This window comes from Microbacterium sp. STRO-2N (genome assembly GCF_057747775.1).
Map to the genome: position 1 here is coordinate 2199985 of NZ_CM173223.1, position 112335 is coordinate 2312319.

Here is a 112335-nt window from a genome sequence, read left to right on the forward strand (position 1 = left end):
CGTCGTCGACCGCGGTCACGACGACCTGCGCGGTGGCGCGAGAGAGTGCACGGGCGAGGAGTCGCAGCTCGTCGTGCATCGCCGCCCGTCGCCGGTCGAACGGCGCAGCGGTCTCGCCGTCGGCCCGGGTCGCGGCATCCGCGAGCCGCCACGTGTCGAGCAGACTCCCCCGCAGGCGCGTGTTGGGCCACACGCCGTCCTGCACGCCCGCCACGATGACGGTGTCGAACTCCAGGCCGAGCGCGCCCGCGGGCGTGAGGATGCGGACGCTGTCGTCGCGCGTCGGCGCATCGAGGCGGTCCTCGGCGACGCCGCTGTCGAGGATCGATCGCACGAACACGCGCGGGTCGGCGTCGAGCGAGCGCTCGACGAATCGCTTCGCGGCCTGGAACAGCGCCACGAGGGCATCGAGGTCGCGATTCGCCTGGTCCGCGAGCGGTCCGTTGCCGCGGGCGAGCTCGGTCCACGCCCGCTGGAGCCCGCTGCGGTCCCACGCGGTCCACAGCAGCTCGTGCACAGTGGCGCCGCGGTCGAGCCCTTCGCGGAGGGCGGCGACCGTGTGCGCGAGCGTCGCCGCGCGGCGAGCCTCGCGGGTGTCGACGAGGTCGAACTCGAGCGGCTGACGCATCGCCGAGACCACGAGGTCGCGTCCCGACCGCTCTTGATCCGCCCCTCTCTCGTGCGCGCTGCGCAGCTCGGCGTGACGCAGTGCCGATCGAAGGCGCCGCAGTTCGATGGCGTCGAGGCGGCCGAACGTCCCGAGGAGCACCGCCGAGACGTCGTCGAACGTCCACTCGTCGCGCGCGGCGAGGTCGATGATGCGCAGGATGTCGGCGACCGGCCGCAGCGCCCCCAGCGCCCGCCCTGGACCGCTCGAGCGGGCCGGCACCTCACGCGCCGACAGCTCGGCCTCGAGCGCGGCGACCTGGCGCGTGTCGTGCGCGATCACGGCGCATGAGGCCCACGGCACTCGGTCGTGGACATGCCGCTCGCGCAGCAGCCTCGCGATCGCGTCGTACTCCTCTGCCGTCGACCGCAGCGTGAGCGTGCGCACCGAGGAGTCCGGGTCGACGTCGGCGGGCGGCATCCGGTGCGCGACGACGCCGACCGCGCCGATGCGCTGCGTGATCCCGCGGACGAGCTCGCGCTGCCACGCCGTGCCGCGATGCGCGTCGGGGAGGACGTGCACCGCGCCGAGAGACGCCGCCAGACGGGCGAAGTTCTCGGGCGTCGCACCGCGGAACGCCCCGGAACCGACATCAGGATCGCCGAAGGCGAGCACCGCAGCGCCGCGCGCGTGCGCCGCCTCGAGCAGCTCGACGCCGCCGAGCGTGAGCTCCTGCGCGTCGTCGACCAGCACCGCGCGCACGCGGTCGATGGCCGGGATGCCGGGGAGCGCGGAGCGCATCACGCCGACGGCCTCGCGGACGAGCCCCGCCGCATCCCGGTGGGCGCCCCGCATGCCCGCCCGCACCTGGAGGTACTCGGCGAAGAACGACGACAGAGCCGTCCATGCCGGGAGGTCGTGACGCTCCCCCAGCTCGCGCAGCCGCGCCGGCTCGATGCCGAGCGTCGTGCACTCGGCGAGGAACGTGCGGACCTCGGTGCGGAAGCCCGCCGTGGCGCGGATGCCGGGACCGAGCCAGTCCGGCCATCGCGCCGCGCCGGCCGCCTCGTCCTCGGCATCCCCTTCGAGCAGGTCCCGGATGATCTGGTCCTCGTCGCCGCCGGTCAGCAGCTGCGGCGGATCGGCGTCGACCGCCACCGCGTGCGCACGCACGAGCTGGAAAGCGAACGAGGCGACCGACCGCGCCAGCGGCCCTGCGGTCGCCCGGTCGACCGCGAGCCCCAGCCGGTCGCGCAGCGCGGTGGCCGTCTGCCGCGACGGCGTCAGCACGAGCACGGCATCCGGGTCGATGCCCGCCTCGACGAGCGCCGCCACGCGGGCGACGAGCGTCGCGGTCTTTCCCGACCCGGGAGAACCGACGACGACACCGGATGCCTCGGCCGGGAGCTCGATGACGGCCCGCTGCGCGGCATCCGGAGCGTACGTCGTCCGGGCTCGTTCCGGAGCCAGTCCCGCGTCAGCCAGCATGCAGTCGACGGTAGCGCGAAGAGGCGACATCGGCGGTCGCGCCGCCCCCGTGCGGCGTTCGCCCAGAGCGTTCGGCGGGCGCGCGCGGACGGGCGGAGGGTCCTCCGGCGTGTCGTAGAGTTGCCATGCGCCCGGGGAGCCCTCAGCCTTTCGGCACACACACCGTCGCCCCGCGCAGGAGGTCAGTCACGTGGAGATCCGCATCGGCATCGCGAACACCGGCCGCGAGCTCAACTTCGAGACGAACGAGTCGGCTGCCGAGGTCAAGAAGTCCGTCGCCGCCGCGCTCGACGCCGGCGCCACCCACGTGACCTTCGCGGACGCGAAGGGAACGTCGTACATCGTGCCGACCGCGGGTCTGGCGTACATCGAGCTGGGCACCGAGGAGTCCCGGCGCGTGGGCTTCGTGGCCTGACGGAGCGACATGCAGATCCTGCTCGCCTTCATCATCGGCGCGGTCATCGGCGTCGGCATCCACTTCCAGCTCCACCAGCGGCTGACGCGCGGCGTGGTCCTCGCCCCCATGATCGGCGCGGTGTCGGCCGGGCTCGCGTGGACGATCCTCACGTGGGCGGGCATCGGCGTCGACACGCCGTGGCCGTGGCTGGCGGCGCTCGTCGTGCCGATCGTCGTCACCTACCCGGCGATCCTCCTCACGTCGCGCGTGCGCGTCGCGCGCGACGCCCGCGAACGCGAGCGCCTGGGCATCAGCTGACCCGGACCCGACGGCGTCAGGTTCCGCCCGAGCGCGTCAGGCCGCGAGGCCCATCGCGTCCATGCGGCGGGAGTGCGCCGCCATGAGCTCGGTGAACACCGGCTCGACCTTCTCCTGGTGCGCCGCCACGAGTGTCGTGGGCCGAAGCGCCGCACGGGCGATGAGGAGCGTGTCGCCGACGAGCCGGCGTCCCCACAGCGCCAGCAGCGACTTGAGCTCGAGATCGCTCGCGATGGCCTGCGCGATGAGGTCGACGATGGCCTGGCGGTCGTCGTCGGCCTGGAGGATGCGCTCGACCTGGTCGCCCGTCTCGCCGTAGCTCGCGGAGAGCGCGAGGTAGAAGTCGTCGAGCATGCCCGCGGTGATGTGCACCGACAGCATGGTCTCCTGCGGCCGGACGCCGTGCGTGGCCGTGCGGAACGCGTCGAGAGGCTCGCGGAACGGCGCCATGACGGCGGTCGGGTCGTCGCCGCGCTCGCGGATGAGCGCGACGAGCGCCTCGTGCTTGGTGAGCGCGGCCCCCGCGGCTCGCGAGACGGCCTCCTTCTCGGCGAGCTCCGGAGTCGTCTGGATGAGCTCGCTGAGCGTCTCGAAGAACCCGAGCTGAAGGTAGGCGGCCTGGCCGAGGAATGTGTCGATGTCGGGTGCGAGCTCTTCGAAGTCGACGCGATTCGCGCCGTTCAGCTCGTCGCGCGAGCGGAGCTGAAGCTTGCGCCCGCCCTCACGCCGCTGCCAGAACCACTTCACCACGCATGACAGCCTAAGGCGTCCGGTATCGTGGACCCCGGCCCCGGCGTCGGATCGGGGCGCCCGCGCCTGTGGCTGAGAGAAGGGCGTGGATCGCACTTCCGCCCGCGCAGGGGCATTCGTCACCGCGCCAGGGCACGGACCAGGCAGCATCTCACTGCCGGACAGGCTTACATCGTGACGACCTTCGCCGACCTCGGCGTCGATCAGGACATCGTCGACGCGCTCTCCGCAAAGGGCATCATCGACGCGTTCCCCATCCAGGAGCAGACCATCCCTCTCGGCCTCCCCGGCCAGGACATCATCGGGCAGGCCAAGACCGGAACCGGCAAGACGTTCGGCTTCGGCATCCCCGTGGTCCAGCGCCTCGGCATCGACCCCGCGCCCGGTGTCAAGGCGCTCATCGTCGTGCCGACGCGCGAGCTCGCGGTGCAGGTGTACGAAGACATGGACATGCTGACCTCGAATCGCTCGACGAGCGTCGTCGCCATCTACGGCGGCAAGGCGTACGAGGGTCAGATCGACCAGCTGAAGGCCGGCGCGCAGATCGTCGTGGGAACGCCTGGCCGTCTCATCGATCTCAACAACCAGCGGCTGCTCGACCTGTCGAACGCGACCGAGGTCGTGCTCGACGAGGCCGACAAGATGCTCGATCTCGGGTTCCTCGCCGACATCGAGAAGATCTTCTCGAAGCTTCCCGCCGCGCGGCACACGCAGCTGTTCTCGGCCACGATGCCGGGGCCCATCGTCGCCCTCGCGCGCCGGTTCATGTCGAACCCCATCCACATCCGCGCCAACGACCCCGACGAGGGACTGACGCAGGCGAACATCCGCCACCTGGTCTACCGCGCGCACTCGCTCGACAAGGACGAGGTCATCGCGCGCATCCTGCAGGCCGAAGGGCGCGGGAAGACCGTGATCTTCACGCGCACCAAGCGCGCTGCGCAGCGGCTCGTCGACGAGCTCAACGACCGCGGCTTCAACGCCGGCGCCGTGCACGGCGACATGAGCCAGGAGGCGCGTGAGCGCTCGATGGCCGGGTTCAAGGCCGGCAAGAAGGACGTCCTCATCGCCACGGACGTCGCCGCGCGCGGCATCGACGTCGACGACGTGACGCACGTCATCAACCACACGATCCCCGACGACGAGAAGACCTACCTGCACCGTGCCGGCCGCACCGGCCGTGCCGGCAAGACCGGCATCGCGGTGACCTTCGTCGACTGGGAAGACCTCCACAAGTGGGCGCTCATCAACCGCGCGCTCGAGTTCGGCCAGCCGGAGCCCGTCGAGACCTACTCCTCCAGCCCGCACCTGTTCTCCGACCTCGACATCCCCCACGGCACGAAGGGGCGCATCGCGACCGCGCCGAAGACCCAGGCGGTGCGCACCCAGCCCGAGAAGGCGACGGATGCCGCGGCCGAGGCCGCCGCGACCGGCCCGGCGCGCAGCCGTCGGCGACGCCGCGGCTCCGGCGGCTCGGGCGACCGCGTCGGCTCGACGTTCATCGAGGGCGCACCGGCCACCGTCGCGCGCGACGGTGCGCGCACCGCCCAGGACGACGCACCGCGTCCGGTCGAGGGCGGCGGGACGCACGACGGCGGGGGCAAGGAGCACCACGACGGCCGGCCGGCCCCGCGCCGGCGGCGCCGTCGTCGCGGGGGCGCGGCTCCGGCCGGCGGTGCGCCCGTCGGCGCCTGAGCACAGGATTTCATGCGATCTGCACCCCCACCGATGCCCGCATCAGCGCTATCGTGAGCGCGAGCGACGCTTTTTCGCGTCGTGACCTCGCATTCTAGAAAGGCCGATCGTGCACTTCATCGAAGTCATGAACACCGGGTACCAGTACCAGGGCTTCTGGGGATCGTTCTGGGACATCATCTGGTGGTTCCTGTGGGCGTTCTTCTTCGTCGCCTACCTGTTCGCGCTGTTCGCCGTGATCGGCGATCTGTTCCGCGATCACAAGCTGAACGGCTGGCTCAAGGCGGTCTGGATCATCTTCCTGATCTTCGTGCCGTTCCTGACGCTGCTGATCTACCTCATCGCGCGCGGCAGGGGCATGGCGGAGCGCAGCGCAAAGGAGGCGCAGCAGCTGCAGCAGGCGCAGGACGCCTACATCAAGTCCGTGGCAGGCGGCGCCTCGGGCGCGAGCCCGGCCGACGAGATCGCCAAGGCCAAGTCGCTGCTCGACGCCGGCACGATCTCGCAGGCCGAGTACGACGCGCTGAAGGCCAAGGCCCTCGGCTGAGATTCTGCTGACACCCGCTGGACCCTGCAGCGCCCTCGTCTCCCGTCACGGGTAGACGGGGGCGTTGCCGGTCGCACGCTCGATGATGCGGGCGACCATCGCGTCGTCGGTGGTGTTCTCGCCCGGCTGGTTGGGCTTGCCCAGGCCGTGGTAGTCGCTGGAGCCGGTCACGATCAGGTCGCGGGCCGCCGCGAGGTCCCGCAGCGTGCGCAAGCCCGGCTCGCGATTCTCGCGATGGCCCAGCTCGAAGCCGGCGAGGCCGGCCTGCAGCATCCGCTCGAGGAGCTTCCCCGGCAGCAGGCCCGCACGGCCGGCGGGGTGCGCGATGACCGGCACTCCCCCGGCGCCGACCACGAGCTCGACGGCGGTGACCGGATCGGGGGCGTAGAGCGCGACGTAGTAGTCGCCGCCGGGACTGAGGATGCCCGAGAACGCTTCGGCGCGATCGCGCACCAGGCCCCGTGCGACCAGCGCGTCCGCGATGTGAGGCCGGCCGACGGTGGCCCCGTCCGTGGTCTGCGCGAGGATGTCGTCCCACACGACGTCGTAGTCGCGCCCGATGCGGTCTGCCATCAGCCGCGCGCGATCGAGCCGCGACGACCGGATCCGCGTCGTCTCCGCGCGGAGAGCCGGCTCATCGGGATCCGGCAGGTACGCCAGCACGTGGACGCTGCGCCACTCGTGCCGCGCAGACAGCTCCATCCCCGGCAGGAACGTCATGCCGAGGGATGCCGCGGCCTCGGCAGCCTCCGCCCAGCCCGACGTGGTGTCGTGGTCGGTGAGCGCCACCGTGCGCAGGCCGTGGGCGTGCGCCGATGCCATCACCTCGGCGGGCGGCTGAGTGCCGTCGGAGTACGCCGAGTGGAGGTGCAGATCGCTCGGCCCCTCGAAGCGCTGCGTGCCCGGCATCCTTCGAGCGTATCGCTGCGGCGCGCGGCAGCGTGCTTACGGATCTCCCAGCCTGCTCGCATAGAGTCGCCGACGTGCTTCGCCTGCTCGGGATCCTCGTGACCGCGCTGTGCGCGATCGCCGTGGCGGTCGTCACGTGGCCCGGCTTCTTCCGTGTGGAGCGCATCTTCCCGATCGCCCAGATCGTGTCGTTCCGCGGGGTCGTGGTGCTGGCCTTCGCCGCGGCTCTCCTCGTCGCGCTGCTCGTGGCGATCGCGCGGCCGGTGCGCGGATTCGCGCTCGCGATGGCCCTCGTCGCGGGGATCGGCGCGATCGCGAACGGGGCGATCGTCGTCGCGCGCGGCGGTACCGGCACCGAGCCTCTGCCTGCCAAGACCGAGGCGAGCGTGCGGGTGATGACGTGGAACACCGCGGGCCCCGCCACTTCGCCCGACACGATCGCGAAGATCGCGGTCGCCATGGACGCCGACATCGTGGCCCTCCCCGAGACGACGATCGAGACCGGCGAGCAGGTGGCTATCGCGATGCGCGACCTCGGGCACCGGATGTGGGCGCATCACGCCGAGGACCCCTCCACGGAGTGGGATGCCGGGTCGACGACGCTGCTCATCTCGCCGGAGCTCGGCGACTACGCGGTCATCGAGTCGTCGCTCGACGGCACGAGCAACACCTCCACGGTCCCGAGCGCGGTGGCGATGCCCACCACCGGCGAGGGGCCGATCGTCGTCGCCGTGCACGCGGTGGCGCCCCGCCCGAGCTACATGCAGAACTGGCGCGACGACCTGCGGTGGCTGGCCGACCAGTGCGGCGACGCGAACGTCATCATGGCGGGCGACTTCAATGCGACGGTCGACCACATGTCGGGTCTCGGCGTCGGCGGAGCCACTCTCGGGCACTGCACCGACGGTGCGCTCGCAACCGGGAACGGTGCGCTCGGAACGTGGTCGGTGGGCTTCCCCCCGCTCCTCGGGGCACCGATCGACCACGTGATGGCATCGCGGCACTGGCGCGCCTCCGGCTCGCTCGTGCTCCGCTCGCTCGACGAGTCCGGTTCCGACCACCGGCCGCTCATCGTGCAGTACGAGCCCGCCGGCTGACGCCTGCCCGCCGGGTGCGGGCCGTGCCAGACTTGACGCATGAGCAGCGCAGCCGACCGGACCACGGGCCCCGCGGGCGACACGATCGCCGCACCCGAAGCCGGCTCTTCCACCACCGAGACCTCGACGACCACCAACCGCCGCCAGCCCTACGGGCAGGGATTCCTCGACACGATCTCGACCGGCTGGGCCGAGCGTCCCGAGTCGACTCCGCCCGCCCGCCCGCAGGCCGCGTTCGCCGCGTCGCGTCGCGACGAAGTGTCGGCGGCGTTCCCCGGCAAGCGGCTCGTGATCCCGGCGGGCGAGCTCAAGCAGCGCAGCAACGACACCGACTACCCGTTCCGCGCGCACTCCGCGTTCTCGCACCTGACCGGCTGGGCCTCGGACGCAGAGCCGGGCTCGGTGCTGGTGTTCGAGCCGAACACGTCGGGCGGCCACGACGTCACGCTGTATTTCCGCGAGCGCGCCGACCGCACCACGAGCGAGTTCTACTCGGATGCCTCGATCGGAGAGTTCTGGATCGGCCCGAGGCCCGCGCTGGCGGGTGTCGCCGCCGATCTCGGCATCGCCACGGCGCACGTAGACGACTTCGAGTCGCTGGACGGGGATGTCGTCCTCGACGACGACGACGACCTCACGCGCTTCGTGTCCGAGTTGCGCCTGGTCAAGGATGCGTACGAGGTCGAGCAGATGAAGCTGGCCGTCGAGGTGACGGCGAACGGCTTCGACGACATCGTCGCGAATCTTCCGCGCATCCTCGCTCACCCCCGTGGCGAGCGCATCGTCGAAGGCGTGTTCCACCAGCGCGCGCGCAGCGACGGCAATGCGGTCGGCTACGACACGATCGCGGCATCCGGCCCTCACGCCTGCTACCTGCACTGGACGCGCAACGACGGCGCCGTGATGCCGGGCGACCTCATCCTCATCGACGCGGGCGCCGAGATCGACAGTCTGTACACCGCCGACATCACCCGCACGCTCCCCGTGAGCGGTCGCTTCACCGACATCCAGCGCAAGATCTACGAGACGGTGCGCGAGGCGGCCGACGCCGCCTTCGCGGCGGCGCGGCCAGGAGTGAAGTTCCGCTCGATCCACGAGGCGGCCATGACCGTGATCGCCAATCGCGTCGCCGAGTGGGGCCTCCTGCCGGTCACCGCCCAGGAGGCGCTGGACGCCGACCGTGGCGGCCACCACCGGCGATACATGGTGCACGGCACGAGCCACCACCTCGGCATCGACGTCCACGACTGCGCGCAGGCGCGCCGCGACATGTATTACGACGGCCTGCTCGAGCCGGGCATGGTCTTCACGATCGAGCCGGGGCTGTACTTCCAGATCGACGACCTCACCGTGCCCGAGGAATACCGCGGCATCGGCGTGCGCATCGAAGACGACATCCTCATGACCGCCGACGGGCCCGTCAACCTGTCGGCCGCCATCCCGCGCACCGCCGACGAGGTCGAGGCGTGGATCGCCCGGCTGAACCCGGCGCGCTGAACCCGCGGCACGCGATCCGCTCGTGACGTACACCGCGCCCTCCGCGTTCACCACACGCCCCACCCTGTCGGGCACGTTCGGCATGTCGGCGTCGACGCACTGGCTCGCCACCGCGACCGCTCAGTCCGTGCTCGAGCGCGGCGGCAACGCGTTCGACGCCGCCGCTGCGGCGGCGTTCGTGCTGCACGTCGTCGAACCGCATCTGAACGGTCCCGGCGGCGATCTGGTCGCGATCTTCCAGGAACAGGATGCCGCGGCCCCGACCGTGCTGATGGGCCAGGGCCCCGCGCCGGCCGGCGCGACGATCGATCACTACCGCGGCGAGGGCCTCGAGCTCGTGCCGGGCGCAGGAGCCCTCGCGGCGGCCGTCCCGGGTGCCGTGGACGCATGGCTGCTGCTGCTGCGCGACCACGGCACGTGGGAGCTCGCGGACGTCCTCGGCTACGCGATCGGCTACGCGCGCGACGGGCATCCGCTCGTCGCCGGGGCCGCCGCCACGATCGCCCGCGTCGCGGAGCTCTTCCGCGACGACTGGCCGACGTCGGCCGCGCTGTGGATGCCGGACGGTGAGCCCCCTGCCGCGGGCACCGTCGTGCGCAATCCCGCGTACGCCGCCGTGCTGGACGGGCTCGTCCACGCATCCTGCACGGTGCGCGACGACGGCCCGGTGGGCCGTGCGGCCCGCATCGACGCCGCTCGGCGGGAGTGGCGCACCGGGATCGTGGCGCAGGAGGCGTCCGCGTTCCTCGCCGAGCCACACCGGCACTCGGACGGCGCGCTGCATGCCGGCGTCATCGGGCCGCCGGACTTCGCCGCGTTCGAGGCGGGGTACGAGCCGGCGGTGGCGCGCGAGTTCCGGGGCCGGATCATCGCCAAAGCGGGCGCGTGGACGCAGGGTCCCGCGCTGCTGCAGACGCTCGCGCTCCTCGAACCGCTCGCCGACGACCTGCTGGATCCCTCACAGGAGCTCGGCGCGCACACCATCCTCGAAGCGCAGAAGCTCGCGCTCGCCGACCGCGACGCGTGGTTCGGAGACGCCCAGGTCGACCTCGAGGCCCTCATGGCCGACGATTACCTCGCCGCGCGCCGCGAACTCATCGGCGAACGCGCCTCGGCGGAGTTCCGGCCCGGCACGGTAGGCGGCCGGTCCGGCTTCCATCCGCCGCTGCGCACCACCTACGGTGCCGGCGCGGCCGGAACGGGCGAGCCCACGGTCGCCCGCGGCGAAGCTCCCATCGGGCGCCGCGGCGAGACACGCGGCGACACGTGCCACCTCGACGTGATCGACCGCTGGGGCAACATCGTCTCGGCGACGCCGTCGGGAGGCTGGCTGCAGTCCTCCCCCACGATCCCCGCGCTCGGCTTCTGCCTGGGCACACGCCTGCAGATGACGTGGCTCGAGCCGGGGCACCCGTCATCCCTCGTGCCGGGCCGTCGCCCGCGCACGACGCTCACCCCGACGCTGGTGCTCGGCGACGGTGCACCCGAGTTCGCCATCGGGTCGCCCGGCGGCGACCAGCAGGATCAGTGGCAGCTCCTCGCGCTGCTGCGGATCATCGTCGGCGGCTACACGCCGCAGCAGGCGATCGATGCCCCCGCGCTGCACACCACCGCGATGCCAGAGTCGTTCTGGCCGCGCACCTGGACACCGGCCGGCGCCGTCGTCGAGAACCGGCTGGGCGACGCCGTCATCGAGGGGCTCGAGAGACGCGGCCATGCTGTGACGCGCGCGGGCGACTGGACCCTCGGACGCGTGTCGGCGGCAGGACGCGACGCCGCCACGGGCGTCCTGTGGGCGGCGGCGAATCCGCGCGGCATGCAGGGTTACGCGGCGGGCCGCTGAGCGGATCCGCCGCTGCTCTAGACGAGGGCGCGCATCCACGCCGCGACGAGCGGGGCGAGCTCGGCGCCGGTCTCGTCGGCCGGGCGCTTGCGCCCCTTGATCTCGAACGAGTGGCCGCCGCCCTCGATCCATGCGATCTCCGCCTGACGGCACGACGCCACAGCCTGCTCGAGCTGCGCGTGCGGATCGATGAACGGGTCGGTCGTGCCCTCCACGAACAGCTGCGGCTGCGGCACGTCGGGCAGGTGCGCGGTGCGCGCCTTCTCAGGGCTTCCCGGCGGATGCAGCGGGTAGCCGAGGTACACGAGTCCCGCGGGGGCGATGACTCCCTCCGCGGCCGCCATCGACGCCATGCGCCCGCCGTACGACTTGCCGGTCGCGAAGACGGGAGCACCCCCGGCATGCTCGTCCGCCGCGCGGTGCACCGCGGCCCATGTGGCCACCGCGTGCGCCGCGGGCCCCGGCATCCGTCGCCCCGCCTCGACGTAGGGGAAGTTGAACCGCAGCGTCGCGACTCCCTCCGCCTGCAGGCCGCGTGCGAATCCGAGGAGGAACGGATGCCGGTACCCGGCGCCGGCGCCGTGTGCCAGCGCGACGAGCGCCCATGCCTCCTCGGGCTGCGTGACGTCGGCCGAGACCTCGACGCGACCGTTCGGGAGGGCGACCGGAATGAGCAGTTCGCCGGTCGATCCGGTCATGACCCGGAGCCGTCGGGCGAACGTCGCGGATCCTCGGGATCGCCGCCTGCACCGGCGGGCTCGTGGTCGGAGACGCGGTCTGCGGCGTGCTCGGCAGCCGGTGCCGTCGGCTCCGCGGACGACACGCGCTCACCGTATTTCGGCGGTTCGACCGTCTCTTCGGCGGGGCGCGCGGTCTCGGCCGCCGGGGACGCCGTCGTCGACTGCGGCCCGAGCACCTGGCGCGCGCGGTGGACGCTGGCCGATGTCACGGTCACCTCGTAGTGGTCGGCGACCACCTGCATCACCGACGCGTAGTCGCGGCGACGGCGCACGAACGAGTACGTGACCAGGCTCATCAGCATGCCGATGGCGATGCCCACGAACAGCACGCCGACGAACGCCTGGATCGGCACGGACGGCGACCCGATGACCAGGATCGCCGAGAAGAGGAGCCCCAGCAGCAGGCCGTTGATCGCGCCCGACCGCGCCGCGGAGGCGTACCCGAGACGACCCGTCACCCGTTCGATCGAGCGGAGCCCCTGCCCGACGATCGCGATCTCGCGCGCGGGGATGTCGGCGGCGATCAGCGATGACACCGCCTTCTGCGCGGCCTCGTACGTGGGGAAGCTCGCCACGGTCTGTCCGAGGTCGTCGGAGCCCTGCGGGAAACGCCCTCCCATCATGGTCATGTCCCCATCCTCCCACGGCACGCGGACTACGCTGAGATGTGTGAGCACGCAGAGGGTTTTCGTCGCGCGCCTGGCCGGGTGCTCGGTCTTCGACCCTGCCGGCGACCGTCTCGGCAAGGTCCGGGATGTCGTCGTCATCTACCGCAAAGACGATCCCCCTCGCGTGATCGGACTCGTGGTCGAGATCCCCGGCCGCCGCCACGTCTTCGTCTCGATCGGCCGCGTCACCTCGATCGCCCCGGGCCAGGTCATCACGACCGGCCTCATCAACGTGCGCCGGTTCCAGCAGCGCGGCGGCGAAGTGCGCGTCATGGCCGAGATGCTCGGCCGCAGGGTCTACTTCGCCGATGGATCCGGCACGGCGGTCATCGAGGACGTCGCCATCGAACGCAACCGGCTCGGCGAGTGGGACATCGGCCAGCTGTTCCTGCGCAAGCCGAAGACGAGCGCGTCGCCCTTCGCGAAGGGCCCGACGACGTTCGCGAACTGGGCCGATGTGCGCGAGCGGAACGTCCCCGGCGAGGCGCAGTCGGCCGAGCAGCTCGTCGCGACGTACTCCGAGCTGCGCCCGGCGGACCTCGCCAACACCCTGCTCGATCTCCCCGAGGAGCGCCTGCTCGAGGTCGTCGAGGAGCTTCCCGACGACCGCCTCGCGGATGCGCTCGAAGAGATGCCCGAAGAGGAGCAGGTGCACATCCTCGAGGCGCTCGACGACGAGCGCGCCGCCGACATCCTCGACGCGATGGAGCCGGACGACGCCGCCGACGTGCTCGCCCAGCTGCCCGAGGACCAGCGCGAAGAGCTCCTCGACCTCATGGAGCCCGAAGAGGCCGAGGACGTCCGAGCGCTGCTGAAGTACAGCCCCGACACGGCGGGCGGTCTCATGACGAGCGAGCCGATCGTGCTGTCCGCCGACGCCACGATCGCCGAGGCGCTCGCGCTCATCCGCCGGCACGAGCTCCACCCCGCCCTGGCGGCCGCGGTCTTCGTGACGCTCCCGCCGTACGAGACGCCCACGGGCCGCCTGCTCGGCACCGTCCACTTCCAGCGCATGCTGCGCTACCCGCCGCACGAACGGCTCGGCGCACTCATCGACGACACACTCGACCCGGTGCCCGCCACGGCGTCCGCGGCGGAGGTCGCGCGCCTGCTGGCGTCGTACAACCTCGTGTCGATGCCCGTCGTCGATCCCGCACATCGCCTCGTCGGGGCGATCAGCGTCGACGACGTGCTCGACTACCTCCTGCCCGAGGACTGGCGGTCGCACGACGCCGAGGATGAACGCCCGGGCTCATCCCCCGTCCCCACCGACACATCGACGATCCCGAGGAGGCGCTGATGGCCCGTACGAACCGCCAGCCGTCCCTCGACGCGCCGCGCGGTCGGTCGGGCATGCTGCAGCGCTCGCCGCAGCCTTCGCGCGATCGATTCGGCCGCTTCTCGGAGTCGTTCGCACGGGCGATGGGCACCTCCGCGTTCCTCATCGGGATGACGGTGTTCGTGGTCGTGTGGCTCGCGTGGAACACCTTCGCGCCACGTGAGCTGCAGTTCGACCCGCGAGAGTACAACTACACGCTGCTCACCCTCATCCTGTCGCTGCAGGCATCGTATGCCGCACCGCTCATCCTGCTCGCGCAGAACCGTCAGGACGATCGCGACCGCGTGCAGATCGAGCAGGATCGCCAGCGCGCCGAGCGCAACCTCGCCGACACCGAGTACCTGGCTCGCGAGGTGGTCGCGCTGCGCATGGCCGTGAATGACTTCGCCGCCGAGACCGTCACGCGCGACGTGCTCCGCGCCGAGCTGCGCACCCTGCTCGAGAAGCTCGAGGACGAGCCGGCGCGCGGGGAGGACGCCGCGCGATGACGGCAGCCGACGCCGTCCGGCGCGCCGTCGGCGCCGTCACCGATCCCGAGCTGCGCCGTCCCATCGGCGAGCTCGACATGGTGCGCGACATCTCCGTCGACGACGGCGTCGCCCATGTCGCGATCGCCCTGACCATCGTCGGCTGCCCCGCCGCGGATCGGATCGCGGCCGACGTGCGCCAGGCCGCGGCATCCGTCGCCGGAGTCGACGACGTCGCACTGGAGGTGGGCGTCATGTCGCCCCAGGAACGGCAGGCGCTCACCGAGCGGCTCCGCGGCGGAAGGGCGCGCGAGATGCCCTTCGGACCCGGCACGCTGACGCGCGTCATCGCGGTCACCAGTGGCAAGGGCGGCGTCGGCAAGTCGACCGTGACTGCGAACCTCGCCGTCGCATTGGCCGCGCGCGGGCTCGCGGTGGGACTCGTCGACGCGGATGTCCACGGCTTCTCGATCCCCGGACAGCTCGGACTCGTCGGCCCGGACGGGTCGGCACCGCAGCCCACCCGCATCGACGACCTGATGCTGCCGCCGGTCGCGCACGGCGTGAAGGTCATATCGATCGGCATGTTCCTGCGTCGGGCAGACGGCGACGCGACGCCGCTCGGCGCCGTCGCCTGGCGGGGGCCCATGCTCCACCGCACCGTGCAGCAGTTCCTGACCGACGTGTACTTCGGAGATCTCGACGTGCTGCTGCTCGACATGCCGCCCGGGACCGGCGACATCGCGATCTCGGTCGGTCAGCTGCTCCCCAACGCCGACGTGCTCGTCGTCACCACACCGCAGACGGCGGCGTCCGACGTCGCCATACGCAGCGGTCTGGTCGCCCGACAGACCGGTCAGCGCGTGATCGGCGTCATCGAGAACATGGCAGCCATGGCCCTCCCCGACGGCACGACTCTCGACCTGTTCGGAGCAGGCGGCGGCGAGGCCGTGGCAGCGGCGCTGTCGGGAGATGCCGATAACGTGCCGCTGCTGGCCTCGATCCCGCTCAGCCCGACCCTCCGGATGGACGCGGATGCCGGCATCCCGGCCGTCCTCGCTCACCCCGACGACGTGGCGTCACGGGCGATCGCCGAGGTCGCCGACACCCTCGCCTCGACGCCCCGCGGGCTGTCAGGCCGCTCCCTGCCCTTCCGGCCCCGGTAGCCGGGTGGGTGACCCGGGAGTGGACTCAGGTCGCCTCGGAGTCGAACGGCGGAGGCTGCGTCTCGGGCCCGCGGAACGGCGAGCGAACCGGCGGAGCGGGCGGCGTCAGAGCCGTCGAGGCCACCGCGCCCGCCTGAGCGGCTCGCACGGTCGTGACGGGCGCATCGTCGAGCAGGGCCTCGCGGATGATCCGGCGCGGGTCGTACTGGCGCGGATCGAGGGTGCGCCAGTCGACGTCGTCGAAGTCCTCGCCCATCTCGTCCCGCACGCGGGTCTTCGCGGTGGTCAGCCAGTCGCGCGCCCGCCGAGCGAAGCCGGCGAGCGACTCGGCGTATCGCGGCAGGCGCTCGGGCCCCACGATGAGCGCAGCGACGAGACCGATCAGCAGGAGCTTCTCGATCGTGAGGCCGAAGATCATGACATCAGGTTACCGCCGCGCCTGAGCTGTCCGCGCCGTGCGGCCGCGTAGGCTGGCCCAGGGGGAGGAAGGGATGGGAGACGTGAACGCGAGCCAGCGGTTCGTCGACGAGGCGACGAATGAGCCGGAGCATATCGCGCGCGCTCGCGCACACGCCCTCGAGCTCGGCGCGGCGCCGATCAGCGCAGCCATCGGTGCGCAGTGCGCCGTCATCGCGGCCGCGTCGCAGGCGCTCAACATCGTCGAGATCGGCACGGGCGCCGGAGTGTCGGGGCTATGGCTCCTCCGTGGATCTCCCCGCGCGACCCTTACCACGATCGACAAGGAGCCCGAGCACCTGGGCGCCGCCCGTCAGGCCTTCTCCGAGGCCCGGATCCCTCCCGCTCGCGCGAGATTCATCACCGGCCGCGCAGCCGACGTCCTCCCCCGCATGAACGAGGCGTCGTATGACATCGTGCTGGTCGATGCGGATCCCGAAGGCGTCATCGAGTACGTCGAGCATGGCCTGCGGCTGGTCCGATCCGGTGGCACGGTCCTCGTGCCTCGGGTGCTCGCCGGGGGCGCCGTCGCCGACCCGGTACGCCGGGATCCCGTGACGACCGCCTACCGTTCGCTCGTCCAGGAGACCCAGGCTTCGCCGGCGGTGATCGGAGCCCTCTCGATCACGGGTGAGGGACTGCTGCAGCTGACCACGGTCGCGACCGCCTGAAACGACGTGAACGGCCGGTCCGAAGACCGGCCGTTCACGGAACGATGCGACTACGCCGCGTTGACGACGCCGCCCAGAACGTCGTAGAGCTCCTTGGCCTCAGCGTCGTTGACCGAGACGACGAGCCGGCCACCACCTTCGAGCGGCACTCGCACGATGATGAGGCGACCCTCCTTCACGGCCTCCATCGGCCCGTCTCCGGTTCTCGGCTTCATGGCTGCCATTGCGGCTCCTTTTCATCGATGGTCTGCGGATCAAGTTTATCGTGAGGGCGGCTGACAGCGGGCACGCTGGGGAAAGCGGCATCCGCTCGCCCATTCACGGCACCTGCCATGCGGTGTTTCCGAGCGCGTACATGTTGTAGATCCACCACCATTGCCCCAACAGACACGCCACCAGCACACCGACCCGCCACACCCGCGACTGCGGGACCGCGAACGCCCCCCACAGCGGCGACAGCGGCAACAGCAGGCGGAAGATGCTCGACTGCGGGAAGAACACCAGCAGCAGATACAACACATAGCTGGCGCTCCACAGGCGCAGCTCGACTCCGAGCTTGTTCACCTGCGGGACGAACAGCAGCGCCGCTGCGACACCGACGACGGCGAGGACGAGCACCGCGTAGCCGAGCTCCACGGGGAGGTGCCACATCGTCCCGAACCAGAAGGACGCCCCACTCACGAAGCCTTCGAACGGCGCGAAGGCCGCCTCGCCGGGGATCCAGTTCCGTCTCCACGCGAGTTCTGTGGAGAGGTAGGCGCTGGGCTCACCCGTTACAGCGGCGGCGATCAGCTGCCAGGCGAATCCCGTCGCCGCGGCGAGCAGACCGAGCACGACGATGTTCGCGATCTCCGGTGCGTGCAGCGGCTCCCGATCGCGCCGGAACCATCGCCAGATGCCGAACAACGCGAGGAACAGCGAGAACGCGAGCACCCCCGGACGGGTGAATGCCATCAGTGGAATGAGTGCGTACAGCCACGCATACCGACGGCGCACGACACACCAGAGCGCGCAGAACAGCCACAGCAGGTTCAGCGTCTCTGCGTAGCCCACGTGGAAGAGCGCGGCAAGCGGCCCGGCAGCGAAGAACACCACCGCCCACATCGCAGCGCTGTCATCGACTCGCGTCCGCAGCAGATGGAAGAGGACGACGGATGCCGCGTACCCGGCCACCAGCGAGACGATCGCCGCCCCCACCGCCCACGAGCCGAACGGAAGCGACACCCACTGCGAGAGATACGGATACAGCGGCATGAACGCCCAGGCGTTCTCGGCGACCAGCCCGTCCTCGGTTCGCGGGAGCTCCGTCGGATACCCCGAGAAGGCGATGAACCAGTACCAGGTGCCGTCCCACGCCACCACCACGTCGCCGATGTCCGCGCCCATGCCCATCCGAGAGCCCGGACCGGACATGCCCGCCGCGATGAGCAGGAACGCCGTCGTCACCAGGCGCGCGATGAGATAGATCACACCCACGCGGAGCGCGATCCGGCCCCAGCCGGCCCGGCCGGGAGCGGCGATCAGCTGCGCGTCAACCACTCGCGCAGACCCCGCTCAACCGCCTCGATCTGGGCGACCGAGACGCGCTCCTCATCGTGGTGGGCGAGATGCGGGTCGCCGGGGCCGTAGTTGACCGCGGGAACCCCGAGTGCGCTGAACCGGGCGACGTCGGTCCACCCGTACTTGGGACGCGGCTCCGCGCGCACGGCGGCGAGGAACTCACGTGCGATCTCGGAGTCCAAGCCCGGACGCGCACCCGCGGCGGCATCGACCACCTCGATATCGAAACCCGAGAGCACCTCCCGCACGTGCGCTTCGGCCTCCGCGACGTCACGGCTCGGAGCGAACCGGTAGTTCACCTCGACCTCGCACAGGTCAGGGATGACGTTTCCCGCGATCCCGCCGCGGATACGCACCGCGTTCAGGCCCTCGCGATAGACGAGGCCGTCGACGGCGATCTCGCGCGGGCGGTACTCGGCGAGGCGCGTGAGCACGGGCGCCGCCTTGTGGATGGCATTCTCGCCGATCCATGCACGGGCACTGTGCGCGCGCACACCCTCCGTGCGGACGATCACGCGCAGGTTGCCGTTGCACCCGCCTTCGACCTCGCCGTTCGAGGGCTCACCGAGGATGGCGAAGTCGCCCGCGAACAGATCGGGCCTCGTGAGCGCGAGGCGCGTGAGACCGTTCCGGTCGGCATCGACCTCTTCGTGGTCGTACCACATCCAGGTGATGTCGACCCGCGGTGCGACGAGTTCCGCGGCGAGCTTCAGCTGCACCGCGACGCCTGCCTTCATGTCGACCGTCCCACGGCCCCAGATGAAGGGCTGGCCGTCGACGTCGATGTCGCGCGTCGGCACGTTGCCGTTGATCGGCACGGTGTCGATGTGGCCCGCGATCACCACGCGCTGCGCACGTCCCAGGTCGGTGCGTGCGACGATCGTGTCGCCATCGCGATACACCTCGAGGTGCGGCAGTGGCGAGATCGCGTCGAAGATCGCGTCGGCGAGTGCCTTCTCGTCGTCCGAGACGCTCGGGATGTCGCAGATCGTGCGAGTGAGGTCGACAGCGGAAACGGACAGATCGAGCGCCGGCATCCCCCGAGTCTATCGAGCGGGATGCGGCTGTTAACGCGGAATGGCCACCCTGCGTTGGGTGGCCATTCCGTGTAATGGGTGTCCGGCGGTGTCCTACTCTCCCACAGGGTCTCCCCTGCAGTACCATCGGCGCTGAGAGGCTTAGCTTCCGGGTTCGGAATGGGACCGGGCGTTTCCCTCTCGCTATGGCCGCCGAAACTCTTTTGATGTTTCAGGTTCACAACATGAAGTCGTTGTTCAGTTGCGGTTGCCCGACCGTACATCGGGAACCACTCAGTGGACGCGAACACTCGCAGAAGTGTTGGGTGTTATCAAGTCATCGGCTTATTAGTACCAGTCAGCTGCACACGTTGCCGTGCTTCCACATCTGGCCTATCAACCCAGTAGTCTGGCTGGGAGCCTCTCACCCCGAAGGGTATGGAAGTCTCATCTTGAGGCCGGCTTCCCGCTTAGATGCTTTCAGCGGTTATCCATCCCGAACGTAGCTAACCAGCGGTGCACTTGGCAGTACAACTGGCACACCAGAGGTTCGTCCAACCCGGTCCTCTCGTACTAGGGTCAGATCCTCTCAAACTTCCTACGCGCGCAGCGGATAGGGACCGAACTGTCTCACGACGTTCTAAACCCAGCTCGCGTACCGCTTTAATGGGCGAACAGCCCAACCCTTGGGACCTACTCCAGCCCCAGGATGCGACGAGCCGACATCGAGGTGCCAAACCATGCCGTCGATATGGACTCTTGGGCAAGATCAGCCTGTTATCCCCGAGGTACCTTTTATCCGTTGAGCGACAGCGCTTCCACAAGCCACTGCCGGATCACTAGTCCCGACTTTCGTCCCTGCTCGACCTGTCAGTCTCACAGTCAAGCTCCCTTGTGCACTTACACTCGCCACCTGATTGCCAACCAGGTTGAGGGAACCTTTGGGCGCCTCCGTTACTTTTTGGGAGGCAACCGCCCCAGTTAAACTACCCACCAGGCACTGTCCCTGAACCGGATCACGGTTCGAAGTTAGACATCCAGAGTGACCAGAGTGGTATTTCAACAACGACTCCACGAATACTGGCGTATCCGCTTCAAAGTCTCCCACCTATCCTACACAAGCCACACCGAACACCAATACCAAGCTGTAGTAAAGGTCACGGGGTCTTTCCGTCCTGCTGCGCGTAACGAGCATCTTTACTCGTAATGCAATTTCGCCGAGTTCGCGGTTGAGACAGTTGGGAAGTCGTTACGCCATTCGTGCAGGTCGGAACTTACCCGACAAGGAATTTCGCTACCTTAGGATGGTTATAGTTACCACCGCCGTTTACTGGGGCTTAAATTCTGAGCTTCGCCTTGCGGCTGACCCGTCCTCTTAACCTTCCAGCACCGGGCAGGCGTCAGTCCGTATACATCGTCTTGCGACTTGGCACGGACCTGTGTTTTTAGTAAACAGTCGCTACCCACTAGTCTCTGCGGCCACCAAACGCTTTCGGAGCAAGTCCTAATACGCCGATGGCCCCCCTTCTCCCGAAGTTACGGGGGCATTTTGCCGAGTTCCTTAACCACGATTCTCTCGATCTCCTTGGTATTCTCTACCTGACCACCTGAGTCGGTTTGGGGTACGGGCGGCTAGAACCTCGCGTCGATGCTTTTCTCGGCAGCATAGGATCACCCACTTTTCATCCGCATCGTGTCTCAGCCTGTATGAGAGACGGATTTGCCTATCTCTCGGCCTACGCACTTGCCCCGGGACAACCATCGCCCGGGATGGGCTACCTTCCTGCGTCACACCTGTTAATACGCTAACCGCACCAGCATAGGGTCGTGTGCTAGGCCCGACGCGTCACCCCGAAGGGATCCGTCACCGGGATTCGGACACTTAGCATCACTGGATTGGTTGGGGCGGTTCTTCGCCGGTACGGGAATATCAACCCGTTGTCCATCGACTACGCCTGTCGGCCTCGCCTTAGGTCCCGACTTACCCAGGGAAGATTAGCTTGACCCTGGAACCCTTGGTCTTTCGGAGGACGTGTTTCTCACACGTCTTTCGCTACTCATGCCTGCATTCTCACTCGTGTGGCGTCCACGGCTGGGTCACCCCGCCGCTTCACTCGCCACACGACGCTCTCCTACCCATCAACACGGCTGGACCACGAAGGCCTACCAATAATGTCAATGCCACAACTTCGGTGGCGTGCTTGAGCCCCGTTACATTGTCGGCGCGGAATCACTTGACCAGTGAGCTATTACGCACTCTTTCAAGGGTGGCTGCTTCTAAGCCAACCTCCTGGTTGTCTAAGCAACTCCACATCCTTTCCCACTTAGCACGCGCTTAGGGACCTTAGATGGTGGTCTGGGTTGTTTCCCTCTCGACTATGAAGCTTATCCCCCACAGTCTCACTGCTGCGCTCTCACTTACCGGCATTCGGAGTTTGGCTGACGTCAGTAACCTTGTAGGGCCCATCGGCCATCCAGTAGCTCTACCTCCGGCAAGAAACACGCAACGCTGCACCTAAATGCATTTCGGAGAGAACCAGCTATCACGAAGTTTGATTGGCCTTTCACCCCTATCCACAGCTCATCCCCTCAGTTTTCAACCTAAGTGGGTTCGGCCCTCCACGACGTCTTACCGTCGCTTCAGCCTGGCCATGGATAGATCACTTCGCTTCGGGTCTAGGACATGCGACTGAATCGCCCTATTCAGACTCGCTTTCGCTACGGCTACCCCACCCGGGTTAACCTCGCCACATATCGCTAACTCGCAGGCTCATTCTTCAAAAGGCACGCTGTCACACCTACCAGGGGTGCTCCAACGGTTTGTAAGCAAACGGTTTCAGGTACTATTTCACTCCCCTCCCGGGGTACTTTTCACCTTTCCCTCACGGTACTTGTCCGCTATCGGTCATCTGGGAGTATTTAGGCTTATCAGGTGGTCCTGACAGATTCACACGGGATTTCTCGGGCCCCGTGCTACTTGGGATCCTCTCCACGCTGCGACCCGACATTTCGGTTACGGGGCTGGCACCCACTCTGGCCGGCCTTTCAAGACCGTTCACCTATATCGACGCATCACGTTCGCTGCTCGGCAGAACAGCACGGAAAGTCCCACAACCCCGAATACGCAACTCCTGCCGGATATCACACGTACTCGGTTTAGCCTGTTCCGGTTTCGCTCGCCACTACTAACGGAATCGCGGTTGCTTTCTCTTCCTGTGGGTACTGAGATGTTTCACTTCCCCACGTTCCCTCTACCCGCCCTATATATTCAGGCGGGAGTCACCAGGTACGCACGCGCCCTGGCGGGGTTTCCCCATTCGGACATCCTCGGATCAAAACTTGCTTATCAGTTCCCCGAGGCTTATCGCAGATTGCTACGTCCTTCTTCGGCTCCAGATGCCAAGGCATCCACCGTTTGCTCTTAAAGACTTGAAATCACATGAGCCGATCCATTAAGAATCGAACATTCAACACCCCACACACCCGAAAGCATGCAGAGCGTCTTCTTTAAGATGCTCGCGTCCACTGTGTAGTTCTCAAAGTACGGGCGGCACCCACCCCAACACCAGCACAACACCGGCGACAGGATGAGCCCAGAAGTCCCAAAGGCGTAAAGCCCGGTCCCTCAGGACCCAACAGCGTGCAAGCCCCCACCCAGACAGATCCGACACGTTCCAGCCGCCCCGAAAGACGACGTACTAGCACCGAACCCCCCGAACGGGAGCCTCGTCATATGTTCCACCCATGAGCAAACCAGCACCACACATCCGGTGGTGATCTGGCGCCTGGACACCCCGAAGAGTGCCAGAAGCTCCTTAGAAAGGAGGTGATCCAGCCGCACCTTCCGGTACGGCTACCTTGTTACGACTTAGTCCTAATTACCGATCCCACCTTCGACGGCTCCCTCCACAAGGGTTGGGCCACCGGCTTCAGGTGTTACCGACTTTCATGACTTGACGGGCGGTGTGTACAAGACCCGGGAACGTATTCACCGCAGCGTTGCTGATCTGCGATTACTAGCGACTCCGACTTCATGAGGTCGAGTTGCAGACCTCAATCCGAACTGGGACCGGCTTTTTGGGATTCGCTCCACCTCACGGTATTGCAGCCCTTTGTACCGGCCATTGTAGCATGCGTGAAGCCCAAGACATAAGGGGCATGATGATTTGACGTCATCCCCACCTTCCTCCGAGTTGACCCCGGCAGTATCCCATGAGTTCCCACCATTACGTGCTGGCAACATAGAACGAGGGTTGCGCTCGTTGCGGGACTTAACCCAACATCTCACGACACGAGCTGACGACAACCATGCACCACCTGTACACCAGTGTCCAAAGAGTTCCCTATTTCTAGGGCGTTCCGGTGTATGTCAAGCCTTGGTAAGGTTCTTCGCGTTGCATCGAATTAATCCGCATGCTCCGCCGCTTGTGCGGGTCCCCGTCAATTCCTTTGAGTTTTAGCCTTGCGGCCGTACTCCCCAGGCGGGGAACTTAATGCGTTAGCTGCGTCACGGAATCCGTGGAAAGGACCCCACAACTAGTTCCCAACGTTTACGGGGTGGACTACCAGGGTATCTAAGCCTGTTTGCTCCCCACCCTTTCGCTCCTCAGCGTCAGTTACGGCCCAGAGATCTGCCTTCGCCATCGGTGTTCCTCCTGATATCTGCGCATTCCACCGCTACACCAGGAATTCCAATCTCCCCTACCGCACTCTAGTCTGCCCGTACCCACTGCAGGCCCGAGGTTGAGCCTCGGGATTTCACAGCAGACGCGACAAACCGCCTACGAGCTCTTTACGCCCAATAATTCCGGATAACGCTTGCGCCCTACGTATTACCGCGGCTGCTGGCACGTAGTTAGCCGGCGCTTTTTCTGCAAGTACCGTCACTTTCGCTTCTTCCTTGCTAAAAGAGGTTTACAACCCGAAGGCCGTCATCCCTCACGCGGCGTTGCTGCATCAGGCTTCCGCCCATTGTGCAATATTCCCCACTGCTGCCTCCCGTAGGAGTCTGGGCCGTGTCTCAGTCCCAGTGTGGCCGGTCACCCTCTCAGGCCGGCTACCCGTCGACGCCTTGGTGAGCCATTACCTCACCAACAAGCTGATAGGCCGCGAGCCCATCCCCAACCGAAAAATCTTTCCAACCACAGACCATGCGATCGTGGCTCATATCCAGTATTAGACGCCGTTTCCAGCGCTTATCCCAGAGTCAGGGGCAGGTTGCTCACGTGTTACTCACCCGTTCGCCACTAATCCCCCAGAGCAAGCCCCGGGTTCATCGTTCGACTTGCATGTGTTAAGCACGCCGCCAGCGTTCATCCTGAGCCAGGATCAAACTCTCCATAAAAAAATGATGCACAACCCCACCGGGAAAACAGTGAAAGCCATGCGAGTTCAACCCAGACCAAAAACGAATATCAAACTGACATCCATAGAATTGATCCAAAAAAGACCCCCACCAACCAAAAAATGGTCAGCAGGAACAAAATTGGCATATGACAAGTGCACGCTGTTGAGTTCTCAAGGATCGGACGCACCCACCAACCAACCACCACACAGGCAGCCAACCAGAAGGGCAACTTCACAACCATACCCCACCCGCAGACCGTCGGCTCCACCGGCCGCGGATCGAGATCCACGGTGCCCGGCGAGTGACTGCCTCGGAGGGGAAGACTCCCATCTTAGACCCGAAGGTCGGACCGCTCAAGTGAGTGATCTGTTGAGAAGGGAGGTGGTCCGCCAGCTTGAGGGGGGTGAGACTCTCGGTCTCTCCGCTCCCCTGTGGGGCGAACAAGTAATACTTTACGTGCGATCCGCGGATCGGGCCAATCCGGCCAGCACCCCGGGCGTGTCGCGCCCCAGAGCCGCGGAATCACGCGGATCCGGTGTCACTCCCGTCCGGCGTCGGCTGCCGCCTTCAGGTCGCGGACGAGGCCATCGATCGCCGCCTGCCGGTCGGCCGTGTCGCGCAGCCGCAGCACCGCGGACGGATGGATGGTCACGACCGCCGTTCGGTCGCCTGCCGGAACCGGGGTTCCGCGCTCGGCGCCGATCGTCACGGGGCGCCCCAGCACCGCGCGCGCAGCCGTCGCCCCCAGGCACACGATCACGGCGGGGTCGACGGCACGCAGCTCCGCCTCGAGCCAAGGACGGCACGCGTTGATGTGACCGACGTCGGGACGCTTGTGGATCCGGCGCTTGCCCCGCTCCTCGAACCGGAAGTGCTTCACGGCGTTCGTGACGTACACGTCGTCGCGTTCCAGCCCCGCAGCCACCAGCGCCTCGCCGAGGACCCTGCCCGCCGGACCGACGAACGGCTCGCCCTCGCGGTCCTCTCGATCACCGGGCTGCTCACCGACCAGCATCAGCCGGACCCGAGGACGGCCCTCGCCGAACACGGCCTGCGTCGCCCCCTCCCACAGCTCGCAGCCGCGGCATCCCTGCACCGCCTCGCGCAGCGCGTCGAGCCCGCCATCGTCCGGCACCCACTGCTCGGCACCCGGCCTGTCACGGTCCATGCGCGGCAAGCTAGCCCGCGCGCTCGCCCACGACGAGGCCCTGGCCCGGCGCCACGCGCAGGCGTATCGTCCGCTCGGCACGCCCGCGCGACGGGAGGTGTGCTCAATGCGTGCGTGAAGAGCCGGCACGGGTGGCCGCCGCCTGCACGACGATGCACAGCACCAGGGTCGCCGCGCCCCACACCGCGCACGCGGGCGGCAGCACGCGGTACGCCAGATGGGCCACGGTGAAGTCGTCATCCAGCGGTCCGTACGCGCCGAGTCCCCACAGCCACGCGGCCAGGAGACACGCCGGAAGCGAGAGCCACCACGTCCACCGCACCCAGGCCGGCCCTGCGCGCGCGACGGATGCCTCGGGCGGACGCCGGATCAGCCACACGAGCATGAACACACCGATGATGGCGAGGCCGAGCGTGCTCGAGGCGTGCTGCAGCCACTTGTAGCCGGGTAGCGGCCCCCAGTCGTCCGCGAGCGCGGGGATCGCGGTGACGCCCCAGCGGTCGTCGTGCGTGAAGAGGTCCCACACGATGTGGCTGACGACACCGATCAGCAGCGACACGACGAGCAGCAGGATCGCCCGCCCCGGCGCGCGGCGCGTCGCGGGCGTGGATGCCGCAGCCTCGAACCCGAATGTCTCGCGCAGCGCCGCGCCGGCTCCGCGATCCCACTCCCCCGGCAGCCGCACCGCGAGCCAGTGCGGCGAGAGCTCACGCACGGCCGGCCGCAGCACGCAGCGCCACACGAGCAGGAGGGCCAGCGCGAGCACCACCGTCGCCGGCAGCCACGCGAACGCGTGCGTGCGGCCGTAGTCCAGCGGGAGCGCTCGCACGAACAGCGGCAGGTCGGGCGTCATCGCACCGACCGCGATCGCCGCCGGCACGAGCGGGGTTCGCAGGAACGGGAGCGCGACGACCGCGTGACTCGGGGTGAGAGGCATGGGAGCGCGACCGAAGGGTGCGGGGTCAGCCGATCAGCACGCCTGCCAGCGTCTTCTTGCCGCGCCGCAGCACCGAGACGCCGCCGGGCAGCCCACCGGTCACCACCGCGGCGTCGTCGTCGACCTTCGCGCCGTCGAGTGAGACGCCGCCTTGCGCGATGGCGCGGCGCGCCTCGGACAGACTCGAGACGAGACCCGTCTCGACGAGGGCCCGAACCACCGGTGTGCCGGCGGCGACCGTCGCGTTCGGCAGCTCCTCCAGCGCGTGACGCAGCGTCGCCGCGTCAAGCGCTGCGAGGTCTCCCTGGCCGAAGAGCGCCTCGGACGCGGCCATCACGGCGGCTGTGGCATCCGTCCCATGCACGAAGGTCGTGGCCTCGACGGCCAGGCGCTTCTGCGCAGCGCGACGGAACGGCTCATCGGCGACGAGACGCTCGTACTCCTCGATCTCGGCGCGCGTCAGGAACGTGAAGATCTTGAGGCGCTCGATCACGTCGGCGTCGTCGGTGTTCAGCCAGAACTGGTACATCCGGTACGGGCTGCACATCGCCGCGTCGAGCCAGATGGCGTTGCCCTCGCTCTTGCCGAACTTGGTGCCGTCGCTGTTCGTGATCAGCGGCGTGCCGATCGCGTGCACGTGCACGCCCTCGACGCGGTGGATGAGATCCGTGCCGCTGGTGAGGTTGCCCCATTGGTCGCTGCCGCCGGTCTGCAGCACGCAGTCGTACTGGCGGTAGAGCTCCAGGTAGTCCATGCCCTGCAGGATCTGGTAGCTGAACTCGGTGTAGCTGATGCCGGCCTCGGAGTTCAGGCGCGCCGCGACGGCATCCTTCTTGAGCATGGTGCCGACGCGGTAGTGCTTGCCGATCTCGCGCAGGAAGTCGATGGCGCTCAGCGGCGCCGTCCAGTCGAGGTTGTTGACGATGCGCGCCGCGTTGTCTCCGTCGAAGCTCAGGAAGCGCTCGACCTGCGATCGCAGGTAGCCGACCCATTCGGCCACCGTCTCCTTGGTGTTCAGCGTGCGCTCCGCGGAGGGACGCGGGTCGCCGATGAGGCCGGTCGAGCCGCCCACGAGCCCGAGCGGCTTGTGGCCCGCGAGCTGGAGACGGCGCATCGTGAGCAGCTGCACGAGGTTGCCGAGGTGAAGGCTCGGCGCAGTCGGGTCGAAGCCGCAGTAGTACGTGATCGGGTCCCCGGCGAGCAGCGCGCGCAGCGCTTCCTGGTCGGTGGACACATGCACGAGGCCACGCCACATGAGCTCGTCCCAGACGTTGTCGAACGTCGGGTCGTTCGCGGGGGCCAGCGCTCGCACGGACGAATCCGGTGCGCTCACGACGGTTTCAGACACGCGATTCAGGCTATCAGCGACGAATCGCGCCTCTTGCCGGACGGATGCCGCGACCCGGCGCACGCGGCCAGGTCGCGGCACCGTCTCACACCGCGGCGTCGAGGCGGGCGAGCTGGTCGTCCGTCAGCGCGAGGCGCACGGCGTCGATCGCCGCGTCGAGCTGGTCGACCTTGCTGCCGCCGAGCATCGGCCGCACGCCGTGCGCCACGTGCCAGGCAAGGACGGTCTGGCCGCGCGTCGCGTCGAGCTCGGCTGCGACCTCCGCGAGAACGGCGAGCCGCCGTTCGTTGCCGATGTGGTCATACTGCTCCGGGATGCTCTTGGCGGGGTTGTCGTACGCACCCCCGAGCAGCGGCGTGTACGCCCACACCTCGAGGGCGTGCGCGTCGGCGTAGTCGCGCTGCTCGTCGCTGAGCACGCCGAACCGGTGCTCGACGCCGGGCGGCCGCGTTCCGGGGCGGACGCGGAGGTAGGTCGCGTTGAGCTGGAGCGCGTCGATCGGGATCGCGCCGAGGGACCGCGCGTGCGCTCGAGCACGCTCGACCCGCCATGCCGGGTGGTTGGACGCCCCGACCCGGCGCACTCGCCCCGAACCCGTGAGCTCGGCGAGCGCACCGACGGTCTCTTCGATCGGGGTGGCGCGGTCTTCCTGATGAAGCCACAGCAGGTCGACTGTCTCGACGCCGAGGCGGTTCAGGCTCCCCTCGAAGGCGTCGAGGACGGCGCGGCGTGACAAGCCGGCCCGGCGTGCTGGCCACGATCCGGCCCACAGCGGCTCGGCGCCGAGCTTGGTCGCGATCTTCACGCGCTCTCGCACGCCGGGTCGCGCGGCGAGCCAGCGGCCCAGCACGCGTTCGCTGTCGCCGCCCTGACCGTCGGCGCTGGCCCAGAAGCTGTAGCAGTCGGCGGTGTCGATCCAGACGCCGCCGCGCTCGACGAAGCGGTCGAGCAGGGCGAAGGAGGTGGTCTCGTCGATGGTCGTGCCGAACATCATTGCGCCCAGCACGAGGGGCGATGTGGGAGGGCTGGTCTCGGTCATGACTCCACTGTGCAACCTGGAGCTCGCTCCAGGTCAAGCTCTATTCTCGGATCATGACGACGTACTCACCGGCCGAGGCTGCGGCGATCTCGGGCTTCTCTCTGGACACCCTGCGCTACTACGAGCGCGAGGGCATCCTGCCGCGGGTCGCGCGCACCGCGGGCGGGCACCGGAAGTTCTCGGAGGCGGATCTCGGGACCCTCGGGTTCCTCCGATGCCTGCGCGACACCGGGATGCCGATCGACAAGCTCCGGCGCTACGGTGCGCTCTGCCTCGACGATTCCACCATCCCGGATCGCATCGCGCTGCTCGAAGAGCACGCGGTCGCGGTCAGACACGAGATCGACGAGCTTCTGCGGCAGCAGGCGAAGCTCGATGAGAAGCTCGCGTGGTACCGCGGGCAGCTGCAGGAGTGATGCGCGCACTCGACGGCGATGGTCTTGAGTCAGAACGCTGAACCTTGCCCGGATTCAGCTTGTGAACTATCACTGGCCAAGTTTGGTGGCTAAACTAGAACAAGATTCAGCGTGGTGACTAAAGGAGTCGCATGTACGTTCTCACCGCCGACCAGCGCGACAGTCGCGCGAACGACGACCTCGTGCCGTCCGCACTGGCCGTCGTGCACGGCCGCGGCGCGGCGGCACTCGCGCTCGCGCCCGAGCGCACGGCAGGAGACGAGCTCCAGGTCGCCGTCGCCGAACCCGCCGCCGTCCTGTCGATCGTGCTCGACTTGACCAGGACCGGCCAGTGGAGCGTCGGCGTCGGGGTCGGCGACGTCGAGTCGCCCCTCCCGGCGAGCGTCCGCGCGGCGCGCGGCGAAGCCTTCGTCAACGCCCGCGACGCGGTCGATCGCGCCAAGAAGGCGGCCACGCGCCTGGCGATCACCGCCCCGTCGTACGGCGACGACGCCGAAGCGCTCGTCCGGCTCCTCATCGAGCTGCGCGACCGCCGCACACCCGAGGGCTGGGAGGTCTACGACCTGCTTGCGGCCGGTCGCAGCCAGCGCGAGGCGGCGGAGCTCCTGGGGATCTCGCAAGGGGCGGTGAGCCTCCGGGCGAAGGCCGCGGGACTCCGTGCCGAGGAGGCCGCCGTCCCCGCGCTCGAACGCGTGCTCGGCCGCCTCGACACCGGCGGTGCTCACGGCGCGGCGTGACGCACCCTGCTGAGGTCGTGCACCACCCGGCGCAGCTCGTCGTCCGTGGTCGTCGGCGAGCTGATCGCCTGCTCGGCGCCGCCCATCAGATCGAGGAAGGCGACGGGCACGCCGTCCACCGTGATCTCGGCGTCATACGACACCCCTCCGCCGGCGAAATGCAGCCAGGCCGCGAGCAGTTCCGCGACCGCGCGCTGCTCCCAGCCGTCGTGCGGCGAAGCGAGAACGGCGGCCGCTTCTGCGGGCGTCCCCGCCGCGTGTGTCTCGTCGAACACGCCGGACACCGCCGCGACGACACCGAGATAGCCCGCCGCGACCGCGGGGTCCACATGCGGCCGCCCGCTGCCCGAGAACTGATGCCGCCACCACCCCTGACCGTAGGCGGCGTCGGCCGTGCCCGTCGCGATCACACCGGCTGAGGCATCCGCCGCCGCGCCCTCGTCGTCGGCAACCGTGACCGCCACGTAACCCACGCCGGCGTCGGCGAACGCGGCTGTCACCGCGTCGGACGCCTCGAAGGGGTGGATGCCGAACGGGCTCAGCGGCGGGTCGGGCAGCGCCCCGTCGTTGTACACGGTGGTCTCGGCGTCCGTCGACCACGTGAAGACGAGGTCGTCGCTCCCCTCGTCGTGGGCGACGGCGGCGGCCTCGATCTCGCCGCCGGCCTCGATCACCGAGAAATCGCCGCCCGGGAACTCCACCACGCCCGGAAGCCTCAGCTCGACCTCGGGGATGAGGTTGGAGACCTCGAGGGGAACGCCGCCGACGCCCACGCCGCCGTCGTCATCGGTGACGGCGACGGCGACCGCGTACGAGCCGTCGTCGCCGTAGACGTGGTCGACACCGAGTGCCAGCTGCGGGATCGTCACCGCCTCGGCAGGACCGCCGTCGCCCCAGTCGATCTCGGCGGCGAACGTGTCGGTGCCGGGATCGGTCACCGTGGCCCGCACCGTCGCCGGGGCTCCTTCGTCGGCGGGGGTCGCGACGACCGACACGGCCGGCGGCACGTTGAGCACCGTGATCTCCTGGGTCGCCCCATCGCTCAGCGCCTCGACGCGGTCGTACACCGTCAGCGTGACCCATCCGGCGAAGTCGTCCGTGAGGGTGATCTCCGGGGTCGCGGTCGCGGCGAGCGCGAGCTCGTCCGGCTCCCACCGGAACGTCAGCGGAAGCCCATCCGGATCGGCGCTCTGCGACGCGTCCAAGAGGATCGTGTCGCCTTCGTCCACCACGAACGGGCCGCCCCCGAGCACCGCCGTCGGGGGCGCGTGATCGCACGGCGCGGCGACGTAGTCCCCCTCGACCAGCTCCTGGCCCGGGATGTCGCACACGCGCGCTATGACGCGCGACCCGTCGTGGATGAACCCGCCGAGCTCGTCCCACGTGACCGGCGAGCCCGGCGTGTCGGGGACGGCGACCTCCCAGTGCAGGTGCGAGGCACGATCCCCCGACTCGCCGCCGGCCGTGCTCGCCGCGCCGATGTCGTTCTCGAGGCCGATGACCTCGCCCGCGTCGATCCAGTCCCCCTCGGACCAGTTCGCGCTCACGGTGCCGGTCCCGAGGTGGGAGTACTTCGTGTACTCGCCGTTCGGGTGCTCGATCCAGACGTAGTTGTCGTACCCGCCGCAGTTGCCGCCCCACACCGTGTCCGACGGATCGTTGTTGCCGCACGCGTGCTCGAGGACATCGTCCTGAGGCTGCGGCGGGACCTGCACATCGAGCCCGTCGCCGGCACCCGGCTCCTGACCATGGCGGTCGACGATCGCGCGGATCCAGCCCGACGCCGCGGCGACGACCTCGCTGCCGAGGCCCGCGTTCATGTCGTAGGCGACGTCGTGGTCGTGGCGCGAGCTGGTGACCGTGACCTCGGTGCCATCGGCGTACGGGACGCGGTAGATGCCGGTCGACGTCGCCGCAGCTTCGTGATCGGCGGCCGCGGGCGGCGCCACCGCCGCCGCCGCGGCGACGAGGATCCCCACGACGATTCCCCCTGCCACGGCGCTCGCCCGCCATGAGGCCGGCCGACGCGTCGACTGCAGCTTCATGCTCTGTTCCCCTCCGCCGCGCGCGGTCCACACGGCAGCGAGTGCCGGCGTACGCCCGAACGCGTCAGGACGGCCCTTCCCCAGCGCCGCCCACTCCCCTGCCGCATAAGGTACGCCGCGTTGCGTCAACGCGCCAGAGGGGCTCGGCGAGAACGGATGCCGCGCCGCGGCTCCGTCGCACGCTCATGCCAGACTGAGCGCCATGGTCTTCCCCGACGTGCTTCTGATCGCGGCGCTGTCGATCTTCCTGTTCCTCGCGCTGTGCGGGGCGCTCGTGCTCGTCATCGTGAGCCTGCGCAAGCCCGCCAACGTGCCGCTCGTGGCAGCCGGCTCGCTCGTGGTGGTGTGCCTGCTCGTCGTGACGGTGTCGCCGCTGAACGTCCCGCTGCTGGTGGGTCTCGGCATCGCGCTGCTCGGAACTGCACTCGCCGTCCTCGGCGGCGACCCGGTCACGCGTCGCGTGCTCGAGATCGCGACGCACGGCCGTGTGGAGGAGGGCGACAACGGCGGGATCCTGCTGCGGGCGCCGTCGATCGCGGCGGGGACGGAGGGCGTCGTGCGCGAGGTCCTGCGCGGCGGGACCACGATCGGCTATCTCGAGCGGGTCGCGGTGGCACTCGGGATCATCTCGGGGTTCCCCGAGGCGATCGCCGTGGTCGTCGCGCTCAAGGGCATCGGCCGCTTCTCGGAGCTGGCCGCGGCCGAGGCGCGCGAGCGGTTCATCATCGGCACGCTCGCCAGCCTGGTCTGGGCGTGCATCGTCGCGGCCCTGGTCAGGCTCGCGATCTGGTGACGCGGTCCGCAGTGCGGCTGCGGGCTAGAGCCCCAGCGCGTGGGCGGCCGCCTGCACGCGCTCGATGAGCTCGACCCGCTGCTCCGACACGCGAACGGGCGCGGTTCCGCCGGCGCCGGTGCGGCTCGCGACGGAGCCCTCGGCCGAGAGCACCTCGCGCACCTCGGGACTCAGCTGCATGGAAACGGTGGCCAGCTGCTCGTTCGTCACCTGGTGGAGCTCGATGCCCTGTTCTTCGCACAGCCGCACGAGGTGCCCCGAGATCTCGTGGGCGTCGCGGAAGGGCACGCCGCGCTTGACGAGCCATTCGGCGACGTCGGTGGCCAGCGAGAACCCCTGCGGGGCGAGCGCGGCCATCCGCTCGGTGTCGAACCGCATCGTGGCGACCATGCCGGCGAATGCGGGCAGCACCGTCTCGAGCGTGCGGACCGAGTCGAACACCGGCTCCTTGTCCTCCTGCAGGTCGCGGTTGTACGCGAGCGGAAGGGCCTTGAGCGTCGCGAGCAGCCCGGTCAGGTTGCCGATGAGCCGCCCGGACTTGCCGCGCGTGAGCTCGGCGATGTCGGGGTTCTTCTTCTGCGGCATGATGCTCGATCCGGTCGAGTAGCCGTCGTCGAGCGTGAGGAATCCGAACTCGCGCGTGTTCCACAGGATGATCTCTTCGGCGAAGCGCGACAGGTCGATGCCGATCATGGCCGTGATGAACGCGAACTCGGCGACGACGTCGCGCGCCGCCGTGCCGTCGATGGAGTTCTCGGCGGGGCGATCGAGGCCGAGCTCGCGCGCCACGAGCTGCGGGTCCAGGCCCAGGGTCGAGCCTGCGAGCGCTCCCCCGCCGTACGGCGAGACGGCGGCGCGTGCCGACCAGTCGCGCAGGCGCTCGAGGTCGCGCACCAGCGGCCACGCGTGCGCCTGGAGGTGGTGGGCGAGCAGCACCGGCTGCGCGTGCTGCAGATGCGTGCGGCCCGGCATGATCGCGTCGGGGTGGGCTTCCGCCTGCGCGACGAGGGCGTCGACGACACGGAGGACCTCGCGCGCGATCGTGCGCGAGTGGTCGAGCAGGTACATGCGCACCAGCGTCGCGATCTGGTCGTTGCGGCTCCGGCCGGCGCGCAGCTTGCCGCCGAGCTCGGGCCCGACGACCGCGATGAGCGCCTGCTCGAGCGCCCCGTGGACGTCCTCGTCGGATGCCGCGGGCAGGAGCGTGCCCTCGGTGATGCCCTGCGCCAGCACATCGAGGCCGTCGTGCATCGCCCGCTCCTCGTCGGCGGTGAGGTAGCCGGCCGCGGCGAGCGCCTTGGCGTGGGCGTGGGAGCCGGCGAGGTCGTAGAGGGCGAGGTCCCAGTCGAAGTGGGTCGAGCGGCTCAGCTCCGCGAGCTCGGGCGACGGCCCCGCCGCGAATCGCGCGCCCCACAGCGCGCCTTCGTTGGTTGCTTCGCCCTTCGATTCGCTCACCCGAGAAGCCTACCCGGCGGTCGTGCCGCCGACGGGTCGCGGACGAGCCACCGCGAGATGCGATCGACCGCCGCCTCGAGCGGGCCCCGCCCGACGAGCACGGCCCACGCGGTGCACAGGGCGAGCGTCGCGATGGTCAGCGGCCAGAACGGCTCGAGTGCGCGGAACCCGCGGAGGTCGCTGGGATCGCCCAGCACGATACTCGCGACCACCGCCCACACCACCAGCTGCGCCGTGTAGGCCGTGAGCGGCATCGCGCCGACGGCGCGCAACGGCAGCGCCACCCAGCGCAGGAGCGTGCGGCATGCCAGCAGGCAGAGGCCCAGCACGGCGAGGGCGAATCCGCCCGATCCGATCACCTCGAGCAGGCCCGTCGAGTGCGGTCGCGCCGTCCAGAGGGCGCCCTCGAAGGAGGACGCCTCGGCAGCCTCGCCGGCGCCGCTCGCGGCATCCGTCGCATACCCGGCGAGCGCCAGCGCGGCCCCCGCGCCGACGAGCCACAGCTGCACGCGCAGACGCGTGATCCCCGCGCGCGCCACGCCGAGCCCCGCCAGCACGAACGCGATCCACGTCGTGAACGGGTAGTGCCAGCCCAGCACGAGCGACAGGTCGCTGCCGGGAGCGCTCTGCCACAGCGGCAGCGCGTCGAGCAGCACCTGGACGAAGGGCATGACGACCGCGATCGCACCCGCGATCGACAGCAGCGTCCGCGCGGGGAGTCCGGTGAACGGCAGAGCGAGCAGGAAGAGGATCGCGTAGGCGGGGAGGATGACGTACACCGGCACACCGGTGAGGATGAGGAGGATCCCGAGCACCCACAGCACGCCGGCACGCACCGCCAGGCGACCACGGGCCAGAGCCATCGCGGGACGGGCGAGGGGTGCGGCACCCCCGGTCACCAGGCCGATCGAGACCCCGGCGAGCGTCGCGAAGAGGATCGAAGAACGTCCCTCCGCCACCGCGACCCACGTCGCGGGGTCGGCGAAGTGGAACGGCTCGGTGATCCACAGCAGGTGCGCCGCGAACATCCCGAGCACGGCGAGACCGCGCGCGAGGTCGACGCCACCGACCCGCTGCGGTCCGTTGAGCCGGTCCCAGCGCGTGACGAGCCAGCCGGCCCGAGGGCGCCGCGACACGGTTCCTGCGCTCACCGACCGGGCCCCGTCGCGATTCAGTCCTGCCGCAGCAGCCAGACCAGCAGCGCCTTCTGGGCGTGGAGGCGGTTCTCGGCCTCGTCCCACACGACGCTCTGCGGCCCGTCGATCACCTCGGCGTCGACTTCGTATCCGCGGTCGGCGGGAAGGCAGTGGATGAAGATCGCATCGCCCTTGGCGAGCGACATGAGCTCATGCGTGACCTTGTACCCGCCCAGGTCGCGCAGCCGCTCGAGCTTCTCCTCCTCCTTGCCCATCGAGACCCACGTGTCTGTGACGATGACGTCGGCGCCCGCCGCCGCCTCGTTCGGGTCGGTGTACAGCGTCACCGATCCGCCCGTCTCGGCGGCGCGACGATCGGCATCGGCGATCACGTCGTCGCGCGGGGCGTACGCCTCGGGCGAGGCGACACGCACGTGCATGCCCGCGGTCACGCAGGCGAGCACATACGAGTGCGCCATGTTGGACTTGCCGTCGCCGAAGAAGGCGAGCGTGAGGCCCGCGAGATCGCCCTTGTGCTCCTTGATCGTCAGGAGGTCAGCGAGAAGCTGGCACGGATGGAAGTCGTCGCTGAGGGCGTTGACGACCGGCACCCGCGTGCCGCGCGCCATCTCCTCGAGCCCGGCCTGGGCGTACGTGCGCCACACGATCGCGGCGACCTGCCGCTCCAGCACGCGCGCCGTGTCGGAGGGGGTCTCCTTGCCGCCCAGTTGGCTGTTCGCGGTCGAGATGATCAGCGGGGAGCCGCCGAGGTCGGCGATCCCGACCGCGAACGACACGCGCGTGCGTGTGGACGACTTGTCGAAGATGACCGCGACGGTCTGCGGCCCCTCGAGGGGCTTGAGCTTCCAGCGGTCCTTCTTGAGTGCGACGGCGAGTTCGAGGATCTCGTCCTGCTCGGACTGCGTCAGGTCGTCGTCGCGCAGGAGATGACGGGTCATGCGTGCACCTCCGTCGATGCGTCGGCCGGAGCGGCCGACGGGGCATCCAGCAGCAGCGCGTCCTCGACGGTGCGCACCGCGGCGGTGAACAGCTCGACGAACTCGTCGATCTCGACGTCGCCGATCGTGAGCGCCGGCACCAGCCGGATCGTCTCGTCGTTGGGGGCGTTGATCACGAGACCGTGCTCCTGCGCGGCCGAGACGACCGCCTTCGCGACGGGATGCCGCAGCCCCACGCCCAGCAGCAGCCCGCGGCCGCGGCATCCGGCGATCAGCTCCGAGTCGATGCCCTCGATCGCCGCGGTCAGCTGCGCACCCCGCTCCGCCGCGTTCTGCACCAGGCCTGCACGCTCGATCTCGCCGAGGACCGCTCCCCCGACCGCCGTGCCCAGGGCGTTGCCGCCGAACGTCGAACCGTGCGTGCCGGGATAGAAGAGCTCGCTCGCGGCCCCGAACGTGATGAGCGCGCCGATCGGGAACCCGCCGCCGATGCCCTTCGCCACCGTGATCGCGTCGGGGGTGATCCCCTCGTGCTGGAACGCGAACCACTCGCCGGTGCGGCCGGCGCCGGTCTGGATCTCGTCGATGATCAGAAGAGCGCCGTGGCGCTGCGTGATCTCGCGCGCCGCCTTCAGATAGCCCTCGGGCAGCTCGACTACTCCGGCCTCGCCCTTGACGGGTTCGACGAACAGCGCCGCGACGCGGTCGTCGATCGCGGCCTCGAGCGCCTCGGCCGTGGAGTCGATGAACTCGACCCCCGGCGTCATCGGGAGGAACGGCTCCTGCATCCACGGCTTGCCCGTGAGGGCGAGCGTGCCCATGGTGCGGCCGTGGAAGGCGTCCTTGAGCGCGAGGATGCGCGGCCGGTCGGCACCCTTCTTCCGGCTCTCGGCGCCGTGCAGACGCGCGAGCTTGAACGCCGCCTCATTGGCCTCGGCGCCGGAGTTGCCGAAGTACACGCGGCCGGAGTCGCCGGTGCCCGCGAGGCGCTTGAGCGTCGCGGCGAGCGCGAGCTGCGGCGGTGTTGCGAAGTAGTTCGACACGTGCGCGAGCGTCGCCGCCTGCCGCGAGATCGCCTCGACGAACACCGGGTGTGCGTGACCGAGCGAGTCCACGGCGATCCCCGCGAGGAAGTCGAGGTATCGCTTGCCATCGGCGTCCCACAGATACGATCCCTCGCCGCGCACGAACAGCGCCATCCGCTCGCCGAAGCTCCGGACGAGATCCCGCCCCGCGTCTTCCTGCCACGTCATCCGCGCACCACCTCTGTTCCGATTCCCTTGCTGGTGAAGATCTCGACGAGCACCGAGTGCGGCACCCGCCCGTCGATGATGGCCGCGGTCTCGACGCCGCCTTCGACGGCCTCGAGGCACGCCGACATCTTCGGGATCATGCCCGACTCGAGCGTCGGCATCATCGCCCGCAGCTCCGTCGAGGTCAGGTGCGACACGAGCGAGTCGCGGTTCGGCCAGTCGGCGTAGAGGCCCGGCACGTCGGTGAGCACCACGAGCTTCGCAGCCCCCAGGGCGACGGCCAGAGCGGATGCCGCGGCATCCGCGTTCACGTTCAGCGAATGCCCCGGGTGGTCGAGGTCGGGCGCGATGCTCGAGACGACCGGGATCCGCCCGGCGGCGAGCTGATCGAGCACAGGCTGCGGGTCGACCTCGACGACGTCGCCCACGCGGCCGAGGTCGTGCTCGACGCCCTCGATCACGACACCGCGCCGGCGACCCCCGAAGAGGCCCGCGTCCTCGCCGCTCAATCCTGTCGCGACGGGGCCGTGCGCATTGATCTTCGACACGAGCTGCGGGTTGATCTGCCCGGTGAGCACCATCCGCACGACCGAGATCGCCTCGGTCGAGGTGACCCGGTACCCGCCCTTGAACTCGCTCGGGATCGCGAGCCGATCGAGCATCGACGAGATCTGCGGCCCGCCGCCGTGGACGACCACGGGTTTGACCCCGACGTAGCGGAGGTATGCGATGTCGGCGGCGAAGGCATCCTGCAGCTCCTCGGAGACCATCGCGTTGCCGCCGTACTTGACCACCACGACCTGGTCGCGGAACCGCTTGAGCCACGGCAGCGACTCGATGAGCGTCACCGCCCGCGAACTGGCCTCGGTGGGATCGGTGTCCTGCAGATCTGTCATGAGGAGTAGGCGCTGTTCTCGTGGACGTAGTCGTGGGTGAGGTCGTTGGTGAGGATCGTGGCCGTCGCGGCGCCGACCTTGAGGTCGATGGTCACCTCGGTCGCACGTGGCGTGAGGTCGACGTCTTCGCGCGGCCGGTCGGGACCGCCCGCGGCGCACACCCGCACGCCGTTCATCCAGACATCGACCTCGTACGGGTCGAACGCGGCCTGGGTCGTGCCGATCGCCGCCAGCACGCGGCCCCAGTTCGGATCGTTGCCGAAGATGGCGGCCTTGAAGAGGTTGTTGCGGGCCACCGAGCGCCCGACCTCGACGGCGTCCTCCTCGGATGCCGCGTTCACGACCTCGATCGCGATGTCATGGCTCGCGCCCTCGGCGTCGCCCTGCAGCTGCCTCGCGAGGTCCTGGCACACCTCGGCGAGCGCCGTCGCGAAGTCCTCGGCGTCGGGGGCGACGCCGGACGCGCCGCTGACCATGAGCGTCACCTGATCGTTGGTCGACATGCAGCCGTCCGAGTCGAGCCTGTCGAACGTGCGTCCAGTCGCGTGCCGGAGCGCGGCGTCGGCCTGCGCCGGGTCGAGGACGGCATCGGTGGTGAGGACGACGAGCATCGTCGCGAGGCCGGGTGCCAGCATCCCGGCGCCCTTCGCCATCCCGCCGATGGTCCAGCCGTCCCGGCTCGCGACGGCGCGCTTGGGCCGTGAGTCGGTGGTCATGATCGCGAGGGATGCCGCCTCCCCGCCGTCGGCGGACAGTTCGGCGATGGCCTGCTCGGTGCCGCCCAGCACCTTCGCGCGGAAGATCTCGTCGCCGGTGCCGATGAGCCCCGTCGAGCACACCAGGATGTCGCCCGCGCTCGCGCCGAGGAGCTCGGCCGCCTTCTCGGCGGTCTGGTGCGTCGTCTGGAAGCCGAATGACCCGGTGAAGCAGTTCGCGCCGCCGGAGTTCAGGACGATCGCGTCGACGACGCCGTCGGCCACCGCCTGCTGCGACCACAGGATCGGGTTCGCCTTCGCGCGGTTGCTCGTGAACACGGCGGCACCGACCTTGAGCGGCCCGCGGTTCACGACCACCGCCACGTCCGGCTTGCCGGTCGACTTGAGCCCCGCCGCGACGCCCGCGGCCTCGAATCCCTGGGGCGCGGTGACGCTCACGGTGCGACCCTCCACTCGTTATGGTTGCCGGAATGCCCGCGGTCCCGGGTCATGGTGCGACTCCGTTCACTGTCAGGGCGGTGCCTTCGGAAAGGCCCAGCGCGATGTTCATGGACTGCACGGCGGCGCCCGCGGTGCCCTTGGTGAGGTTGTCGACGGCCGTCACCACGACGACGCGGTTCGCGGCGCGGTCGATCGCGAGGCCCATGAGCGCCGTGTTCGCGCCCAGCACGTCGGCGGTACGAGGGAACTGACCGGCCGGCAGCAGCTGAACGAACGTCTCGTCGTCGTAGGCCGCCTCCCACGCGCCGCGGATCTGCCCATCCGTGACCCCCGGCGCGATCGGGGCGGACGACGTCGCGAGGATGCCGCGCGCCATCGGCACGAGGACGGGAGTGAACGAGATCCGGATGCCGCCATCCGGCGAGCTCACGGCGGACTCGGCATCCGCCGCTCCTGAGCCTGTCGAAGGGCGCGCGGCGGTGAGCGCCTGACGGATCTCGGGGATGTGACGGTGCGTGCCACCCACGGCATACGGATTCGCGCTGCCCAGGATCTCACTCGCGAGGAGATTCGGTTTGAGGCTCTTGCCGGCGCCGGACGGACCGACCGCGAGCACCGCCACGATGTCGGAGGGGTCGATGACGCCCGCCGCGACGCCCGGCGCGAGGGAGAGCGACACGGTCGACGCGTTGCACCCCGGGGCGGCGATGCGGGTGGCGCCGACGAGCCGCTGCCGCTGCTTCGCGCCGGCCACAGGGAGCTCGGGCACCCCGTAGACCCACGGGTCGTGGAAGTCGCCCCCGTAGAACCGGTCCCAGTCGGCGACCGACTCGAGACGGTGGTCGGCGCCCGCGTCGATCACGAGAGGGGTGTCGCCGAGCGCGTCGGTGTACTGGCCGGACTGACCGTGCGGCAGCGCCAGGAACACGATGTCGTGCCCGGAGAGGATCTCGGGCGTGGTGTCCTGCAGGGTCAGGTGCGCGAGCGAGCGCAGGTGCGGCTGATGCTGGATGAGCGGCTGTCCCGCGTTGGAGTGCGCGGTGACGGTGCGGATCTCGACGTCGGGATGCGCGGCGAGGATCCGCAGGATCTCGCCGCCCGCATAGCCGGATGCGCCGGAGACGGCGACCGAATATGTCATGGATTCCACCTTAGAGTCTGGGTGCGGGGGCCAGAGACGGCGACGCCCGCTCGCAGAGGTCCATGACAGGACCGCGTGCGGGGTCGCCTAGAGTCGGCGGCCGCCCAGACGGCGTCGGCGCGCGGGAACGACGCTCGGAACGAGCGTCGGGAGTCCCTGGGTCGCCGAAGGCATGCGCCGACGATATCCGCCCCTGCGCGGGATCCGCAAATCCGCCCTCCCGGCGGCGAGGGTGCGCACAGCTCGTGGGTTTCGTCGCGCTCCTGCCCTCGGGCCCGGGCGAGAAAGGCTCGCCGGCCCGAGGTCTCAGGAGCTAGGCACGGGCAGCCTCGTCGAGCAGTGCGAGTTCATCGGCGCGAGAGAGGCCGGCACGACGTTCGCGGTCGAGACCGCGGGCCAGCTCGTCGGCGAGAGTGCGCTGCAGCGTCTCACGCAGCGGCCGCAGCCGCCCGCCGAGCAGGCGATACACGGCGTTCGAGCGGGTCCAGAACCCGGGCATGTCGCGTGGAAGCCACAGCGGAAGCGACCGGGGGCCGGACCAGAACGCGACTCCGCGCCCTTCGAGCCACTCGTCGGATGCCGTCACGGTGTCGCCGGTATGACCCCCGACCTCACGCGCGTCGGCGAGCACGCGGTCCAGGGGCAACGGGTCGCCGACGGCGTTCGCGACGCCCGTCCACCGCTCCTGCCCGATCGACTGCACGAACGCGGCGAGGTCGTCGACGTCGATCACCTGCGCGCCCCGCCCTGCGGCGTCGGGCACCAGCACATCACCCTCGCCCGCCAGCGCGAATCGCCCCACCCAGTAGCCGAACCGGCCGGTGGGGTCGCCCGGACCGACGATCAGCCCGGGACGCACGATGGCGGCGCGAAACCCGACCGCGGACCGGACGGATGACTCGGCGCGCACTTTCGCACGGCCGTAGTCCTCCTCCGCATCGGTCCCGGCGGGCGCGAGCAGCTCGGCCGATTCCTCGGCTCCGGCCTCGTCGTTCCCGGCGTAGACCGACACTGTGGAGATGCACGTCCAGTGCGCCGCGCGCTCGGCGAGCGCCTCGAGGGCGGCATCCACGTGCGAGGGGTTGGACGAGATGTCGACCACCTCGTCCCAGTCACGGCCGGCGACCGCCGCGTAGGCGTCGGGCCCGTCACGGTCGGCGGCGACGAGCGTGGTCCCGTACGGTGCATCGCGGCCGCCTCGGGCCAGACACGTGACGGATGCCCCGGCATCGGCCCACTGCTCCGCGATACGGCCGCTCAGCCACCCGGTTCCACCCAGCACGAGCACGTCGGTCATGACCCCAGCCAACCAGACAGCCAGGGGCAGCGGCATCCGGATCCGCCGTCAGCGGCGTGCAGCGTGCGCAATTCCTGAGAATCGTCGCACCGGTGTCCGTTCCGGCGCCGGGCGGCCACCCGCCGGCACAGACCTCAGGAGTTGCGCACAGCCAGACGGCCCTGTCGCTCCGCCCCCGCGCCGACTACTCGCGCAGCGTCGCGCCGAACCGCTCGGCGGCCACGGCCACGCCCGCGAGCTTCGCCTCGGTGGCCTCGGCCGCGGTGAGCGTGCGGTCCGGTGCCCGGAAGCGCAGCGCGAACGTCAGGCTCTTCGCACCCTCGGGTACGCCCTGGCCGCGGTAGTCGTCGACGAGTCGCAGCGACTCGAGCAGTTCGCCCGAGCCCTCGAGGAGCGCGGCGCGCACCTCGGCGGCGGGGACGTCGGCGCCCACGACGAGCGAGACGTCCTGCGTCGCCGCGGGGAGCCCCGACAGCGACGCGGCGACGACCTTCTCGCCCGCGAGAGAGAGCACCAGGTCGAGGTCGAGCTCGGCGACGATCACACGACCCGGGAGATCGGATGCCTCGGCCACGGCCGGCAGGAGCTCCCCGACGTAGCCGACCTCGGTCCCGCCGACGGCCAGCACACCGGTGCGTCCCGGGTGCAGCGCTGCGCGCGCACCCTGCGCCACCTCGATCGTGACCCCGGCGGCCGACGCGATCGTGCGCACGGCGTCCATCGCGTCCGAGAGCCCGGCCGCGACCGCGTCGACGCCCGGCTGCTTCGCCACGAGGTTGCCGGTCAGCAGCACCGCGACGTGGCGGTGCTGCGGCGGGATCGAGGCGTCGAGCTCGGCGAGGGTCGCGGCATCCGGCCGCACCGCCAGCGGCGGCACGTGCGACGTGCCGTACTGCACGCCCGGCTCCGGCAGGAACACCGCCCCGGTCTCGAAGAGCGCGAGGTCGGTGAACCCGCGCGATACGTTGCGGTGCGCGACCTGCAGGAGCCCCGGGATCAGCGAGCGCCGCAGGAACGGCGCCTGCCCATCGAGCGGGTTGGCCAGCTTGACGCTCGGCAGGTGCTCTCCCGATGCCGAGCCGTGCAGGTCGTTCTGCTCCTCGGTGGTGAAGCCGAATGACGGCGTCTCGACATAGCCGGCGGCCGCGAGCGCGTTCGCGACGCGACGGCGGCCCTGCTGCGCGGCCGTCAGCCCGCGGCCCGACGGCGGCAGCGGCAGCACAGAGGGGATGCGGTCGTACCCCTCGATGCGGGCGACCTCCTCGGCGAGCGTCCACTTGTCGGTGAGGTCGGGGCGCCACGACGGCGGGATGACGTGCCAGCCCGCCGCGTCGTCCTCGTTGGGCACGACCTCGCAGCCGATGAGGCGCAGCGACGACTCGATCTGGCCCGGCGTGTAGTCGACGCCGATGAGGTGCTGCACGAACAGCGGCGGCAGCTCGATGCCCGGCACGAACACCTCTGCGAACAGCGCCCCGCCGTACTCGTCGTCGCTCGTGCCTCCCGCGTATTCGACCATGAGGTCGGCGACGCGACGCGCGGCGACGAACGGCACCAGCGGGTCGACTCCGCGCTCGAACCGGCGCGATGCCTCGGATGGCAGCTTGTGACGTCGAGCAGTGCGCGCGATCGACACCGTGTCGAAGGTCGCCGCCTCGATCAGCACGTTGCGCGTCGTGCTGCTCATCTCGGTCGTGCCGCCGCCCATGACGCCGGCCAGGCCGATCGGGCCGGACTCGTCGGTAATGAGCAGATCCTCCGGATCGAGCGCGCGCACCTTGCCGTCGAGGGTCTCGAGCTTCTCGCCGCGCGCGGCGCGGCGCACCGTGATGCCGCCTGAGAGCTTGTCGAGGTCGTAGCCGTGGATCGGCTGCCCGAGCTCGAGCATCACGTAGTTCGTGATGTCGATCAGGATGCCGAGCGACCGGATTCCCGCAAGAGTGAGGCGCGCGATCATCCATGCCGGCGTGGGCTTGGTGGGGTCGACGTCGCGCACGACGCGCGCCACGAACTCGGACGCCCCGGCCCGGCCGCGGATCGGAGCCTGGTCGTCGACGACGATCGGGAAGCCCGTTCCCGGAGCGAGCTCCTCCCACGGGCGGTCAGCGGGGTCCCGGAACGCCGCACCCGTCGAGTGCGAGTACTCGCGTGCCACGCCGCGGATCGACAGCGCGTACCCGCGATCGGGCGTCACGTTGATCTCGACCGCCGCGTCGTCGAGCCCGAGCAGGGCGATGGCATCCGTGCCGACGGGCGCGTCGATGCCGAGCTCGACCAGCCGCAGGATGCCGTCGTGCTCCTCGCCGAGCCCCAGCTCGCGCGCCGAGGCGATCATGCCGTCCGAGACGTGCCCGTACGTCTTGCGGGCTGCGATGGGGAACGGACCGGGGAGCACCGCTCCCGGGAGCGTCACGACGACCTTGTCGCCGGCGAAGAAGTTGCGCGCGCCGCACACGATGCCGTGCACGGCGTCGCCGCCGTCGGCGGCCTTCTCCCCGTCGGGCGCGACGCGCACCTGGCACCAGCGGATGGTCTTGCCGTTGGACTGCGGCTCCTCGACGAACTCGAGCACCTCACCCACGACGACGGGACCCTGCAGCTCGAAGCGATGCACGTCCTCCTCTTCGAACCCGACGCGCACGAGCGCCGCGAGGACGTCCTCGGGCGCGGCATCCGCCGGCACGTCGACGTACTCGCGCAACCAAGAGAGCGGGACGCGCATCAGACCACCATTCCGAACTGCTCGCTGAAACGGACATCACCCTCGGCCATGTCGCGCATGTCCTTGACGTCGCTGCGGAACATGAGCGTCCGCTCGATGCCCATGCCGAACGCGAAGCCCGAGTACTCCTCAGGGTCGATCCCCGCCGCGCGCAGCACATTGGGGTTGATCATCCCGCAGCCGCCCCACTCGATCCACCGGGCGCCGCCCTTGAAGGTGGGGTGCCACAGGTCGAGCTCGGCCGACGGCTCGGTGAAGGGGAAGAAGTTCGCGCGGAAACGCGTCTTCGCCGCGGCGCCGAAGAGCACCTTGGCGGCGTGGTCGAGCGTGCCCTTGAGGTGCGCCATCGTGATGCCCTTGTCGACGACGATGCCCTCGAACTGCGTGAAGACAGGGAGGTGCGTGGCGTCGAACTCGTCGGTGCGATACACGCGGCCCGGGCACAGCACGTACAGCGGCAGGTCGCGCTCGAGCATCGAGCGCACCTGCACGGGGCTCGTGTGCGTGCGCATCACCAGGTGACGGTCGACCGGGTCGACGAAGAAGGTGTCCTGCATCTGGCGCGCCGGGTGGTCGACGTCGAAGTTCAGCGCGTCGAAGTTGTACCACTCGTGTTCGAGCTCGGGACCTTCCGCGATCTCCCAGCCCATCCCCACGAAGATGTCGGCGATCTGCTCCTGCAGGAGCGAGATCGGATGCCGCGCCCCGACGCGCGCGCGTGCCGGCAGGGCGGTGACGTCCACGCGCTCCGCCTCGAGTCGCGCGGCCGTCTCGGCCGCGACCAGGTCCTCCTCGCGCGCCGCGAACGCCTGGTTCACGCGGGCACGGGCCTGCCCGACGAGCTTGCCGAACTCGGCCTTCTTCTCTTTCGGCACGTCGCGGAGGCGCGCGTTGAGCTTCGCCAGCGGCGAGCCTTCGGCGCCGTGCGCCGAGCGGGCGGCCTTCAGCGCCGCGGTGTCGGCGGCATCGGCGATCGCCGCGAGCGCGGCGTCGACGGCCGCGGACACCGTCTCGGGCGTGATCTCCGCCGGTTCAGGGAGGGGGGTTTCGGGTGCGTCGGACACGAGACACGAGTCTACCGACGGCGCGAGACCCGACCGCGCGCGTCAACCGCGGCCGTCGCCGCCCCCCGTGCTGTCGCCGAAGTACATACCCCCCGCTGTCCCGTCGTACTGGCCCATGCCGCGGCTCGCCGCGGCCCGGTCCGCCGCATCCGCTCGCGCTTCGGCCTCGAGAATGGCCGCCGGGTTCAGCGGGTCCGCTCCGGCGCCACGGCGGGTGCGCCCGCTCGCCGTGCGCCGTGCCAGCCACCGCGCGAACCATGACAGCGTGAGGTTGATCGCGAGGTAGATCACGAGCGTCACCGCGAACAGCGAGAACAGGTATCGGTTGCCGTAGTAGGCGCCCAGGTTGTTCATGTTGTTCCGGATGATCTCGTTGTATCCCACGATGTAGCCGAGCGACGTATCCTTCAGCAGCACCACGAGCTGGGCGATGATGATCGGCAGCATCTGCCGGAACGCCTGCGGGAACTCCACGAGCATTTTCGACTGGAACTCGCGCATGCCGACGCTGAGCGCCGCCTCACGCTGGCCGCGCGGGAGCGCCGCGAGCCCCGCGCGCAGGATCTCGCCGATGAGTGTGCCGTTGTAGAGGATCAGCGCGATGACGACCGCCCAGAATGCACCGGTCGACGCCACCAGCAGGATGAACAGCATCATCAGCAGGACCGGCATACCGCGCAGGAACTCCAGCAGCCACGCCACGGGGATGCGGACCCAGGCGATGCGCGAACTGCGCAGCAGCGAGAACACGATGCCGAGAGCGATCGCGCCCACCGCGGCGACCGCGGCCGCTTGGAGGGTGGCGACGACGCCCTGACTGATGAAGACCCACACCTGGGGGTCGACGAAGATGTTCCAGCGGGAGCCGTCGAACATACCCGGCAGAGAGATGCCGCCGGAGGAGCGCGGTGCCGCGAGCAGCATCACCACCCACACGGCCAGAGCCAGGACGAGGATCAGCGACAGGATCGACAGGATCAGCGACAGTCGGCGAGCCCGCGGTCCTGGGGCGTCGAAGAGGACGGATGTGCCGGTCATCGCTTCACCACCCAGCGCTTCTCGAGCCGTGCGGCGATGAAGCCCAGCGGGACGGTGATGACGAGGTAGAGAACGGCAGCCGTGAGCAGGATCGGAATCACGATGTTCCCGTTGTCGTTGGCGAGCTGACGCGTCGTCGCGAACAGCTCGACCACGAAGAACCCGCCGGCGACGGAGGTGTTCTTCGTGAGGGCGATGAAGACGTTGATGAGCGGCGGGATCGTCATGCGGAACGCCTGTGGCAGCACCACGAGCGACACCGTCTGACCGAAGCCGAGCCCGATGCTGCGTGCCGCCTCGGCCTGGCCGATCGGGACGCCGTTGATGCCCGACCGCAGTGCCTCGGCCACGAAGGGCGAGGTGTAGTACGTCAGCGCGATGAACGCGAGCAGGACGTACGGCGCCCGCACCCCGAGCATCGGAAGCACGAACGCGGTGAAGAAGAAGACGAGAGTGAGAGGCGTGTTGCGCGCGACCTCGGTCCAGAACGCCGCGAACCCGCGGAGCGCGGCGACCGGAGAGATGCGCATCGCCGCGATGAGTGTGCCGAGCACGAGCGACAGCACACCCGAAACCGCGAGCAGGAGCAGGGTGACGCGGAAGCCCTCCATGAAGATGGGCATCAGCGACCAGAGTTGCTCCATGGGCTCTCCTTCCTTGCCGGTCGAGGCAGTGGCGACGACCCGGCCCGATACCGGGCCGGGTCGTCGTCGCGATCAGTAGCGGTCGGGTGCCGGCGGCTCGACGAACGGCAGCACCGTGCCGGCCGTGGAGTTCCAGGCCTCCTCGTAGCGGCCGTCCTCGTAGGCCTCCTCCAGCACGTCGTTGATCCACATGCGGAATTCGGTGTCTTCGAGCGCGAGGCCGATGCCGTAGGGCTCCTCGGTGAAGGGCTCGCCGACGACCTTGAACTCGCCCTCGTTCTGGGCCGCGAGACCCGCGAGGATCACGTTGTCGGTCGACACCGCGACGACCTGCCCGTTGCGCAGCGGCTCGAGGCAGTTCGAGTAGGTGTCGGTGAGCACGGGCTCGGCGCCGATCTCGGCGAGCTTCGCGGCGGGGGTCGAACCGGTCACCGAGCACACCGGCTGACCGACGAGGTCCTCTTCGCTCTCGATGTCGTCGTTGTCGGCGAGCACCAGGATCGACTGACCCGCCATGTAGTACGGACCGGCGAAGGAGACGACCTCCTTGCGCTTGTCGTTGATCGTGTAGGTCGCGATGACGATGTCGACCTCGCCGTTCTGGATGAAGGGCTCGCGGTTGGCCGAGACCGCTTCCTTCCACTCGATGTCCTCCTCGGCGATGCCGAGCTCGGACGCGATGATCTTTCCGATCTCGACGTCGAAGCCCTCCGGCACGCCCGAGGGGCCCATCAGGCCGAACAGCGGCTGGTCGAACTTCGTGCCGATGGTGATGGTGCCCGCCTCGGCGAGCTCGGCCATGGTCGTGCCGGCCTCGAATGTGGGCTCGGGCTCGGGCGTGGTCGTCTCGCCGCCGCCCGGCGTTCCGCCCGTGGCGCACGCCGAGAGCGCAAGCGCGCCGGCCGCCGCCAGGGCGATCAACGGAAGTCGCATTCGCTTCATGTCTTCGTCCTTTGCTGTGATGCGGACCGTTCGTGACGGTCCTCTCGGGGTCCCGGGCCGCTCGGGCCGGGAGTCTGGTCTCAGTGCTCCAGGATCTTGGACAGGAAGTCCTTCGCCCTGTCGCTCTGCGGGTTCGTGAAGAACTGGTCGGGCGTCGCCTCCTCGACGATCGCCCCGTCCGCCATGAACAGCACGCGGTCGGCGGCCTTGCGCGCGAAGCCCATCTCGTGGGTCACGACGATCATCGTCATCCCCTCGTGCGCGAGCCCGATCATGACGTCGAGCACCTCGTTGATCATCTCGGGATCGAGCGCACTGGTGGGCTCGTCCATGAGGATCAGCTTCGGGTTCATCGCGAGCGACCGCGCGATCGCGACGCGCTGCTGCTGCCCGCCCGAGAGCTGGTTCGGCATCTTCTTGGCCTGATTGGCCACGCCGACGCGGTCGAGGAGCTGCATCGCCTTCTCGTCGGCATCCTTCTTCTTCATGCCCCGCACTCTGATCGGGCCGAGCGTGACGTTCTCGAGGACGGTCTTGTGCGCGAACAGGTTGAAGGACTGGAACACCATGCCGACGTCGGCGCGCAGTGTCGCGAGCGCCTTGCCCTCTTCGGGAAGCGGGACGCCGTCGATCGTGATCCGGCCGGAATCGATCGTCTCGAGCCGGTTGATGGCGCGGCACAGCGTCGACTTGCCGGAGCCCGAGGGCCCGATGACGACGACGACCTCGCCGCGGTTGACCACGGTGTCGATGTCTTTCAGCACGTGCAGGTCGCCGAAGTGCTTGTCGACGTGGTCGACGACGACGAGCGGCTCCCCACGTCGGACGTTGATGTTCGAGGTGCGCGGCGCCGCTGCCGGTGCATCAGGTGTCGCCATGTCCTTCACCCTAGGGGCGCGCATCGGCACTCGGCCAGTGGGGCGCGGACCCTTTACCGATCTGTAACAGCGTCGGAACGAACGGCGCTCACTCGGCGGCGCGCTGCGCGAACGCCGTCTCGTACAGGCAGACGCTGGCCGCGGTCGCGAGGTTCAGCGATTCGGCGGCTCCGTAGATCGGCAGGCGCAGCGACAGATCCGCGAGCGCGAGCGCCTCCTCGTCGAGGCCGCGGGCCTCGTTGCCGAACAGCCACGCCGTCGGCTCTGCGAGAAGCGTGCGAGAAGCCAGGAAGTCCCCTCCCCCGACGTCGGCCGCCACCACACGCACGCCCGCGGCGTGGGCCCTCTCGACGGCCGTCGAGAGATCGACGCCGACCGCGATCGGCAGGTGGAAGAGCGACCCCGTGGTGGCGCGCACGACCTTCGGGTTGTACGGGTCGACCGTGCGCCCGGTGAGCACGACGGCGTCCGCGCCCGCAGCGTCGGCGGCGCGGATGATCGTGCCGAGATTTCCCGGGTCCCGCACCTCCTCGCAGATCGCGACCAGGCGCGGCGAGGCGGCGAACACGTCGCGCACCGACGTGGGCGACTGGCGGGCGACCGCGACGATCCCCTGCGGCGTCACGGTGTCGGCCATCGCGTCGAGCACGGCCTCGGTCGTGAAGATCACCTCGATGCCGGCATCCGTCGCCGCATCGCGGATGTCGGCGTGCTTCTCCATCGCTGTCGGCGTGGCGAACAGCTCGACGAGCGTCTCGGGACGGTACGCGAGCACCTCTCGCGCAGCCTGCGGCCCCTCGAGGAGGAACAGTCCGGTTTCCTGACGGGCGCTGCGCTTGGTCAGCTTCGCGACGGCGCGGACACGCGGAGAGCGAGGGTTCTCGAGCACGGCTCTCAGTCTAGGGTCGCGGGGTCGGGTCCCCGCCATGCGAAAAGGGCGCCCTCCGTGAGGAGGTCGCCCTTTTCGGGACGCGGGATGCCGCTATCAGGCGCTCTTGGGAGCGTTGACGTTCCCGGGCAGAGCCTTCTTGGCGGTCTCGACGAGCGACGTGAACGTCTTGGGCTCGTTCACCGCGAGCTCGGCGAGCATGCGGCGGTCGACCTGCACACCCGCGAGGCCGAGGCCCTGGATGAAGCGGTTGTACGTGATGCCGTTCTGACGGGCGGCGGCGTTGATGCGCTGGATCCACAGGCGGCGGAAGTCGCCCTTGCGCTTGCGGCGGTCGCGGTATGCGTAGACGAGCGAGTGGGTGACCTGCTCCTTCGCCTTGCGGTACAGACGCGAACGCTGTCCGCGGTAACCGGAGGCGCGCTCCAGGATGACGCGACGCTTCTTGTGGGCGTTTACCGCCCGCTTGACTCTAGCCATTTCGTTTCGTTCCTAACTTGCGTCGGCGCGCTCAGCGACCGAGGAGCTTCTTCGCGACCTTGGCGTCGCCCGGGGCGAGGACCTGGTCCTGCGACAGACGGCGGGTACGGCGCGTGGGCTTGCCCTCGAAGTTGTGGCGAAGATTCGCCTGCTGCTTCATGAGCTTCCCGCTGCCCGTGACCTTGAAGCGCTTCTTGGCGCCCGAGTGGGTCTTCTGCTTCGGCATCTCTTCTTCCTTCGTTTCACTTCCCGCACAGGCGGGAGTCGGGGTCCCGCGGTGCGGGAGTCTGTGGGGCCTTACTCGGCCGGGGCGGCCTCTGCCGCCTCGGTCTCGGGCTGAGACGTCGGCGCGCCGCCGGTGCGGGCGGAACGGGCCGCCTCCTTGTTCGCAGCACGCTGGGCGTTCTGCTCGGTCTTCACCTCGGACTTGTTCTTGTGCGGGGCGATGACCATCACCATGTTGCGGCCGTCGATCGTGGGGTTCGACTCGACCGTGCCGAATTCGGCGACGTCCTCGGCGAACTTGCGGAGGAGGCGCACGCCCTGCTCGGGACGCGACTGCTCGCGACCGCGGAACAGGATCATCGCCTTGACCTTGTCGCCGGACTGGAGGAAGCCCTCGGCGCGCTTGAGCTTGGTGATGTAGTCGTGAGCCTCGATCTTCAGACGGAACCGGACCTCCTTGAGGACGGTGTTCGCCTGATTGCGACGCGCTTCCTTGGCCTTCTGCGCAGCCTCGTACTTGAACTTGCCGTAGTCCATGATCTTGACCACGGGAGGCTTCGAGTTCGGGGCCACCTCGACGAGATCGAGGTCGGCCTCCTGAGCCAGGCGCAGCGCCACCTCGATGCGGACGACGCCGACCTGCTCTCCGTTCGGGCCGACGAGGCGGACCTCGGGCACGCGGATGCGGTCGTTGGTGCGGGGATCGCTGATGCGGAACTCCTTCGTGTGCGTGATGACCACCGCGACACGGGTGCGTCGCGGGCGGAGGACGACCCACTCCACCCGTCAGACGCTTCGAGCGCCGACTCTGCACCCTGTTCCCGCGCGATTCCCGAGCGGCTACCCCGGCCGCAGGACGGTCGGGGCGGAGTGCGTGACCCGGTAGCCTGGAACGGCAAGCGCGGGTGGGATGTAGATCCTCTTTCCGATCCGGTGCAGACCGCACCGGAGACCGCAGCAGTCTATCAGAGAGTACGGCGTGGACACGATTCGAGACCGGGACGGCGACAACGGCGAGACGGCGGCGGCAGCGGATGCCGAGCGCCAGGCCCGCTGGGAGGAGCAGGAGCGGGCCGCATCGTCCGCGACCCGCGACATCGCCGACGTGCCGGCGGTCGAGGTCATCACCACGACCGCGGTGCACCTCCTGAGCGCCGCGGCGGTCAAGGTGGGTCTCGCCGACGATCCGGCGACGCAGACCGATCTCGACGAGGCGCGCAAGCTCATCAACGCCCTCGCCGGCCTCATCACCGCTGGCGCCCCCGAGATCAGCGACATGCACGCGCGGTCCCTCCGCGACGGCCTGCGGTCGGTGCAGCTCGCGTTCCGCGAGGCTTCTGTCATCCCCGACCCGATCGGTCAGGGCCCCGGCGAGAAGTGGACCGGCCCGGTCACCTGATCCCGAGAGCCGCCGCGCCGCGTGCGACGGCGTCCACCGTACGGCGGACGGCTTCGGCATCCGTCGCGCGGTTGCTCACCGCGAAGCGCACCACGGTGCGGCCCTGCCACGTCGAAGACGACGCCCACACGGTTCCCTCGGCGCGCAGCCACTCCCCCAGCGCCGCAGTCGCGGCGTCGTCGGGCGCGGCCACGCAGACCTGCGTGAAGACGACGTCGTTGAGTACCGCGAGCCCGGGGATCGAACGGAATCCGTCGGCGAGGGCGGATGCCGCCGACACGAGTCCGTCGACGAGACCGGCCACGCCCGACCGCCCGAGGGAACGCAGCGCCGCCCACACCGGGACGCCTCGCGCGCGGCGCGAGAGCTCGGGCACGCGGTCGTACGGATCGGCGACCTCGGCCACCATCGGCAGGTAGGCGGCGTGCGCGCCGAGCGATGCCGTCATGGCGGCCTCGTCGCGCACGATCGCGACCCCGCAGTCGTAGGGGACGTTGAGGGTCTTGTGGGCGTCCGTCGCCCACGAGTCGGCGCCCTCGACGCCCGAGACGAGGTGGCGCAGACGCGGACTCGCCCCCGCCCACAGCCCGAACGCGCCGTCGACGTGGATCCACGCGCCCGCCTCACGAGCCACCCCGATCGCGGCCGCGAAGTCGTCGAAAGCGCCGGAGTGGACGTCGCCCGCCTGCAGCGCGACGATCGTCGCCGCATCGGGCTCCGCGGCGAGTGCCTTCGCGAGCCCGTCCACATCGATGCGGCCCTCGCGGTCCGCGCCGACCGTCTCGGGGGCCCCGAGTCCGGCGAGGCGTCCCGCGAGCACCGCCGACGTGTGCACCGCGTCGCCGGCGAGGAAGCGCAGCCGCGGCGCCTGCTGCAGCCCGTCGAGCGGATCGTGGCCGCGAGCGCGCAGCACGGCGTCGCGGCCCACGAGCAGGCACGAGAGGTTCGCCATCGTCGCGCCGGTGACGAAGCCGACGCCGCTCCCCGACGGGAGGCCGAGGAGGTCGAGGAGCCAGCTCGCGGCGACCTCCTCGATCGCGGCGGTCGCCGGCGTGGGCTGGCGCGAGCCGGTGTTCTGGTCCCACGCCGACACGAGCCAGTCCGCGGCGAGCGCCGCGGGATACGTTCCGCCGATCACGAACCCGTAGAACCGCGGCGACCCCATCGCCATGAGCCCCGGCTGCGCCGCCTCGGCCAGCGCGTCGACGACCGCAGCGGCATCCATCCCCGCCTCCGGCAGCCGCCGGTCGAGCGAGGCGAGCACGCCGTCGACGTCCACCTCTGGACGGATCGGCCGTTCGTCCCGCGTGTCGAGCCACGCCAGAGCGCGCTCGTGCGCGAGGTCGAGAGCTCGCCGGTACTCACCCATGCCGCCGTCGTCCATCGGTCACCTCCGCGGTGCCGATCCTCCGCCGTCGACCCCGCTCGCCGCAAGAGCCGGCGCCCGGGACGTGCTCAGGCGCGTACCAGCTTGACGGTCAGCGAGTCCACGAGCACCGCGATGCGGTCATCGGCCGCCCAGCGCTTGGCGAGGCGCGCGAGGACCGCATCGAGCTCCTCCTGCTCGAGCCCGTGCATGAGATGCAGCCGCACCACGAGCTCGGGCCCGCGCAGCCGCGCGTCCGGGTCGCCGGGCTCGACGGCGAGGTCGAGCACCGCGAGCTCGCCGCCGATGCTCGCGTTCAGCCCGGCGACCACTTCCGGCGACGCGAAGCTCGGCTCCCACGCCTGCCCCTGGCCGATGGCCCACACGGCGGGGCGGCGGATGACGAACTCGGTCGGCGACGCAGGATCGACGACGATGAGATCGGTGTCGTCGGCCGCGGCCGCGAGCGCCGTGCGTACGCCGTCGACGGGCACCGGCCGTGCCGAGGCATCCCACCGCCCCATCGCCTCGACCGACGTGAACACCGGCAGCACGCGACGGCCGTCGGGCGCGGCGACGGTGACGATCGACAGCTCCTGGGTCTTGTCGACGGCGAGGCCGTGCGCGCCGATGCCGTGGTCGCCCTTCTCGGCGAGGAGCGGGATGAGCAGGCGCGCGCTGCGGTACGCGTCGACGACCTCGCGCTGACCGCCCGTGCCCGCACGGAACGACGTCAGCGCGGCGAGGAGCGCGGGGTCGGCCGATCCGTCGTCGTCCGAGTGCGGGTTGGCGTGCAAGCTGCGCCCCGCCCACGGGACGCCGCCGGAGTCGGCCGCGGGATCCGGGCCGTGCACGTGGTCGTGCGGATCAGCTTCCGGCGACATCCAGCGCCTCGGCGAGCGTGAAGGCACCGGCGTACAGCGCCTTGCCCACGATCGCACCCTCGACGCCCAGCGGCACGAGGTCGCGCAGCGCCACGATGTCGTCGAGGCTCGACACACCGCCCGACGCGACGATGGGCTTGGGGGTGCGGGAGGTCAGCTCGCGCAGCAGGTCGAGGTTCGGGCCCCTGAGGGTGCCGTCCTTGGTCACGTCGGTGACGACGTAACGACTGCAGCCGGCCTCCTCGAGACGGTCGAGCACCGTCCACAGGTCGCCACCCTCGCGCGTCCAGCCGCGCGCGGCCAGAGTCGTGCCGCGCACGTCGAGCCCGACGGCGATCACGTCGCCGTAGCGGCCGATGACATCGGCGGCCCACTCCGGGTTCTCGAGCGCCGCGGTGCCGAGGTTGATGCGCGCCGCACCGCTCTCGAGCGCCGCTTCGAGCGTGCGGTCGTCGCGGATGCCGCCGGACAGCTCGACCTGAACGCCGCGGACCTGCTTGATGACCTTGCGCAGCACGCCGGCGTTGCTGCCGCGGCCGAAAGCCGCATCGAGGTCGACAAGGTGGATCCACTCGGCGCCCTGGCGCGCGAAGTCGAGCGCGGCGTCGACGGGGTCGCCGTAGCTGGTCTCGGTGCCCGCCTCTCCCTGGGTCAGGCGCACCGCCTTGCCGTCCGCGACGTCTACCGCGGGAAGAAGGACGAGCTTGGGTGTCGAGGCGAAATCGTTCATGGATCCCTGGCTGTGTGAGAACTGTGCAGGAGGTCCTGCGGAGCGTGCTCCGCGGACGGCACGATCTCAGAGGGTAGCCCCGCTGAGCCCGTCGATCCAATTCGCGAGCAGACGGATGCCCGCATCCCCCGATTTCTCGGGGTGGAACTGCGTCGCCGACAGCGGCCCGTTCTCGACGGCGGCCAGGAACGGAGCACCGTACGTGCACCACGTGAGCGTCGGCTGGGGGAACGGAGGCTGCACGTCCAGGAGCCACTTCTGCACGCCGAACGAGTGGACGAAGTAGAAGCGCTCCTGCTCGATGCCGCGGAAGAGCCTCGACCCCTCGCCGGGCTCGACGGTGTTCCAGCCCATGTGCGGCAGGACGGGCGCATCCAGCTCGGTCACGATCCCGGGCCACTCGCCCAAGCCCTCCGTGTCGACTCCGCGCTCGACGCCGCGCTCGAAGAGCACCTGCATACCGACGCAGATGCCGAGCACCGGCCGGCCCCCCGCGAGCCGCCGCTCGATGAGCTCGTCGCCGCGGCTCTCGCGCAGGGCCTCGGCCACGGCCCGGAAGGCTCCCACGCCGGGCACGACGAGGCCATCCGCCTCCAGCACGAGCGCACGGTCCGACGTCAGGCGCGCGTCGGCGCCGGCGGCGGCGAGCGCCTTGACGGCGGAGTGGACGTTGCCCGAGCCGTAGTCGAGGACGGCGACGAGCGGTGCGGCGCCGTCGCTCGTGCGAAGCCTGGGAGCCTCGGTCACAGAGCGCCCTTCGTGCTGGGGATTCCCTCGACGAGCGGGTCCAGCGCCTTCGCCTGCCGGAACGCGCGCGCGAACGCCTTGTACTCCGCCTCGGCGATGTGGTGCGGGTCACGGCCCGACAGGACGCGGACGTGGACGGTGAGCGCGGCGTGGAACGAGATCGCCTCGAACGTGTGGCGCACGAGCGAGCCGGTGAAGTGCCCGCCGATGAGGTGGTGCTCGAATCCGGCCGGTTCGCCGGTGTGGACGAGGTAGGGGCGTCCGCTGATGTCGACGACGGCCTGCGCGAGCGCTTCGTCGAGCGGCACGAGCGCGTCGCCGTACCGCGAGATGCCGGACTTGTCGCCGAGGGCCTCCCGGATCGCCTGGCCGAGCACGATCGAGATGTCTTCGACGGTGTGGTGCGCGTCGATGTCGGTGTCGCCCGAGGCGCGCACGGTGAGGTCGGTGAGCGAGTGCTTCGCGAACGCCGTCAGCAGGTGGTCGAAGAACGGCACCGTGGTGTCGATGCGGCTGCGTCCCGTGCCGTCGAGGTCGAGCTCGAGCTCGACGGTGGACTCGCTCGTCGCGCGTCTCAGCGACGCGGTGCGGGATGCAGCGCTCATGTGGCCGATCCTACCGAGGCGAGGGCATCGAGGAACGCGGTCGTCTCGTCCTCGGTGCCGGCCGTGACCCGCAGGTGGTGCGGGATCCCGACGTCGCGGATGAGCACGCCCCGGTCGTACAGCGCCTGCCAGGTCGTCGCGGGATCGTCGACGCCGCCGAAGAGCACGAAGTTGGCCCAGGAGTCATGAGCGGTGAACCCGAGCGCCTCGACGGTGGCGGCGATCCGGTTGCGCTGCACGACGATCTCGTCCACCATCCGCAGCATGACGGGAGCGTGACGCAGCGCAGCGCTCGCGGCCGCCTGCGTGAGGGCACTCAGGTGGTACGGCAGCCGCACCAGCCGGAGGGCGTCGATGAGGACGGGGTCTGCGGCGAGGTAGCCCACTCGCGCTCCGGCGAAGGCGAACGCCTTGCTCATCGTGCGCGACACCACGAGCCGCTCCCTGCCCTCGAGGAGCGTCAGCGCTGAGTCCTCCTCACGCGGCGCGAACTCGAAGTACGCCTCGTCGACCACCACGATTCCGTCGGTCGCGTCGTAGACCGCCTCGACGACGTCGAGGCCGAGCGGCGTGCCGGTCGGGTTGTTGGGCGAGCACAGGAACACCACGTCGGGACGCGCATCCGCCACCTGGGATGCCGCGTCCGCCGCGTCGAGCGCGTAGTCGGGCGAGCGGGTGCCCGCCCTCCATTCAGCACCCGTCCCGCGGGCGAGGAGCGGATACATCGAGTAGGTCGGCGCGAAGCCGAACGCCGTGCGACCGGGCCCCGCGAACGCCTGCAGGATGTGCTGGAGAACCTCGTTCGAACCGTTGGCGGCCCAGATCTGATCGCGGGTCAGCCCGTGACCGAGGTAGTCGGCGAAGCCCTCGCGCAACGCGCTGAACTCGCGATCGGGATAGCGGTTGACATCGCGCAGGGCGAGTGCGATCGAGTCGACGATGTCGTCGGCGACGTCCTGCGGCACGGGATGCGTGTTCTCGTTGACGTTCAGCGCGACGGGGAGCGCGGCCTGGGGGGCGCCGTACGGCGTCAGCCCACGGAGATCGGCGCGCAGGGGAAGGTCTTCGAGGCGGGGACTCACCCCTCCCATGCTAGGGCGGCACGCGGGTCGGCGGCGGCTCGTGACGCCAGATGGCCCTACGGCTTCTGGTCGTACTCCGCCGGGATCGACAGGCGCTGACCCGCCCACACCGCCGCGCTGTCGAGCGCGTTCAGCCGGACGATCTCGTCGACGACATCGCGCGGATCGTCGGACGGCGCGACCTCCTCGGCGATGGACCAGAGCGAGTCGCCGGGTGCCACGGTGATCGTGGTGAACGCGCCGGCGGGGGCGCCGTCGTCGCGCGACGCGAGGGCGGAGCCGCCGCTCATGACCGCGAAGGCCAGGGCGAGCACGGCCGGCAATGCAGCGATCAGCGCCAGCACACGGCGTCCGCGAGCCGTGAGTCGCAGACGCGTCGCGCGGGCGGCGACGGCGCGCGTCGCGTCGGCGGGCGAGGCGACGGTCGTCGTGATGCCGATCGCGGTCATGCTGTCCTCCTCTGGTGGGGAGAGATTCGCAGTCCCCGCTCGGCCGGGAGCGGGGACGTGCGAACCTCTCTTCCGAAGCTATCTTCGAGTCTGTACGATGTCAATACCCGAATCCGGATGTGGAGTCTCGAACGCGACACGCGGCGAAGTTGTTCCCCTCGCACGTCACGGCCGGATACGGTTTCGATACGAGAACCCCACCACGGGCCTCCGACATTCGAAGAAACCGCGCTCCGACGGGCGCGAGACGGGAGCCGGACATGAGCGACGCGGCCGGGCGCGAAAAGCCCCAGACACGACGGCGCAAGAGCCTCAGCGACAAGCAGCTCGCCATCCTCGAGGTGATCCAGCGCTCGATCGCCCGGCACGGCTACCCGCCGAGCATGCGCGAGATCGGCGACGCAGTGGGACTCAAGTCGCTGTCGAGCGTCACGCACCAGCTGAACCAGCTGGAGCTCAGCGGGTATCTCCGCCGCGACGCGGGCAAGACGCGCGCCATGGAGGTGCTGATCGATCTGCCCGGCACCGCCACCGAGAGCCCCGCCGACAGCGCGCCGTCGGTCGGCGATGCGGCGCTCGTGCCTCTCGTGGGCCGGATCGCCGCCGGCGTGCCGATCACCGCCGAGCAGCAGATCGAGGAGATCTTCCCGCTCCCCCGGCAGCTGGTCGGCAAGGGCGACCTCTTCATGCTCCGCGTGTCGGGCGACTCGATGATCGACGCCGCCATCTGCGACGGCGACTGGGTCGTGGTGCGCTCGCAGGCGACGGCCGAAAACGGCGAGATCGTGGCCGCCATGCTCGACGGCGAGGCCACCGTCAAGACCTTCCGGCAGCGCGACGGGCACACGTGGCTGCTCCCCCGCAACTCCGCGTTCGAGCCGATCCTCGGCGATGACGCGGTCGTGCTCGGAAAAGTCGTCGCCGTGCTCCGGGCGGTATGACGGGTTTCATCCGATACGCGTGTAGCCACGTGAGCGGCGTCGCGCTATAAGGGGGAGATGAACGCCGAAGCGCCGGTCGCCGACTCCCCCGATCTTCACGCCCGCCTGGCGGAGCTCGAGGCCGAGAACGCCCGGCTCCGCGCCGGAGCCGGCCCGGCACCGGGCGTCGCCCGCGGTCCGCGCGGCTCTCGCTGGCGGGCATTCCTCTCAGCACTGTGCATCGTCATCGCGACGATCCTGGTTCCCCTCGCGATCGTGACGGCCTGGGCGCGGCTGGAGCTGGTCGACGAGGACGCCTTCGTCGCGACGCTCGCGCCGCTCGCCGAAGATCCGGCGGTGCAGCAGATGCTCGTCGACGAGACGGTTGAAGCCGTCGAGGCGCAGGTCGACTTCGAGGCGCTCACCGCCGACGTGTTCGACGGCATCGCGCAGCTCGGCCTCCCGCCGCGCGCCACGGATGCGCTCCGGCTGCTCGAGGCGCCGGCCGCAGAGGGGCTCAGCAACCTCCTCACCCAGACCGTGACCCGCGTCGTGGACTCCGACGCGTTCGCCGACACCTGGACCACCACGACGCGGGCCGCGCACCGCGTTCTGACGGCCGCCGCGACCTCCGACGGCGACGGCGTCGTCGTGCTCACCGACGAGGGCCTCGGCATCCAGCTGGGCACGATCGTCGACGGCGTCAAGGAGAACCTCCTCGATCGCGGCGTCGGGATCGCCCAGCTGATCCCCGCCGTGGACCGTGTCGTGATCATCGGCACCGGCGAGACCCTCGTCACCGTCCGCACGGTCTATGCGCTCGCCACCACTCTGGGCTGGTGGCTTCCGGTCATCTCGATCGCGCTCTTCGCCGTGGGCATCGTCACCGCTCGACGCCGCAGCACGGCCATCCTGGGGACGGGTATCGGCTTCGTCGTGGGCGGCGGGGCACTCGCGCTCGCGTTCGCAATCGGCTACCCGGCCGTCGGCCAGGCCGCCGTGCAGCTCGGAGTGTCGTCAGCTGCTCTGGGCGTCGTGTACGAGAGCCTCGTCGGGTCGATGCAGCAGACGGCGGCGATCGTGGTCCTCCTGGGTGCCGTGATCGCGGTGCTCGGGTGGTTCGCGGGGCGCTGGTCGCCGGCGGCCCGCACACGGCGCGCGGTCGGCTCGGTGAACGCGTCGCTGCGCGCGCGGCTGACGGAACACGGCTTCTCGACGGGACGGTTCGGCGTCTGGCTCGCGCGCTACCGCGCGGCCGTCCTCACGCTCGTCGTGGCGCTCGCAGTCGTCTGGCTGTTCGCGTTGCGACCGCTGTCGGCGGGCGACGTCTTCCTCGTCCTCCTCGTCGCGCTCGCCGTCGCGTGGATCCTCGAGATCCTGCAGAGGCGCGAAGATCTGACGGATGCCGCGGAACCGAGCCCGGACGAGGTCACCGTCCTCTCCGCAGCCGCAGGCGACGACGACACCGGGCTCTCCCCGGCGACCGTCGCCGTCGACACGCCGGCCGGCGCCGCGGAACCCACGGAGCCGGCGCCCGCCGAGACGGCGGGGCCGGCATCCGTCAGCCCGAAGCGCAAGCCGCGCGCCCGCTGATCGCTACACCGGCGCGGCGGCCGTCTCGCGCGCGGAGCGCGTCGCCTCGACGAGGTTGCGCAGCGACGCCACCGTCTCGCCGTAGCCGCGAGTCTTGAGACCGCAGTCGGGGTTGACCCACACCTGACGCAGCGGCAGCTCGGCGACGGTGCGGTCGAGCAGCTCTGCGATCTCTCCGACGGACGGCACGCGCGGCGAGTGGATGTCGTACACGCCGGGCCCGATGCCGTGCGCGAACCCCGACTGCGCGATGTCGCCGATCACCTCGCCGCGGCTGCGTGCCGCCTCGATCGAGGTGACGTCCGCGTCGAGCGCCGCGATGGCGTCGATGACGACGTCGAACTCGGAGTAGCAGAGGTGCGTGTGCACCTGCGTGGTCGCCAAGGCTCCCGCTGTGGCGAGGCGGAAGGACGCCACCGACCAGTCGAGATACGCGGGCTGGTCGCTGAGCTTGAGAGGCAGCAGCTCGCGGAGCGCAGGCTCATCGACCTGGATGATGCGGATGCCGGCTGCCTCGAGGTCGGTGATCTCGTCGCGCAGCGCGAGCGCGACCTGGTCGGCGGTCTCGGCGAGCGGCTGGTCGTCGCGCACGAACGACCACGCCAGGATCGTCACGGGGCCGGTCAGCATGCCCTTCATGGGCTTGTCGGTGAGCGACTGCGCGTAGGCCGACCAGGCGACGGTGATCGGCGCGGGGCGTGACACGTCCCCCCAGAGGATCGAGGGGCGCGTCGCCCGCGAGCCGTAGGACTGCACCCAGCCGTTCCGCGTCACCGCGAACCCGTCGAGGTGCTCGGCGAAGTACTGCACCATGTCGTTGCGCTCGGCCTCACCGTGCACCAGCACGTCGAGGCCGAGCTCCTCCTGCAGCGCGACGACACGCGCGATCTCGTCGCGCAGGAACCGCTCGTACTCGTCGCGGGTGATCTCGCCGACGGCGTGGCGCGCCCGCGCCCGGCGGATGTCGCCGGTCTGCGGGAACGAGCCGATGGTCGTCGTCGGCAGCACGGGCAGGTCCAGCGCCGCCTCCTGGGCAGCCACCCGGTCGGCGTACGCGCCGCGCGAGTAGTCCGGGGAGCCGAGCTGCGCGACCCGACGGCGCACATCCCCGTCGCGCACCCCGGGTGCGCTTCGCCGGTCGGCGAGGGCGGCGGATGCCTCGGCCAGCGCGTCTGCGATGGCCGCACGGCCCGCGACCAGGCCTGTCGCGAGCGTCACCACCTGCTCGGTCTTCTGGTCGGCGAAGGCGAGCCACGAAACGAGGCGTTCGGCGAGTTCGGGCTCGTCCCGGACGTCGTGCGGCACGTGCTGCAGCGAGGTGGACGTCCCCGCGCTCACGTGGGCGGCGCCGAGGGAGCGGAGCGCTTCGAGACGACCCCACGCCGCCTCGACGTCGCCGCGCCAGATGTTGCGGCCGTCGACGACACCGCCCACCACGGTCTTGCTGCCGAGTCCGGGAGCCGCATCAGGCACCGAACCGCGCGAGAGGTCGATCGCGATCGCCTCGACCGGCGCCGCGGCGAGCACTCTCCACGCCTCGGGTGAGAGTTGAGCGTATCCTGCGGCGACGAGGATCGCGGGCCGGTCGCCGTCGGCGCCGAGCGCGGCGTAGGCGCGCGCCGCGGCATTCGCCAGCACCTGCGGCACCACCGGCAGGCTCTCGCTCGCGAGAGCCGGCTCGTCGAGCTGGACCCACTCGGCTCCGGCGGCGCGCAGGCTCGAGAGCAGCTCGGCGTAGACCGGGAGCAGGTCGTCGAGGCGGTCCAGCGGCAGGAAGCCCTCGGGTGCATCGGAGGTCGCCTTCGCCAGCGCGAGCAGCGTCACGGGCCCCACGATGACGGGGCGCACCGTGAACCCATCGGCCGTCGCCTCGGCGACCTGGCGTGCGAACCGGTCGCTCGAGAGCGCGAACCGCGTCTCGGGACCGATCTCGGGCACGAGGTAGTGGTAGTTCGTGTCGAACCACTTCGTCATCTCGAGCGGGGCATCCTCCCCCGCTCCGCGCGCCGCCGTGAAGTACGCGGCGAGGCCGACCGTGCCGTCCGGCTCGCGGAGGGGCGCGAAGCGCTCCGGGATGGCGCCGACCGCCGCAGCGGCGTCCAGCACCTGGTCGTAGTACGAGAAGGTCTCGGGGATCGACGAGTCGTCGCGGCCGAGCCCGAGGGCGGCGAGACGCTCGCGCGTCGCGCGGCGCAGGTCGGCGGCGGTGCGCTCGAGCGCCGCCTCGTCGATGGCGCCCGACCAGTGGGCCTCGACGGCGCGCTTGAGTTCGCGGCGGCGCCCGATGCGCGGGTAGCCGAGGATCGTGCCGTTCGGGAAGGGCGGGCGAGGATCGGTCATCGGTGGGCCTCCTTGTGAGGGTCGGGAGAGGTGACGATGCCGGCGTCCCGGAGGACGGCGAGCACTGTGTCGTGGCTGTTGAAGGCGTAGAGGTGGATGCCGGGAGCGCCGCCGTCGAGCACGCGCCGGGCGAGCTCGGCCGCGTGGGCGACGCCGACGTCGCGCTGCCCCTCGGGCGTCGGCTCGATCTCGAGCGCGATCGAGAGCTCGACGGGCAGCGGCTCCCCCGTGAGCTCGAGCACGCGACGCAGGCGGACGGGCGACGTGACGGGCATGATGCCGGGAAGGATCGGGATCGTGACGCCGGCCGCACGTGCGCGCTCCACGAAGCCCAGGTAGTCGTCGGCGTGGAAGAACAGCTGCGTGATCGCGAGAGTCGCGCCTGCCGCCTGCTTGGCCAGCAGCGCGTCGATGTCCTGGGTGGCGTGGCGTGAGCGCGGATGCCCGTTCGGGAACGCCGCCACGGCGATGTCGACCTTCGGGCGCTGCTCGACCCGCACCGCGCCCGGGACGCCCGGGAACGGCGCCTCCGTGTACGGCGCCCGCTCGGCCTGCACGCGGTCGATCAGCTGCACGAGCTGGGCGGCGCTCTCGATGTCGCCCAGGAACGCGTCGTCTTCGCTCGCACCGACCGGCGGGTCGCCGCGGAGGGCGAGGAAGCTCGTGATGCCGGCATCCAGGAACTCCCTGATGAGGGCGTTCGCGCCGGCGTACGTGCTGCCGACGCATGTGAGGTGCGCGAGCGGCTCGACATGCGTCTCGCGGAGGATGTGCGTGAGCAGCTCGAGCGACCGCCCGCCGGTCGAGCCGCCGGCGCCGTAGGTCACCGAGATGAACCGCGGGTTCACCCCCGCGAGATGGCGGATCGTCTCGTGCAGGGCCGCGAAGCCGGCGTCGGAGCGAGGCGGGTAGACCTCGAACGAGACGGGCACGGGAGGAGTGCTCAGGTCGATCGGCATGGCGAGCTTCTCGGGTCGGGGGTCGGAACTTCGGGCCGGGCGGCCGCGGCACCTCTCGTGCGCCGGTCGTCCGGCGGAGGGTGGCATCGCGGGCGGGTGCCGGGCTCGGCTGTCGCTCCCTGCCCGGCATCCGCATTCGCGGCGCCGGGCGACGATGCGACCACGGTAGCGGAGCGCGGGCGACCGTCGTCGTCCTGTGACCTTCTGTTTCGCCGTAGCGTGGTGGCGTGACGACACCCGCGGTGCTCCCGTACGGCAGCTGGCCCTCTCCCCTGTCCGCCGCCGAGGTGTCGGCGGCCTCCCCGCGCCTCGACGGCGCACGGTTCGTCGGCGGCGAGGTGTGGTGGGGCGAGTCGGTGCCCGAGGAGGCCGGCCGCACGGCGGTGCGCCGGAGGACGGCATCCGGAACCGTCGAGGACGTGCTCGCGGCACCGTGGAGCGCGCGATCGCGCGTGCACGAGTACGGCGGCGGCTCGTGGACCGCCACCGACGAGGGGGCCCTGTTCTTCGTCGAGAAGACCGACCAGCGGGTCTGGCGGCTCGATGCCGGCGCGCCGCCGCGGCCGCTCACGGCCGACGACGGTGACGTCCGATACGGCGGCCTCACGCTGCAGGGCGGACGCCTGCTGGCCGTGCGCGAAGCCCACGACGACGGCAGCGCACCGCGGCGCGACATCGTCGAGCTGCCGGTCGACGGGTCGGGCGCGGAAGAGCCGCCCCGCGTCGTCTCGCTCGTCGCGGGCAGCGACTTCGTGGCGCAGCCCGCGCTCTCGCCCGGCGGCACGCACCTCGCCTGGATCGCGTGGAACCACCCCGACATGGCGTGGGACCGCGCCGAGCTGCGCGTCGGACGCGTCGACGACGGGCGTGTCACGCAATGGCGCACGATGGCGGGCGGCACGAGCTCGCCGCTGCAGCCGGAGTGGGCGGATGCCGCGACCCTCCTGTATGCCGACGACCCGACCGGGCGGTGGAACCTGTGGCGGCTCAGGCTCTCGCGGGACCTGCAGGTGGAGCACCGCGAGCACGTCGCCCCCGCCGACGCCGACACCGGCGGACCGCTGTGGGTGCTCGGGCCCCGCTGGTTCGCGACCCTCGACGACGGCCGAGTCCTCGCCGTGCGGACGAACGGCGAGGACGAGCTCGTCCTCCTCCACCCCGACGGGTCGGCGCGCCCCGTCCCGGCGCCGGCCGTCACCCGTATGTCGATCGAGGACGTCCGCGGCACGCGCGTGCTCCTCGAGGGCGCGGGCGCGCGCGGCGCAGGCCTCTGGGAGATCGACGTCGACCGCCCCGGCGACGCGCGCGTGGTCGCCGGCGCGTCGTCGCCGTGGGGCGACGAATGGATGCCGCAGCCGCAACCCGTGACGGTGTCAGGCCCCCGCGGGCCCGTGCACGCCTTCGACTACCCGCCGACGAACCCCGGCGTGACCGGTCCCGACGGCGAGCTGCCGCCGTACGTCGTGTTCGTGCACGGCGGACCGACGGACCACGTCGGCGGCGCGGCGACCGGCAGGATCGCCTACTTCACGAGCCGCGGCATCGGCGTGCTCGACGTCAACTACGGCGGCTCCAGCGGCTACGGCCGCGCATACCGCGAGCGCCTTCTGGGCCAGTGGGGCGTCGTGGACGTCGATGACGTCGTCGCGGCGGCACGCGGACTGGCCGACGCCGGGGTCGCCGATGGGGCCCGCGTCGCCATCGCGGGCGGCTCTGCCGGAGGCTGGACCGTGCTGTGCGCCGTCACCCGCTCCGAGGCCTTCGCCGCCGGGATCAGCCGGTACGGCGTCGCCGATCTCCGGCGGCTCGCCGAAGACACCCACGACTTCGAGGCGAGCTACCTCGACGGCCTGGTGGGGCCACTGCCGGACGCGGAGCAGGTGTACGCCGACCGCTCGCCACTGTCGCACCTCGACCGGCTGCGCACACCGCTGCTCATCGAACAGGGACTCGACGATCTCGTCGTGCCGTCGTCGCAGTCCGAGGCGGTGCGCGACGCCCTCGCCGCGAACGGCGTGCCGCGTGCGTACCTCGCGTTCGAGGGCGAGGGCCACGGGTTCCGCCGCGCCGAGACCGTCATCCGCGCGCTCGAGGCCGAGCTGTCGTTCCTCGGCCAGGTGCTCGGCTTCGACACGCCGGGCGTGCCGAAGCTCGAGCTCGACTGAGCGCTCAGACCGCGAACGGCGCGAGCCTGGAGGCGAGATGCTCGCCGACGCGGGCGTGGACGGCGGTTCCGCCCTCTTCGTGCCGCTGCGACAGGATCATGCCCTGCTCGTGGATCGCCGAGACCAGGTCGCCGCGGTCGTACGGCACGAGCGCCCGCACCTCGACCGCGGGAAGCGGCAGCGCCGCCTCGATCGCCTCGCGGAGCTCGGCGATGCCCTCACCGGTGCGCGACGACGCGAAGACCGCCTTCGGCTCGAGCCCGCGGAGGACAAGGCGCGTGTCGTCGTCGATGAGGTCGGCCTTGTTGAAGACGACCAGTTCGGGGATGTCACGCGCGCCGACGTCGCCGATCACATCGCGGACCGTCGCCAGCTGAGCTGCCGGGTCGGGATGCGACCCGTCCACGACGTGCAGGATGACGTCGGCGTCGCCGACCTCCTCGAGCGTCGAGCGGAACGCCTCGACCAGCTGATGCGGCAGGTTGCGCACGAACCCGACCGTGTCGGTCAGCGTGTACACGCGGCCGTCCGTGGTCGCGGAGCGACGCACCGTGGCGTCCAGCGTCGCGAACAGGGCGTTCTCGACGAGCACGCCCGCGCTCGTGAGCCGGTTGAGCAGACTCGACTTGCCGGCGTTGGTGTACCCCGCGATCGCGACGGACGGCACGGTGTGCCGCTTGCGCTCGGCGCGCTTGGCGTCGCGCGCGGGCGCGAAGTCGCGGATCTGCCGGCGCAGCTGCGCCATGCGCGTGCGGATGCGACGGCGGTCCAGCTCGATCTTCGTCTCACCGGGACCGCGCGAGCCCATGCCCGCGCCGCCCGCGCCGACCTGGCCACCGGCCTGACGGCTCATCGACTCGCCCCAGCCGCGCAGGCGCGGCAGCAGGTACTCGAGCTGCGCGAGCTCGACCTGGGCCTTGCCCTCGCGGCTCTTCGCGTGCTGGCTGAAGATGTCGAGGATCACGGTCGTGCGGTCGATGACCTTGACCTTCACGACGTCCTCCAGCGCGCGGCGCTGGCTGGCGGCGAGTTCGGTGTCGGCGATCACGGTGTCAGCGCCGACGGCGGCGACGATGTCGCGCAGCTCCTCGGCCTTGCCGCGTCCGACATAGGTCGCGGGGTCGGGGTGGGGACGGCGCTGCAGCACGCCGTCGAGCACCACCGCGCCGGCCGTCTCGGCGAGCGCCGCGAGCTCGCGCAGCGAGTTCTCGGCATCCTCCGTCTCACCCTGCGCGTGCACTCCGACGAGCACGACGTTCTCGAGGCGCAGCTGCCGGTACTCGACCTCGGTGACGTCCTCGAGCTCGGTCGAGAGCCCTGGGACGCGGCGCAGAGCCGCCCGCTCCTCGCGGTCCCACTGCTCGCCGTCGGTGTCGGTGCGGCCGATCGTGGCGTCGTCCTGCAGCGCCTGAGCAGCCCCGAAGACACGCACCCCCGAGCGCGCCTCGGCGCGCGCCAGCACGCGATCCACCGGGTCGACCGGTGTCTCGTCCGTGCTCTGGGGTGTCTGGATATCCGTCATGTGTTCCTTTCGGGATGCCTTTTCCGGCGTTCATCGGCCGGTTCGAGGCATCCGTGAATTCTAGTCCCGCTCGGTGAGCTGCGCCCGGTGAACCGGTTCGGCTCGGGCTCTCCCACGCCGCCCACCTCCTCCGCTAGGCTCGTCAGCCATGGGGAGCGACCACTACTTCAGTGCCTCGCCCGCCAGTCCCGAGAATCTGCGACGCGTCCGCGTCACGCTCGCTGGGCGAGACGTCGAGGTGACGACCGCCGGCGGCGTGTTCAGCCCCGACCACGTGGACTCCGGGACCGCGGTGCTGCTGTCGAACACTCCCCCGCCGCCGCCCAGCGGGAACTTCCTCGATCTGGGATGCGGATGGGGACCGATCGCGCTGAGCCTCGCGTTCGACGCGCCGCACGCGACGATCTGGGCCGTCGACGTCAACGAGCGTGCACTCGACCTGGTGAGGCGCAACGCCGAGGCGCTCGGTCTCGTCAATGTCAACGCGATGCGGCCCGACGATGTTCCCGACGACATCGTGTTCCGCACGATCCGCTCGAACCCGCCGATCCGGGTCGGGAAGCACGAGCTGCACGGGCTCCTCGAGCGGTGGATCCCACGCCTCGACGAGCGCTCCGACGCGTGGCTGGTCGTGCAGCGCAACCTCGGGTCCGACTCGTTGCAGCGATGGCTCGCGGCCACTTTCGATCGCGGTTACAGCGTCCATCGCGCCGCGACGGCGCGCGGCTTCCGCGTGCTGAAGGTGCGCCGCCACGGCTCGCCGCCGAGCGAGCCGATCGCGCTGCCCTCGACCTGATCCGCAGGCAGCGGCTACGCGAGGGTCACTTCGCCGGAGTACACCAGGGTCGCCGGTCCCGACAGCAGCACGTGACGCTCGCCGCCGACGTCCGGCATCCGCACCCCCAGCGTTCCGCCGGGGACGTCGACGACCCAGTGATCCGGTGCGGCCGGACCCGCCCAGTGACGCACCGCGATCGCCGCAGCCGCGACGCCGGTGCCGCAGCTGAGGGTCTCGCCCACACCGCGCTCGAACACGCGCATGCGGATCGAGCCGACGCCGTCCCGCACCAGCGGGTCCGCGGGGACCACGAACTCGATGTTCGCGCCGTGAGGCGGCTCGGGGTGCATCTGCGGCTGGGCCGCCAGATCCAGGCTCTCGAGCTCGCGCTCGTCGGGGAGCGCCACGACGACGTGCGGGTTTCCGACATCCACCCCGATGCCCGGGCGCGGGGCCCCGCCGCCGCGCGTGCGCACCAACACGTCTGAATCGTCGACCGTGAACGCGCCGAGGTCGACCTCGAGGCCGCGCTCGCTGCGCGTCAGCGTCTTGACACCTGCACGGGTGCCGATCGCGATCGCCTCGTCGTCCCACGTCGCCCAGCCGACCTCGATGAGGTAGCGCACGAAGACCCGCGTGCCGTTGCCGCACATCTCGGCCTTCGATCCGTCGGCGTTGCGGTAGTCCATGAACCATTCCGCACCGGATGCCGCGGCCCCGGCCCCCTCGTCGATCGCGCTCGAGCGGACCACGCGCAGGATGCCGTCGCCGCCGATCCCGAATCTCCGGTCGCACAGCACCGCGACCTGATCGTCGGACAGCTCCAGCTGCCCATCCGGGTCGGGGACGATCACGAAGTCGTTGCCGGTGCCGTGGCCCTTGGTGAACGCGATCGTCTGCGGCATCGCTCCAGTCTAGGGTCGTCGTCGCGCCTCCTCGCCGCCCCCGCGGCTGTCACATTTCGGAGCCCTGCGGTGTCGTATGGGTGAGCCCAGCTAAGGAGGCCGACGTGCGCAGCATGGCGATCGAGAAGGAGCAGGCACGCCGGCGGAAGGGACGCCGATCGGCGACCGACCGGCTCGCCGAACGCGTGCACGACACGACGATCTTCGGCCGGCGGATCGGTGACATCTCAGCCGAGCTCCGCCGGCGGCGGGTTCCCACGCATTGGACGAACCTCCTCGGCGTGGTCACGGTCGCGAGCCTCATCGTGGTCACGGTCACCGGCTTCGTGCTCATGTTCTTCTACTCGCCGTCGAGCGACTTCACGATCTACACCGGCTCGCACGCGCCGCTGCACGGCGCCGAGGTCTCCCAGGCGTTCGCGTCGACGATGCGCATCACCTTCGACGTGCCGGGTGGCCGGCTCCTGCGTCAGGCACATCACTGGGCTGCGCTGCTGCTGCCCGCGTCGCTGGTGCTCCAGCTCGTGGCGACGTTCTTCACCGGCGCCTTCCGTCGGCCGCGGCGAGCGATGTGGGTGCTGCTGCTCGTCGCCTTCCTCGCTGCGGTCGCGAGCGGCTGGAGCGGATACGCCCTGCCCGACGACATGCTGTCGGGCACCGGCCTGCGCATCGTCGAGGGCATCGTGCTCGGCATCCCGGTCATCGGGACCTGGCTGGCATCCCTGCTGTTCGGCGGCTCCTTCCCCGGGCAGGTCATCGAGCACCTGTACCCGCTGCACATCGTGCTGTTCCCGGGCGCGCTCATCGTGGCGCTCGCCCTGCGGGCCTTCGCGGCGTGGCGCCACGGGCCTGTACAGTTCCCCGGCCGCGGGAGGACGGAGCAGAACGTCGTCGGGGTTCCGCTCGTCCCGAACGCTGTCGCCCGCGCGAGTGGTCTCGGCGTCATCGTCGGGGGCCTGCTCCTGCTCATCTCGGCCACCGTCACCGTGAGCCCGATCTGGCTCTACGGTCCGGGCGACCCCGGCAACGCCGGGGCGGGCAGCCAGCCGGACTGGTACACCGGGTTCCTCGACGGCGCGCTGCGCCTCGTCCCCCCAGGATGGGAGGTGGTGTGGCTGGACCGCACGTGGACGCTGGCCGTGCTCGTGCCCCTTGCGGTCGTCGGCCTCTTCTTCGCGGTGGTCGCGGCGTACCCGTTCCTCGAGGAATGGGTCACCGGCGACAGCCGCGAACACCACCTGCTCGACCGTCCGCGGCACGCGGCCACGCGCACCGGCATCGGCGTCGCCGGGCTCGTGTTCGCGGGCGTGCTGTGGGCGGCCGGTGGCGCCGACATCCTCGCGACGGCGTTCTCGATCAGCATCGAGCACGTCATCACCGCGCTGCAGGTGGCACTCATCGTCGGCCCGGTCGTCGGCTTCTCCATCGCGCGCAGGGTGTGCCTCGGACTTCAGCGCAAGGATCTCGATCTGCTCGCCCACGGCTTCGAGACGGGCCGCGTCGTGCGTCTGCCCGGCGGCGAGTACGTCGAGGTGCACCAGCCGCTCGACGAGAGCGAACGGGCGCGCATCGCGCCGCCGGACGCGCCGCCTCCGCCGCAGCTGGGCCCGGACGCGCTCGGTCGCCGCACGCTCGCGCAGCGACTGCGCGTGCACCTGTGGGACTTCTACGCCGGCGGTCGCCTCGACGCGAGTGACCGATCGCTGTCAGCCGCCGAGGGCGAACGGCTCGTAGCAGTCGTAGGTGATGTGCTCGACGATGCGTCCGTCGCGGATCCGAAGGAATCCGGCCATGTGCGAGACGATGTCGGTCTCGCCGATGCGGCCCCGCCACGTTGACCGCACGACGGCGCGGTCATCGGGCACCACGAGGATCTCGTCGATGTCGATCCGCTGGGCCGACAGCCGCCGCTTGCCTGCGAGGAATCCTTCGGTCGTCTGCGTGAGGTCCCGCACGGCGCCCGCGGGCGCGATGGGGTTGGGCATCTCGCGGAAGCGGGCGTCGGGGCCGACGATCGCGTGAAGGTCGTCGACCGTCGAGGACAGGTCGGCGACCACAGCGAAATATCGGCGAACGGTGTCATCGATGCTTGCCATGCGCCCGATAATACACAACCATGGTTGTGTGACTCTGCCTCGCGTGGCCCCGACCCTCATCGATCTCGCGTCACTGGCAGGGGGCGCCATCGACGGGCACGTCATCGCGGCGCTGGAGCGCGCGGGGCATCACGGTCTACGCGCGAGGCACGGCTACGTCGTGCAGCGCCTGCTGGCGGGCGACCGGACCGTCACCGAGATCGCGCGATCGCTCGCGGTGACCCAGCAGGCGATGTCGAAGACGGTCGCCGAGCTCGAGCGCCTCGGCTACATCGATCGCAACGCCGACCCCGACGATGCGCGCCGACGATCGCTCACGCTGTCGGCACGTGGGCTCGAGGCGATCCAGGTCGCGCGGGCGTCTCGCGCCGACCTGCTCGCGCGCGTCACCGCGGCCGTCGGCGACGCCCACGTCGCCGTGGCGGAGGATGCGATGCGGGCGATCCTCGACGTCCTCGGCCTGGCAGGGCGCGTCGACCGGCGTGCCGTCCCCGATCCGACAGCGACCGCGGCGAACGTCTCGACGACGGATGTTGCGCCTCGCGGCGGAGAAGTCAGTCCGCGATGAGGCGCTTGCCCGTCGCCCAGGTGTCGAACGGCTCGTACCCCAGCTCGCGATAGAAGCCCTGCGCGCCGTTGTTGTCGGGCCTGACCATGAGCTGCACCTTGGGGCACCCCATCGCCTGGAGCCGCTCCTCGGCCTCCTCGACGAGCCGGCGGCCGATGCCCTCGCCACGCCGCTGCGGGTCGCTTGCGAGGTAGTACAGCCAGCCGCGGTGTCCGTCGTATCCGGCCATCACAGAACCCACGATCGCGCCGTCGGCGACGGCGACGAGGAAGAGCTCCGGCTGCACCGCGAGCTTGCGTCGGATGTCCTGGTAGGGGTTGTTCCATGGACGCGTCAGTCCGGCCGCCTGCCAGAGCGACACGACGGCTTCCGTCTCGGCGATGTCGAACGGGCGGATGTCGATCGTCATGCGATCGAGTCTGCCAGGGCGGTCGCGGCCGTTCCCGGCGTCACCCATCGCACGCCGTCGTAGCGCCTGAACCACGACACCTGACGACGCGCGTAGCGGCGGGTCAGCGCCTTGGTCTCGGCGACCGCCTCGGCTTCGGTCGTCTCACCCGACAGCTGGGCGAGCGCCTGCGCGTAGCCGATCGCACGGCGAGCGGTGACACCGCGTTCGAGCCCCTGCTCCCGCAGCGCCCGCACCTCGTCGACAAGGCCCTCGCGCCACATCGCGTCGACCCGCTGGTCGAGGCGGTGGACGAGCTCGTCGCGCGGAAGGCCCACACCGATGATCGTCGTCGGCTCATGCCACAGCACCGGCGCCTCCGGCAGCGCCGCGCCGTGCGTGCGCTCCCCCAGCTCGAGGACCTCGAGCGCGCGGACGATGCGGCGGCCGTTGCGCGGGTCGATCCGCTCGGCCGTCGCGGGGTCGATCGCGCGCAGACGAGCGAAGAGCGCCCCCGGACCCTCGGCGTCGAGCTCGGCCTCGAGACGCCCTCTCACGCTCTCATCGCGCGGCGGAAAGCGGAAGTCGTAGAGCACGCTCGACACGTACAGCCCCGACCCGCCCACGAGCACGGCATCCGCTCCCCGCGCATGGATCTCGCCGATCGTGGTTCGCGCGGCCCGCTGATACCAGGCCACCGCCGCGTCTTCGGTGACGTCGAGCACATCCAACAGATGATGACGGATGCCGCGCCGCTCGCCCGGCGGCAGCTTGGCCGTGCCGATATCCATGCCGCGGTACAGCTGCATCGCATCGGCGTTGACGATCTCGGCCGGGCGTCCCCGTCCGGCGAGCGTCTCGACCAGATCCAGCGAGAGCGCGGTCTTGCCGGTGCCGGTCGCCCCGACGATCGCCCACAGACGCCGACGCGCGTCGGATTCCCGCCCATCCGCTGCTGGCGCTGCTGATTCCTGCATGCGCTGTCTTATCTTCCGGCCGTGGAAGCAGGATTCGGCAGCGCGAGCGGCTCGCGGTCGCGGGGGGTCGGCGTGCTCACACGCCGACGCGCAGCGTCGGGAGGCCGAGCGAGACGGCGCGGGGCGCTCCCGGCTCGGCAGCAGGCGCCGGGATGGCGCACGACTCCGCCTGCGAGCGGTCCCACGCATCGCCCGAGCGCGTGCGGCGGATGCGCAGCGGCGCGCCGTCGGGCGCGTCGGCCAGCAGGTGGAATGGTGCAGCGTGCGTCACCACCACCGACACGACATCGCCGGGACGCGGCACATCGGAGCCGGCGGGCACCTCGAAGTGCACGAGCCGGTTGTCTTCGGCGCGTCCGGTCAAGCGGTGGGTCTCGGCATCCTTCTTGCCCTCGCCCGTCGACACGAGGACCTGGAGCTCGCGCCCGAGCTGCTTCTGGTTCTCTTCGAGCGAGATGCGCTCCTGCAGCGCCACGAGCCGCTCGTAGCGCTCCTGCACGACCGACTTCGGCACCTGGTCGGGCATCGTGGCTGCCGGCGTGCCCTCGCGGATCGAGTACTGGAACGTGAACGCGCTCGCAAAGCGTGCCTGCTCGACCACGCGCATCGTGTCTTCGAAGTCCTCGTCGGTCTCGCCCGGGAATCCGACGATGATGTCGGTCGAGATCGCCGCGTGCGGGATCTTCGCGCGCACGCGGTCGAGGATGCCGAGGAACCGCTCGCTGCGGTACGAGCGGCGCATGGAGCGGAGGATGCGGTCGCTGCCGGACTGCAGCGGCATGTGCAGCTGCGGCATGACCGCGGGGGTCTCGGCCATCGCGTCGATCACGTCGTCGGTGAACGCCGCGGGGTGCGGGCTCGTGAAGCGGATGCGTTCGAGGCCCGGGATCTCGCCCGTAGCGCGCAGCAGCTTGCCGAACGCCTGACGGTCGCCGAACTCGACGCCGTACGAGTTGACGTTCTGCCCGAGGAGTGTGACCTCCATGGCGCCGTCGTCGACGAGCAGGCGGATCTCGTTCAGGATGTCGCCGGGACGGCGGTCCTTCTCCTTGCCGCGCAGGCTCGGCACGATGCAGAACGTGCAGGTGTTGTTGCAGCCGACCGAGATCGACACCCAGCCGCTGTAGACGCTGTCGCGCTTGGTCGGCAGCGTCGACGGGAAGACCTCCAGCGACTCGAGGATCTCGAGCTCGGCCTCGCCGTTGTGGCGCGCGCGCTCGAGCAGGCTCGGCAACGAGCCCATGTTGTGCGTGCCGAACACGACATCGACCCAGGGCGCCTTCTCGAGGACCGCCTGCTTGTCCATCTGCGCAAGGCATCCTCCGACGGCGATCTGCATGCCGCCGCGCTTGTCCTTGCGCGACTTCAGATGGCCGAGCGTGCCGTAGAGCTTGCCGGCGGCGTTGTCTCGGACCGCACATGTGTTGATGACGACGACGTCCGCCTCTTCGCCCGCCTCCGCGCGGACGTAGCCCGCGCTCTCGAGGGACCCCGACAGTCGTTCGGAGTCGTGCACGTTCATCTGGCAGCCGAACGTTCGCACTTCATACGTGCGCGCGTGGCCGTCGACGCCGATCGCGGCAGGCGACGACGCGATGAGAGTCGGTGAAGCGGAAGGAGAAGACATGATGGGCCATTCTACGATCCGGCCCTGGGTGCGCGGCCGTCGGGCACGCGACACCGCGGTTCTGCCGGAGACGCCGTGACGATGGGTCAGCGGAAGCGGACCCGCGCCCCGGAGCCCTGCTCGTCGAGTGCGCGCCGCGCGGCGTCGAACGCGACCGAACCGCCGTAGCCACGACGCGCCAGCTGGCCGCTCAGTCGTCGCAGCGCGGCGTCGCGATCGAGGTCGCGCATCGCGGGCGCCTTGGAGCGCGCGTATTCGAGCGCGCGATCCGCATCGTCATCGGGCAGTGCCGCGAGCGCAGCCTCGGCGACCTCGCGCGGCACTCCGCGCTTGGCGAGCGTCTGTGCGATCACGCGGCGCCCCTGCCCCTTGCGGTCGGTGCCCGCGTGCACCAGCTGCTCGGCGAGCGCCGCGTCATCGAGATAGCCGCGATCGAGGAAGGCCTGCAGCAGCTCCTCCGCCGCGTCGGAGTCGAGACCCTGCTCGGCGACGACGGCGCGAGCCTCGACGACCGAGAGCGATCGCGTGCGCAGCTTCTTCAGCAGAGTCTTCTCGGCCCGGTCTCGGAGATCGTCGGAGGACTCGCCCGCGCCCTTCCCGTACACGTCGACGTCATCCGGATCATCGGCCCACGTCGCATTCCAGGAGGCTGCGCCCGCGGCCGTGCCGCCGGATCGAACCGGGGTCTCGCCGCCGAAGAGCGGGATCACGGGGGCGAGCGAGTCCTGCTGCTCGCCCCCGTCACTGTCGTGGAAACGGACCATCAGGCAGGACGGCGGGCCGCCAGCTCGTCGCTGACGGGTGCGTCCGCGCCCTTGGGCACGCCGATGCCGAGCTTCGTCTTGATCTTCGACTCGATCTCGGCCGCGACATCCTCGTTCTTGATGAGGAAGTTGCGTGCGTTCTCCTTGCCCTGACCGAGCTGCTCGCCGTCGTACGTGTACCACGCACCCGACTTCTTGACGATGCCGTGCTCCACGCCGAAGTCGATGAGGCTGCCCTCGCGTGAGATGCCGACGCCGTACAGGATGTCGAACTCCGCCTGCTTGAACGGCGGCGCCATCTTGTTCTTGACAACCTTGACGCGCGTGCGGTTTCCGACCGCGTCGGTGCCGTCCTTGAGCGTCTCGATGCGACGGATGTCGAGGCGCACCGACGCGTAGAACTTGAGCGCCTTACCACCGGCGGTCGTCTCGGGCGAGCCGAAGAACACGCCGATCTTCTCGCGCAGCTGGTTGATGAAGATCATCGTGGTGTTGGTCTGGTTGAGGCCACCGGTGAGCTTGCGCAGCGCCTGCGACATGAGGCGCGCCTGCAGACCGACGTGGGAATCGCCCATCTCGCCCTCGATCTCGGCCTTCGGCACCAGCGCGGCGACCGAGTCGATCACGACGAGATCGATGGCGCCGGAGCGCACCAGCATGTCGGCGATCTCGAGCGCCTGCTCACCCGTGTCGGGCTGCGACACCAGGAGCGAGTCGATGTCGACCCCGAGCTTCTGCGCATAGTCGGGGTCGAGCGCGTGCTCGGCGTCGATGAACGCGGCGATGCCGCCGGCGCGCTGCACGTTCGCGATCGCGTGGAGGGTCAGCGTCGTCTTACCCGACGACTCCGGCCCGTAGATCTCGATGATGCGGCCACGGGGCAGGCCGCCGATGCCGAGGGCGACGTCCAGCGCGATGGAGCCGGTGGGAACGACCTCGACAGGCGCACGCTCATCGCTGCCCAGTCGCATGACCGAGCCCTTTCCGAACTGCCGGTCGATCTGGGCGAGGGCCGATTCGAGGGCCTTCTCGCGGTCAACTGCTGAGGGCATGGCGTGCTCCTTATGCTCGCGTTCCGTCGCCTGTAGGCTGTCGCGCTCCGCCCCGGGTGGGACGGATGCTGCGACAAGGCGTGAGGTGTCGTTCGACGTGGATCACGTTACGAGTGGGCTCCGACATCCGTCTTCGCTCCTCCCGATCCGTGGACAGACACGTCCTCGACTCCTGCTGTGGAGGAGCCTACGCCGATCTCGAACACATATTCGACGACACGCCGCGCAGCATCTGCTGCCTGGTCCCGGGTGTCCGGTTCGTCGCCGAAGCGCTCTCGTGCTGCACCCTGGTCGCACCGTGCGCGGATGGTTAGCGTGTGGCCATGCGGAGATTGCGCTATCAAGTCGCAGTCAGCCTGGACGGCTTCATCGCGGCGCCCGGGGGCGACGCCTCGTGGATCCCGATGGATCCTGACATCGACTTCGAGGCTCTGTTCGCGCAGTTCGACACGTTCCTGATGGGACGGCGCACATGGGAGGCGTCCGGCGCGTTGGCCGGGCAAGGGCGAACGGTGGTGGTGTCGACCACCCTCGACCCCGCCGCCCACCCTTCGCTCACCGTGATCGCAGACGACGTCGCGCGCCGAGTCGCCGAGCTCAAGGGCGAGACCGGGAAGGACATCTGGCTCTTCGGCGGCGGGGAGCTGTTCCGCTCGCTGCTTGCGGATGGGCTCGTCGATTCGATCGAGCCGGCGATCGTCCCGATCGTGCTCGGCGATGGAGTGCCGTTCCTTCCCAGGCCGGCTACCCGACACCACCTGCGACTGATGGCCCATCGGGTCTACCCGACGACCGGGATCGCGCTCCTCGAGTACGCCGTCGGCTCACCGAAGAACGCGTCCGACACGCCCTGAAGCGGCGGTGCGACGCCGAGTCAGCGCGAGCGCGGCTCAAGCCGGCCGACGCCGTAGCGGCGCGCCACCGGGACGTCGAGCTCTTCGCACAGTGCGAGCCACACGTCACGCGGCGGCACGCCGGCCGAGATCGCCTCCGCAGCGGTCCGGCCACCGACCTGCGAGAGCACGAGATCGGTCAGGATCGCGGTCGACCGGCCGCCGAACTCGTCCTCGACCGCACGGTTGAACTCGCTTCGGCGCACGGTGCTCCCGGGAACGACTCGATCGGATGCGCTCAGCGCAGCGACAGCTCGGCGTCGACCGACGCGACCAGGTCGTCGGGCACGACGTCGGGGAAGGTCTGCAGTCCCTCGAGCACCGAGATGCGATCGCCCACCTCGCGCATGATGGTCGAGATGGGGACGTCGAGTGCTTCGGCGACCGATGCGAGGATCTCGCTCGACGCCTCCTTCTGACCGCGCTCGACCTCACTCAGGTAACCGAGCGCGACACTGGCGCGGCTCGCCACCTGCCGGAGGGTGCGACCCTTCTGCTGGCGGAAATCACGAAGCACTTCGCCGATCTCTTGACGAACCAGGATCATGGCGGGCCCCCTCCTCACTTCAGATTCCGCGTGTCCGGGTGGACAACAGTACATCACCGGTTGATGCCAATCTAACCCCGTGCGCTGAGCAATGGGTGGGAATCACCGAATGTAACCGAGACGAAACACCGTCTGTTCCCGAGGTCCGTCATCCGATTCCCAGGGCGTCCGCGCACAGCCGAAGGGCGGCCAGGACGGTCGCCTCCCGGATTTCGCGGCGCGTGCCCGTCAGCGCCAGGTGCCGGATGACGACGCGATCCGGAGTCGCGACGGCGACGTACACGGTCCCGACGGGTCGTCCGTCCTGCGGGTCGGGCCCGGCGACGCCGGTCGTCGCGATCGCGACATCGACCTCGAGCATCCGACGGGCACCGTGGGCCATCTGCCGCGCGACCTCCTCGTCGACCGCGCCCACGCGGGCCAGCAGGTCGCGGTCGACTCCGAGCGTCGTCGCCTTCACCTCGGTGGCGTACGCGGCGACCCCGCCCCGCACGCTCGCCGACGCCCCCGGCACATCGACCAGGGCGGCCACGACGAGCCCGGCCGTGAGCGACTCCGCAGTGCCGACCGTCCACCCGCGACGCGCGAGCCCTGCCAGCACCTCCTCGGCTTCCGGCAAGGGCGACGACGGATGCCTCTCCCCAGCCACGCCGGTCATCTCGGGGCGCGCCGCGCGCGTGCTGCCCGCGCCTCGCTGACGACGTAGTCGATTCCGCTCGCGATCGTGAGCACGACCGCGATCGCCATCGCGACGCCGTTCACCCACCAGATCCACTCGCCGACGAGGGTCCACAGCGGCAGCAGCGCGAGCGAGAGCGCGACCGCCTGCGCGACGGTCTTGAGCTTTCCCATCCACGCCGCCGCCAGCACGTGGTCGCTGACCACGGCGAACCTGTAGACGGTGATGCCGATCTCGCGCACGAGGACCACGATCGTGATCCACCACGGCAGCTCGCCGAGGATCGACAGCCCGACGAACGCGAAGCCCGTCAGAACCTTGTCGGCGACGGGATCGAGCAGCTTGCCGAGATCCGTGACGATCTCGTGCCGGCGGGCGAGGTAGCCGTCGAGGCCGTCCGTCGCGATCGCCACGATGAACAGCGCCGCGGCCCACCATCGCAGCGCCCCGTCCGTCCCGCCGTCGGCGAGGAGCATCCAGAGGAACACCGGAGCGCACAGGATGCGCACGATCGTGATCGCATTGGGCAGCTGCCGCGGGATCGCCATGCTTCGAGCCTATCGGCCGGCCCCGGCGCGCGACGGATCAGTCGCGGCCGGTGAGCCCCCACGCGTCCTCGGAGCCCTCGTCGCCGTCGACCACCGGATAGCCGTCGAACTGCGACGCGACGGCATCCGTCCCGTACGGATCGGGCGCGGCCGCCGCGGGCGCCGCGTCGGGCACGTCGTCGCCGCGCAGCCGGGCCAGCACGCCAGGGAGCTGCTCCACCGTGACGAGCACGTCGCGGGCCTTCGATCCCTCGGAGGGGCCGACGATCTCGCGCGACTCCAGCAGGTCCATGAGGCGTCCGGCCTTCGCGAAGCCCACGCGGAGCTTGCGCTGCAGCATCGAGGTCGAGCCGAACTGCGTCGAGACGACCAGCTCCGCCGCGGCGAGCAGCAGCTCGAGGTCGTCGCCGATGTCGGCGTCGATCTCCTTCTTCTCCGCCACTGCGGCGACGTCGTTGCGGTACTCGGGGCGCGCCTGCGCCGTGACGTGCTTGACGACGGTCTCGATCTCCTGCTCGCTCACCCAGGCGCCCTGGACGCGCAGCGCCTTCGACGCCCCCATGGGGAGGAACAGACCGTCGCCCTGCCCGATGAGGCGGTCGGCGCCGGGCTGGTCGAGGATGACGCGGGAGTCGGTCACGCTCGTCACCGCGAACGCCAGGCGAGACGGCACGTTGGCCTTGATCAGGCCGGTGACCACGTCGACCGACGGACGCTGAGTCGCGAGGACGAGATGGATGCCGCTGGCCCGGGCGAGCTGCGTGATGCGCACGATCGAGTCCTCGACGTCGCGAGGCGCCACCATCATGAGGTCGGCGAGCTCGTCGACGACCACGAGCAGGTACGGGTACGGCTTGAGCACTCGCTCGCTCCCCGGAGGCAGCGTGATCTCGCCGGCGACGACGGCCTTGTTGAAGTCGTCGATGTGACGGAAGCCGAACGACGCGAGGTCGTCGTACCGCATGTCCATCTCCTTCACGACCCACTGCAGCGCCTCGGCGGCCTTCTTGGGGTTCGTGATGATGGGCGTGATGAGGTGCGGGACGCCCGCGTACGACGTGAGCTCGACGCGCTTCGGATCGATCAGCACCATGCGCACGTCGGCGGGCTTCGCGCGCATGAGGAGGCTCGTGATCATCGAGTTCACGAAGCTCGACTTGCCCGAGCCGGTGGAGCCCGCGACCAGGAGGTGCGGCATCTTCGCGAGGTTCGCGACGACGTACCCACCGCCGACGTCCTTGCCGACGCCGATCGTCATGGGGTGCGTCTGGTTCGTCGCGGCCGCTGAGCGCAGCACGTCGCCGAGGGTCACGATCTCGCGGTCGGCGTTGGGGATCTCGACGCCGATCGCGCTCTTGCCCGGGATGGGCGCCAGGATGCGCACCTCGTTGGAGGCCACCGCATAGGCGATGTTGTTGGTCAGCGCCGTGATGCGCTCGACCTTGACGCCCGGACCGAGCGCGATCTCGTACTGGGTGACGGTCGGACCGCGCGAGAATCCGGTGACACGCGCGTCGACCGAGAACTGCTCGAGCACGCTCGTGATCGCGCGCACCGTGTCGTCGTTGGCCTGGGAGCGCGCGACATGCGGCGTGCCAGCCGCGAGCGCGTGGACCGACGGCAGCCGGTACGGGGCCGACGAGTCGGCGGACGTCGTCGAGCCGATGCCGTCGAGACCCGGCAGCACGCCGTCGTCCTCGACCGGGCCGGTGTCGGAGTCGCCGCGCAGCGACGTGCGCGACGGCGCCGCCGCCCTGGCGGCGGACAGCAAGGCCGGGTCGATGACCTCGGTCAGCGCGTCGGTCGCGACCACGGGCGCCGGGGGCGGCGGCACGGGCGGCGCGATCGCCTGCTCGAAGCCGCCGTTCACCGGTCCCGGCGGAAGCAGCTCGGTGAGATCCTGCGAGCCGATCCCGCCCTCGGGGTCCTTCTCGCGACCGGTCTTGTTGCGGCGCCACCACGGCAGCGACGGGTCTGCGTCGTCGTCCGCGGCGGGTGCGGCATCCGTCGTCGTCTTCTCCTCGGCGGGCTCGGCGCCGAACATCCACGCGTACAGCTCGCCGAGGCGCCTGCCGATGCGGTTGGGAGGCGTCTTGGTGAGGATCAGGATGCCGAGCACCGCCAGCAGCGACAGCGCGATGTACGCGCCCACGTCGGTGAGCACGAGGGAGAGCGGCTCGCCCAGCATCCAGCCGAACAGGCCACCGGCCTCGCTCAGCGCGGGAAGGCCCTCGCTCGGCTGCGGGCGCCCGCCGGCGACGTGGCAGAACCCGGCGATCGTCAGGATGATCACGGCGAAGCCTATGCCGACGCGTCCGTTGTCGTGCACGGACGACGGATGACGGAACATCCACCCGGCGAGCAGGAGAAGCAGCACGGGCAGGACGAACGCCTCGCGCCCGAGCAGTCCGCCGACCGAGTAGGCGCTGATGGTCGCTGCGACGTCGCTGCCGATGAAGAACCACTCGTTGACGGCGCCGGCGATCGCCAGCAGCACGAGCAGGAACGGGAAGCCGTCGCGACGCTGGTCCTTCTCGAGGGTCTCGGGCCCGAACGCCCGGAAGAGTCCGCCCGTCGCGTGAGCGAGGCCCAGCCACGCGCGCACGACGACGGGGGGCTTGTCGGGTTCGTTCACGTACTTCTTGGGCGCCGGGGCGGGCTTGCGGGCGCGGGACGACGAGGCCCCGGCCGCGCCCGCGCCGGACGCGCGCGAGGACGCGCTCGATCCCTTGGTCGGGCTGGTGCTCCTGGGCATTACTCCAAGGTACGGCGGTCGCGCGACTTTTCGGGGCAAGCACGCCGGGATGCGTCAGCGGAGGCGCTTGACCATCGTGTCGCGGCCGATTCCGCCTCGCACGACTGCGAAGCCCTCGCTGCGGTAGAGGCCTGTCGCGAAGTTGTCGCGCTCGACGCTCAGGCTGATCCGTGCGAAGCCCTGGGCTCCGGCGTGCTCGCACAGCCGCTGCAGCAGCGCCCTGCCGACGCCGTGGGCCCGCCAGATCGGCCGCACGCCGATGATGAGCTCGGGCACGCCGGTGCCGACGTACCCGAACCCCGGGTCGCTGCGGGGCAGCAGCCGGTACCACGCCGCCCCGACCGGCTCGCCGCTGACGTCCTGCGCGACGAACCCCGCGTCACCCGGCCGCATCCAGCCGGCGAGGTAGCGGCTGTGCTCCGACCCCGTGATGATCTCGTGCCGCGGCCGCGCGCCGCCGCGACGCCAGTTCGCCGCCTCGACGACCATGTCGCCGAGGAAGGCGCCGTCGGCCTGCGCGGCGGGGCGGAGGCGGAAGGCGGGCGGCATGCATGGAGTCTACGAGCGCGGTATTACGCCGCGATGACGAGAACCATCACGCCTCGATGACGAGAACCATCACGCCTCGATGACGAGCGGCACGATCATGGGCCGGCGGCGCAGCGACTGGTTCACCCAGCGCCCGATCGTGCGGCGCACGATCTGCGACAGCGCGTGCGGGTCTCGGACGCCGGACTTCGCGGCCTCGGCGAGCGCGGCGGCGATCTTCGGCTTGACATCCTCAAACACGGCTGCGTCCTCGGCGAAGCCCCTGGCATGGATCTCGGGCCCCGAGATGACCTTGCCGGTGGAGGCGTCGACCACGACGATCACCGAGATGAACCCCTCTTCGCCGAGGATCCGGCGGTCCTTGAGGTCGGCGTCGGTGATCTCGCCTACCGTCGACCCGTCGACGTAGACGAAACCGAGGTCGAGCTGGCCGACGGCCTTCGCCTCGCCGTCGCGCAGGTCGATGACGGTCCCGTTCTCGGCGAGGAGCGTGCGCTCCGCCGGGATGCCGGTGTCCTGCGCGAGCCGCGCGTTCGCCATGAGGTGCCGGTACTCGCCGTGCACGGGCAGCACGTTCTTCGGCTTCAGGATGTTGTAGCAGTACAGCAGCTCGCCCGCGGCGGCGTGGCCCGACACGTGGACCTTCGCGTTGCCCTTATGGACGACGTTCGCGCCGAGCTTCGTGAGTCCGTCGATGACGCGGTAAACGGCGTTCTCGTTGCCGGGGATGAGGCTCGACGCGAGGATCACGGTATCGCCCGGCCCGGGCTCGATCGCGTGGTCGAGGTTCGCCATGCGGCTGAGCACCGCCATCGGCTCGCCCTGGGATCCGGTCGACATGTAGACGATCCGGTCGTCGGGCAAGTCGCGCGCCTTCTTGTAGTCGATCATCACGTCCTCGGGGACGTGCAGGTAGCCGAGCTCCTCGGCGATCGTCATGTTGCGCACCATGCTGCGGCCGAGGAGCGCGACGCGGCGCCCGTGGGCGGCCGCGGCATCCAGCACCTGCTGCACGCGATGGACGTGGCTGGAGAAGCTCGCGATGATCACGCGGCGCGGCGCGCTTCCGATGACCTGGTCGAGCACCGGCCCGATGGAGCGCTCCAGGGGTGTGAAGCCGGGCACGTCGGCGTTCGTCGAGTCGACCAGGAACAGGTCGACGCCCTCTTCGCCGAGCCGCGCGAACGCACGGAGGTCGGTGAGGCGGCCGTCGAGCGGCAGCTGGTCCATCTTGAAGTCGCCCGTCGCGAGCACGAGGCCCGCCGGGGTGCGCACGGCCACCGCGAGCGCGTCGGGAATGGAGTGGTTGACGGCGATGAACTCGAGCTCGAAGGGGCCGAGGTTCTCACGCTGGCCCTCCGTCACCGTGAGGCTGTAGGGCTTGATGCGATGCTCCTTGAGCTTCGCCTCGGTGAGGGCGAGAGTCAGCCCCGACCCGATGATCGGTATGTCTGCCTTGAGCTTCAGCAGGTACGGCACCGCCCCGATGTGGTCCTCATGGCCGTGCGTGAGCACAACGCCGACGATGTCGTCGAGGCGGCCCTTGATCGGCTCGAAGTCGGGCAGGATCAGGTCGACGCCCGGCTGGTGCTCCTCGGGGAACAGCACGCCGCAGTCGACGACCAGCAGCTTCCCGCCGTACTCGAACACGGTCATGTTGCGGCCGACCTCGCCGAGGCCGCCGAGCGGGACGATCCGCAGGGTTCCGGCCTCGAGCTCGGGCGGGTCGAACGGTGTGGTGGGGATGCTCATCGCGTGGTACCCGAGACCTTCGGCAGTGCTCCGCCGGCAGCGGCGTTGCGATCGGGACGGAAGTTGGAGAAGTCGGCGCCGGGCACGTCCTTGACGAGGGCGAGCTCGTCCTCGATCTTGGCGGCCTCCCACTCCTCGGGTCCGACCAGCGGCAGGCGCACCCGCGGGCTGCCGATGCGACCGAGGCCGTGGAGGATGTACTTGGCCGAGACCGTGCCGGGGACGTGGGTCATGACGGCGCGCACCAGTGGTTCGAGCTGCATGTGCGCGGCCGTCGCGGCCTTGAGGTCGCCGCGGTTGACCGCGTCGACGATCACGCGGTAGGGCTGCGCCGCGACGTTGGCGGTGACGCCGATGAGGCCCGTCGCACCGATCGAGAGGTGCGGCAGGACGTTGGCGTCGTCGCCCGAGAAGTACATGAGGTCGGTCTGGTTGAGCACGCGGCTCACCTCGCTGAAGTCGCCCTTGGCGTCCTTGATCGCGAGGATGTTCGGGTGCTTGGCGAGCCGGAGGATCGTCTCGTACCGGATCGGCACGCCCGTGCGCCCCGGGATGTCGTACAGGATCACGGGGAGGTCGGTCGCGTCGGCCACGAGCCGGAAGTGCGTGAGGATGCCGGCCTGCGTCGGCTTGTTGTAGTACGGCGTGACGATCATGATGCCGTCGGCGCCGGCCTTCTCGCTGGCCTTGTAGAGCTCGATGGCGTGCGCGGTCTCGTTCGAGCCGCCGCCGGTGATGATCTTCGCGCGGCCCGCGGCGACGTCCTTGCCGACCTCGACGAGGCGGATCTTCTCGGCGTCGGTGAGGGTGGAGGTCTCTCCCGTGGTGCCGGTGACCACGATTCCGTCGGAACCTGCCGTGATGACGTCGTCGATGTGCTTCTCGACGGCGGGCCAGTCGACCTCGCCGTCGGCCGTCATCGGAGTGACGAGCGCGACGAGCACCTGTCCGAATGGATTGCCCGTATGCGTCATGAGTTCAGGTTATCGGTCTCAGCGCCCCCGCTCACCGACGCGGGCGGCGACGGCGGGCGGCGCGAGGCGCGCGAGCGCCGCCAACGCCTTGTAGCGCAGCGACGGCACCGACACCGCGCTTCCCCGGGCGGCGTCACGCAGCGACTGGGCGACGACGTCCCGCGCATCCAGCCACAGCACGCCGGGAATCCCCTCCTCGCCGGGCGGCAGGCCCATGCGCTCGTGGAAGTTGGTGTGGGTGTAGCCGGGGCACACCGCCGTGACCGTCACGCCGAGCGGGCGGTAGCGGAGGTTCGCCCAGCGGCTGAAGCTGATGAGCCACCCCTTGCACGCGCCGTAGGTCGAGCGCGGGATGTAGGCGGCGATCGACGCGACGTTGACGATGCGCCCGTGCCCGCGCGCGAGCATCGCGCCGAGCGCCGCGTGCGCGAGGCGCATCGGCACCTCGACGTGGAGGCGCAGATGCCGCACCTCGTCGTCGATGTCGTTGCGCTCGAACGCCAGCGGCAGCCCGAAGCCGGCGTTGTTGACGAGCACCTCGACCGGGCGCTCGTCGTGGGCGACGCGCCTCTCGACCTCGGCGCGCTCGTCCGCGTCGAGCAGGTCGGCGGCGAGCACCTCGACCTCGACGCCGTGCGTGCTCCGCAGCTCGGAGGCGAGCTCCTCGAGTGCGTCGCGGTCGCGCGCCACGAGCACCAGGTCCGCGCCCTTGGCGGCGAGCTGCCGTGCATACTCCGCTCCGAGTCCCGAGCTGGCCCCGGTGATCAACGCCGTCGTCATGCGGGTCAGCCTATGTCGCGCGCTCCAGCACGAGGAAGCGATACCGGATGCCGGTGCGCGAGGTGTGCCAGCCGTCCGGTGGGTCGACGCTCATCGTGCGCCAGTCGCTGCGGTCCGGTGCGCGGGTGTCGCCGTCGACGTCGACGTCGAGCTCGGTCACATCCAGCCGGTCGGCCAGGGCGATCGCCTCGCGGTACAGCTGTCCGCCGCCGATGACCCAGACCCGCTCGGGGTCGGTCTCCCCCGCCGCGGCCAGTGCGGCCTCGAGGGATGCCGCGCGCTCGGCTCCGGCATCCGCCCAATCGTCCTGCCGCGTCACCACGATGTTGCGGCGGCCCGGCAGCGGACGGAACCGCTCGGGGAACGACTCCCATGTGCGCCGGCCCATGACGACCGGCGCGCCGAGGGTCGCGCTCTTGAAGTGCGCGAGATCCTCGGGCACGTGCCACGGCATGCCGCCCCGCGCGCCGATGACGCCGCCCCGGGCCTCGGCCCAGATGAGGCCGACCGGAGCGGTCACACGGCCACCGCGCCACGGATGGCGGGGTGATGCCGGTAGTCCTCGAGCACGAAGTCCTCGAACGTGTAGTCGAAGATCGACGCGGGCGTGCGCGCCAGGCGCAGCGTCGGATACGGGTAGGGGTCGCGCGTCAGCTGCTCGCGCACCTGCTCGAGATGGTTGTCGTAGATGTGGCAGTCGCCGCCGGTCCACACGAAGTCCCCCGGCTCTAGACCGGCCTGCTGCGCGACCATCAGGGTCAGCAGGGCGTACGAGGCGATGTTGAACGGCACGCCGAGGAAGAGATCGGCGCTGCGCTGGTACAGCTGGCACGACAGCCGTCCGTCGGCCACGTAGAACTGGAACAGCGCGTGGCACGGCGCCAGCGCCATGTCGGGGATGTCGGCAGGATTCCATGCCGACACGACCAGGCGCCGCGAGTCGGGATTCGCACGGATCTGGTCGAGCACCAGCTGGATCTGGTCGATGTTCTCGCCCGACGGCGTCGGCCACGAGCGCCACTGCACGCCGTAGACCGGGCCCAGCTCGCCCTCGGCATCCGCCCACTCGTCCCAGATGGTGACGCCGTTCTCCTGCAGCCACCGCACGTTCGACTCGCCGCGCAGGAACCACAGCAGCTCGTAGGCGATCGAGGTGAAGTGCACGCGCTTGGTCGTGATGAGCGGGAAGCCCTGCGACAGATCGAAGCGGATCTGACGCCCGAAGACGCTCGTCGTGCCGGTGCCCGTGCGGTCGTCCTTGTGGGTGCCGTGCTCCAGCACATCGCGCAGCAGATCTTCGTACGGGGTCGGGATCGGCGTCGTCACGGCTGCCACGATACCGGCGCCGCACGACACCGGGGCGTGTTACGCCGGGAGCGTCACAATCCGGGATGCGGCCACCGTCCAGGTGAAAAGGGTTAGCCTGATCTGCTGTGACCCTCGTCGGCGCTCTGATCGCCCTCGCCGCACTCCTCGCGGCGACGGTGGCGTTCGGGGTCTTCCTCACCTGGCGGCAGTCACGACCCCAGCGCCACGTCGAGCACGAGGTGGTCGAACCGCACCGGCTGGGAGCCGACGGGCTCGGCGAGCTCGCGACGCTGCTGCAGTTCAGCACCGAGCTCTGCGCGCGCTGCCCGAGCGTGCATCGCACGCTGTCGGCGATCGCCGACAGCCACGAGGGCGTGCGCCACCTCGACATCGACCTGACGCACCGGCCCGACATCGCCAAGCACTTCCACGTGCTGCAGACCCCCACGACTCTCGTCCTCGACCGCCACGGCGTGGTGCAGACCCGCTTCGGCGGCGCCCCCAGCCGCGACGTGCTCGAGCTCGAGCTGAACCGGCTGATCGCGGAGGGCGCGAATGCGTGACACGGCGGTCCCCACGCCCCCTCCAGACGCCGCTGGCGCGTCGCCCAGAGCCTCTGGGCGCGTGGGCCCAGCCTCGGCCCGCCGCGGCGTGGATCCTCGCGGACTCCGCTTCGCGGCGGGGATCACGTCGGTGCTGCTGCTCGTCGTGGTGTTCCTGGGGTTGACGGGACTCTCCACGGCGCAGCTCGGCGCCGTGCCGTTCGGATGGTTCGGTGGGGTGGACTTCGCCTTCGTCTCGGGGCAGACGCCGTGGCTCATCACCTTCGCCACTCCGCTCCAGCGGATCCTCGACCCCGCGTTCCTGCTCCTGCTCGTGACCGGTCTGCTGTTCCTCTGGGGCACCGTCTCGCCGCGCACCGCGCCATGGGGCGTGCTGTACCGCGCAGTCGTCGCCCCGCGCCTGGCGCCCCCGGCGGAGCTCGAAGACCCGCGCCCGCCGCGGTTCGCCCAGGGCGTCGGACTGTTCGTCGTCGGCATCGGCCTGCTGCTCGACCTCGCCGGCGTGCCGTGGGCGCTCGTGATCGCCGCGGCCGCGGCATTCATGGCCGCGTTCCTCAACGCCGTCTTCGGCCTGTGCCTCGGCTGCCAGCTGTACCTGCTGCTGCAGCGCATGGGCATCGTCGGGCGTCAGCGGGCGGTCTCGCCTGAGCGCGGCGCGGATGACAGTCAACCCGTCGCGCCACGGCATCCGTCGCGATTAGGCTGACCGCGAGACGCCCCGACCGCGGGCGTTCCCCGAGCGAGGAGGCCCCCATGACCGTCACGAGCGAAGCCACCACCGTCTGGAAGGGCGGCCTGACCGACGGCTCCGGCGAGGTCACGTTCGTCTCGTCCGGCCTGGGCACGTTCGACGTCAACTGGAAGGCGCGCAGCGAGGGCTCGACCACGACCACGACGCCGGAGGAGCTCATCGCCGCAGCCCACGCATCGTGCTTCTGCATGGCGTTCTCGGGCGCGCTGGCGAACAACGGCACTCCCCCGGAGTCGATCGACACGACGGCGTCGGTGACGTTCAAGCCGGGCACCGGCATCACCGGCAGCCATCTCAACGTCAACGCCGTCGTGCCGGGCATCGAGCCCGAGGACTTCGAGCGCATCGCTCAGGAGGCGAAGGCGGGCTGCCCCGTCTCGCAGGCCCTCGCGGGCATCGAGATCACGCTCGAGGCGACGCTTGCCTGAAGCCCCCGCGGCTGAGGACCGGAGTCCGACGCGGCTCCGGAGGGTGGTCGTCGGCGGCGCGTCGGGGCTGATCGGCTCGGCGCTCGTCGAGAGCCTGCGCGCCGACGGCGTCTCGGTCACGAGACTCGTGCGGCGCGCGCCCGAGCGGCCCGACGAAGTCGAGTGGCTCACCACGCCGTCGAGCCTCGACCCGGCGGTCCTCGCGGGCGCCGACGCCGTCGTCGGCCTCAACGGAGCGAGCATCGGGCGTTTCCCCTGGACGCGCGCGTACAAATCCCAGCTCGTGTGGTCGCGCATCACGCCGACGCGCGCACTCGCACGCGCGGCGCGCGAGCTCGGCACGGACGCTCCGCACCTGGTGTCGGCGTCGGCCGTGGGCTACTACGGCACGGCGCCGGGAGTGCAACTCACCGAGCACTCCCCGCGCGGCGAGTCGTTCCTCGCGGACCTGTGCGGCGAGTGGGAGGGCGCCGCACTCGCCGCCGGACCGCACGCGCGGGTCTCGCTGCTGCGCACGGCGCCCGTGGTGCATCCGGACGGGGTGCTGAAGCCGCTCCTGCTGCTCACGCGCCTGGGCGCGGGCGGCCCGATCGGCCGCGGGACGCAGGCGTGGCCGTGGATCTCGCTCGAGGACCAGGTGCGCGCGATCCGCCACGTGATCGAAACGCGCATCGAGGGACCGGTTAATCTGGCGGGGCCCACGCGTGCGACGGCCAACGACCTGGGGTTCGCCGTCGCGGTCCGCATGAACCGGCCCTACCTGGTGCGCGCGCCGGCGTGGGCCATGAAGCTCGTGCTGGGCCGCGACGCGACCCAGGCACTGCTCACGGCCGACATGCACGTCGTGCCCGAGGTGCTGGAGGAGTCGGGTTTCGCGTTCAGACACCGGACCGTCGAAGATGCCGTCGCCGCGGTGGTCCCCGCCGCGAGCTGAGCAGCGCGCTCGCTCACGGGCGTGCGAAAACACCAGTCCGTCAGGCGACACGCCGCGTCGAGGCATCCGTCGCCGGCGTGTCGCCCTCGCCGAGGAGCGTTCTCGCACGTCGACTCGGCGAGGTGAGGACGTGACCGGCTTCAGGCGCGGTCGGCGGATTCCAGCCGGATCGCGGTGCGCACGGCCTCACGGGCGCGGCGCCGATCGCCCGCGGCGTCGTAGGCGAGCCCCAGCCGGTACCACGCACGCCAGTCGTCGGGGTGCGCCTCGACGTCGTCGCGATACCGCGGGAACACGGCATCGCCGTCCTCGCGCACGACACGTCCGCTGGGGCGCACCGTGACCTCATCCTGCGGGAGACCGCCTTCGCGCTCGAGCCGCCTGCCGAGCTGTTGCGCACGGGCGCCGAAGTGGAGCTCGCGGCCGAGCCCCCACGCCGCCAGCAGCGGCAGCACGACGAGCCCCGCCCCCATCGCCACGCCGATCGGATCGCCGCTGGTCAGCAGGATCCACGCGCGCTGGCCGACGAGCACGATGTACAGCGCCAGCAGCGCCGCCATCACGGCGACGCCGATGCGCGCGTTCATGCCCCGGTGACCCGCGCGACCTGACCGGGAACGCCGTCTTCCGCGACCGGCGCGGCGTCGGCGGTGCGGGCGCGGCGACCCACCCCGATGTCGATGAGGCTGTCGAGGCCGATGACGACTCCCGTCGCGTCGCGTGCCGCGTCGAGGGCGAGACGGATGCCGGGGGCATAGGCCAGCGCCGGCTCGATGGTGTCGTGCACGACGGTGAGCGACTCCCCCGCACCCGAGAGGATCGTCTCCTGCCGCGCGATGACGCCGGGGCGCCGCAGCGAGTGGATCGGGACGCTCGCGACCTGCTGTCCGCGCGCGCGCTGATCGACATGAGGCGACTCGACCGGTCCGACCTCCGTCCGCGCGGCGGCGATCAGCTCCGCGGTGCGCACCGCGGTGCCGCTCGGCGAGTCGATCTTCGTCTCGCGGTGGGCCTCGACGATCTCGATCGACGGGAAGTACGGCGCCGCTGCGGCGGCGAGGGCCGATCCGAGCACGGATCCGAGCGAGAAGTTCGGGATGAACACCGCGCCCGTACCTGCGGCGTCGACGAGCGGGCGGATGAGGGCGACGCGTTCGGCCGACCATCCGGACGTTCCCACCAGCACGTTGATGCCGCGCTCGATCGCGGCGCGCACGATGTCGATGGAGACAGCGGGCGTCGAGGCGTCGACCACGAGGTCGGCACCATCGAGCTCGGCGAGCTCGGAGCGTGAGGACAGCACAGCGGCCACCTCGTATCCGGGCTCGGCCTCGACCACGTCGCGGATGATCCCGCCGAGTTTGCCGGTGCCGCCCACGATGGCCACGCGCGTCGTCATGGCCTCCATCCTAGGCGCGCGTCCGGATCCACCCGGCCCGCGGGACTCGTACGCTGGACGGGTGGTGACCCTCCGTCCGTCCGCCGTCGACGCCCCCGACGCGCACGAGCTCCTCGCCGAGTACTTCCAAGCCCGCACCGACGGCTTCGCCGCCCTCGACGTCGCGTATCGCACGACGTTCCCCGATCCGGCGGCGTTCGTTCCTCCCGCCGGCGTCTTCGTCGTGCTGGACGACGACGAGGGCACGCCGGTCGGCTGCGCCGGCATCCGTCTCATCGCAGACGGCCCCCACGGCACCCGCTACGAGGTGAAGCACCTGTACCTGCGACCCGCGACGCGCGGGCGCGGATGGGGACGCCTGTTGATGGACGAGCTGGAGACTCGTGCGCGTGCGTTCGGCGCGCGAGAACTGGTGCTCGACACGCACCACTCGCTCGAGGCGGCGGCGGCTCTCTATGCGCGCACCGGGTTCGTGCCGGTCGAGCCGTACAACGACAACCCGAACGCCACGCGCTGGTTCGGCAAAGTGCTCTGAGCCGCCGGGGGCCTGCGACCGTCAGGCGGAGCGGAGCGCCGTCACCGGCTCGATGCGTGCGGCGCGTCGGGCGGGGATGCCGCCCGCCACGAGCCCGACGACGGCGCCGAGGACCGCACCGCCGACCGCCACCAACGGGTCGACGATCGGTGTCCATCCCTGCAGCAGTGAGACCCCGACCACGGCCATCACGCCGAGCGACGCGCCGATGAGCCCGCCGAGCAGGCCGATCACGATCGACTCGACCACGAACTGCGCGGCGATCTGTCGTCCGGTCGCGCCGAGCGCTCGTCGCAGGCCGATCTCGGGCGTGCGCTCCATCACCGTCAGCATCGTCACGTTCGCGATCCCGAGGCCGCCGGCGAGGAGGACGATGGCGCCGAGGATCAGGAAGACGACGTTGACATCCGCCTGGACGCTGCTGCTGAGGTCCGAGCGGCCCGCCGGCGCCGACACGTCGAACGAGTCGGGCGCGTCGGGCGCGAGGGCGATCGCCGCCTGTTCGGCCACCTGCGGGCCCGCTCCCGGGGCGATCCGGATCACGAGCTCGTCTGCGCCCGCGAGCGCCGCGTCGGCTCGCGCGGCAGAGATCGGCACCACGACGGCGTCGAGGAGGTCGGCGCGGCGCTCGGGCTCGTCGAAGATTCCGATGACGGCATACGCCAGTCCCGCCACGAAGATCGAAGGCTGGCTGTCGACCCGGTTCACGCCGAGCCGCTCAGCGGCCCGGGCACCGAGCACCGCCACGCGATCACCGCGCCGGTCGTGGCCGACGTCGAACATGCGGCCGGTGACCACGCGGGCATCGGTCACCGCCAGCACGTCCGCGGTCGCGCCGACCAGCGGCGGCGAGGCCACCGCCGGGGCCGACGGATCGTTCACCGGCACGGCCGTGATCGTCTCCTCGCCGAGGTCGGCCTCGCCGATGAGCGCGGCGGCCTCCACGCCGACGAGCCGCGACACGCGATCGGCGGCATCCCACGGCAGTGTCGACGTGGCGACCTCCGACCCCGACGCGGTGCGCGCCGACGCCGGCTCGACCACGACCTGCGTCGCGGCGACCGCATCGAACTGACGTGCGATCTGCCCGGCCGCGGTCTGCGCGAAGCCGAGCGTCGCGACCAGGGCGCCGATCCCGAGGATCGTGCCGGCCACGGTCATAGCGAGTCGCGCCGGCCTGGTGCCGATGTCGGCCGTCGCCTCGACGAGAAGGTCGCCGAACGTGTACCGGTCGGCGCGAGCGACCTTCGGCACGAGCGGGGTCGCCTCCTCCGCCGCGGAGGCCGCCCTCGTGGTGCCTGCTTCGTCGACGACCGCGCTGCTCATGCGACCTCCTGCAGCCGGCCGTCCGCGATGCGGATCCGCCGGCCGGCGCGTGCGGCGACCGTGGGGTCGTGTGTGATGACGACGAGAGTCAGTCCCTCGGCGTTGAGCTCGTCGAACAGGTCGAGCACGCCCCCGGTGGTGTTCGCATCGAGGTTGCCGGTCGGCTCGTCGGCGAGCACGAGACTCGGACGACTCACGACCGCGCGCGCGACGGCGACGCGCTGACGCTCGCCCCCCGAGAGGGTGCCGGGCAGGAAGCCGACACGGTGCCGCAGCCCGACGCGATCGAGCACCTCCCGCGCCCGGACCTCCCGCTCGGGCCGGGGAACCCCGCTGTAGAGCATCGGCATGAGGACGTTGTCGAGCACCGTGCGCCGCGCCATGAGGTGGAAGGACTGGAACACGAAGCCGATGCGGTGGGCCCGCACCGCCGCTCGCTGATCCTCGCTGAGGTCGCCGGTCAGATGCCCTTCGATGCGGTACTCGCCGACGCTCGGGCGATCGAGCAGCCCCAGGATGTTGAGCATCGTGGACTTGCCCGAGCCGCTCGGTCCGACGATCGACACGTACTCCCCCGGGTCGATGCGCAGCGACGCGCCCTTGAGCGCCTGCACCTCGGGCGGACCGGGGAACGAGCGCGTGACGTCGCGCAGCTCGACCAGGGGCGTCGTCATCGCCCCACCACGACGAGGTCGCCCTCCTCGAGCTCGCCCTCCTCGGCGCGCACCTCGACCGAGCCGTCGGCGGCGAGGCCCGTCTCGACCACCACCAGCCGCGTCTCGGCGCGGTCGCCCTCGCGGGGGTCGCCGTCGACGACCTCGACGCGGCTCTCGCCGCCGGGGCCGGCGGTCACCGCGGCGAGCGGCACGTACAGCACGTCACCCGCCGTCGCGCCGACAGGGATCGACACCCGGACGTTGGCACCCTGCAGCTGCATGACCTGTTCGGGTGTCAGCGGGTCGGGCGCGAAGCCGATCGTCCAGCGGTCGTCCGAGCCCTCGCCCGGGACGATCTCGGCGATCACCGCGCGGTGGGCCGCGCCGTCGGGAAGCTCGAACGTGGCTTCGCCGCCGACCTCCAGCAGCTGCGCGTCCGGCTCGGCGGCCGATCCGGTCAGCTCGAGGGTCGCACCCGAGACGGTCATCGCGACCCCCTGCAGCAGCCCGCCGCGCGCGGCGGTCACGGCGTCCACACGCCGCGGCAGCGATCCGAGGTACAGCACCTCGCTCGACGGCAGGTGCGGCAGCGCCTCCTCGCGGGCGCGTGTCACGGCCTCCTGCGCCTGCGCGAGCTGCGTGCGCGCGGCGTCGACGGCGGCGCGCTGCATGCGCGTGTCCGGCGGCGCGGCGACCTCGTCCCTCCGGAGCTTCGCGAGGGCGAGGGCGTCCTCCAGGTCGGCGACGACCAGGGGAAGGACCGGATCTGCGGACTTCGCCGCATCGAGCTCCCGCTGCGCGCTCGCGACCTGGTTGTCGGCCTCGCGCAGCGCGACCGCCGAAGCGCCGGACCGGGCGCTCGCCAGCTCCTCCTCGGCCGCCGTCAGCGACTGCTGGGCCGCGGTCACCCCTTCGGCCGCTGCCTGAGCCGCCTCGTCGGCGCCCTCCGGGGCGGGCGGCGGCAGATAGCCGGCCCTCTCGTAGAGCGCGACGACGGCCTGCGCGGCAGCCGCGTCGAATACGTCGGATGCCGGATCCCCCGCGTCGATGCCCACCGCGGCCATCGCCTGCTTGAACTGCGTGACGTCAGGTCCCGACATCCCGAACCGCAGCGATCGGTACGCAGGGAGGTCGCCCGGGAGGACGATGACCGGGCGGCCGGCGATCTCGAGCGCGATCGAGAGCGGGCCGAACTCCGCGCCGGCCTCCGGGACGCGGCCGGTGACGATGGCCGGTCCCGACAGCGACGACGTGTCGAGGGTGACCTCGACCGCGTCGGCGTAGCCGACCTCGCCGCGGATCGTGACGTCGTTGCTGAGCGGGCCGTATTCCACGGGCACGGTGATGAGACCGGGCTCCGGCGGGTCGGCGCGCGCGGCCGCCTCGGCCGGTGAGATGACGAAGCGGCCGACCAGGAGGCCGGCGGCCAGACTGGCCACGGCGATCACCGCGACGATCCACAGCGCGCGGTTGCCGTCGAACACGCGCCGCCAGCGCGTCGCCCATCCCACGCGCGCGCGCTCGGCCTCGGCCTCGCCGTCCACCGGGCGGTCGACATCGGCGCCGGCATCCGGATCCAGCAGATCGTCGAAGGCGTCAGCCGACGCGGCCGCGCCCTCGCCGGGCTCGGCGCCCGACTCGTCTGCGAGCGGTACGTCGGCCGCCGCCGCCTCGGGAAGGGCGGCGTCTCGAGGTTCCGCCACGTCAGCGACCCTGCTCCGCGGCCGCCTTCAGCGCGTCGAGCTCGGCCTTGTGGTCGGCGATGAACTCCTCCTCCAGTGCGAACTGGATCTCCGCGTGGGCGGCACGGTACCCGGTCTTCTCGCGGCATTCGAGATCGGCCAGCGCGATCTCGATCTCGCGTTCGCCGAGCCTCGCGAGCTCGGGGTCGTCCTCGACCCACTCGGTCTGGTTCTCGTAGTACTCGTTGAGCTCTTCGTTGAACTGCATCTGGGCATCGGCCTGAGCGTCGTAGCCGGAGTGGCCGGCGTCGGCCATGCACGAGCTCCACTCGGCGTTGATCTCGTCGAACGCGTCGGATTCCTGGGTCTCGGTCCAGAACTCCTCGATGTCCTTCATGAGCGGCTCGAACTCATCGGACATCGCCGGGTTCTGCTGCTCCATCTCGTGCTGGGCGTACCCGTGGCAGCCCGCCGTCTCCCAGTTCCACTCGTACGAGCCGTCCTCGTCGAGCTGGTCCTCGGGGACCGGGGGGCCGCTCAAAGTCTCGTAGTACGCCTGCTGCTCCGACTCCGACAGGCTCATGACGTAGTCCTGGTTGGGATCGACCCACTCCTCGTCGGTGGGGGCCGGATCGTCGCGGCCGGGGAAGTTCACCATCCCGTAGCCGTACTGCGCCACCCACTCGCGGTCCTCGGGCTTCCACTCGTCGCCCGAGAACACCATGCCGCCGTTCTGCACGACCGGGATGTACTCGAAACCCTCCTCCGCCATGCATTCCGCGATGAGCTCCTCGCGCTGCTTGTTCTCCTTCTCGAACCGCGCCTGCTGCTCCTTCTCGGACAGATCACCGCCCCACACCGCCGACATGTACTTGTTCAACGGCGAATCCACCGGATCGGGGGCGCCGCCGGAGGCCTGCCCGGAACAGGCGGTGAGAGCGGCCGTCACGACGACGGCGGCGGCGAGGGCGAGCGGGGCGGTTGTGCGCATGGCGACTCCGTTGGGGGATGACCGACGACGAGCACCTCGGTGGGCATCGCGTCGATCGCGCTGACCGCTTCGGCGAACTGGGCGCCTCAGCCGCGCGAGTGTCCGAGCTGCGCTGGATGGGCCCTGTCACAAAGGATGTGTCCGCGGGCGCCGGTTCCCTGACACGCGCCGCTCAAGCGTTGCCGAACCGTTACCCGGCTTCAGACCGGGTAGAGCTCGGGCAGACCAGTGCGCAGCTCGACCGGCAGGTGCGACATGTCGTTGTGCGACAGAAGCGTCCACGGACGCCCCTGCTTCTGCGCGATGACGGTCAGTCCGCAGTGAGCCTGGTTGAGCGTCATCCAGCGCCAGTCCGGCGCCTGCAGCACCTCGCGCACGAACCACGAGATCACGAAGTTGTGGGTGATGAGCAGCTCGTGCACCTCACCCCGCTTGCGTACCAGGAACTCGCTGACCGCGTCCGACATCTGTGCGCGGCCCGCCTCCACCTCCGCCTCGGTCACCGAGCCGAAGAACGGCTCGAACACGGTGGGCGTCTCCTCGGTCATGCCCGTCGGCACGCAGTCGAACAGCAGGGCGGAAGGCTCGGGCGACAGAGAGGGCATCCGCTCGGCGACGGCGCGCGCCGTCTGGCTCGCGCGCTCGAGCGGCGAGTGCCACACCGCGTCGAAGGGCACGCCCGAGAGCCGGTCCGCCAGGAGCGACGCCTGGCGACGGCCGCGCGGAGAGAGCGGTCCGTCGACGAGTCCGTGCTCGGCATCCTGATGCTCGCCATGCCGCACGAGGTAGATGTAGTGCGTCACGCAGCTCACTCCGTCGGGGGTCGCGTGCCCCGATGGGGCACCTCTTCCACCCTACGACACGCGGCGGATGCCGCACCCGGCGCTGTGGACGGTTGCATGGCCGGCCGTGCGTGTGCTACTCGGATGCCCGGGCGATGTCGGCCAGCTGCGCACGGCTGAGGCGCACGCCCACGCCCTGCACGAGCTCTTCGACCTGGCCGGGTGCGTACGCGTTGACGATCGGCGCGGTGACGAGCTTCTGAGCGAGCAGCCAGGCCACCGCCACCGCGGCATCGGGAACGCCCAGCTCCGCACCCACCGCGTCGAGCGCGCGCAGAGTCCGGTTGCCGCGGCGGTTGAGATTCGCCGCGAGCTGGGCGCCGCGCACCGACAGCGACCCGCGCTGCTTGGAGCGCAGACGACCCGCCAGGAACCCGTGCTCGAGCGCGTGCGACGGTGTCACGGCCATCCCCTGGGCGCCCGCGACGAGCCGCAGGTCCGCGTCGAACTCGTGGCGGCGCAAGACGTTGAACGGGACGTCCAGCACCGTGATGCGCGGATACCCCGCCGACGCGAAGATGCGCGCCTCGACGAGCTGAGCCGCGGTGTAGCCCATCGCTCCGATCGTGCGGGCCTTGCCCGTCTCCACGAGCCACTCCGCGGTGGCGAGGGTGTCTTCGAGCGCGGTGCTGCGATCGCCCGTCGCGTCGAGGTAGAGCACGTCGATGCGATCGGTGCGCAGCCGCGTCAGCGACGCCTCGACGGCCCGCACCAGGTTCACCGGACCGAGTCCGGGGTTGTCGGCGTGGCCGCCGACCCGCACCGCGAGCACGACGTCGTCGCGCAGACCCCGCGAATGCAGCCACTGCCCGACGATGTGCTCGCTGCGGCCGCTCGAGAAGCTGTCGGACGTGTGCACGGCGTTGCCGCCGAGCTCGGCGTACGCGTCGAGGATGGCGTGGCTCGACTCGAGGTCGACGTTCCAGCCGAACTCGGCCGCACCGAGGATGAGGGGGAACACCGACAGGCCGCTCTCGTCGAGCGCGACGCGCACGTTGCTGCCCACACCCGGACCTTGCACGGGGATGGGCGCCGACGGGTGCACTCCGTCCGGGGCGGCCCCCTGCGCGGCACCGGTGGCTGCCGCGTCCGGGCTCGTCGACGGGAGCGTCGAGTCAACGCCGAAATAAGCCATGTGCCACCCCCTCACGCGACCCGAAGAGCCTCGTGATCACTGCCGCGCCCCCCCGGCGCGTACTTAGAGGGTAGGGCAGAGCGGCCCGGACTCAGCCCGCCGCGGCGAACTGCCGATAAACATTGCATAACGCTTTGATCACGACGGATGCCCGCCCCCTCCCCTCCGGGAGCGGACGGGCATCCGCGAATCGCCGCGCTCAGCCTTCGGCGGGAGCCTCCGGACCCGGGTTGGCCGCCGCGCGGCCTTCCTGGTCGGCGGCCTCTTCGAGCACCGGCTCGAGCGAGAGCTTGCCGCGGTCGTCGATCTTGGTGATGCGCACCAGGAGCTTCTGACCGACGCCCAGCACGTCCTCCACGTTCTCGACGCGCTTGCCGCCGGCGAGCTTGCGGACCTCGCTGACGTGCAGCAGGCCGTCCTTGCCGGGCAGGAGCGAGATGAACGCGCCGAACGTCGCGATCTTCACCACGGTGCCGAGGAACTGCTCGCCGACCTCCGGGTTGGTGGGGTTGGCGATCGCGTTGACCTGGGCGCGGGCGGCCTCGGCCGACGGGCCGTCGACGGCGCCGATGTAGACGGTGCCGTCCTCCTCGATGGAGATGTCGGCACCGGTCTCGTCCTGGATCGCGTTGATCGTCTTGCCCTTGGGACCGATGAGCTCGCCGATCTTGTCGACCGGGATCTGCACGCTGATCACGCGCGGAGCGGTCGGCGCCATCTCGTCCGGGCCGTCGATCGCGGCGTTGAGGACGCCGAGGATCGTGAGGCGCGCCTCCTTGGCCTGCGTCAGAGCGGCCGACAGCACAGACGACGGGATGCCGTCGAGCTTGGTGTCGAGCTGGATCGCGGTGACGAACTCGCTCGTGCCGGCGACCTTGAAGTCCATGTCGCCCAGGGCGTCTTCGGCGCCGAGGATGTCGGTCAGCGCGGCGTAGCGCGTCTGGCCGTCGACCTGGTCCGACACGAGGCCCATCGCGATGCCCGCGACCGGCGCGCGCAGCGGCACACCGGCGTTCAGCAGCGACAGGGTCGAGGCGCACACCGAGCCCATCGACGTCGAGCCGTTCGACCCGAGCGCCTCGGACACCTGGCGGATGGCGTACGGGAACTCCTCGCGGCCGGGCAGCACCGGCACGAGCGCGCGCTCGGCGAGGAAGCCGTGGCCGATCTCGCGGCGCTTGGGGCTTCCGACACGACCCGTCTCACCCGTCGAGTACGGCGGGAAGTTGTAGTGGTGCATGTAGCGCTTGTGCGTGACGGGCGACAGCGAGTCGATCTGCTGCTCCATCTTGAGCATGTTCAGCGTCGTGACACCCAGGATCTGGGTCTCACCGCGCTGGAAGATCGCCGAGCCGTGGACGCGCGGGATGACCTGCACCTCGGCGTCGAGCGGGCGGATGTCCGCGAGGCCGCGACCGTCGATGCGGACGCCCTCGGTGAGGATGCGGCCGCGGACGATCTTCTTGGTGACCGACTTGTACGCAGCCGAGAACTCGATCGTCGCGACGGCGGGAAGCTCGTTCGCCTCCACCGCGGCGAGCAGCTCGCCCTTGACGCGGTCGCGGAGGGCGTCGTCGGCGTTGTTGCGCTCGGTCTTGTCGGCGATCTGGTAGATGCCGACGAGCTCGTCGTATGCGCGGCCGGCGACGAAGTCGTAGACCTCCTGGCTGTACGCAGGGAAGACCGGGTACTCCTGGATCTCCTTCGCCGCGGTGTTCGCCACGACGTTCTGCGCCGCGACGAGCTCCTTGATGAACGGCTTCGAGGCCTCGAGGCCCTGTGCGACGATCTCTTCGCTCGGCTTGGTGGCGCCCGCCTTGATGAGGTTCCAGCTGTGCTCGGTGGCCTCGGCCTCGACCATCATGATCGCGACGTCGCCGTCCTCGAGCACGCGGCCCGCGACGATGAGGTCGAAGACGGCCTCCTCGAGCTGCTTGGTGTTCGGGAACGCGACCCACTGGTCGGCGTGCTCGCCGTGGCCCGGGATGAGCGCGAGGCGGACACCGGCGATCGGGCCCGAGAACGGCAGACCCGAGATCTGGGTCGACAGCGAGGCGGCGTTGATCGCCAGCGCGTCGTAGAACTCGCCGGGTGCGATCGAGAGCACCGTGACGACGATCTGCACCTCGTTGCGGAGGCCGTCGACGAACGACGGGCGCAGCGGACGGTCGATGAGACGGCACACGAGGATCGCCTCGGTCGAGGGACGACCCTCGCGGCGGAAGAACGAGCCGGGGATCTTGCCCGCCGCGTACGAGCGCTCTTCGACGTCGACGGTCAGCGGGAAGAAGTCGAAGCCCTCGCGCGGGTGCTTGCCGGCGCTGGTGGCCGAGAGGAGCATCGTCTCCTCGTCGAGGTACGCGGCGACGGCGCCCTGCGCCTGCTGCGCGAGTCGCCCGGTCTCGAACCGGACGGTGCGGGTGCCGAATCGTCCGTTGTCGAGGACGGCTTCGGCGGCGGTGATTTCTGGACCTTCCAAGAGGTCTCTCCTTCTTTTTTTAGGCTCGCACGCGCGTCTCGCGCACGAGCTTGATGCGAAGGAGCAGGAACAGGCAGATCTCGGCGCGCGGGGGTGCCGCGGGACTCACCAGCGCTGGTCACCAGTAGAAGACCACCCGGCGCGCGTCGACGACGGGGAACCCACCACAGGGGACCAGCTTCCTGCCGGCCTGCTCCACATGCCCGAATGGGCACTGTGCTCATATGGAATTGAGCGGATGCCCGAGGGCAACCCGAGCCAGCCTATCAGCGGGCGCCGGATTCCCGGCATCCCTGGCGGCCGTCGGATGCCGCACCTAGGGTTGGACCATGAGCACCGACGACAAGCCGGCGAGCGCGGCATCCGAAGAGATGAAGCGCAAGTTCAAGGAAGCCCTCGACAAGAAGAACGCGCAGCAGCGCTCCGGAGAGTCCCATCTGGATGGGGATTCGGCGATCCACGGCACGCACGGTGCGGTGACCAAGCGCGAGTTCCGCCGCAAGAGCGGGTAGAGGTCAGCAGGTGTGACATGAGCGATTTCCGCGAGCGCATTCCCGACGACGACCGCGACGTGCCGATCGACGACGACGCGGAGCTCGAACTGCCGCCGCCCACGATCGACCCGCTCGAGGCGATCGAGGAGGACGTGGACGAGCTGGAGGACGAGGAGCGGGAGTCGGCGATCGAAGCCGGCGAGATCGATCCCCGCACGTGAGGTCGACCGGGCGATGCGCCCACGAGTCGAGATCCGCGTCCGCTCGCGCACGCGAACGGACGCGGATCAGAGGGGTCAGCGGCTGAGCAGGACCGCCCGCTCCCGAGCGCGCCGCTCCTTTGCCTCGGCCTCGGCAACCGCGGCCGCCTCCAGGCCCTGTACGCCCACCGCGTCCGGCGCCTGCGACATCCCGTCGTGATCGCCGCCCGAGAGGGTCGTCTCGTCGAAAGGCACGTCTCCGGCGAGCACCCTGCGGGCACGCGCCGCGTCGAACTCCTTGGTCCAGGAGCCGATCAGCACCGTCGCGACGGCGTTGCCCGTGAAGTTGGTGAGCGCGCGGCCCTCCGACATGAATCGGTCGATGCCGACGATGACGCCGACTCCGTTGACCAGGTCGGGACGGTACGCCTGCAGCCCGCCCGCGAGCGTGGCGAGGCCCGCACCGGTGACCCCCGCGGCTCCCTTCGACGCGATGATCATGAACACGAGCAGCCCGATCTGTTCCGAGATCGACATCGGTGCCCCCATGCCGCTCGCGATGAACAGCGATGCCATCGTCAGGTAGATCGCCGTGCCGTCGAGGTTGAAGGAGTACCCGGTGGGGACGGTGATCCCTACGACGGGCTTCGAGACACCGAGGTGCTCCATTTTGGCGATGAGGCGCGGCAGCGCCGATTCCGACGAGGACGTGCCCACGATCAGGAGGTACTCGCGCCCGAGGTACTTCATCAGGCTGAACAGGTTGACCCGGGTGACCGCATAGAGCAGGGTCCCGAGGATCCCGACGATGAACACGAGGCACGTGATGTAGAAAGCGATCATCAGCGTACCCAGGGCCCAGATCGCCGCGACGCCCGTGTTGCCGACGACCGCCGCGATCGCCCCGAACGCTCCGATCGGGGCGAGCCACAGGATCATCCCGAGGATGCGGAACACGAGTGCCTGCAGGTGCTTGACGGCGTTCATGATCGGCTGACCCTTGTCACCCATCTGCTGCAGCGCGAACCCGACCAGCAGGGCGACGAAGAGCACCTGGAGCACGCTCTCGCCCGTGAACGCCGAGAAGAAGGTCGCGGGGATGATCCCCAGGATGAACTCCTGCGTGGTCTGGGCCTCCCCCGTCGCCTCGTACGTCGACGCAGTCATGTTCAGGCCCTCACCGGGATGCAGGAGGTTTCCGACCACGAGGCCGATCGCCAGCGCGAAGGTCGACATCACCATGAAGTACATCAGCGCCAGGCCGCCGATCTTCCCCACGGTGGCGGCCTTCGCGATCGAGCCGACCCCGACGACGATCGTGCAGAAGATGATGGGGGCGATCATCATCTTGATCAATCCGACGAATGCCTCGCCGAGCGGCTTGAGGGCGACGCCGACATCGGGCCACACGAGGCCGACGGCGGCCCCCAGCACGACGGCGGCGATGACTGCGACATACAGCCACGTGTGCTTGTCCCATGCCTGCTTGCCGCGGCGCCAGTTGAAACCGGGAAGGGTGAACGAAGTCGTCCGGGTCGAAAGAGCCATCATCGCCTCCTATAGGAACAGTCGTTGTCCGAGCGCCGGACCCGAGCGGGGTCGTGGCGTGGACCTCACAGTGCAGTCCGTCGCGTCGGGTGGCGAGTTGTGGTCGTATTGGTCGCGCTGACTCCGCAGCCGAGCATCGAGCGCGCGAAGATGGACGCCAGCAGGGCACGAGGAGGTGCGAGTGTCGGAGCGGACTCGCCGTACCAGCGCGGCATCGCTGGTGTTCGTCGCCGTCACCGGCGGGGTGGTGGTGCTCGCCGCGGTGCTCGCCGCGCTCCTCGTCCTGGACGCCCAGCGCTCGGCGCGGGTCGAGGCGGAGGAGGTCACCGGCGCCGTGGCGGCGAGCATCGCGGCGGCGCCCACCGTCGCCGAGACCCTGCAGGGTGAGCGGCCCTCGACGACGCTGCAGCCGTACGCCGAGGCGATCATGGCGAGCGTCGGCGTGGACTTCGTCACGATCATGACGCCCGACGGCATCCGGATGACGCACCGGGACCCTGCCGAGATCGGCCGGCCCTACATCGGCACGATCCCGGCCGCGCCCACCTCGCTCACCGAGGAATTCGCGGGAACCCTGGGCCCGTCGGTGCGCACGATCGTCCCGATCGCACTGGACGCGGAGCTGGTCGGATGGGTATCGGTGGGTCGCACCGTGGGCAGCATCGCCTCGGACCTCACGCCTCGCCTGCCGTCCGTGATCGTCATCGCCCTGGCCGTGCTGGCAGCGGGGCTGGCCGGCGCCCTCGTCGCCCGGCGCACGACTCGACGGGTCGCCGGCGACCTCCCCGCGGGGAGCATCCGCGACGCGGTGGCGTCGTACGAGTCGGTCCGCACTCTGGGCGAGGCGCTGCGCGCACAGACCCATGAGCACGGCAACCGCATGCACACGGCGGTGTCTCTCCTCGAGCTAGGACGCACCCATGAGGCGATCGACATCCTCACCGAGACCTCGCGGCAGAGCCAGGCGCTCGTGGACCAGGTGGCGGCGCGGACGGACGGCGATCCCACCGTCGGGGCCCTTCTCCTCGGCAAGGCGGCGCAGGCGAGGGAACGCGGCGTCGACTGGATCGCCGACATCGACCCGACCGCCCCGGCCAGCGCGCTGTCACCGGTCGATGCGGTCTCGGTCGTGGGAAACCTCATCGACAACGCCCTCGATGCGGCGGCAGCCGGCGACACGCCCCGGTGGGTGCGGGTCGCGTTCGAGCCCGCGCCGGCAGATCGGCTGCGCGTCGTCGTGTCCGACAGCGGGGCGGGCGTGCCGGACGGGCTGCGCGAGCGCATCTTCGAACACGGGTTCTCGACCAAGCCGGCGGACGCCGCCGGAAGAGGCGTCGGGCTCGCGCTGGTCCGCTCGATCGTCGAGGGTACGGGCGGCAGCATTGCGCTGACCTCCTCCCCCACAACCTTCACCGCGACCCTCCCGGCGAGGCGCCGATGATCGGGGTCCTGCTGGTCGACGACGACGCGCTCACGCTCGAGCTTCATCGGACGTACATCGAGCGCATCGACGGATTCCGCGTGGCTGCGGAGTGCACGGGCGCCAGGGCGGCCCTGACCGCGATTCTCGATCGCCGAGCCGGGATCGACCTCGTGCTGCTGGATGTGACGATGCCCGATGGCACCGGGCTCGACGTCCTCCGGCACGCGCGCGCCCGAGGATCCGACATAGACGTGATCGCCATCACCGGCGTGCGCGACGCGGATGTCGTGCGTCAGATGGTCAGCCTCGGAGTCTCGCAATACCTCGTCAAGCCCTTCACGTTCGCAGTCTTCCGCGAGCGTCTGGAGCAGTATCGCGAGTACCGCCATCGGGCCCGTGCGGCGGCGGGCGCGCCGACCCAGTCGGAGATCGACGCGTTGCTGGGCGCGTTCCGTCCCACGATCGCGACCGAGCTGCCGAAGGGCCTCTCGAGCGCCACGCTCGAGCGCGTCACGGCAGAGGTGCGTGAGCATGGGCCGATCTCGGCCGCCGAAGCGGCTGAGCGGCTCGGGATGTCGCGCGTCGCCGCCCGACGATATCTCGAGCATCTCGTCTCGTCGGAACGGGCGACCCGCGCTCCGCGATACGGAAGCCCCGGCCGGCCCGAGTCGGAGTACCGCTGGAGCGGGAGTGATTGATCAGCCGGCCCGCACGTCGCTGCGCACCTGCCCGTCGCCGCCGATGAGCACGTAGTCGGCGTGCTTCGGGTCGAGCCCGTCCCCGGCCGTGCGGCCTCGAAGGCGCCGCCACACCCACGGCAGCGCGTCACGGCGCAGCCAGGTGCCCTGCGCGATGGGATCGTCATCGGCATGAAGGGCGGCGTCCAGCCCGCCGAGCGCCTCCGCATCGGGCACCCCCAGAGCCTCGGCCGCGCGATACGCGAGGAAGCGATGGCCGCGGGAGCGCAGGTGGACCTTGTCGTCCGCCCACAGCTCGAGCTCGCCGATGGCGGGCAGCGCGTCGAGATCGAGCAGGATCGCTCCGGTGTCGGCCGCGATTCTCCGCAGCTCCGAGGCGTACACGGCGAAGCGGCGCGCGAACAGCACGGCGGCCCGCCGGCGCGGCAGGAACGGCGTCACGAGCAGGACGTCGATCCCGGCATCCCGAAGCGTGCGGACCGCACCCGCGAGCACCGCGGCGAGAGCGATGGGATCGACGGCGCGGCCGACGAGGTCGTTGGCGCCGATGAGGATCGACACGAGGTCGGGGCGCAGCGCGAGAGCGCGTGGCACCTGCTCGTCGACGAGGTGCGCGACACGGCGGCTGCGCACGGCGAGGTTCGCGTAGCGGAAGGGCGCCCGATCGGCGCGCGAGTGCGCGAGCAGCTGCGCGAGCCGGTCGGCCCATCCGCGATACTCGCCCGACGGCATGCGGGAGGCATCGCACAGGCCCTCGGTGAGCGAGTCGCCGAGTGCGACGAACCGCGACCAGCCGCGGGACTCGGCGGCGCGAGGCCGGGGCGGGGCGGGACGGATCGCGACGCGCCGCGACTGCGCGTCGTCGATGGGGCGCAGCATCCGTGCCTCCTCGTAGTGCCCGACCAGCCGTTCGCACAGCGCGGCCCACGTGCGCTCCCTTACAGACTCGCGGGCGGCGGCGGCGAAGGCGTGACGCTTGCCGTCGTCGCCGACGAGGTCGGAGACGCGCGCCCGCAGGTCGCCGAGGTCGCCGGGGCGGTAGAGCCAGCCGTCGACGCTGGATCGCACCAGATCGACGGGCCCGCCGACGCCGGTGGCCACGACCGGCACGCCACTGGCGAGCGCCTCCTGGATCGTCTGGCCGAAGGTCTCGCTCTCGCCCGGGTGGACGAAGACGTCGAAGCTCGCGAGCGCCTCGGCGAGCTCGAGGCCGCCGAGCTGTCCCGTGAAGACGGCACCCGGGAGCGCGGCTTCGAGCGCCCCACGCGCGGGACCGTCGCCCACGATCACCAGACGCGTGCCCGAGAGATCGGCGAGCGCGGCGAGGTCCTCCACCTGCTTCTCGGGGGCGAGCCGGCCCACGTAGCCGATGACCGTCTCTCCCGGCGCGATGCGTTGCCGCCACGCCTCGCTCCGGCGCTCCGGCCGGAACCGCTCGGCATCGACACCGCGTCCCCACCGGCGCAGGCGATCGACCCCGAGGCCCTCCAGCTGCCGGAGCGATGCGGTCGACGGCGCCAGCGTGAGCGTGGCCCGGCGGTGGAGTCGCGCGACATGTCGGCCGACGAGGACCGCGGCCTGCGGCATCCCGTACTTCTCCGCGTATGCGACGACATCGGTCTGGTACACCGCGACCGACGGGATGCGGAGCGCATCGGCGACCGCAACGCCCTGCCAGCCCAGCACGAACGGCGAGGCCAGGTGCACGACGTCGGGGTCGAAGTCGCGCAGGATCGCCGCCAATCGCGCCGCGCGGGCGAACACCACGCGCACGTCCGGATACGACGGCAGCGGCACCGAACGCAGCAGCTCGGTGCGCGCGCCGTGCAGGTCGGCGGTGACCTCGCCGGCCCTCGGCGCGATGACGAGCGTCTCATGGCCCTCCGCCTCGAGGTGGCGGAGGACCTGGAGGACCGACCCCGTGACGCCGTTCATGTGGGGCAGGAACGATTCGGCGAGCAGTGCGACTCTCACGAGTCCAGGCTGACGGGGCACGGCGGCGGCGGATGCCGCGAACCGCGTCCGCGCGCAAGTGTTCACCCGATGCTCCGAGGCAGGTCACCGGACGTGCCCCGTTCCGTCGCCGTTCACCCCGGGCGACTACCAAGGAACGCGTGGTCGAGGAGCTGCTGACCGAGGTCGCCCGCAATCCGTGGGCGCTCCTCGTGCTGTTCGCGCTCGTGCTCGGCGACGCGTTCCTCGTCGTGATCCCGGGCGAAGCCGCCGTCACGGCGTTCGGCGCACTGTCGGTCTCAGAGGGCGATCCGCCGCTGGCCGCGATCATCGCCGTCGCGACCGTGGCGGCCGTCACCGGCGACGCGGCGTGCTACCTCGTCGGCCGGACCGTCGGTCTCGAGCGGTGGCGCTGGATGCGCGCGCCCCGCGTGCGGGGTGCCCTGGAGTGGGCGCGGGCACGGTTGGAACGGCGGGCGGCGCTCGTGCTGTTCACCGCCCGGTTCGTGCCGTTCGCCCGCCTCGCGGTCAACCTGACCGCGGGCGCGACGAAGGTCGCGGCGCCCCGCTACCTCGCGATCGCCGGGATCGCCGCGTTCGCGTGGGCCCTGTACCAGGCGCTGATCGGCGCCGTGGTCGCGACCGTCCTCCCGGGCGGACCGGTGGTGGCGGTGGTCGTGTCGGTCGTGCTCGCCGTCGGCCTCGGACTCGGCGTCGACGCGATCCTTGCGCGCCGGCTGCGCAGGACGCGGGCGGACTGATGGGCGCCCGGGACTCCGGCATCCAGCCGGACGCGCGCCGTCCACGCCAGGATGGACCCGTGGCCGACGACACCCGCACCGGATACGACCCCGCGTTCCTCGGAGTCGAGGTCCCGCTCCCGCGACCCCTGGGCGACAGCGAGATCCACGAGCTCCCCTATCCGCACTTCACCGTGCTGCTCGACCCGGCGCGGCGCCTGGCTGCTGCCACGGCGGTGAACATCGACGGCTCGACGCTGCACGACCTCCCGCGCACGGGCGAGTGGCGCCTCGACGCGCGCGTGCCGGTCCGCGACCAGGCGGGTCCCGAGCTGTACGCCTCGAACGACCTCGATCGCGGGCACCTCGTACGCCGCCGCGATCCCGGGTGGGGCGAGACGGCCGAGGCGCGACGCGCGACGGAGGCGACGTTCTTCTACACGAACGCGGCTCCGCAGGCGAGCGGCTTCAACCAGTCGAAGGAGCTGTGGCTCGGGCTCGAGGACCATGTCCTGCAGTACGCCGAATCGACCGATCGGCGCCTCGGCGTCTTCACCGCGCCCGTCCTCGCGGGCGATGATCCCGAGTACCGCGGCGTGCAGATCCCGCGGCGGTTCTTCAAGGTGGCCGCGTGGGCCGCCGAGGACGCGGAGCGCGGGCCGCGGCTCGAGGCATCCGGATTCGTCCTCGACCAGTCTGAGCTGATCGACGTGCGCGCGGGCGCCCTGGCGATCCCGCGGCTGGGCGCGTTCCGCACATTCCAGGTGCCGATCGCCGACATCGAGCACCTCGCAGGGATCGATCTCGGCCCGCTCGTCGAGGCCGATGTGCTGCGGCCCTCCGTCGAGCTCAGGGGCCGGGACGTGCGCGGAGAGGACGCGTGGCGCCCTCTCCGCGCCCTGCCGGACGTGTACCTGGGCTGAGCCGCGGCTACTCCCCCGCGAGCCCGCCCAGCAGGTGCCCGAACGAGCGACCCTCGCCGAGGTAGTTCGCGGGGTCGAACGGATCGGCGTCCTCGACGGGCTGACGTCGTGCGATCGCATCGGCGAGCTCGCGCGCGCCCCGGTCGACGCGCTCGCCGAGCGGCGCGACGTTGTCGGCCGACGCGCCCCAGTCGCTCGACGCGGCGAACACTCCCGTCGACACCGGCTCGGCGTGGAGGTAGGTGAACAGCGGCCGGATCGCGTAGTCGATCGCGAGCGAATGGCGGGCGGTGCCGGCGTTCGCGCCGATCAGCACGGGCTTGCCGGTGAGGGCGTCGGGATCGAGCACGTCGATGAACGACTTGAACAGTCCCGAGTAGCTGGTCGAGAAGATCGGCGTGACCGCGATGATCGCGTCGGCCGAGACCACGGCGTTCACCATCGACTCGAGCGCGGGCGGCGCGAAGCCGGTGAGCAGGTTGTTCGTGATGTCGTGCGCGTAGTCGCGCACCTCGAAGACGTCGACGTCGACCTGGATGCCGCGCTCGGCGAGCTGCGCCGAGGTCGCAGCGGCGAGGCGGTCGGCGAGCATCCGCGTCGACGACGGGTTCGAGAGCCCGGCCGAGAGCACCGCGATGCGGCGGGGTGCCGTGGTCATCTCACGCGTCCTTCCGTGCCGAGCCGAGCCCGAACGCGGCGCCGGCGGGCGCCGGGCTGTCCTGGTAGGGGCTCTCGCCCACGAGGTTGTCGCCGCGGTTCGCGCCGGGGACCGCCTGACGCGGCGCCTGGTCGCCGTACGCCGCGGCGACGAGATTCGCGTGGGTCGGGGCATCCGGCGCCTCGGCCGGGCGGCCCTGCTGCAGCTCCTTGCGCAGCACCGGCACCACCTCTCCGCCCAGGATGTCGAGCTGCTCGAGGACGGTCTTGAGCGGCAGACCCGCGTGGTCGATGAGGAACAGCTGGCGCTGGTAGTCGCCGAACGTCTCGCGCATGGCCGCGTAGCGGTCGATCACCTGCTGGGGCGACCCGACGGTGAGCGGCGTCATCTCGCTGAAGTCCTCGAGCGACGGACCGTGGCCGTACACCGGGGCGTTGTCGAAGTAGGGCCGGAACTCGCGCACGGCGTCCTGCGAGCTGGCGCGCATGAACACCTGGCCGCCGAGGCCGACGATCGCCTGTTCGGGCGTCCCGTGGCCGTAGTGCGCGAAGCGCTGACGGTAGAGCGTGATGAGCCGCTGGTAGTGCTCCTTGGGCCAGAAGATGTTGTTCGCGAAGAAGCCGTCGCCGTAGTACGCGGCCTGCTCGGCGATCTCGGGCGTGCGGATGGAGCCGTGCCACACGAACGGCGGCACGCCGTCGAGCGGACGCGGAGTCGAGGTGAAGCCCTGCAGCGGCGTGCGGAACTTCCCCTCCCAGTCCACGACGTCCTCGCGCCACAGCCGGTGCAGCAGGTTGTAGCTCTCGATCGCGAGCGGCAGGCCCTGGCGGATGTCCTTGCCGAACCACGGGTACACCGGGCCGGTGTTGCCGCGGCCGAGCATCAGGTCGGTGCGTCCTCCCGACACGTGCTGGAGCATCGCGTAGTCCTCGGCGATCTTTACCGGGTCGTTCGTGGTGATGAGCGTCGTGGCGGTGGAGAGGATGAGCCGCTCGGTCTGCGCCGCGATGTAGGCGAGGGTCGTCGTGGGAGAGGACGACCAGAACGGCGGGTTGTGGTGCTCGCCGAGCGCGAAGACGTCGAGCCCGACCTCTTCGGCGTGCTTGGCGATCGTCAGGGTCGCCTGGATCCTCTCGGCCTCACTGGGCGTGGTGCCGGTGGTCGGGTCCTGGGTGATGTCGCTCACCGTGAAGATGCCGAACTGCATCCCCGGCCACGTGGTGCTCTCGCTCACGATCGCTTCTCCGCTTCCCCTGATTCAGGGCTCCGTTCGTCGCGCGGGATCTCCGCTTCGGCGAATCCATGCAAATGAATGTATCTCGTGCAACGCGCGCCCACCAAGGTTATTCCCGACGATCCTGCTCACGCGCGCGCGAGCACGACAGCCTCGCAAGTCGGACACCGGGGCAACGGCGTGATCGCCGAGGGCGCGCGTGAAGGCGTAGACGTGCGGATGGTCGGGCGCGACGAGCGTGACGTCGCCTGACTGGGACGCGATGCGCGGCTGATCGTCGTTCGAGCAGTACCGGCGGGCCGTTCGGAGTCTCGGCCACTCCCATCCCGCCACCCTACGTCGCGTCGGCGAACAGGAGCAGCATGTCCCGGGCGAGCTGATGCGGCGTCGTCTCGCACGGCGCGTGCCCGGTCGGGTACGTCGCCACGCGCGCGCCGATGCGCGCCGCGTACGCGTCATGCTGCGGCTGCGGCCACAGGTCGTGCTCGCCCACCGCGATGAGCTTGGGCACGTCGACGGCGGCGACGTCGTCGGCGATGTCGGGCATCGACATCATGAGCCCGACGACATCGTCGATGCACGCGCGAGCCGTGACTCCGAGCCGCTCCCGCACGAACGCGATGCGGCCGGGAGGCGTGCGGTTGAGGTTGTAGCGGATGCCCCACAGGATGAGTCCGGCCGCACGGTGGGGCGGCATGTCGGAGATCGGACCGATGTGCTTGACCCCGCGGAACACCTGACCGGTCGCCGGCGGCGCCGACATCAGCGTGAGACTGCGGAAGAGCTCGGGCCGCTCGACGAGCGC

The 112335-nt window shown here is 70.4% G+C and carries 107 protein-coding genes, 3 rRNA genes and 1 pseudogene (2 of these 111 cut by a window edge); 34 read left to right on the forward strand and 77 right to left on the reverse strand.

The features are described from left to right. Nucleotides 1–2095 carry the 5' portion of an ATP-dependent helicase gene (locus tag AC3ANN_RS10295; RefSeq protein ID WP_488337313.1) on the reverse strand. The gene continues 1073 nt to the left of window position 1, outside the view, so the window shows 2095 of its 3168 coding nt (coding positions 1–2095); its start codon is at nt 2093–2095; its stop codon lies beyond the left edge, outside the window. Between the two features lie 190 nt (nt 2096–2285). Here AC3ANN_RS10295 and AC3ANN_RS10300 point away from each other — a divergent pair, with 190 nt between their 5' ends. Both AC3ANN_RS10300 and AC3ANN_RS10305 read left to right on the forward strand, forming a co-directional pair. Further along, nucleotides 2286–2510, forward strand: coding sequence for a DUF3107 domain-containing protein (locus AC3ANN_RS10300; protein ID WP_488337314.1), 225 nt, complete (start codon nt 2286–2288; stop codon nt 2508–2510). A gap of 9 nt (nt 2511–2519) precedes the next feature. Beyond that, the gene (locus AC3ANN_RS10305) at nt 2520–2810 is read left to right on the forward strand and encodes a hypothetical protein (RefSeq protein WP_488337315.1); all 291 of its coding nucleotides are present in this window, start codon (nt 2520–2522) and stop codon (nt 2808–2810) included. 36 nt (nt 2811–2846) lie between these two features. Here the strand turns inward: AC3ANN_RS10305 and AC3ANN_RS10310 are convergent, their stop codons facing one another. Next, nucleotides 2847–3560, reverse strand: a complete 714-nt coding sequence (locus AC3ANN_RS10310) for a ferritin-like fold-containing protein (RefSeq protein ID WP_488337316.1) — start codon at nt 3558–3560, stop codon at nt 2847–2849. A gap of 174 nt (nt 3561–3734) precedes the next feature. On the opposite strand from AC3ANN_RS10310, the gene AC3ANN_RS10315 reads away from it, so the two are divergent. Continuing rightward, nucleotides 3735–5255, forward strand: coding sequence for a DEAD/DEAH box helicase (locus tag AC3ANN_RS10315; protein ID WP_488337317.1), 1521 nt, complete (start codon nt 3735–3737; stop codon nt 5253–5255). 127 nt (nt 5256–5382) lie between these two features. Further along, nucleotides 5383–5802, forward strand: a complete 420-nt coding sequence (locus tag AC3ANN_RS10320) for an SHOCT domain-containing protein (RefSeq protein ID WP_488340815.1) — start codon at nt 5383–5385, stop codon at nt 5800–5802. A 45-nt stretch (nt 5803–5847) separates the two neighbouring features. Here AC3ANN_RS10320 and AC3ANN_RS10325 read toward each other — a convergent pair whose 3' ends face one another. Further along, complete coding sequence (locus AC3ANN_RS10325; protein WP_488337318.1) at nt 5848–6711, reverse strand: PHP domain-containing protein; 864 nt, start codon at nt 6709–6711, stop codon at nt 5848–5850. A 74-nt stretch (nt 6712–6785) separates the two neighbouring features. Between AC3ANN_RS10325 and AC3ANN_RS10330 the strand changes: the two genes are divergently transcribed. From AC3ANN_RS10330 to AC3ANN_RS10340, 3 genes are read left to right on the forward strand one after another with little or no spacing between them, the layout of a single operon-like run. Beyond that, a complete protein-coding gene (locus AC3ANN_RS10330) occupies nt 6786–7808 on the forward strand; it encodes an endonuclease/exonuclease/phosphatase family protein (protein ID WP_488337319.1) in 1023 nt (340 codons plus the stop codon). A gap of 39 nt (nt 7809–7847) precedes the next feature. Continuing rightward, the gene (locus tag AC3ANN_RS10335) at nt 7848–9305 is read left to right on the forward strand and encodes an aminopeptidase P family protein (RefSeq protein WP_488337320.1); all 1458 of its coding nucleotides are present in this window, start codon (nt 7848–7850) and stop codon (nt 9303–9305) included. A 22-nt stretch (nt 9306–9327) separates the two neighbouring features. Then, nucleotides 9328–11148 carry a gamma-glutamyltransferase family protein gene (locus tag AC3ANN_RS10340; RefSeq protein ID WP_488337321.1) on the forward strand — a complete coding sequence of 607 codons (1821 nt, stop codon included), beginning with the start codon at nt 9328–9330 and terminating at the stop codon, nt 11146–11148. A gap of 17 nt (nt 11149–11165) precedes the next feature. Here the strand turns inward: AC3ANN_RS10340 and AC3ANN_RS10345 are convergent, their stop codons facing one another. Next, a complete protein-coding gene (locus tag AC3ANN_RS10345) occupies nt 11166–11846 on the reverse strand; it encodes an alpha/beta hydrolase family protein (RefSeq protein ID WP_488337322.1) in 681 nt (226 codons plus the stop codon). Beyond that, nucleotides 11843–12517 carry a YflT domain-containing protein gene (locus AC3ANN_RS10350; RefSeq protein ID WP_488337323.1) on the reverse strand — a complete coding sequence of 225 codons (675 nt, stop codon included), beginning with the start codon at nt 12515–12517 and terminating at the stop codon, nt 11843–11845. The genes AC3ANN_RS10345 and AC3ANN_RS10350 overlap by 4 nt, the downstream gene beginning before the upstream one ends. Nucleotides 12518–12557: 40 nt before the next feature. Between AC3ANN_RS10350 and AC3ANN_RS10355 the strand changes: the two genes are divergently transcribed. Genes AC3ANN_RS10355 through AC3ANN_RS10365 form a run of 3 tightly spaced genes read left to right on the forward strand, consistent with a single transcriptional unit; the run spans nt 12558 to nt 15528 of the window. Continuing rightward, on the forward strand, nt 12558–13856 hold the full coding sequence (locus AC3ANN_RS10355) for a magnesium transporter MgtE N-terminal domain-containing protein (RefSeq protein WP_488337324.1): 1299 nt from the start codon (nt 12558–12560) through the stop codon (nt 13854–13856). Next, a complete protein-coding gene (locus AC3ANN_RS10360; protein ID WP_488337325.1) occupies nt 13856–14383 on the forward strand; it encodes a DUF1003 domain-containing protein in 528 nt (175 codons plus the stop codon). The genes AC3ANN_RS10355 and AC3ANN_RS10360 overlap by 1 nt, the downstream gene beginning before the upstream one ends. Next, entirely contained in the window at nt 14380–15528 is a 1149-nt protein-coding gene (locus AC3ANN_RS10365; protein WP_488337326.1) for an Mrp/NBP35 family ATP-binding protein, read from the forward strand. The genes AC3ANN_RS10360 and AC3ANN_RS10365 overlap by 4 nt, the downstream gene beginning before the upstream one ends. A gap of 25 nt (nt 15529–15553) precedes the next feature. Here the strand turns inward: AC3ANN_RS10365 and AC3ANN_RS10370 are convergent, their stop codons facing one another. Next, nucleotides 15554–15946: a twin-arginine translocase TatA/TatE family subunit gene (locus AC3ANN_RS10370; RefSeq protein ID WP_488337327.1), complete on the reverse strand. Its 393-nt coding sequence runs from the start codon at nt 15944–15946 to the stop codon at nt 15554–15556. A 73-nt stretch (nt 15947–16019) separates the two neighbouring features. On the opposite strand from AC3ANN_RS10370, the gene AC3ANN_RS10375 reads away from it, so the two are divergent. Beyond that, complete coding sequence (locus tag AC3ANN_RS10375) at nt 16020–16655, forward strand: O-methyltransferase (protein WP_488337328.1); 636 nt, start codon at nt 16020–16022, stop codon at nt 16653–16655. Between the two features lie 50 nt (nt 16656–16705). On the opposite strand, the gene AC3ANN_RS10380 is transcribed toward AC3ANN_RS10375, so the two are convergent. The 10 genes from AC3ANN_RS10380 to AC3ANN_RS10425 all read right to left on the reverse strand — a co-directional run bounded on the left by AC3ANN_RS10380 (nt 16706) and on the right by AC3ANN_RS10425 (nt 29070). Beyond that, nucleotides 16706–16879 (reverse strand): DUF3117 domain-containing protein, encoded by a 174-nt coding sequence (locus AC3ANN_RS10380; RefSeq protein WP_019179788.1) that lies wholly within the window; start codon nt 16877–16879, stop codon nt 16706–16708. Between the two features lie 94 nt (nt 16880–16973). Beyond that, complete coding sequence (locus AC3ANN_RS10385) at nt 16974–18194, reverse strand: hypothetical protein (RefSeq protein WP_488337329.1); 1221 nt, start codon at nt 18192–18194, stop codon at nt 16974–16976. After that, the gene (gene dapE / locus AC3ANN_RS10390; protein ID WP_488337330.1) at nt 18176–19252 is read right to left on the reverse strand and encodes a succinyl-diaminopimelate desuccinylase; all 1077 of its coding nucleotides are present in this window, start codon (nt 19250–19252) and stop codon (nt 18176–18178) included. Before dapE ends, AC3ANN_RS10385 begins: the two co-directional genes overlap by 19 nt. Nucleotides 19253–19332: 80 nt before the next feature. Beyond that, nucleotides 19333–19449, reverse strand: a 5S ribosomal RNA gene (gene rrf / locus AC3ANN_RS10395). Between the two features lie 110 nt (nt 19450–19559). Next, a 23S ribosomal RNA gene (locus tag AC3ANN_RS10400) occupies nt 19560–22666 on the reverse strand. Nucleotides 22667–23050: 384 nt separating this feature from the next. Then, nucleotides 23051–24575: ribosomal RNA gene (locus AC3ANN_RS10405) — 16S ribosomal RNA — on the reverse strand. Together the 16S, 23S and 5S rRNA genes form the textbook arrangement of a ribosomal RNA operon. Before the next feature lie 541 nt (nt 24576–25116). Next, on the reverse strand, nt 25117–25875 hold the full coding sequence (locus AC3ANN_RS10410) for a UdgX family uracil-DNA binding protein (RefSeq protein WP_488337331.1): 759 nt from the start codon (nt 25873–25875) through the stop codon (nt 25117–25119). After that, a complete protein-coding gene (locus tag AC3ANN_RS10415) occupies nt 25850–26683 on the reverse strand; it encodes a DUF4184 family protein (protein WP_488337332.1) in 834 nt (277 codons plus the stop codon). The genes AC3ANN_RS10410 and AC3ANN_RS10415 overlap by 26 nt, the downstream gene beginning before the upstream one ends. Before the next feature lie 25 nt (nt 26684–26708). Beyond that, nucleotides 26709–28031 (reverse strand): tyrosine--tRNA ligase, encoded by a 1323-nt coding sequence (tyrS, locus tag AC3ANN_RS10420; protein ID WP_488337333.1) that lies wholly within the window; start codon nt 28029–28031, stop codon nt 26709–26711. A gap of 85 nt (nt 28032–28116) precedes the next feature. Then, nucleotides 28117–29070 carry an aldo/keto reductase gene (locus AC3ANN_RS10425; RefSeq protein WP_488337334.1) on the reverse strand — a complete coding sequence of 318 codons (954 nt, stop codon included), beginning with the start codon at nt 29068–29070 and terminating at the stop codon, nt 28117–28119. Between the two features lie 53 nt (nt 29071–29123). Here AC3ANN_RS10425 and AC3ANN_RS10430 point away from each other — a divergent pair, with 53 nt between their 5' ends. Beyond that, nucleotides 29124–29486: a MerR family transcriptional regulator gene (locus tag AC3ANN_RS10430; RefSeq protein WP_488337335.1), complete on the forward strand. Its 363-nt coding sequence runs from the start codon at nt 29124–29126 to the stop codon at nt 29484–29486. Nucleotides 29487–29617: 131 nt separating this feature from the next. After that, nucleotides 29618–30223 carry a DNA-binding protein gene (locus AC3ANN_RS10435; protein ID WP_488337336.1) on the forward strand — a complete coding sequence of 202 codons (606 nt, stop codon included), beginning with the start codon at nt 29618–29620 and terminating at the stop codon, nt 30221–30223. On the opposite strand, the gene AC3ANN_RS10440 is transcribed toward AC3ANN_RS10435, so the two are convergent. After that, a complete protein-coding gene (locus tag AC3ANN_RS10440; protein ID WP_488337337.1) occupies nt 30208–32268 on the reverse strand; it encodes a M23 family metallopeptidase in 2061 nt (686 codons plus the stop codon). The genes AC3ANN_RS10435 and AC3ANN_RS10440 overlap by 16 nt on opposite strands. Before the next feature lie 202 nt (nt 32269–32470). Here AC3ANN_RS10440 and AC3ANN_RS10445 point away from each other — a divergent pair, with 202 nt between their 5' ends. After that, on the forward strand, nt 32471–33061 hold the full coding sequence (locus tag AC3ANN_RS10445; RefSeq protein WP_488337338.1) for a hypothetical protein: 591 nt from the start codon (nt 32471–32473) through the stop codon (nt 33059–33061). 24 nt (nt 33062–33085) lie between these two features. On the opposite strand, the gene argH is transcribed toward AC3ANN_RS10445, so the two are convergent. The 18 genes from argH to infC all read right to left on the reverse strand — a co-directional run bounded on the left by argH (nt 33086) and on the right by infC (nt 52020). Further along, nucleotides 33086–34516 carry an argininosuccinate lyase gene (argH, locus tag AC3ANN_RS10450; RefSeq protein ID WP_488337339.1) on the reverse strand — a complete coding sequence of 477 codons (1431 nt, stop codon included), beginning with the start codon at nt 34514–34516 and terminating at the stop codon, nt 33086–33088. Continuing rightward, nucleotides 34513–35667, reverse strand: coding sequence for a heparan-alpha-glucosaminide N-acetyltransferase domain-containing protein (locus AC3ANN_RS10455; protein ID WP_488337340.1), 1155 nt, complete (start codon nt 35665–35667; stop codon nt 34513–34515). The genes argH and AC3ANN_RS10455 overlap by 4 nt, the downstream gene beginning before the upstream one ends. 20 nt (nt 35668–35687) lie before the next feature. After that, complete coding sequence (gene argF, locus AC3ANN_RS10460; RefSeq protein WP_488337341.1) at nt 35688–36611, reverse strand: ornithine carbamoyltransferase; 924 nt, start codon at nt 36609–36611, stop codon at nt 35688–35690. Further along, a complete protein-coding gene (locus tag AC3ANN_RS10465; protein ID WP_488337342.1) occupies nt 36608–37864 on the reverse strand; it encodes an acetylornithine transaminase in 1257 nt (418 codons plus the stop codon). The genes argF and AC3ANN_RS10465 overlap by 4 nt, the downstream gene beginning before the upstream one ends. Continuing rightward, on the reverse strand, nt 37861–38760 hold the full coding sequence (argB, locus tag AC3ANN_RS10470; RefSeq protein ID WP_488337343.1) for an acetylglutamate kinase: 900 nt from the start codon (nt 38758–38760) through the stop codon (nt 37861–37863). Before argB ends, AC3ANN_RS10465 begins: the two co-directional genes overlap by 4 nt. Beyond that, nucleotides 38757–39914 (reverse strand): bifunctional glutamate N-acetyltransferase/amino-acid acetyltransferase ArgJ, encoded by a 1158-nt coding sequence (gene argJ, locus AC3ANN_RS10475; protein ID WP_488337344.1) that lies wholly within the window; start codon nt 39912–39914, stop codon nt 38757–38759. The genes argB and argJ overlap by 4 nt, the downstream gene beginning before the upstream one ends. Before the next feature lie 49 nt (nt 39915–39963). After that, nucleotides 39964–41058, reverse strand: coding sequence for an N-acetyl-gamma-glutamyl-phosphate reductase (gene argC / locus AC3ANN_RS10480; RefSeq protein ID WP_488337345.1), 1095 nt, complete (start codon nt 41056–41058; stop codon nt 39964–39966). Nucleotides 41059–41371: 313 nt separating this feature from the next. Next, nucleotides 41372–42355: an NAD-dependent epimerase/dehydratase family protein gene (locus AC3ANN_RS10485; protein WP_488337346.1), complete on the reverse strand. Its 984-nt coding sequence runs from the start codon at nt 42353–42355 to the stop codon at nt 41372–41374. Between the two features lie 184 nt (nt 42356–42539). Continuing rightward, the gene (gene pheT, locus AC3ANN_RS10490; RefSeq protein WP_488337347.1) at nt 42540–45077 is read right to left on the reverse strand and encodes a phenylalanine--tRNA ligase subunit beta; all 2538 of its coding nucleotides are present in this window, start codon (nt 45075–45077) and stop codon (nt 42540–42542) included. Beyond that, entirely contained in the window at nt 45077–46141 is a 1065-nt protein-coding gene (pheS, locus tag AC3ANN_RS10495) for a phenylalanine--tRNA ligase subunit alpha (RefSeq protein WP_488337348.1), read from the reverse strand. Before pheS ends, pheT begins: the two co-directional genes overlap by 1 nt. Before the next feature lie 42 nt (nt 46142–46183). Further along, the gene (locus AC3ANN_RS10500) at nt 46184–47179 is read right to left on the reverse strand and encodes an amino acid ABC transporter permease (protein WP_488337349.1); all 996 of its coding nucleotides are present in this window, start codon (nt 47177–47179) and stop codon (nt 46184–46186) included. Continuing rightward, nucleotides 47176–47823 (reverse strand): amino acid ABC transporter permease, encoded by a 648-nt coding sequence (locus AC3ANN_RS10505; RefSeq protein ID WP_488337350.1) that lies wholly within the window; start codon nt 47821–47823, stop codon nt 47176–47178. Before AC3ANN_RS10505 ends, AC3ANN_RS10500 begins: the two co-directional genes overlap by 4 nt. Before the next feature lie 72 nt (nt 47824–47895). Further along, nucleotides 47896–48765, reverse strand: coding sequence for a glutamate ABC transporter substrate-binding protein (locus AC3ANN_RS10510; protein WP_488337351.1), 870 nt, complete (start codon nt 48763–48765; stop codon nt 47896–47898). A gap of 80 nt (nt 48766–48845) precedes the next feature. Next, a complete protein-coding gene (locus AC3ANN_RS10515) occupies nt 48846–49643 on the reverse strand; it encodes an amino acid ABC transporter ATP-binding protein (protein WP_488337352.1) in 798 nt (265 codons plus the stop codon). 88 nt (nt 49644–49731) lie between these two features. Next, nucleotides 49732–50532 (reverse strand): TrmH family RNA methyltransferase, encoded by an 801-nt coding sequence (locus AC3ANN_RS10520; RefSeq protein WP_488337353.1) that lies wholly within the window; start codon nt 50530–50532, stop codon nt 49732–49734. A 96-nt stretch (nt 50533–50628) separates the two neighbouring features. After that, complete coding sequence (gene rplT, locus AC3ANN_RS10525) at nt 50629–51012, reverse strand: 50S ribosomal protein L20 (protein ID WP_488337354.1); 384 nt, start codon at nt 51010–51012, stop codon at nt 50629–50631. A 31-nt stretch (nt 51013–51043) separates the two neighbouring features. Further along, the gene (gene rpmI / locus AC3ANN_RS10530) at nt 51044–51238 is read right to left on the reverse strand and encodes a 50S ribosomal protein L35 (protein WP_106813610.1); all 195 of its coding nucleotides are present in this window, start codon (nt 51236–51238) and stop codon (nt 51044–51046) included. A gap of 71 nt (nt 51239–51309) precedes the next feature. Further along, nucleotides 51310–52020 carry a translation initiation factor IF-3 gene (infC, locus tag AC3ANN_RS10535; protein WP_488337355.1) on the reverse strand — a complete coding sequence of 237 codons (711 nt, stop codon included), beginning with the start codon at nt 52018–52020 and terminating at the stop codon, nt 51310–51312. Between the two features lie 196 nt (nt 52021–52216). Between infC and AC3ANN_RS10540 the strand changes: the two genes are divergently transcribed. Next, nucleotides 52217–52636 (forward strand): DUF1844 domain-containing protein, encoded by a 420-nt coding sequence (locus AC3ANN_RS10540; RefSeq protein WP_488337356.1) that lies wholly within the window; start codon nt 52217–52219, stop codon nt 52634–52636. Here AC3ANN_RS10540 and AC3ANN_RS10545 read toward each other — a convergent pair. The 7 genes from AC3ANN_RS10545 to AC3ANN_RS10575 all read right to left on the reverse strand — a co-directional run bounded on the left by AC3ANN_RS10545 (nt 52629) and on the right by AC3ANN_RS10575 (nt 58499). Then, nucleotides 52629–54020, reverse strand: a complete 1392-nt coding sequence (locus AC3ANN_RS10545; protein WP_488337357.1) for a pyridoxal phosphate-dependent decarboxylase family protein — start codon at nt 54018–54020, stop codon at nt 52629–52631. The genes AC3ANN_RS10540 and AC3ANN_RS10545 overlap by 8 nt on opposite strands. Before the next feature lie 71 nt (nt 54021–54091). Then, complete coding sequence (locus AC3ANN_RS10550; protein ID WP_488337358.1) at nt 54092–54886, reverse strand: SseB family protein; 795 nt, start codon at nt 54884–54886, stop codon at nt 54092–54094. Next, entirely contained in the window at nt 54870–55616 is a 747-nt protein-coding gene (priA, locus tag AC3ANN_RS10555) for a bifunctional 1-(5-phosphoribosyl)-5-((5-phosphoribosylamino)methylideneamino)imidazole-4-carboxamide isomerase/phosphoribosylanthranilate isomerase PriA (RefSeq protein ID WP_488337359.1), read from the reverse strand. The genes AC3ANN_RS10550 and priA overlap by 17 nt, the downstream gene beginning before the upstream one ends. Nucleotides 55617–55682: 66 nt before the next feature. Beyond that, nucleotides 55683–56363, reverse strand: coding sequence for an imidazole glycerol phosphate synthase subunit HisH (gene hisH / locus AC3ANN_RS10560; protein WP_488337360.1), 681 nt, complete (start codon nt 56361–56363; stop codon nt 55683–55685). Beyond that, on the reverse strand, nt 56360–56968 hold the full coding sequence (gene hisB / locus AC3ANN_RS10565) for an imidazoleglycerol-phosphate dehydratase HisB (RefSeq protein ID WP_488337361.1): 609 nt from the start codon (nt 56966–56968) through the stop codon (nt 56360–56362). Before hisB ends, hisH begins: the two co-directional genes overlap by 4 nt. Further along, nucleotides 56965–58059 (reverse strand): histidinol-phosphate transaminase, encoded by a 1095-nt coding sequence (locus AC3ANN_RS10570; protein WP_488337362.1) that lies wholly within the window; start codon nt 58057–58059, stop codon nt 56965–56967. The genes hisB and AC3ANN_RS10570 overlap by 4 nt, the downstream gene beginning before the upstream one ends. A gap of 47 nt (nt 58060–58106) precedes the next feature. Further along, nucleotides 58107–58499 carry a LysM peptidoglycan-binding domain-containing protein gene (locus AC3ANN_RS10575; RefSeq protein WP_488337363.1) on the reverse strand — a complete coding sequence of 131 codons (393 nt, stop codon included), beginning with the start codon at nt 58497–58499 and terminating at the stop codon, nt 58107–58109. A 260-nt stretch (nt 58500–58759) separates the two neighbouring features. On the opposite strand from AC3ANN_RS10575, the gene lexA reads away from it, so the two are divergent. After that, the gene (lexA, locus tag AC3ANN_RS10580; RefSeq protein ID WP_488337364.1) at nt 58760–59440 is read left to right on the forward strand and encodes a transcriptional repressor LexA; all 681 of its coding nucleotides are present in this window, start codon (nt 58760–58762) and stop codon (nt 59438–59440) included. Between the two features lie 57 nt (nt 59441–59497). Next, nucleotides 59498–61012: a hypothetical protein gene (locus AC3ANN_RS10585; protein WP_488337365.1), complete on the forward strand. Its 1515-nt coding sequence runs from the start codon at nt 59498–59500 to the stop codon at nt 61010–61012. A 3-nt stretch (nt 61013–61015) separates the two neighbouring features. Here AC3ANN_RS10585 and metE read toward each other — a convergent pair whose 3' ends face one another. Continuing rightward, on the reverse strand, nt 61016–63352 hold the full coding sequence (gene metE / locus AC3ANN_RS10590) for a 5-methyltetrahydropteroyltriglutamate--homocysteine S-methyltransferase (protein WP_488337366.1): 2337 nt from the start codon (nt 63350–63352) through the stop codon (nt 61016–61018). Continuing rightward, the gene (locus AC3ANN_RS10595) at nt 63349–64311 is read right to left on the reverse strand and encodes a methylenetetrahydrofolate reductase (RefSeq protein WP_488337367.1); all 963 of its coding nucleotides are present in this window, start codon (nt 64309–64311) and stop codon (nt 63349–63351) included. The genes metE and AC3ANN_RS10595 overlap by 4 nt, the downstream gene beginning before the upstream one ends. A gap of 227 nt (nt 64312–64538) precedes the next feature. Here AC3ANN_RS10595 and AC3ANN_RS10600 point away from each other — a divergent pair, with 227 nt between their 5' ends. After that, nucleotides 64539–66476: a S9 family peptidase gene (locus AC3ANN_RS10600; protein ID WP_488337368.1), complete on the forward strand. Its 1938-nt coding sequence runs from the start codon at nt 64539–64541 to the stop codon at nt 66474–66476. A 4-nt stretch (nt 66477–66480) separates the two neighbouring features. Here AC3ANN_RS10600 and hflX read toward each other — a convergent pair whose 3' ends face one another. After that, nucleotides 66481–67998 carry a GTPase HflX gene (gene hflX / locus AC3ANN_RS10605; RefSeq protein WP_488337369.1) on the reverse strand — a complete coding sequence of 506 codons (1518 nt, stop codon included), beginning with the start codon at nt 67996–67998 and terminating at the stop codon, nt 66481–66483. A gap of 148 nt (nt 67999–68146) precedes the next feature. Between hflX and AC3ANN_RS10610 the strand changes: the two genes are divergently transcribed. Beyond that, the gene (locus tag AC3ANN_RS10610; protein ID WP_488337370.1) at nt 68147–68794 is read left to right on the forward strand and encodes a class I SAM-dependent methyltransferase; all 648 of its coding nucleotides are present in this window, start codon (nt 68147–68149) and stop codon (nt 68792–68794) included. 14 nt (nt 68795–68808) lie between these two features. Here the strand turns inward: AC3ANN_RS10610 and dapF are convergent, their stop codons facing one another. Next, nucleotides 68809–69681, reverse strand: a complete 873-nt coding sequence (gene dapF, locus AC3ANN_RS10615) for a diaminopimelate epimerase (RefSeq protein ID WP_488337371.1) — start codon at nt 69679–69681, stop codon at nt 68809–68811. Nucleotides 69682–69794: 113 nt separating this feature from the next. On the opposite strand from dapF, the gene qcrB reads away from it, so the two are divergent. After that, the gene (qcrB, locus tag AC3ANN_RS10620) at nt 69795–71519 is read left to right on the forward strand and encodes a cytochrome bc1 complex cytochrome b subunit (protein ID WP_488340816.1); all 1725 of its coding nucleotides are present in this window, start codon (nt 69795–69797) and stop codon (nt 71517–71519) included. Here the strand turns inward: qcrB and AC3ANN_RS10625 are convergent. After that, nucleotides 71490–71882 (reverse strand): annotated as a pseudogene (locus AC3ANN_RS10625) (nuclear transport factor 2 family protein); the annotation flags it as partial. The gene qcrB and the pseudogene AC3ANN_RS10625 overlap by 30 nt on opposite strands. Here AC3ANN_RS10625 and AC3ANN_RS10630 point away from each other — a divergent pair. Further along, the gene (locus AC3ANN_RS10630; protein WP_488337372.1) at nt 71806–72345 is read left to right on the forward strand and encodes a MarR family winged helix-turn-helix transcriptional regulator; all 540 of its coding nucleotides are present in this window, start codon (nt 71806–71808) and stop codon (nt 72343–72345) included. The pseudogene AC3ANN_RS10625 and the gene AC3ANN_RS10630 overlap by 77 nt on opposite strands. On the opposite strand, the gene AC3ANN_RS10635 is transcribed toward AC3ANN_RS10630, so the two are convergent. The 5 genes from AC3ANN_RS10635 to recA form a co-directional block, all read right to left on the reverse strand. Then, nucleotides 72332–72754, reverse strand: coding sequence for a GNAT family acetyltransferase (locus tag AC3ANN_RS10635; protein WP_488337373.1), 423 nt, complete (start codon nt 72752–72754; stop codon nt 72332–72334). The two genes, AC3ANN_RS10630 and AC3ANN_RS10635, sit on opposite strands and share 14 nt — an antisense overlap. Continuing rightward, nucleotides 72751–73710, reverse strand: a complete 960-nt coding sequence (gene miaA / locus AC3ANN_RS10640; protein WP_488337374.1) for a tRNA (adenosine(37)-N6)-dimethylallyltransferase MiaA — start codon at nt 73708–73710, stop codon at nt 72751–72753. The genes AC3ANN_RS10635 and miaA overlap by 4 nt, the downstream gene beginning before the upstream one ends. A gap of 76 nt (nt 73711–73786) precedes the next feature. Continuing rightward, a complete protein-coding gene (gene miaB / locus AC3ANN_RS10645) occupies nt 73787–75337 on the reverse strand; it encodes a tRNA (N6-isopentenyl adenosine(37)-C2)-methylthiotransferase MiaB (protein WP_488337375.1) in 1551 nt (516 codons plus the stop codon). Nucleotides 75338–75423: 86 nt separating this feature from the next. Beyond that, nucleotides 75424–76101, reverse strand: a complete 678-nt coding sequence (locus tag AC3ANN_RS10650; RefSeq protein ID WP_488337376.1) for a regulatory protein RecX — start codon at nt 76099–76101, stop codon at nt 75424–75426. Next, nucleotides 76101–77153, reverse strand: a complete 1053-nt coding sequence (gene recA / locus AC3ANN_RS10655) for a recombinase RecA (protein WP_488337377.1) — start codon at nt 77151–77153, stop codon at nt 76101–76103. Before recA ends, AC3ANN_RS10650 begins: the two co-directional genes overlap by 1 nt. A gap of 323 nt (nt 77154–77476) precedes the next feature. On the opposite strand from recA, the gene AC3ANN_RS10660 reads away from it, so the two are divergent. After that, a complete protein-coding gene (locus AC3ANN_RS10660) occupies nt 77477–78007 on the forward strand; it encodes a dihydrofolate reductase family protein (protein WP_488337378.1) in 531 nt (176 codons plus the stop codon). Nucleotides 78008–78027: 20 nt separating this feature from the next. On the opposite strand, the gene AC3ANN_RS10665 is transcribed toward AC3ANN_RS10660, so the two are convergent. The 11 genes from AC3ANN_RS10665 to AC3ANN_RS10715 form a co-directional block, all read right to left on the reverse strand. Beyond that, nucleotides 78028–78252: a DUF3046 domain-containing protein gene (locus tag AC3ANN_RS10665; RefSeq protein ID WP_488337379.1), complete on the reverse strand. Its 225-nt coding sequence runs from the start codon at nt 78250–78252 to the stop codon at nt 78028–78030. A 32-nt stretch (nt 78253–78284) separates the two neighbouring features. After that, nucleotides 78285–78593 carry a helix-turn-helix domain-containing protein gene (locus AC3ANN_RS10670; RefSeq protein WP_109211855.1) on the reverse strand — a complete coding sequence of 103 codons (309 nt, stop codon included), beginning with the start codon at nt 78591–78593 and terminating at the stop codon, nt 78285–78287. Between the two features lie 148 nt (nt 78594–78741). Further along, nucleotides 78742–79251 (reverse strand): CinA family protein, encoded by a 510-nt coding sequence (locus AC3ANN_RS10675; protein ID WP_488337380.1) that lies wholly within the window; start codon nt 79249–79251, stop codon nt 78742–78744. Continuing rightward, nucleotides 79248–79820, reverse strand: a complete 573-nt coding sequence (pgsA, locus tag AC3ANN_RS10680) for a CDP-diacylglycerol--glycerol-3-phosphate 3-phosphatidyltransferase (protein WP_488337381.1) — start codon at nt 79818–79820, stop codon at nt 79248–79250. The genes AC3ANN_RS10675 and pgsA overlap by 4 nt, the downstream gene beginning before the upstream one ends. A gap of 37 nt (nt 79821–79857) precedes the next feature. Beyond that, a complete protein-coding gene (locus AC3ANN_RS10685; protein ID WP_488337382.1) occupies nt 79858–82575 on the reverse strand; it encodes an FtsK/SpoIIIE family DNA translocase in 2718 nt (905 codons plus the stop codon). 54 nt (nt 82576–82629) lie between these two features. Next, nucleotides 82630–83124, reverse strand: a complete 495-nt coding sequence (locus AC3ANN_RS10690) for a GNAT family N-acetyltransferase (RefSeq protein ID WP_488337383.1) — start codon at nt 83122–83124, stop codon at nt 82630–82632. Between the two features lie 69 nt (nt 83125–83193). Next, complete coding sequence (locus AC3ANN_RS10695; RefSeq protein ID WP_488337384.1) at nt 83194–84876, reverse strand: ribonuclease J; 1683 nt, start codon at nt 84874–84876, stop codon at nt 83194–83196. After that, on the reverse strand, nt 84873–85850 hold the full coding sequence (gene dapA / locus AC3ANN_RS10700; protein WP_488337385.1) for a 4-hydroxy-tetrahydrodipicolinate synthase: 978 nt from the start codon (nt 85848–85850) through the stop codon (nt 84873–84875). Before dapA ends, AC3ANN_RS10695 begins: the two co-directional genes overlap by 4 nt. 18 nt (nt 85851–85868) lie before the next feature. Continuing rightward, on the reverse strand, nt 85869–86630 hold the full coding sequence (locus AC3ANN_RS10705; protein ID WP_488337386.1) for an SDR family NAD(P)-dependent oxidoreductase: 762 nt from the start codon (nt 86628–86630) through the stop codon (nt 85869–85871). A gap of 10 nt (nt 86631–86640) precedes the next feature. Further along, nucleotides 86641–87150 carry a dihydrofolate reductase gene (locus tag AC3ANN_RS10710; protein ID WP_488337387.1) on the reverse strand — a complete coding sequence of 170 codons (510 nt, stop codon included), beginning with the start codon at nt 87148–87150 and terminating at the stop codon, nt 86641–86643. Continuing rightward, a complete protein-coding gene (locus AC3ANN_RS10715) occupies nt 87147–87956 on the reverse strand; it encodes a thymidylate synthase (protein ID WP_488337388.1) in 810 nt (269 codons plus the stop codon). The genes AC3ANN_RS10710 and AC3ANN_RS10715 overlap by 4 nt, the downstream gene beginning before the upstream one ends. A gap of 107 nt (nt 87957–88063) precedes the next feature. On the opposite strand from AC3ANN_RS10715, the gene AC3ANN_RS10720 reads away from it, so the two are divergent. The 4 genes from AC3ANN_RS10720 (at nt 88064) to AC3ANN_RS10735 (ending at nt 90614) form a co-directional block, all read left to right on the forward strand. Next, the gene (locus AC3ANN_RS10720) at nt 88064–88501 is read left to right on the forward strand and encodes a TlpA family protein disulfide reductase (protein ID WP_488337389.1); all 438 of its coding nucleotides are present in this window, start codon (nt 88064–88066) and stop codon (nt 88499–88501) included. 61 nt (nt 88502–88562) lie between these two features. Next, the gene (locus AC3ANN_RS10725) at nt 88563–89207 is read left to right on the forward strand and encodes a DUF4395 domain-containing protein (RefSeq protein ID WP_488337390.1); all 645 of its coding nucleotides are present in this window, start codon (nt 88563–88565) and stop codon (nt 89205–89207) included. 47 nt (nt 89208–89254) lie between these two features. Next, nucleotides 89255–89680 (forward strand): OsmC family peroxiredoxin, encoded by a 426-nt coding sequence (locus AC3ANN_RS10730; protein WP_488337391.1) that lies wholly within the window; start codon nt 89255–89257, stop codon nt 89678–89680. Next, a complete protein-coding gene (locus tag AC3ANN_RS10735; protein ID WP_488337392.1) occupies nt 89673–90614 on the forward strand; it encodes a TIGR01777 family oxidoreductase in 942 nt (313 codons plus the stop codon). The genes AC3ANN_RS10730 and AC3ANN_RS10735 overlap by 8 nt, the downstream gene beginning before the upstream one ends. Nucleotides 90615–90754: 140 nt before the next feature. On the opposite strand, the gene AC3ANN_RS10740 is transcribed toward AC3ANN_RS10735, so the two are convergent. Both AC3ANN_RS10740 and dapB read right to left on the reverse strand, forming a co-directional pair. Then, the gene (locus AC3ANN_RS10740) at nt 90755–91201 is read right to left on the reverse strand and encodes a tetratricopeptide repeat protein (RefSeq protein ID WP_488337393.1); all 447 of its coding nucleotides are present in this window, start codon (nt 91199–91201) and stop codon (nt 90755–90757) included. Further along, complete coding sequence (gene dapB / locus AC3ANN_RS10745; RefSeq protein WP_488337394.1) at nt 91198–92013, reverse strand: 4-hydroxy-tetrahydrodipicolinate reductase; 816 nt, start codon at nt 92011–92013, stop codon at nt 91198–91200. Before dapB ends, AC3ANN_RS10740 begins: the two co-directional genes overlap by 4 nt. Nucleotides 92014–92074: 61 nt before the next feature. Here dapB and AC3ANN_RS10750 point away from each other — a divergent pair, with 61 nt between their 5' ends. After that, nucleotides 92075–92548, forward strand: a complete 474-nt coding sequence (locus tag AC3ANN_RS10750; protein ID WP_488337395.1) for a GNAT family N-acetyltransferase — start codon at nt 92075–92077, stop codon at nt 92546–92548. Between the two features lie 21 nt (nt 92549–92569). On the opposite strand, the gene AC3ANN_RS10755 is transcribed toward AC3ANN_RS10750, so the two are convergent. From AC3ANN_RS10755 to AC3ANN_RS10785, 7 genes are all read right to left on the reverse strand, one after another. Next, nucleotides 92570–93874 (reverse strand): ABC transporter permease, encoded by a 1305-nt coding sequence (locus AC3ANN_RS10755; RefSeq protein WP_488337396.1) that lies wholly within the window; start codon nt 93872–93874, stop codon nt 92570–92572. After that, nucleotides 93871–94548: an ABC transporter ATP-binding protein gene (locus AC3ANN_RS10760; protein WP_488337397.1), complete on the reverse strand. Its 678-nt coding sequence runs from the start codon at nt 94546–94548 to the stop codon at nt 93871–93873. Before AC3ANN_RS10760 ends, AC3ANN_RS10755 begins: the two co-directional genes overlap by 4 nt. Then, nucleotides 94545–96233: an efflux RND transporter periplasmic adaptor subunit gene (locus tag AC3ANN_RS10765; RefSeq protein ID WP_488337398.1), complete on the reverse strand. Its 1689-nt coding sequence runs from the start codon at nt 96231–96233 to the stop codon at nt 94545–94547. Before AC3ANN_RS10765 ends, AC3ANN_RS10760 begins: the two co-directional genes overlap by 4 nt. Nucleotide 96234: 1 nt before the next feature. Beyond that, on the reverse strand, nt 96235–97203 hold the full coding sequence (locus AC3ANN_RS10770; RefSeq protein WP_488337399.1) for a hypothetical protein: 969 nt from the start codon (nt 97201–97203) through the stop codon (nt 96235–96237). Nucleotides 97204–97403: 200 nt separating this feature from the next. After that, nucleotides 97404–98006: a histidine phosphatase family protein gene (locus AC3ANN_RS10775; RefSeq protein WP_488337400.1), complete on the reverse strand. Its 603-nt coding sequence runs from the start codon at nt 98004–98006 to the stop codon at nt 97404–97406. A 115-nt stretch (nt 98007–98121) separates the two neighbouring features. After that, nucleotides 98122–99180 (reverse strand): aldo/keto reductase, encoded by a 1059-nt coding sequence (locus tag AC3ANN_RS10780; protein ID WP_488337401.1) that lies wholly within the window; start codon nt 99178–99180, stop codon nt 98122–98124. Nucleotides 99181–99379: 199 nt separating this feature from the next. Next, the gene (locus tag AC3ANN_RS10785) at nt 99380–101659 is read right to left on the reverse strand and encodes a polyribonucleotide nucleotidyltransferase (protein ID WP_488337402.1); all 2280 of its coding nucleotides are present in this window, start codon (nt 101657–101659) and stop codon (nt 99380–99382) included. Nucleotides 101660–101988: 329 nt separating this feature from the next. On the opposite strand from AC3ANN_RS10785, the gene AC3ANN_RS10790 reads away from it, so the two are divergent. Together AC3ANN_RS10790 and AC3ANN_RS10795 are read left to right on the forward strand one after the other, a co-directional pair. Continuing rightward, a complete protein-coding gene (locus AC3ANN_RS10790) occupies nt 101989–102171 on the forward strand; it encodes a DUF5302 domain-containing protein (protein WP_488337403.1) in 183 nt (60 codons plus the stop codon). Nucleotides 102172–102188: 17 nt separating this feature from the next. Further along, a complete protein-coding gene (locus AC3ANN_RS10795; protein ID WP_488337404.1) occupies nt 102189–102374 on the forward strand; it encodes a hypothetical protein in 186 nt (61 codons plus the stop codon). A 75-nt stretch (nt 102375–102449) separates the two neighbouring features. Here the strand turns inward: AC3ANN_RS10795 and AC3ANN_RS10800 are convergent, their stop codons facing one another. Next, on the reverse strand, nt 102450–103901 hold the full coding sequence (locus AC3ANN_RS10800; protein ID WP_488337405.1) for a cation:dicarboxylate symporter family transporter: 1452 nt from the start codon (nt 103899–103901) through the stop codon (nt 102450–102452). A 181-nt stretch (nt 103902–104082) separates the two neighbouring features. Between AC3ANN_RS10800 and AC3ANN_RS10805 the strand changes: the two genes are divergently transcribed. After that, nucleotides 104083–105342 carry a sensor histidine kinase gene (locus AC3ANN_RS10805; protein WP_488337406.1) on the forward strand — a complete coding sequence of 420 codons (1260 nt, stop codon included), beginning with the start codon at nt 104083–104085 and terminating at the stop codon, nt 105340–105342. Then, nucleotides 105339–106022 (forward strand): response regulator, encoded by a 684-nt coding sequence (locus tag AC3ANN_RS10810; RefSeq protein ID WP_488337407.1) that lies wholly within the window; start codon nt 105339–105341, stop codon nt 106020–106022. The genes AC3ANN_RS10805 and AC3ANN_RS10810 overlap by 4 nt, the downstream gene beginning before the upstream one ends. On the opposite strand, the gene AC3ANN_RS10815 is transcribed toward AC3ANN_RS10810, so the two are convergent. Beyond that, nucleotides 106023–107996, reverse strand: a complete 1974-nt coding sequence (locus tag AC3ANN_RS10815) for a GDSL-type esterase/lipase family protein (RefSeq protein ID WP_488337408.1) — start codon at nt 107994–107996, stop codon at nt 106023–106025. A gap of 140 nt (nt 107997–108136) precedes the next feature. On the opposite strand from AC3ANN_RS10815, the gene AC3ANN_RS10820 reads away from it, so the two are divergent. Continuing rightward, complete coding sequence (locus AC3ANN_RS10820; RefSeq protein WP_488337409.1) at nt 108137–108736, forward strand: DedA family protein; 600 nt, start codon at nt 108137–108139, stop codon at nt 108734–108736. Nucleotides 108737–108795: 59 nt separating this feature from the next. Further along, the gene (locus AC3ANN_RS10825; protein WP_488337410.1) at nt 108796–109638 is read left to right on the forward strand and encodes a DNA/RNA non-specific endonuclease; all 843 of its coding nucleotides are present in this window, start codon (nt 108796–108798) and stop codon (nt 109636–109638) included. A 7-nt stretch (nt 109639–109645) separates the two neighbouring features. Here AC3ANN_RS10825 and AC3ANN_RS10830 read toward each other — a convergent pair whose 3' ends face one another. Together AC3ANN_RS10830 and AC3ANN_RS10835 are read right to left on the reverse strand one after the other, a co-directional pair. Beyond that, a complete protein-coding gene (locus AC3ANN_RS10830; RefSeq protein ID WP_488337411.1) occupies nt 109646–110296 on the reverse strand; it encodes an FMN reductase in 651 nt (216 codons plus the stop codon). Nucleotide 110297: 1 nt separating this feature from the next. Then, a complete protein-coding gene (locus tag AC3ANN_RS10835; protein WP_488340817.1) occupies nt 110298–111503 on the reverse strand; it encodes an LLM class flavin-dependent oxidoreductase in 1206 nt (401 codons plus the stop codon). Nucleotides 111504–111608: 105 nt separating this feature from the next. On the opposite strand from AC3ANN_RS10835, the gene AC3ANN_RS10840 reads away from it, so the two are divergent. Beyond that, nucleotides 111609–111782, forward strand: coding sequence for a hypothetical protein (locus AC3ANN_RS10840; RefSeq protein ID WP_488337412.1), 174 nt, complete (start codon nt 111609–111611; stop codon nt 111780–111782). Nucleotides 111783–111864: 82 nt separating this feature from the next. On the opposite strand, the gene AC3ANN_RS10845 is transcribed toward AC3ANN_RS10840, so the two are convergent. After that, on the reverse strand, nt 111865–112335 hold the 3' portion of the coding sequence (locus AC3ANN_RS10845) for an alpha/beta fold hydrolase (protein WP_488337413.1). Its footprint extends 411 nt past the window's final position; only the last 471 of its 882 coding nucleotides appear in the window; its start codon lies beyond the right edge, outside the window; the stop codon is at nt 111865–111867.

What these genes read in the sequence shown, in the direction of transcription:
- AC3ANN_RS10435 (WP_488337336.1), top strand. Translation starts at nt 29,618, where the DNA reads ATGTACGTTCTCACCGCCGACCAGCGCGACAGTCGCGCGAACGACGAC.
- AC3ANN_RS10575 (WP_488337363.1), bottom strand. Translation starts at nt 58,499, where the DNA reads ATGACCGCGATCGGCATCACGACGACCGTCGCCTCGCCCGCCGACGCG.
- AC3ANN_RS10370 (WP_488337327.1), bottom strand. Translation starts at nt 15,946, where the DNA reads ATGATCTTCGGCCTCACGATCGAGAAGCTCCTGCTGATCGGTCTCGTC.
- AC3ANN_RS10380 (WP_019179788.1), bottom strand. Translation starts at nt 16,879, where the DNA reads ATGGCAGCCATGAAGCCGAGAACCGGAGACGGGCCGATGGAGGCCGTG.
- AC3ANN_RS10695 (WP_488337384.1), bottom strand. Translation starts at nt 84,876, where the DNA reads ATGAGCATCCCCACCACACCGTTCGACCCGCCCGAGCTCGAGGCCGGA.
- AC3ANN_RS10790 (WP_488337403.1), top strand. Translation starts at nt 101,989, where the DNA reads ATGAGCACCGACGACAAGCCGGCGAGCGCGGCATCCGAAGAGATGAAG.
- argF (WP_488337341.1), bottom strand. Translation starts at nt 36,611, where the DNA reads ATGACCCGTCATCTCCTGCGCGACGACGACCTGACGCAGTCCGAGCAG.
- AC3ANN_RS10760 (WP_488337397.1), bottom strand. Translation starts at nt 94,548, where the DNA reads ATGACGACGCCCCTGGTCGAGCTGCGCGACGTCACGCGCTCGTTCCCC.
- recA (WP_488337377.1), bottom strand. Translation starts at nt 77,153, where the DNA reads ATGCCCTCAGCAGTTGACCGCGAGAAGGCCCTCGAATCGGCCCTCGCC.
- rplT (WP_488337354.1), bottom strand. Translation starts at nt 51,012, where the DNA reads ATGGCTAGAGTCAAGCGGGCGGTAAACGCCCACAAGAAGCGTCGCGTC.
- AC3ANN_RS10585 (WP_488337365.1), top strand. Translation starts at nt 59,498, where the DNA reads ATGAACGCCGAAGCGCCGGTCGCCGACTCCCCCGATCTTCACGCCCGC.
- AC3ANN_RS10635 (WP_488337373.1), bottom strand. Translation starts at nt 72,754, where the DNA reads ATGACGATCGACATCCGCCCGTTCGACATCGCCGAGACGGAAGCCGTC.
- hisB (WP_488337361.1), bottom strand. Translation starts at nt 56,968, where the DNA reads ATGAGCGCTGCATCCCGCACCGCGTCGCTGAGACGCGCGACGAGCGAG.
- hflX (WP_488337369.1), bottom strand. Translation starts at nt 67,998, where the DNA reads ATGACGGATATCCAGACACCCCAGAGCACGGACGAGACACCGGTCGAC.
- AC3ANN_RS10465 (WP_488337342.1), bottom strand. Translation starts at nt 37,864, where the DNA reads ATGACGTGGCAGGAAGACGCGGGGCGGGATCTCGTCCGGAGCTTCGGC.
- lexA (WP_488337364.1), top strand. Translation starts at nt 58,760, where the DNA reads ATGAGCGACGCGGCCGGGCGCGAAAAGCCCCAGACACGACGGCGCAAG.
- miaB (WP_488337375.1), bottom strand. Translation starts at nt 75,337, where the DNA reads ATGTCTTCTCCTTCCGCTTCACCGACTCTCATCGCGTCGTCGCCTGCC.
- AC3ANN_RS10755 (WP_488337396.1), bottom strand. Translation starts at nt 93,874, where the DNA reads ATGAGCAGCGCGGTCGTCGACGAAGCAGGCACCACGAGGGCGGCCTCC.
- AC3ANN_RS10570 (WP_488337362.1), bottom strand. Translation starts at nt 58,059, where the DNA reads ATGGGAGGGGTGAGTCCCCGCCTCGAAGACCTTCCCCTGCGCGCCGAT.
- AC3ANN_RS10840 (WP_488337412.1), top strand. Translation starts at nt 111,609, where the DNA reads ATGTATCTCGTGCAACGCGCGCCCACCAAGGTTATTCCCGACGATCCT.
- AC3ANN_RS10360 (WP_488337325.1), top strand. Translation starts at nt 13,856, where the DNA reads ATGGCCCGTACGAACCGCCAGCCGTCCCTCGACGCGCCGCGCGGTCGG.
- AC3ANN_RS10430 (WP_488337335.1), top strand. Translation starts at nt 29,124, where the DNA reads ATGACGACGTACTCACCGGCCGAGGCTGCGGCGATCTCGGGCTTCTCT.
- AC3ANN_RS10365 (WP_488337326.1), top strand. Translation starts at nt 14,380, where the DNA reads ATGACGGCAGCCGACGCCGTCCGGCGCGCCGTCGGCGCCGTCACCGAT.
- AC3ANN_RS10660 (WP_488337378.1), top strand. Translation starts at nt 77,477, where the DNA reads ATGCGGAGATTGCGCTATCAAGTCGCAGTCAGCCTGGACGGCTTCATC.
- AC3ANN_RS10325 (WP_488337318.1), bottom strand. Translation starts at nt 6,711, where the DNA reads ATGCCGGGCACGCAGCGCTTCGAGGGGCCGAGCGATCTGCACCTCCAC.
- AC3ANN_RS10485 (WP_488337346.1), bottom strand. Translation starts at nt 42,355, where the DNA reads ATGACCGACGTGCTCGTGCTGGGTGGAACCGGGTGGCTGAGCGGCCGT.
- AC3ANN_RS10770 (WP_488337399.1), bottom strand. Translation starts at nt 97,203, where the DNA reads ATGCGCACAACCGCCCCGCTCGCCCTCGCCGCCGCCGTCGTCGTGACG.
- AC3ANN_RS10510 (WP_488337351.1), bottom strand. Translation starts at nt 48,765, where the DNA reads ATGAAGCGAATGCGACTTCCGTTGATCGCCCTGGCGGCGGCCGGCGCG.
- AC3ANN_RS10800 (WP_488337405.1), bottom strand. Translation starts at nt 103,901, where the DNA reads ATGGCTCTTTCGACCCGGACGACTTCGTTCACCCTTCCCGGTTTCAAC.
- AC3ANN_RS10445 (WP_488337338.1), top strand. Translation starts at nt 32,471, where the DNA reads ATGGTCTTCCCCGACGTGCTTCTGATCGCGGCGCTGTCGATCTTCCTG.
- rpmI (WP_106813610.1), bottom strand. Translation starts at nt 51,238, where the DNA reads ATGCCGAAGCAGAAGACCCACTCGGGCGCCAAGAAGCGCTTCAAGGTC.
- AC3ANN_RS10650 (WP_488337376.1), bottom strand. Translation starts at nt 76,101, where the DNA reads ATGGTCCGTTTCCACGACAGTGACGGGGGCGAGCAGCAGGACTCGCTC.
- AC3ANN_RS10685 (WP_488337382.1), bottom strand. Translation starts at nt 82,575, where the DNA reads ATGCCCAGGAGCACCAGCCCGACCAAGGGATCGAGCGCGTCCTCGCGC.
- AC3ANN_RS10690 (WP_488337383.1), bottom strand. Translation starts at nt 83,124, where the DNA reads ATGCCGCCCGCCTTCCGCCTCCGCCCCGCCGCGCAGGCCGACGGCGCC.
- AC3ANN_RS10305 (WP_488337315.1), top strand. Translation starts at nt 2,520, where the DNA reads ATGCAGATCCTGCTCGCCTTCATCATCGGCGCGGTCATCGGCGTCGGC.
- AC3ANN_RS10500 (WP_488337349.1), bottom strand. Translation starts at nt 47,179, where the DNA reads ATGACCGGCACATCCGTCCTCTTCGACGCCCCAGGACCGCGGGCTCGC.
- AC3ANN_RS10830 (WP_488337411.1), bottom strand. Translation starts at nt 110,296, where the DNA reads ATGACCACGGCACCCCGCCGCATCGCGGTGCTCTCGGCCGGGCTCTCG.
- AC3ANN_RS10515 (WP_488337352.1), bottom strand. Translation starts at nt 49,643, where the DNA reads ATGGCGACACCTGATGCACCGGCAGCGGCGCCGCGCACCTCGAACATC.
- pgsA (WP_488337381.1), bottom strand. Translation starts at nt 79,820, where the DNA reads ATGGCGATCCCGCGGCAGCTGCCCAATGCGATCACGATCGTGCGCATC.
- AC3ANN_RS10835 (WP_488340817.1), bottom strand. Translation starts at nt 111,503, where the DNA reads ATGCAGTTCGGCATCTTCACGGTGAGCGACATCACCCAGGACCCGACC.
- AC3ANN_RS10545 (WP_488337357.1), bottom strand. Translation starts at nt 54,020, where the DNA reads ATGGACGACGGCGGCATGGGTGAGTACCGGCGAGCTCTCGACCTCGCG.
- AC3ANN_RS10705 (WP_488337386.1), bottom strand. Translation starts at nt 86,630, where the DNA reads ATGACGACGGCGTTGATCACCGGGGCCAGCTCGGGACTCGGAGCGGAG.
- AC3ANN_RS10440 (WP_488337337.1), bottom strand. Translation starts at nt 32,268, where the DNA reads ATGAAGCTGCAGTCGACGCGTCGGCCGGCCTCATGGCGGGCGAGCGCC.
- AC3ANN_RS10670 (WP_109211855.1), bottom strand. Translation starts at nt 78,593, where the DNA reads ATGATCCTGGTTCGTCAAGAGATCGGCGAAGTGCTTCGTGATTTCCGC.
- AC3ANN_RS10740 (WP_488337393.1), bottom strand. Translation starts at nt 91,201, where the DNA reads ATGAACGCGCGCATCGGCGTCGCCGTGATGGCGGCGCTGCTGGCGCTG.
- AC3ANN_RS10425 (WP_488337334.1), bottom strand. Translation starts at nt 29,070, where the DNA reads ATGACCGAGACCAGCCCTCCCACATCGCCCCTCGTGCTGGGCGCAATG.
- metE (WP_488337366.1), bottom strand. Translation starts at nt 63,352, where the DNA reads ATGACCGATCCTCGCCCGCCCTTCCCGAACGGCACGATCCTCGGCTAC.
- AC3ANN_RS10795 (WP_488337404.1), top strand. Translation starts at nt 102,189, where the DNA reads ATGAGCGATTTCCGCGAGCGCATTCCCGACGACGACCGCGACGTGCCG.
- AC3ANN_RS10320 (WP_488340815.1), top strand. Translation starts at nt 5,383, where the DNA reads ATGAACACCGGGTACCAGTACCAGGGCTTCTGGGGATCGTTCTGGGAC.
- AC3ANN_RS10675 (WP_488337380.1), bottom strand. Translation starts at nt 79,251, where the DNA reads ATGACCGGCGTGGCTGGGGAGAGGCATCCGTCGTCGCCCTTGCCGGAA.
- AC3ANN_RS10595 (WP_488337367.1), bottom strand. Translation starts at nt 64,311, where the DNA reads ATGCCGATCGACCTGAGCACTCCTCCCGTGCCCGTCTCGTTCGAGGTC.
- AC3ANN_RS10810 (WP_488337407.1), top strand. Translation starts at nt 105,339, where the DNA reads ATGATCGGGGTCCTGCTGGTCGACGACGACGCGCTCACGCTCGAGCTT.
- AC3ANN_RS10730 (WP_488337391.1), top strand. Translation starts at nt 89,255, where the DNA reads ATGACCGTCACGAGCGAAGCCACCACCGTCTGGAAGGGCGGCCTGACC.
- AC3ANN_RS10550 (WP_488337358.1), bottom strand. Translation starts at nt 54,886, where the DNA reads ATGTCGCCGGAAGCTGATCCGCACGACCACGTGCACGGCCCGGATCCC.
- miaA (WP_488337374.1), bottom strand. Translation starts at nt 73,710, where the DNA reads ATGCAGGAATCAGCAGCGCCAGCAGCGGATGGGCGGGAATCCGACGCG.
- AC3ANN_RS10505 (WP_488337350.1), bottom strand. Translation starts at nt 47,823, where the DNA reads ATGGAGCAACTCTGGTCGCTGATGCCCATCTTCATGGAGGGCTTCCGC.
- qcrB (WP_488340816.1), top strand. Translation starts at nt 69,795, where the DNA reads ATGGCGATCGAGAAGGAGCAGGCACGCCGGCGGAAGGGACGCCGATCG.
- AC3ANN_RS10780 (WP_488337401.1), bottom strand. Translation starts at nt 99,180, where the DNA reads ATGGCTTATTTCGGCGTTGACTCGACGCTCCCGTCGACGAGCCCGGAC.
- AC3ANN_RS10335 (WP_488337320.1), top strand. Translation starts at nt 7,848, where the DNA reads ATGAGCAGCGCAGCCGACCGGACCACGGGCCCCGCGGGCGACACGATC.
- dapA (WP_488337385.1), bottom strand. Translation starts at nt 85,850, where the DNA reads ATGACGCATACGGGCAATCCATTCGGACAGGTGCTCGTCGCGCTCGTC.
- argB (WP_488337343.1), bottom strand. Translation starts at nt 38,760, where the DNA reads ATGACAGATCTGCAGGACACCGATCCCACCGAGGCCAGTTCGCGGGCG.
- AC3ANN_RS10610 (WP_488337370.1), top strand. Translation starts at nt 68,147, where the DNA reads ATGGGGAGCGACCACTACTTCAGTGCCTCGCCCGCCAGTCCCGAGAAT.
- dapE (WP_488337330.1), bottom strand. Translation starts at nt 19,252, where the DNA reads ATGCCGGCGCTCGATCTGTCCGTTTCCGCTGTCGACCTCACTCGCACG.
- priA (WP_488337359.1), bottom strand. Translation starts at nt 55,616, where the DNA reads ATGAACGATTTCGCCTCGACACCCAAGCTCGTCCTTCTTCCCGCGGTA.
- argC (WP_488337345.1), bottom strand. Translation starts at nt 41,058, where the DNA reads ATGACATATTCGGTCGCCGTCTCCGGCGCATCCGGCTATGCGGGCGGC.
- AC3ANN_RS10345 (WP_488337322.1), bottom strand. Translation starts at nt 11,846, where the DNA reads ATGACCGGATCGACCGGCGAACTGCTCATTCCGGTCGCCCTCCCGAAC.
- dapB (WP_488337394.1), bottom strand. Translation starts at nt 92,013, where the DNA reads ATGACGACGCGCGTGGCCATCGTGGGCGGCACCGGCAAACTCGGCGGG.
- pheT (WP_488337347.1), bottom strand. Translation starts at nt 45,077, where the DNA reads ATGCGCGTCCCGCTCTCTTGGTTGCGCGAGTACGTCGACGTGCCGGCG.
- dapF (WP_488337371.1), bottom strand. Translation starts at nt 69,681, where the DNA reads ATGCCGCAGACGATCGCGTTCACCAAGGGCCACGGCACCGGCAACGAC.
- AC3ANN_RS10350 (WP_488337323.1), bottom strand. Translation starts at nt 12,517, where the DNA reads ATGACCATGATGGGAGGGCGTTTCCCGCAGGGCTCCGACGACCTCGGA.
- AC3ANN_RS10415 (WP_488337332.1), bottom strand. Translation starts at nt 26,683, where the DNA reads ATGCCTCTCACCCCGAGTCACGCGGTCGTCGCGCTCCCGTTCCTGCGA.
- AC3ANN_RS10375 (WP_488337328.1), top strand. Translation starts at nt 16,020, where the DNA reads ATGGGAGACGTGAACGCGAGCCAGCGGTTCGTCGACGAGGCGACGAAT.